Source organism: Pseudomonas sp. R1-18 (genome assembly GCF_051132095.1).
Taxonomy (GTDB): domain Bacteria; phylum Pseudomonadota; class Gammaproteobacteria; order Pseudomonadales; family Pseudomonadaceae; genus Aquipseudomonas.
The window spans coordinates 3,727,149-3,840,125 of record NZ_CP071658.1; the positions used below are offsets into that span (position 1 = coordinate 3,727,149).

The 112,977-nt window shown below is 60.3% G+C and carries 110 protein-coding genes, 1 tRNA gene and 1 pseudogene (1 of these 112 cut by a window edge); 29 read left to right on the top strand and 83 right to left on the bottom strand.

All coding sequences use genetic code 11. The features are described 5' to 3' along the window. The 10 genes from J3P77_RS17045 to ffh form a co-directional block, all read right to left on the bottom strand. Nucleotides 1–867: the beginning of an ATP-binding protein gene (locus J3P77_RS17045; RefSeq protein WP_434682044.1), read on the bottom strand. It extends 2,688 nt beyond the left edge of the window; only the first 867 of its 3,555 coding nucleotides appear in the window; its start codon is at nt 865–867; its stop codon lies beyond the left edge, outside the window. 185 nt (nt 868–1,052) lie between these two features. Further along, nucleotides 1,053–2,462 carry a threonine synthase gene (gene thrC, locus J3P77_RS17050; protein ID WP_434677761.1) on the bottom strand — a complete coding sequence of 470 codons (1,410 nt, stop codon included), beginning with the start codon at nt 2,460–2,462 and terminating at the stop codon, nt 1,053–1,055. A gap of 145 nt (nt 2,463–2,607) precedes the next feature. After that, nucleotides 2,608–3,912, bottom strand: coding sequence for a homoserine dehydrogenase (locus J3P77_RS17055; RefSeq protein ID WP_434677762.1), 1,305 nt, complete (start codon nt 3,910–3,912; stop codon nt 2,608–2,610). Between the two features lie 82 nt (nt 3,913–3,994). Further along, nucleotides 3,995–4,735: a bifunctional protein-disulfide isomerase/oxidoreductase DsbC gene (dsbC, locus tag J3P77_RS17060; RefSeq protein ID WP_434677763.1), complete on the bottom strand. Its 741-nt coding sequence runs from the start codon at nt 4,733–4,735 to the stop codon at nt 3,995–3,997. Between the two features lie 145 nt (nt 4,736–4,880). Further along, nucleotides 4,881–5,777, bottom strand: a complete 897-nt coding sequence (gene xerD, locus J3P77_RS17065; RefSeq protein ID WP_434677764.1) for a site-specific tyrosine recombinase XerD — start codon at nt 5,775–5,777, stop codon at nt 4,881–4,883. 98 nt (nt 5,778–5,875) lie between these two features. Continuing rightward, nucleotides 5,876–6,226 (bottom strand): 50S ribosomal protein L19, encoded by a 351-nt coding sequence (rplS, locus tag J3P77_RS17070; protein ID WP_025258887.1) that lies wholly within the window; start codon nt 6,224–6,226, stop codon nt 5,876–5,878. A gap of 44 nt (nt 6,227–6,270) precedes the next feature. Then, entirely contained in the window at nt 6,271–7,023 is a 753-nt protein-coding gene (gene trmD / locus J3P77_RS17075) for a tRNA (guanosine(37)-N1)-methyltransferase TrmD (protein WP_125830425.1), read from the bottom strand. A 5-nt stretch (nt 7,024–7,028) separates the two neighbouring features. Next, nucleotides 7,029–7,568, bottom strand: coding sequence for a ribosome maturation factor RimM (gene rimM, locus J3P77_RS17080; RefSeq protein WP_434677765.1), 540 nt, complete (start codon nt 7,566–7,568; stop codon nt 7,029–7,031). A gap of 5 nt (nt 7,569–7,573) precedes the next feature. Further along, nucleotides 7,574–7,831, bottom strand: coding sequence for a 30S ribosomal protein S16 (rpsP, locus tag J3P77_RS17085; RefSeq protein WP_024685933.1), 258 nt, complete (start codon nt 7,829–7,831; stop codon nt 7,574–7,576). Nucleotides 7,832–8,076: 245 nt separating this feature from the next. Continuing rightward, nucleotides 8,077–9,453, bottom strand: a complete 1,377-nt coding sequence (gene ffh / locus J3P77_RS17090) for a signal recognition particle protein (RefSeq protein ID WP_434677766.1) — start codon at nt 9,451–9,453, stop codon at nt 8,077–8,079. Between the two features lie 210 nt (nt 9,454–9,663). Here ffh and J3P77_RS17095 point away from each other — a divergent pair, with 210 nt between their 5' ends. From J3P77_RS17095 to J3P77_RS17105, 3 genes are all read left to right on the top strand, one after another. After that, a complete protein-coding gene (locus J3P77_RS17095) occupies nt 9,664–10,476 on the top strand; it encodes a cytochrome C assembly family protein (protein ID WP_434677767.1) in 813 nt (270 codons plus the stop codon). Between the two features lie 12 nt (nt 10,477–10,488). After that, nucleotides 10,489–11,730 (top strand): CNNM domain-containing protein, encoded by a 1,242-nt coding sequence (locus J3P77_RS17100; RefSeq protein ID WP_434677768.1) that lies wholly within the window; start codon nt 10,489–10,491, stop codon nt 11,728–11,730. A gap of 285 nt (nt 11,731–12,015) precedes the next feature. Further along, on the top strand, nt 12,016–13,338 hold the full coding sequence (locus tag J3P77_RS17105) for an MFS transporter (RefSeq protein ID WP_434677769.1): 1,323 nt from the start codon (nt 12,016–12,018) through the stop codon (nt 13,336–13,338). Between the two features lie 139 nt (nt 13,339–13,477). On the opposite strand, the gene purT is transcribed toward J3P77_RS17105, so the two are convergent. The 5 genes from purT to J3P77_RS17130 form a co-directional block, all read right to left on the bottom strand. Next, nucleotides 13,478–14,659 carry a formate-dependent phosphoribosylglycinamide formyltransferase gene (gene purT / locus J3P77_RS17110; protein ID WP_434677770.1) on the bottom strand — a complete coding sequence of 394 codons (1,182 nt, stop codon included), beginning with the start codon at nt 14,657–14,659 and terminating at the stop codon, nt 13,478–13,480. A 104-nt stretch (nt 14,660–14,763) separates the two neighbouring features. Next, nucleotides 14,764–15,231, bottom strand: coding sequence for a preQ0 transporter (locus tag J3P77_RS17115; RefSeq protein WP_434677771.1), 468 nt, complete (start codon nt 15,229–15,231; stop codon nt 14,764–14,766). 478 nt (nt 15,232–15,709) lie between these two features. Then, entirely contained in the window at nt 15,710–15,913 is a 204-nt protein-coding gene (locus J3P77_RS17120) for a DUF1289 domain-containing protein (RefSeq protein WP_434677772.1), read from the bottom strand. Continuing rightward, nucleotides 15,910–16,434, bottom strand: a complete 525-nt coding sequence (locus tag J3P77_RS17125; protein WP_434677773.1) for a gamma carbonic anhydrase family protein — start codon at nt 16,432–16,434, stop codon at nt 15,910–15,912. The genes J3P77_RS17120 and J3P77_RS17125 overlap by 4 nt, the downstream gene beginning before the upstream one ends. A gap of 57 nt (nt 16,435–16,491) precedes the next feature. After that, nucleotides 16,492–17,088 (bottom strand): CoA pyrophosphatase, encoded by a 597-nt coding sequence (locus J3P77_RS17130; RefSeq protein WP_434677774.1) that lies wholly within the window; start codon nt 17,086–17,088, stop codon nt 16,492–16,494. Between the two features lie 149 nt (nt 17,089–17,237). Between J3P77_RS17130 and J3P77_RS17135 the strand changes: the two genes are divergently transcribed. Next, nucleotides 17,238–17,789, top strand: a complete 552-nt coding sequence (locus J3P77_RS17135) for an NUDIX hydrolase (RefSeq protein WP_434677775.1) — start codon at nt 17,238–17,240, stop codon at nt 17,787–17,789. Nucleotides 17,790–17,842: 53 nt separating this feature from the next. After that, a complete protein-coding gene (locus tag J3P77_RS17140) occupies nt 17,843–18,406 on the top strand; it encodes a L,D-transpeptidase family protein (protein ID WP_434677776.1) in 564 nt (187 codons plus the stop codon). Between the two features lie 5 nt (nt 18,407–18,411). On the opposite strand, the gene J3P77_RS17145 is transcribed toward J3P77_RS17140, so the two are convergent. Next, nucleotides 18,412–18,723 carry an NGG1p interacting factor NIF3 gene (locus tag J3P77_RS17145; RefSeq protein ID WP_434677777.1) on the bottom strand — a complete coding sequence of 104 codons (312 nt, stop codon included), beginning with the start codon at nt 18,721–18,723 and terminating at the stop codon, nt 18,412–18,414. A gap of 5 nt (nt 18,724–18,728) precedes the next feature. After that, a complete protein-coding gene (gene purL, locus J3P77_RS17150; RefSeq protein ID WP_434677778.1) occupies nt 18,729–22,625 on the bottom strand; it encodes a phosphoribosylformylglycinamidine synthase in 3,897 nt (1,298 codons plus the stop codon). Between the two features lie 211 nt (nt 22,626–22,836). On the opposite strand from purL, the gene mltF reads away from it, so the two are divergent. Further along, nucleotides 22,837–24,315: a membrane-bound lytic murein transglycosylase MltF gene (gene mltF, locus J3P77_RS17155; protein WP_434682045.1), complete on the top strand. Its 1,479-nt coding sequence runs from the start codon at nt 22,837–22,839 to the stop codon at nt 24,313–24,315. A gap of 181 nt (nt 24,316–24,496) precedes the next feature. Here the strand turns inward: mltF and tadA are convergent, their stop codons facing one another. The 6 genes from tadA to J3P77_RS17185 all read right to left on the bottom strand — a co-directional run bounded on the left by tadA (nt 24,497) and on the right by J3P77_RS17185 (nt 31,315). After that, nucleotides 24,497–24,985 (bottom strand): tRNA adenosine(34) deaminase TadA, encoded by a 489-nt coding sequence (tadA, locus tag J3P77_RS17160; protein ID WP_434677779.1) that lies wholly within the window; start codon nt 24,983–24,985, stop codon nt 24,497–24,499. Beyond that, on the bottom strand, nt 24,985–26,358 hold the full coding sequence (locus tag J3P77_RS17165; protein WP_434677780.1) for a multicopper oxidase family protein: 1,374 nt from the start codon (nt 26,356–26,358) through the stop codon (nt 24,985–24,987). The genes tadA and J3P77_RS17165 overlap by 1 nt, the downstream gene beginning before the upstream one ends. A 290-nt stretch (nt 26,359–26,648) precedes the next feature. Continuing rightward, nucleotides 26,649–28,226 (bottom strand): glutamine-hydrolyzing GMP synthase, encoded by a 1,578-nt coding sequence (guaA, locus tag J3P77_RS17170; protein ID WP_434677781.1) that lies wholly within the window; start codon nt 28,224–28,226, stop codon nt 26,649–26,651. 124 nt (nt 28,227–28,350) lie between these two features. Next, entirely contained in the window at nt 28,351–29,820 is a 1,470-nt protein-coding gene (guaB, locus tag J3P77_RS17175; protein WP_434677782.1) for an IMP dehydrogenase, read from the bottom strand. Nucleotides 29,821–29,914: 94 nt separating this feature from the next. Beyond that, nucleotides 29,915–30,463, bottom strand: coding sequence for a sugar ABC transporter ATPase (locus tag J3P77_RS17180; protein WP_434677783.1), 549 nt, complete (start codon nt 30,461–30,463; stop codon nt 29,915–29,917). A gap of 72 nt (nt 30,464–30,535) precedes the next feature. After that, nucleotides 30,536–31,315, bottom strand: coding sequence for a sulfite exporter TauE/SafE family protein (locus J3P77_RS17185; protein ID WP_434677784.1), 780 nt, complete (start codon nt 31,313–31,315; stop codon nt 30,536–30,538). 238 nt (nt 31,316–31,553) lie between these two features. On the opposite strand from J3P77_RS17185, the gene xseA reads away from it, so the two are divergent. The 4 genes from xseA to J3P77_RS17205 all read left to right on the top strand — a co-directional run bounded on the left by xseA (nt 31,554) and on the right by J3P77_RS17205 (nt 37,122). Then, nucleotides 31,554–32,933: an exodeoxyribonuclease VII large subunit gene (xseA, locus tag J3P77_RS17190; protein ID WP_434677785.1), complete on the top strand. Its 1,380-nt coding sequence runs from the start codon at nt 31,554–31,556 to the stop codon at nt 32,931–32,933. A gap of 3 nt (nt 32,934–32,936) precedes the next feature. Next, nucleotides 32,937–33,761 (top strand): peptidoglycan DD-metalloendopeptidase family protein, encoded by an 825-nt coding sequence (locus tag J3P77_RS17195; protein WP_434677786.1) that lies wholly within the window; start codon nt 32,937–32,939, stop codon nt 33,759–33,761. 449 nt (nt 33,762–34,210) lie between these two features. Continuing rightward, nucleotides 34,211–35,881 (top strand): 2-isopropylmalate synthase, encoded by a 1,671-nt coding sequence (leuA, locus tag J3P77_RS17200; RefSeq protein ID WP_434677787.1) that lies wholly within the window; start codon nt 34,211–34,213, stop codon nt 35,879–35,881. 371 nt (nt 35,882–36,252) lie between these two features. Continuing rightward, entirely contained in the window at nt 36,253–37,122 is an 870-nt protein-coding gene (locus J3P77_RS17205) for an isocitrate lyase/PEP mutase family protein (RefSeq protein ID WP_434677788.1), read from the top strand. 96 nt (nt 37,123–37,218) lie between these two features. On the opposite strand, the gene J3P77_RS17210 is transcribed toward J3P77_RS17205, so the two are convergent. The 22 genes from J3P77_RS17210 to trmJ all read right to left on the bottom strand — a co-directional run bounded on the left by J3P77_RS17210 (nt 37,219) and on the right by trmJ (nt 56,390). Next, the gene (locus tag J3P77_RS17210; protein WP_434677789.1) at nt 37,219–37,632 is read right to left on the bottom strand and encodes a hypothetical protein; all 414 of its coding nucleotides are present in this window, start codon (nt 37,630–37,632) and stop codon (nt 37,219–37,221) included. 57 nt (nt 37,633–37,689) lie between these two features. Further along, nucleotides 37,690–38,481 (bottom strand): amidohydrolase, encoded by a 792-nt coding sequence (locus J3P77_RS17215; RefSeq protein WP_434677790.1) that lies wholly within the window; start codon nt 38,479–38,481, stop codon nt 37,690–37,692. Further along, the gene (locus J3P77_RS17220) at nt 38,469–39,617 is read right to left on the bottom strand and encodes a pyridoxal phosphate-dependent aminotransferase (protein ID WP_434677791.1); all 1,149 of its coding nucleotides are present in this window, start codon (nt 39,615–39,617) and stop codon (nt 38,469–38,471) included. The genes J3P77_RS17215 and J3P77_RS17220 overlap by 13 nt, the downstream gene beginning before the upstream one ends. 126 nt (nt 39,618–39,743) lie before the next feature. Beyond that, nucleotides 39,744–41,213: a ribosome biogenesis GTPase Der gene (gene der / locus J3P77_RS17225; RefSeq protein WP_434677792.1), complete on the bottom strand. Its 1,470-nt coding sequence runs from the start codon at nt 41,211–41,213 to the stop codon at nt 39,744–39,746. Between the two features lie 140 nt (nt 41,214–41,353). Continuing rightward, a complete protein-coding gene (gene bamB / locus J3P77_RS17230) occupies nt 41,354–42,505 on the bottom strand; it encodes an outer membrane protein assembly factor BamB (RefSeq protein ID WP_434677793.1) in 1,152 nt (383 codons plus the stop codon). Then, a complete protein-coding gene (locus J3P77_RS17235; protein WP_434682046.1) occupies nt 42,498–43,106 on the bottom strand; it encodes a tetratricopeptide repeat protein in 609 nt (202 codons plus the stop codon). Before J3P77_RS17235 ends, bamB begins: the two co-directional genes overlap by 8 nt. A gap of 72 nt (nt 43,107–43,178) precedes the next feature. Continuing rightward, entirely contained in the window at nt 43,179–44,468 is a 1,290-nt protein-coding gene (hisS, locus tag J3P77_RS17240) for a histidine--tRNA ligase (protein WP_434677794.1), read from the bottom strand. 22 nt (nt 44,469–44,490) lie between these two features. Next, the gene (gene ispG, locus J3P77_RS17245; protein ID WP_434677795.1) at nt 44,491–45,600 is read right to left on the bottom strand and encodes a flavodoxin-dependent (E)-4-hydroxy-3-methylbut-2-enyl-diphosphate synthase; all 1,110 of its coding nucleotides are present in this window, start codon (nt 45,598–45,600) and stop codon (nt 44,491–44,493) included. Nucleotides 45,601–45,603: 3 nt separating this feature from the next. Next, nucleotides 45,604–46,611: a RodZ domain-containing protein gene (locus J3P77_RS17250; protein WP_434677796.1), complete on the bottom strand. Its 1,008-nt coding sequence runs from the start codon at nt 46,609–46,611 to the stop codon at nt 45,604–45,606. Next, nucleotides 46,611–47,369: a type IV pilus biogenesis/stability protein PilW gene (gene pilW, locus J3P77_RS17255; protein ID WP_434677797.1), complete on the bottom strand. Its 759-nt coding sequence runs from the start codon at nt 47,367–47,369 to the stop codon at nt 46,611–46,613. Before pilW ends, J3P77_RS17250 begins: the two co-directional genes overlap by 1 nt. Nucleotides 47,370–47,395: 26 nt before the next feature. After that, nucleotides 47,396–48,544, bottom strand: coding sequence for a 23S rRNA (adenine(2503)-C(2))-methyltransferase RlmN (gene rlmN / locus J3P77_RS17260; RefSeq protein WP_434677798.1), 1,149 nt, complete (start codon nt 48,542–48,544; stop codon nt 47,396–47,398). Between the two features lie 32 nt (nt 48,545–48,576). Further along, entirely contained in the window at nt 48,577–49,002 is a 426-nt protein-coding gene (ndk, locus tag J3P77_RS17265) for a nucleoside-diphosphate kinase (protein ID WP_434677799.1), read from the bottom strand. A gap of 96 nt (nt 49,003–49,098) precedes the next feature. Continuing rightward, nucleotides 49,099–49,299, bottom strand: coding sequence for a Fe-S cluster assembly protein IscX (gene iscX, locus J3P77_RS17270; protein WP_434677800.1), 201 nt, complete (start codon nt 49,297–49,299; stop codon nt 49,099–49,101). Nucleotides 49,300–49,311: 12 nt separating this feature from the next. Continuing rightward, complete coding sequence (gene fdx / locus J3P77_RS17275; RefSeq protein ID WP_434677801.1) at nt 49,312–49,653, bottom strand: ISC system 2Fe-2S type ferredoxin; 342 nt, start codon at nt 49,651–49,653, stop codon at nt 49,312–49,314. Next, nucleotides 49,653–51,518, bottom strand: a complete 1,866-nt coding sequence (hscA, locus tag J3P77_RS17280; protein ID WP_434677802.1) for a Fe-S protein assembly chaperone HscA — start codon at nt 51,516–51,518, stop codon at nt 49,653–49,655. Before hscA ends, fdx begins: the two co-directional genes overlap by 1 nt. A gap of 47 nt (nt 51,519–51,565) precedes the next feature. After that, nucleotides 51,566–52,087, bottom strand: coding sequence for a co-chaperone HscB (gene hscB / locus J3P77_RS17285; protein WP_434677803.1), 522 nt, complete (start codon nt 52,085–52,087; stop codon nt 51,566–51,568). Nucleotides 52,088–52,097: 10 nt separating this feature from the next. Further along, nucleotides 52,098–52,421, bottom strand: a complete 324-nt coding sequence (gene iscA / locus J3P77_RS17290; protein ID WP_434677804.1) for an iron-sulfur cluster assembly protein IscA — start codon at nt 52,419–52,421, stop codon at nt 52,098–52,100. A 42-nt stretch (nt 52,422–52,463) separates the two neighbouring features. Further along, complete coding sequence (gene iscU / locus J3P77_RS17295) at nt 52,464–52,850, bottom strand: Fe-S cluster assembly scaffold IscU (protein ID WP_002552476.1); 387 nt, start codon at nt 52,848–52,850, stop codon at nt 52,464–52,466. 84 nt (nt 52,851–52,934) lie between these two features. Beyond that, on the bottom strand, nt 52,935–54,149 hold the full coding sequence (locus J3P77_RS17300) for an IscS subfamily cysteine desulfurase (RefSeq protein WP_434677805.1): 1,215 nt from the start codon (nt 54,147–54,149) through the stop codon (nt 52,935–52,937). 44 nt (nt 54,150–54,193) lie between these two features. Continuing rightward, nucleotides 54,194–54,685, bottom strand: coding sequence for a Fe-S cluster assembly transcriptional regulator IscR (gene iscR, locus J3P77_RS17305; protein ID WP_434677806.1), 492 nt, complete (start codon nt 54,683–54,685; stop codon nt 54,194–54,196). Between the two features lie 155 nt (nt 54,686–54,840). Continuing rightward, the gene (cysE, locus tag J3P77_RS17310; RefSeq protein WP_434677807.1) at nt 54,841–55,617 is read right to left on the bottom strand and encodes a serine O-acetyltransferase; all 777 of its coding nucleotides are present in this window, start codon (nt 55,615–55,617) and stop codon (nt 54,841–54,843) included. Beyond that, on the bottom strand, nt 55,617–56,390 hold the full coding sequence (trmJ, locus tag J3P77_RS17315; RefSeq protein WP_434677808.1) for a tRNA (cytosine(32)/uridine(32)-2'-O)-methyltransferase TrmJ: 774 nt from the start codon (nt 56,388–56,390) through the stop codon (nt 55,617–55,619). Before trmJ ends, cysE begins: the two co-directional genes overlap by 1 nt. A gap of 192 nt (nt 56,391–56,582) precedes the next feature. Between trmJ and suhB the strand changes: the two genes are divergently transcribed. Continuing rightward, complete coding sequence (gene suhB, locus J3P77_RS17320) at nt 56,583–57,398, top strand: type III secretion system regulator SuhB (protein ID WP_434677809.1); 816 nt, start codon at nt 56,583–56,585, stop codon at nt 57,396–57,398. A 501-nt stretch (nt 57,399–57,899) separates the two neighbouring features. Here suhB and J3P77_RS17325 read toward each other — a convergent pair. The 6 genes from J3P77_RS17325 to queA all read right to left on the bottom strand — a co-directional run bounded on the left by J3P77_RS17325 (nt 57,900) and on the right by queA (nt 63,987). Then, nucleotides 57,900–58,439 carry a glycine zipper 2TM domain-containing protein gene (locus J3P77_RS17325; RefSeq protein WP_434677810.1) on the bottom strand — a complete coding sequence of 180 codons (540 nt, stop codon included), beginning with the start codon at nt 58,437–58,439 and terminating at the stop codon, nt 57,900–57,902. A 108-nt stretch (nt 58,440–58,547) separates the two neighbouring features. Next, nucleotides 58,548–59,459, bottom strand: coding sequence for a protein translocase subunit SecF (gene secF, locus J3P77_RS17330; protein WP_434677811.1), 912 nt, complete (start codon nt 59,457–59,459; stop codon nt 58,548–58,550). Between the two features lie 9 nt (nt 59,460–59,468). Next, nucleotides 59,469–61,337 carry a protein translocase subunit SecD gene (gene secD, locus J3P77_RS17335; RefSeq protein ID WP_434677812.1) on the bottom strand — a complete coding sequence of 623 codons (1,869 nt, stop codon included), beginning with the start codon at nt 61,335–61,337 and terminating at the stop codon, nt 59,469–59,471. A 62-nt stretch (nt 61,338–61,399) separates the two neighbouring features. Then, nucleotides 61,400–61,735 carry a preprotein translocase subunit YajC gene (gene yajC, locus J3P77_RS17340; protein ID WP_434677813.1) on the bottom strand — a complete coding sequence of 112 codons (336 nt, stop codon included), beginning with the start codon at nt 61,733–61,735 and terminating at the stop codon, nt 61,400–61,402. A gap of 57 nt (nt 61,736–61,792) precedes the next feature. After that, nucleotides 61,793–62,908, bottom strand: a complete 1,116-nt coding sequence (gene tgt, locus J3P77_RS17345) for a tRNA guanosine(34) transglycosylase Tgt (protein WP_434682047.1) — start codon at nt 62,906–62,908, stop codon at nt 61,793–61,795. A gap of 14 nt (nt 62,909–62,922) precedes the next feature. Further along, nucleotides 62,923–63,987: a tRNA preQ1(34) S-adenosylmethionine ribosyltransferase-isomerase QueA gene (gene queA / locus J3P77_RS17350; protein ID WP_434677814.1), complete on the bottom strand. Its 1,065-nt coding sequence runs from the start codon at nt 63,985–63,987 to the stop codon at nt 62,923–62,925. A 117-nt stretch (nt 63,988–64,104) separates the two neighbouring features. Here queA and J3P77_RS17355 point away from each other — a divergent pair. The 4 genes and pseudogenes from J3P77_RS17355 (at nt 64,105) to J3P77_RS17370 (ending at nt 66,033) form a co-directional block, all read left to right on the top strand. Continuing rightward, nucleotides 64,105–64,189: transfer RNA gene (locus tag J3P77_RS17355), tRNA-Leu, on the top strand. A 416-nt stretch (nt 64,190–64,605) separates the two neighbouring features. After that, entirely contained in the window at nt 64,606–64,842 is a 237-nt protein-coding gene (locus J3P77_RS17360; RefSeq protein WP_434677815.1) for a DUF6966 domain-containing protein, read from the top strand. A 65-nt stretch (nt 64,843–64,907) separates the two neighbouring features. After that, nucleotides 64,908–65,453, top strand: a pseudogene (locus J3P77_RS17365) (BRO-N domain-containing protein). 154 nt (nt 65,454–65,607) lie between these two features. Beyond that, a complete protein-coding gene (locus J3P77_RS17370) occupies nt 65,608–66,033 on the top strand; it encodes a GNAT family N-acetyltransferase (RefSeq protein WP_434677816.1) in 426 nt (141 codons plus the stop codon). Nucleotides 66,034–66,073: 40 nt separating this feature from the next. Here the strand turns inward: J3P77_RS17370 and J3P77_RS17375 are convergent, their stop codons facing one another. Continuing rightward, the gene (locus J3P77_RS17375) at nt 66,074–66,514 is read right to left on the bottom strand and encodes a hypothetical protein (protein ID WP_434677817.1); all 441 of its coding nucleotides are present in this window, start codon (nt 66,512–66,514) and stop codon (nt 66,074–66,076) included. Nucleotides 66,515–66,707: 193 nt separating this feature from the next. On the opposite strand from J3P77_RS17375, the gene J3P77_RS17380 reads away from it, so the two are divergent. Further along, nucleotides 66,708–67,340 (top strand): hypothetical protein, encoded by a 633-nt coding sequence (locus J3P77_RS17380; protein ID WP_434677818.1) that lies wholly within the window; start codon nt 66,708–66,710, stop codon nt 67,338–67,340. 42 nt (nt 67,341–67,382) lie between these two features. On the opposite strand, the gene J3P77_RS17385 is transcribed toward J3P77_RS17380, so the two are convergent. Next, a complete protein-coding gene (locus tag J3P77_RS17385; RefSeq protein WP_434677819.1) occupies nt 67,383–67,928 on the bottom strand; it encodes a hypothetical protein in 546 nt (181 codons plus the stop codon). Between the two features lie 235 nt (nt 67,929–68,163). On the opposite strand from J3P77_RS17385, the gene J3P77_RS17390 reads away from it, so the two are divergent. Further along, nucleotides 68,164–69,795, top strand: a complete 1,632-nt coding sequence (locus J3P77_RS17390) for a methyl-accepting chemotaxis protein (RefSeq protein WP_434677820.1) — start codon at nt 68,164–68,166, stop codon at nt 69,793–69,795. Between the two features lie 217 nt (nt 69,796–70,012). On the opposite strand, the gene sodC is transcribed toward J3P77_RS17390, so the two are convergent. Then, entirely contained in the window at nt 70,013–70,531 is a 519-nt protein-coding gene (sodC, locus tag J3P77_RS17395) for a superoxide dismutase [Cu-Zn] SodC (protein WP_434677821.1), read from the bottom strand. 275 nt (nt 70,532–70,806) lie between these two features. Here sodC and J3P77_RS17400 point away from each other — a divergent pair, with 275 nt between their 5' ends. After that, on the top strand, nt 70,807–71,466 hold the full coding sequence (locus tag J3P77_RS17400) for a hypothetical protein (RefSeq protein WP_434677822.1): 660 nt from the start codon (nt 70,807–70,809) through the stop codon (nt 71,464–71,466). A gap of 136 nt (nt 71,467–71,602) precedes the next feature. Here the strand turns inward: J3P77_RS17400 and J3P77_RS17405 are convergent, their stop codons facing one another. Continuing rightward, on the bottom strand, nt 71,603–72,613 hold the full coding sequence (locus J3P77_RS17405; protein WP_434677823.1) for a zinc-dependent alcohol dehydrogenase family protein: 1,011 nt from the start codon (nt 72,611–72,613) through the stop codon (nt 71,603–71,605). A 57-nt stretch (nt 72,614–72,670) separates the two neighbouring features. Further along, nucleotides 72,671–72,967, bottom strand: coding sequence for an ArsR/SmtB family transcription factor (locus J3P77_RS17410; protein WP_434677824.1), 297 nt, complete (start codon nt 72,965–72,967; stop codon nt 72,671–72,673). Between the two features lie 136 nt (nt 72,968–73,103). Between J3P77_RS17410 and J3P77_RS17415 the strand changes: the two genes are divergently transcribed. Beyond that, on the top strand, nt 73,104–73,904 hold the full coding sequence (locus tag J3P77_RS17415; protein ID WP_434677825.1) for a transporter substrate-binding domain-containing protein: 801 nt from the start codon (nt 73,104–73,106) through the stop codon (nt 73,902–73,904). A 75-nt stretch (nt 73,905–73,979) separates the two neighbouring features. Next, entirely contained in the window at nt 73,980–74,969 is a 990-nt protein-coding gene (locus tag J3P77_RS17420; protein ID WP_434677826.1) for an ATPase, read from the top strand. A 66-nt stretch (nt 74,970–75,035) separates the two neighbouring features. On the opposite strand, the gene J3P77_RS17425 is transcribed toward J3P77_RS17420, so the two are convergent. From J3P77_RS17425 to J3P77_RS17470, 10 genes are all read right to left on the bottom strand, one after another. Then, nucleotides 75,036–76,055 (bottom strand): branched-chain amino acid aminotransferase, encoded by a 1,020-nt coding sequence (locus J3P77_RS17425; protein ID WP_434677827.1) that lies wholly within the window; start codon nt 76,053–76,055, stop codon nt 75,036–75,038. A 112-nt stretch (nt 76,056–76,167) separates the two neighbouring features. Beyond that, nucleotides 76,168–76,803, bottom strand: coding sequence for a CatB-related O-acetyltransferase (locus J3P77_RS17430; protein WP_434677828.1), 636 nt, complete (start codon nt 76,801–76,803; stop codon nt 76,168–76,170). Nucleotides 76,804–76,837: 34 nt separating this feature from the next. Next, nucleotides 76,838–77,728: a glycosyltransferase family 2 protein gene (locus J3P77_RS17435; protein ID WP_434677829.1), complete on the bottom strand. Its 891-nt coding sequence runs from the start codon at nt 77,726–77,728 to the stop codon at nt 76,838–76,840. Nucleotides 77,729–77,942: 214 nt separating this feature from the next. Continuing rightward, entirely contained in the window at nt 77,943–78,830 is an 888-nt protein-coding gene (cyoE, locus tag J3P77_RS17440) for a heme o synthase (protein ID WP_434677830.1), read from the bottom strand. Between the two features lie 10 nt (nt 78,831–78,840). Then, the gene (cyoD, locus tag J3P77_RS17445; protein WP_434677831.1) at nt 78,841–79,173 is read right to left on the bottom strand and encodes a cytochrome o ubiquinol oxidase subunit IV; all 333 of its coding nucleotides are present in this window, start codon (nt 79,171–79,173) and stop codon (nt 78,841–78,843) included. Further along, nucleotides 79,173–79,802 (bottom strand): cytochrome o ubiquinol oxidase subunit III, encoded by a 630-nt coding sequence (locus J3P77_RS17450; RefSeq protein WP_434677832.1) that lies wholly within the window; start codon nt 79,800–79,802, stop codon nt 79,173–79,175. The genes cyoD and J3P77_RS17450 overlap by 1 nt, the downstream gene beginning before the upstream one ends. Nucleotides 79,803–79,804: 2 nt before the next feature. Further along, nucleotides 79,805–81,817 (bottom strand): cytochrome o ubiquinol oxidase subunit I, encoded by a 2,013-nt coding sequence (gene cyoB / locus J3P77_RS17455; protein WP_434677833.1) that lies wholly within the window; start codon nt 81,815–81,817, stop codon nt 79,805–79,807. A 3-nt stretch (nt 81,818–81,820) separates the two neighbouring features. Beyond that, nucleotides 81,821–82,762, bottom strand: coding sequence for a ubiquinol oxidase subunit II (gene cyoA / locus J3P77_RS17460; RefSeq protein WP_434677834.1), 942 nt, complete (start codon nt 82,760–82,762; stop codon nt 81,821–81,823). Between the two features lie 10 nt (nt 82,763–82,772). Then, entirely contained in the window at nt 82,773–82,973 is a 201-nt protein-coding gene (locus J3P77_RS17465; RefSeq protein ID WP_434677835.1) for a hypothetical protein, read from the bottom strand. 253 nt (nt 82,974–83,226) lie between these two features. Continuing rightward, nucleotides 83,227–83,736 (bottom strand): disulfide bond formation protein B, encoded by a 510-nt coding sequence (locus tag J3P77_RS17470; protein WP_434677836.1) that lies wholly within the window; start codon nt 83,734–83,736, stop codon nt 83,227–83,229. A 501-nt stretch (nt 83,737–84,237) separates the two neighbouring features. On the opposite strand from J3P77_RS17470, the gene J3P77_RS17475 reads away from it, so the two are divergent. The 3 genes from J3P77_RS17475 (at nt 84,238) to J3P77_RS17485 (ending at nt 86,472) form a co-directional block, all read left to right on the top strand. Next, nucleotides 84,238–85,137 (top strand): chemotaxis protein, encoded by a 900-nt coding sequence (locus J3P77_RS17475; protein ID WP_434677837.1) that lies wholly within the window; start codon nt 84,238–84,240, stop codon nt 85,135–85,137. Nucleotides 85,138–85,283: 146 nt separating this feature from the next. Next, nucleotides 85,284–85,604, top strand: a complete 321-nt coding sequence (locus tag J3P77_RS17480) for a hypothetical protein (protein ID WP_434677838.1) — start codon at nt 85,284–85,286, stop codon at nt 85,602–85,604. A 115-nt stretch (nt 85,605–85,719) separates the two neighbouring features. Next, nucleotides 85,720–86,472, top strand: coding sequence for a YkgJ family cysteine cluster protein (locus J3P77_RS17485; protein ID WP_434677839.1), 753 nt, complete (start codon nt 85,720–85,722; stop codon nt 86,470–86,472). Between the two features lie 15 nt (nt 86,473–86,487). Here J3P77_RS17485 and J3P77_RS17490 read toward each other — a convergent pair whose 3' ends face one another. The 7 genes from J3P77_RS17490 to J3P77_RS17520 form a co-directional block, all read right to left on the bottom strand. Then, nucleotides 86,488–86,709, bottom strand: a complete 222-nt coding sequence (locus tag J3P77_RS17490) for a hypothetical protein (RefSeq protein WP_434677840.1) — start codon at nt 86,707–86,709, stop codon at nt 86,488–86,490. A 91-nt stretch (nt 86,710–86,800) separates the two neighbouring features. Beyond that, a complete protein-coding gene (locus tag J3P77_RS17495; RefSeq protein WP_434677841.1) occupies nt 86,801–87,796 on the bottom strand; it encodes a fimbrial protein in 996 nt (331 codons plus the stop codon). Between the two features lies 1 nt (nt 87,797). Then, the gene (locus tag J3P77_RS17500; protein WP_434677842.1) at nt 87,798–88,580 is read right to left on the bottom strand and encodes a fimbrial biogenesis chaperone; all 783 of its coding nucleotides are present in this window, start codon (nt 88,578–88,580) and stop codon (nt 87,798–87,800) included. Next, nucleotides 88,577–91,048, bottom strand: a complete 2,472-nt coding sequence (locus J3P77_RS17505) for a fimbria/pilus outer membrane usher protein (RefSeq protein WP_434677843.1) — start codon at nt 91,046–91,048, stop codon at nt 88,577–88,579. The genes J3P77_RS17500 and J3P77_RS17505 overlap by 4 nt, the downstream gene beginning before the upstream one ends. Before the next feature lie 282 nt (nt 91,049–91,330). Continuing rightward, complete coding sequence (locus J3P77_RS17510) at nt 91,331–92,077, bottom strand: fimbrial biogenesis chaperone (RefSeq protein ID WP_434677844.1); 747 nt, start codon at nt 92,075–92,077, stop codon at nt 91,331–91,333. Between the two features lie 60 nt (nt 92,078–92,137). Beyond that, on the bottom strand, nt 92,138–92,665 hold the full coding sequence (locus tag J3P77_RS17515) for a fimbrial protein (RefSeq protein ID WP_434677845.1): 528 nt from the start codon (nt 92,663–92,665) through the stop codon (nt 92,138–92,140). A gap of 389 nt (nt 92,666–93,054) precedes the next feature. Beyond that, nucleotides 93,055–93,441 carry a hypothetical protein gene (locus J3P77_RS17520; protein ID WP_434677846.1) on the bottom strand — a complete coding sequence of 129 codons (387 nt, stop codon included), beginning with the start codon at nt 93,439–93,441 and terminating at the stop codon, nt 93,055–93,057. Between the two features lie 292 nt (nt 93,442–93,733). Here J3P77_RS17520 and J3P77_RS17525 point away from each other — a divergent pair, with 292 nt between their 5' ends. Genes J3P77_RS17525 through J3P77_RS17540 form a run of 4 tightly spaced genes read left to right on the top strand, consistent with a single transcriptional unit; the run spans nt 93,734 to nt 100,034 of the window. Further along, nucleotides 93,734–94,894, top strand: a complete 1,161-nt coding sequence (locus tag J3P77_RS17525) for an efflux RND transporter periplasmic adaptor subunit (protein ID WP_434677847.1) — start codon at nt 93,734–93,736, stop codon at nt 94,892–94,894. Then, complete coding sequence (locus J3P77_RS17530; RefSeq protein ID WP_434677848.1) at nt 94,891–97,992, top strand: multidrug efflux RND transporter permease subunit; 3,102 nt, start codon at nt 94,891–94,893, stop codon at nt 97,990–97,992. Before J3P77_RS17525 ends, J3P77_RS17530 begins: the two co-directional genes overlap by 4 nt. 10 nt (nt 97,993–98,002) lie before the next feature. Further along, nucleotides 98,003–98,680 carry a heavy metal response regulator transcription factor gene (locus tag J3P77_RS17535; protein WP_434677849.1) on the top strand — a complete coding sequence of 226 codons (678 nt, stop codon included), beginning with the start codon at nt 98,003–98,005 and terminating at the stop codon, nt 98,678–98,680. Then, nucleotides 98,670–100,034 (top strand): heavy metal sensor histidine kinase, encoded by a 1,365-nt coding sequence (locus J3P77_RS17540; protein WP_434677850.1) that lies wholly within the window; start codon nt 98,670–98,672, stop codon nt 100,032–100,034. Before J3P77_RS17535 ends, J3P77_RS17540 begins: the two co-directional genes overlap by 11 nt. Before the next feature lie 254 nt (nt 100,035–100,288). On the opposite strand, the gene J3P77_RS17545 is transcribed toward J3P77_RS17540, so the two are convergent. Further along, nucleotides 100,289–100,759, bottom strand: a complete 471-nt coding sequence (locus J3P77_RS17545) for a ferritin-like domain-containing protein (RefSeq protein WP_434677851.1) — start codon at nt 100,757–100,759, stop codon at nt 100,289–100,291. 218 nt (nt 100,760–100,977) lie between these two features. Between J3P77_RS17545 and J3P77_RS17550 the strand changes: the two genes are divergently transcribed. After that, nucleotides 100,978–101,214, top strand: a complete 237-nt coding sequence (locus J3P77_RS17550; RefSeq protein WP_434677852.1) for a DUF3820 family protein — start codon at nt 100,978–100,980, stop codon at nt 101,212–101,214. Between the two features lie 148 nt (nt 101,215–101,362). Here the strand turns inward: J3P77_RS17550 and J3P77_RS17555 are convergent, their stop codons facing one another. From J3P77_RS17555 to zwf, 3 genes are read right to left on the bottom strand one after another with little or no spacing between them, the layout of a single operon-like run. Further along, nucleotides 101,363–102,037 carry a bifunctional 4-hydroxy-2-oxoglutarate aldolase/2-dehydro-3-deoxy-phosphogluconate aldolase gene (locus J3P77_RS17555; RefSeq protein WP_434677853.1) on the bottom strand — a complete coding sequence of 225 codons (675 nt, stop codon included), beginning with the start codon at nt 102,035–102,037 and terminating at the stop codon, nt 101,363–101,365. 17 nt (nt 102,038–102,054) lie between these two features. Continuing rightward, a complete protein-coding gene (pgl, locus tag J3P77_RS17560; protein WP_434677854.1) occupies nt 102,055–102,768 on the bottom strand; it encodes a 6-phosphogluconolactonase in 714 nt (237 codons plus the stop codon). Continuing rightward, nucleotides 102,755–104,224 carry a glucose-6-phosphate dehydrogenase gene (gene zwf / locus J3P77_RS17565; protein ID WP_434677855.1) on the bottom strand — a complete coding sequence of 490 codons (1,470 nt, stop codon included), beginning with the start codon at nt 104,222–104,224 and terminating at the stop codon, nt 102,755–102,757. Before zwf ends, pgl begins: the two co-directional genes overlap by 14 nt. Before the next feature lie 217 nt (nt 104,225–104,441). On the opposite strand from zwf, the gene J3P77_RS17570 reads away from it, so the two are divergent. Continuing rightward, nucleotides 104,442–105,308, top strand: a complete 867-nt coding sequence (locus J3P77_RS17570) for a MurR/RpiR family transcriptional regulator (protein ID WP_434677856.1) — start codon at nt 104,442–104,444, stop codon at nt 105,306–105,308. A gap of 684 nt (nt 105,309–105,992) precedes the next feature. Here J3P77_RS17570 and J3P77_RS17575 read toward each other — a convergent pair. From J3P77_RS17575 to J3P77_RS17600, 6 genes are all read right to left on the bottom strand, one after another. After that, nucleotides 105,993–106,868 carry a D-hexose-6-phosphate mutarotase gene (locus J3P77_RS17575; RefSeq protein ID WP_434677857.1) on the bottom strand — a complete coding sequence of 292 codons (876 nt, stop codon included), beginning with the start codon at nt 106,866–106,868 and terminating at the stop codon, nt 105,993–105,995. 87 nt (nt 106,869–106,955) lie between these two features. Beyond that, the gene (locus tag J3P77_RS17580; protein WP_434677858.1) at nt 106,956–108,311 is read right to left on the bottom strand and encodes a carbohydrate porin; all 1,356 of its coding nucleotides are present in this window, start codon (nt 108,309–108,311) and stop codon (nt 106,956–106,958) included. 132 nt (nt 108,312–108,443) lie between these two features. Continuing rightward, a complete protein-coding gene (locus J3P77_RS17585) occupies nt 108,444–109,604 on the bottom strand; it encodes an ABC transporter ATP-binding protein (protein ID WP_434677859.1) in 1,161 nt (386 codons plus the stop codon). Between the two features lie 2 nt (nt 109,605–109,606). Continuing rightward, on the bottom strand, nt 109,607–110,452 hold the full coding sequence (locus J3P77_RS17590; protein ID WP_434677860.1) for a carbohydrate ABC transporter permease: 846 nt from the start codon (nt 110,450–110,452) through the stop codon (nt 109,607–109,609). Then, complete coding sequence (locus J3P77_RS17595; protein WP_434677861.1) at nt 110,445–111,353, bottom strand: carbohydrate ABC transporter permease; 909 nt, start codon at nt 111,351–111,353, stop codon at nt 110,445–110,447. Before J3P77_RS17595 ends, J3P77_RS17590 begins: the two co-directional genes overlap by 8 nt. 104 nt (nt 111,354–111,457) lie before the next feature. Then, nucleotides 111,458–112,744, bottom strand: a complete 1,287-nt coding sequence (locus J3P77_RS17600) for an ABC transporter substrate-binding protein (protein WP_434677862.1) — start codon at nt 112,742–112,744, stop codon at nt 111,458–111,460. Nucleotides 112,745–112,977 lie beyond the last annotated feature (233 nt).

Consider the following 112,977-nt stretch of genomic DNA (forward strand, 5'->3'; position numbering starts at 1 on the left):
GCTGGGATGACGGCGGATCCAGTCACGTTCCGCACCGGACAACATGAGCCGCTGCCCAACCACATCCGCGCCCAGACCGATGGTCCAGCGGCCCAGCACTTCATGTCTGACCGATGCGTCCAGACTGGCCAGCGACCGGTCGATCAGACTCAGCAAGCGTTGCTCGCTATCACGAACGGCAAACGCGAAACCCACCGGCGGCAAAGCGCTCTCGGCTTTGATCTGCAGGCCGAGGTAAGGACGCAGCGCGGTGTAAGAGCGAACGATGACCTCGTTGCCGATGAATGCGTCGACCTCACCCTGGCTCAGCGCCTCCAGCGCACTGTTCAGATTGGGGGCGATGATAATCTGGCTGTCAGGGTAAGCGCCGTTGACCACTGCAGAATCGGCGTAACCGTCGAGCAGCACGACCTTCTTGCCCACGAGCCTGGATACGACGGTCTGGTCGTTGCCGCGCCCCACCACTACCGATCTGTCAGGCATGTATTCGGTGGAAAACGCGAGCCCCGGCACACCTCGCTCGAAGCCGTTGGCACTGGTGAGAATATCGATGCCGCCGCCGCGCAACGCCTCGATAGCCTCGTCGCGTTTGGCAAACCCCACGACCTGCATCGGCATGTTCAACGCATCGCCGATCAGGCTCAGATAGTCGGCGCTGATGCCTTGATAGCGATTGCGGTCGCTGGTGATGTCGATGGGTTCATAGTCGGCAATCGCGATGCCGACCCGCAGGATCCGGCGTTCACGCAGCCAGTCGCGGTCCCGCGCGTCGATGGGCAAATCCGCCAATTGTCTGAACGGTGCGCCCAGTTTGAAAGGCAGGTTCTGAGCGCTCTGCGCTGGCTGAAATAACGACAGTAACAGCATCAGCAGCGCCGCGCGCCACGCATGCTTCGTCATCCCGTTGCCTGTCTTCCTGACCTCACCTTGCTCGCTTACCTGCTTCACAACCAATGACTCACTCGTATGAACTGCAAACGTCCGAAGTTTGGCACGTCAAAACGAGAAGGCCCGCCAAGTGGCGGGCCCTAAGTTGTTACACAACGATTCTGTCAGAGCGGCTTGCCGCGATTGCCGTGCTGGCTGACGAATGCCTGGATGGCCTTCAGATCGTTCGGAAGCACGGTGCAGCGCTCGTCGCGCTGGAACAGATCAGCCATGTGCGCCGGCAGTTCCAGCGCCTTGCCAACGCCCGCCTTGAGAACTGCGTCGGGAAATTTCACCGGGTGCGCGGTGCCCAGCACCACCATCGGCGTGTCCAGGCTGCGACGGCATTCGCGCGCAGCCTTGACTCCGATTGCGGTATGCGGATCGAGCACTTCACCAGTCTTGGCGAACACCTCGGCGATTACCTCACAGGTGTCTTCGTCGCTGACCGCCAGCGAGTCGAACAGCTTGCGGGTTTCGGTCCAGCGATCTTCTTCGACGCTGAAACCGCCGCCTTGACGGAAGGTATCCATCAGACCGGCGATGGCCGCGCCGTTACGGCCGTGCATGTCGAACAGCAGGCGTTCGAAGTTGGACGACACCATGATGTCCATGGACGGTGACAGGGTCGCGTGCAGGGTTTCTTTTACATACTGGTTGCCGCTCATGAAGCGGTGCAGGATGTCGTTGCGATTGGTGGCCACGACTAGCTGATTGATCGGCAGACCCATGTTGCGTGCCAGATAGCCGGCAAAGATATCGCCGAAGTTGCCGGTCGGAACCGAGAACGCCACCGAGCGAGCCGGGCCGCCCAACTGTAGCGCCGCATGGAAGTAGTAGACGATCTGGGCCATGATCCGTGCCCAGTTGATCGAGTTGACCGCGACCAGGCGGGTGCCTTTCAGAAAGCCCTGGTCGGCGAAACTTGCCTTGACCATTTCCTGGCAGTCGTCGAAATTGCCTTCCACCGCGATGTTGTGGATGTTGTCGCCGAAGATGGTGGTCATCTGGCGGCGCTGAACGTCCGAAACCCGATTGTTCGGATGCAGGATGAAGATATCGACGTTCTCGCAACGACGGCAGCCTTCGATGGCAGCCGAGCCGGTGTCACCGGAGGTCGCGCCGATGATCACTACACGCTCGCCGCGCTTGGCGAGCACGTAGTCGAGCAGGCGACCCAGCAGTTGCAGGGCGAAATCCTTGAAAGCCAGGGTCGGGCCGTGAAACAGCTCCATGACCCACTCGTTGCCGGCCAGCTGGCGCAGCGGCGCGACCGAGCTGTGCGCGAATACGCCATAAGTCTCTTCAAGGATCTTCTTGAAGTCGGCATCAGGAATGCTGCCGGTCACGAACGGACGCATCACGCGAAATGCCAGCTCGTGATAAGGCAGGCCAGCCCACGAAGCGATTTCTTCCTGAGTGAAACGCGGCAGGTTCTCCGGCACATAAAGGCCGCCGTCGCTCGCCAGACCGGTCAGCAACACGTCTTCGAAATTCAATGCAGGCGCTTGGCCGCGGGTACTGATGTAGCGCATGGGATCAAACCTTTGGTTTGAGCTGAAGCTCAAAGCTACAAGTTGAAGCTACCGGCTACAAGCTGCAAGCAAAAGCACGCTGGCCTCTGTTTGCAGCTTGCAGCTTGCGGCTTGCAGCTCGCAGCTTCCCGCTTCAGCTAATCGATTAATTCAAATGTTCAACGCGGATACGAACGACCGGACCTACCACACCCTGCAACGCTTCGAGCGCCATGATCGCGTCGTTGATGTGCTGCTCCAGCACGCGATGGGTCAGGAGAATCATCGGCACCAGGCCGTCCTGCTCCTCGACTTCCTTCTGCATGATCGACTCGATGTTGATCCCGCGTTCGGACAGGATACTCGCCACTTGAGCCAGCACGCCCGGGTGATCCTTGGCCTGAATGCGCAGGTAGTAGGCGCTTTCGCACTCTTCGATGGGCAGGATCGGGTGCGCGGACAGGGAATCGGGCTGAAAGGCCAGATGCGGAACGCGGTTCTCCGGATCGGATGTCATCGCGCGGACCACGTCTACCAGATCGGCCACGACCGACGACGCGGTCGGTTCCATACCGGCACCTGCACCGTAGAACAGTGTCGAACCGGATGCGTCGCCGTTGACCATGACTGCGTTCATCACGCCATTGACGTTGGCGATCAGGCGGTCGGCAGGAATCAGTGTCGGGTGAACGCGCAGTTCGATGCCCTTGGCGGTGCTGCGGGCGACGCCCAGATGCTTGATGCGGTAGCCCAGCGCCTCGGCGTAGTTCACATCGGCGGTCGTCAGTTTTGTGATGCCTTCGGTGTAGGCCTTGTCGAACTGCAGGGGAATGCCGAATGCGATCGAGGCCAGGATGGTCAGCTTGTGCGCGGCGTCGATGCCTTCGACGTCAAAGGTCGGGTCGGCCTCGGCGTAACCCAGCGCCTGAGCTTCGGCCAGCACGTCAGGGAAAGTGCGGCCTTTCTCGCGCATTTCGGTGAGGATGAAGTTGCCCGTACCGTTGATGATCCCGGCCAGCCAGTTGATCCGGTTGGCCGACAGGCCTTCACGAATCGCCTTGATCACCGGGATACCGCCTGCGACCGCTGCTTCGAAGGCGACGATCACGCCCTTCTCCCGCGCCTTGGCGAAAATCTCGTTGCCGTGGACGGCGATCAGCGCCTTGTTGGCGGTCACCACGTGCTTGCCGTTGTCGATGGCCTTGAGCACCAGCTCGCGAGCCACGGAGTATCCGCCGATCAGCTCGACGACGATATCAATCTCGGGGTTGGTCGCGACTGCGAACACGTCCGCGGTGGTCGGGGTACCGGCAATCTGGCAGTTGGGGTTTGGAGTACGAACGGCAATCTGCGCCACTTCGATTCCACGCCCGGCACGGCGGGCAATCTCCTCGGCGTTACGCTGAAGCACGTTGAAGGTACCGCCGCCGACAGTACCCAGCCCACAAATGCCTACTTTGACCGGTTTCACTGATGCACTCCCCGTAAAACGTTCGACCCTGGATCGACCGTGAAAAACAGCCGCGCGCTCACGCGCGACTCCAATATGAGTATTACCTGGCGCCCAGCGCCAGCTTCGCGACCTGCGCGGCGGGCTGATAGCCCGGAATCAGCTGGCCGTCAGCCAGAACGATTGCCGGTGTGCCATTCACGCCGATGGATTGGCCCATCTCGAACTGCTTGCTGACCGGGTTCTCGCACTTGTCTGCCTTGATGTCCTTGCCATCGACCATGCGGTCCATGGCGGCCTTGCGGTCCTTGGAGCACCACACAGCCTGCAGCTGCTGGTCGCCAGGAGAACCGAGACCCTGACGCGGAAATGCCAGATAGCGCACTTCGATACCCATCTTGTTCAGCTGGGCAACTTCTTCATGCAGCTTGTGGCAGTAAGGACAGGTGGTGTCGGTGAAGACCGTGATATGCGACTTGGTTTCGCCAACGGCAGGATAAACGACCATTTCACCCGCCGGGATGGCATTGATGGTCTTGGAGATCGCCTGACGCTCGGTCTTCTCGGTCAGGTTGACCGGCTTGCCGTCCTGGATCTGGAACAGATAGCCCTGCATGACGAACTGGCCGTCGGCGCTGGCGTACAGAACGCGGCCGCCCTTGAGCTTGACCTCGTACAGATTGTTCAGCGGACTGGCCGCGATGCTTTCGACCGGTACTTCGAGCTGGAGCGATTCAAGGGTCTTGCGAATGGCTTGTTCGGGTGCCGTTGCGGCCAGGGCAACGGTACTGAATGTGCCGGCCACCGCGACGATGGCAGCGGCGAAAATCTGAGGCAAACGCATGAAAACTCCTATAGCGGCGGACAGACCGGCAGCGGTCGGGACAACGGATGCCGACCTCAATCTGCGAAACCGGCAAAGCCTATCACATAAGGCCTGCAAGACCGACCCGCGCTGACGTAAGACGCCACTCAATTTGCCACAGGAATCAGCCACGCGGATGGTGTTTTGCATGCATTTCCTGCAAGCGGGCGCGTGCGACATGGGTATAGATCTGGGTGGTCGACAGATCACTGTGACCCAGCAGCATCTGCACCACGCGAAGGTCCGCGCCATGGTTGAGCAGATGCGTCGCGAATGCATGCCGCAGGGTATGCGGTGACAACGATTTGCCGATTCCGGCGACCGCCGCCTGATGCTTGATGCGATGCCAGAATGTCTGGCGAGTCATCTGCTCGCCACGCTGGCTGGGGAACAGCACGTCACTGGGCCTCCCTCCCAACAGCTCGCCGCGGGCGCCACGCAGATAGCGCTCGACCCAGACGATCGCTTCCTCGCCCATAGGCACCAGTCGCTCCTTGCTGCCTTTGCCCATCACCCGCAGCACGCCCTGGCGCAGGTTGACCTGTTCCAGCGTCAGGCTGATCAGCTCGGTCACGCGCAGCCCGCAGGCGTAAAGCACCTCCAGCATGGCGCGATCACGCTCGCCAATAGGCTCGCTCAGATCCGGCGCCGCCAGCAGCGCTTCAACGTCGGCTTCAGACAGGGACTTGGGCAGCGGCTTGCCGAGCTGCGGCATGTCGACCTGCAGAGTCGGGTCGACGCTGATCAGCTTTTCGCGCAACAGGTAGCGGTAGAACCCACGCGCGCCGGACAGGAAACGTGCCGTGGAACGCGGCTTGTAAGCCTGGTCGACGCGCCACGCCAGGTGATCGAGGATCGCCTCGCGCCCAGCACTGGCCAGATCGACATTGCGTTCCTGCAACCAGCCGTTGAACAGCGCGAGGTCACTGCGATACGCATCGCGGGTGTTATCGGACAGGCCTTTCTCCAGCCACAGTGCATCCAGGAAGCGGTCAATCAGAGGGTGGTCGATGGCAGGCATGTTCACTCTGGCAAAGGGTCGCAACAGGGGTCAATCATCAAACAGCAGGCAATAAAAAAGCAGCCCTCAGGCTGCTTTTTTTGCATCGAAACGCTGTATCAGGACAGTTTTTCTTTGATGCGAGCTGCTTTACCGGACAGGTCACGCAGGTAGTACAGTTTGGCCTTGCGAACGTCACCGCGACGCTTCACAGCCAGGCTGTCGATTTGCGGGCTGTAGGTCTGGAAAGTACGCTCAACGCCAACACCGTTGGAGATCTTGCGAACAGTGAAAGCACTGTTCACGCCACGGTTACGCTTGGCGATGACAACGCCTTCGAACGCTTGCAGACGAGCGCGGTCGCCTTCCTTCACTTTCACCTGAACGACGATGGTGTCGCCCGGGGCAAAGGTAGGGATCTCTTTGGTCATCTGCTCTGCTTCGAGGGCAAGAATGATTTTGTTAGTCATGCTGGTGCTCCTAAGGTGATCCGTCTGGATCAACCATCGATACGTTAACTATCGTCCCGCTCGCGGATGTATTCCGCCAGCAGCTTCTTCTCTTCTCCAGAAAGCGAGCGGCTTTCCAGAAGATCAGCGCGTCGTTCGTAGGTCCGCCCAAGGGACTGCTGCAAACGCCAACGCCGGATGTGCGCGTGATTGCCACTTAGCAACACGTCGGGAACACGCTGATCCGCATACACCTCAGGTCGGGTGTAGTGCGGGCAATCCAGCAGACCGTCCGTGAAGGAATCTTCCTCCGCGGAGTCCACATGCCCTAAAGCTCCGGGCAGCAGTCGCGTAACCGCGTCGATCAGCACCATCGCCGGCAGCTCGCCGCCAGACAGAACATAGTCACCAATCGACCACTCTTCATCGACATGAGCATCAATAAAACGCTCGTCAATGCCTTCATAACGACCGGCAATGAGGATAATCGCTTCCTCTTTTGCCAACTCGCGCACCGCTGACTGATCCAGTCTGCGGCCTTGTGGCGACAGGTAAATAACCTTCGCCGCATCCCCTGCCGCTTGCCTGGCCTGAACCAGAGCATCTTCCAGGGGCTTGATCTTCATCACCATGCCCGGACCACCGCCAAATGGGCGATCATCCACAGTGTGATGGCGATCAGTGGTGTAATCCCGCGGATTCCAACAGGTCAGCTGCATGAGCCCCTGTTTCACCGCACGGCTGGTAATGCCGTATTCACTGATGGCGGAGAACATCTCCGGGAACAGACTGATGACTTCTATGCGTAGGCTGGCCATGGCATTCAGAAGTCCGCATCCCAATCCACCTTCATTTCGCCGGCTTCCAGGTCGACTGCCAACACGCATTGCTCCGTATAGGGCAACAGGCGCTCACGATCATCCAGGCTGCCCGCGCAGGGCTTTACAACCATTACATCGTTCGAACCGGTTTCGAGCAGGTGATCGATCTTCCCGAGCAGTTGCCCGAGCTGGTCAATGACCTTGAGGCCTTCGAGCTGGTACCAGTAGTACTCGCCGTCGTCCAGATCAGGGAACAGGTTGCGTGGCACGCAGATTTCGAAACCGGACAGAAGACGTGCTTCTTCACGATCATCGAGACCTTTGAGCTTTACGACCAGAAACTTGCTCTGCAAGCGTCCGCTGATCAGCTCCACCTGTTTGTCGACGCTGCCTTCGCGCCGAAGCGTCCAGGTTTTGTAGTCCAACAGGTTTCCAATCGGATCGGTAAAGGAATAAACCTTCACTTCGCCGCGAACGCCATGAACCGAGTAAATCTTGCCAATGACGATCAGATCGTCGGCAGATGCTGGCGTCGCGTTCATAAGACTCAGGCCGCGGCCTTAGCCTTGTTGTGCTCTTTGAGCAGCTGGGCAACGCGCTCGGAAGTCTGTGCACCAACGCTCAACCAGTAGTTGACGCGTTCTTCGTTCACGGACAAACGGATTTCCTGACCACGGGCAACCGGGTTGAAGAAACCAACCTGCTCCTTGTGGGAACCGTCGCGAGCGTTACGGCTGTCGGTAACGGTCAGGTGGTAAAACGGGCGCTTTTTGGAGCCGCCCAGGGCAAGACGAATAGTTAGCATTGAACATCGTTCCTGTAGTCGGTGCTGCAAATCTATGATGCACAGCGGGCATAGGTGCCCGAAAGGCCGCATATTCTAAGGAATATCCCGCCTTTTGCAAATGACTTTTTCCGGCGACCACCGGCGTGCCATCAGATTTGCAAGGAAGCTGTCGGGTCGACAGCAGCTGGAGACCCGCACAACGCGGGTTTAGCGCAGGTTGCCCTGCGCAAGGGACGCGCGCGGAAAGCCCGCGCGCGACGCAATCACATCTTCGGCATGCCGCCGCCTGGGAACATCCCGCCCATGCCGCGCATCATTTTGGCCATGCCACCTTTGGTGGAGAATTTCTTCATCATCTTCTGCATCTGCTTGTGCTGCTTGATCAGACGCCCGATGTCCTGGACCTGGGTACCCGAACCAATCGCGATGCGACGCTTGCGCGAGCCGCTGATCATTTCCGGGTCACGACGTTCGGCCGGGGTCATCGAGTTGATGATGGCTTCCATCTGCTTGAACTGCTTTTCCGCGGCGCCCTGAGCGTTACCCATCTGGGACAGATTGACGCCGCCGATGCTCGGCAGCTTGTCCATCAGACCGCCGAGGCCGCCCATGTTCTTCATTTGTTGCAACTGGTCGCGGAAGTCTTCGAGATCGAAGCCTTTGCCCTTCTTGAGCTTTTTCGCCAGCTTGTCGGCTTTTTCCTTGTCGAGGGTCTGTTCGGCCTGCTCGATCAGGCTGAGCACGTCGCCCATGCCCAGAATACGGGACGCGATACGGTCCGGATGGAACGGCTCCAGCGCCTCGCTCTTCTCGCCCATACCGATGAACTTGATCGGCTTGCCGGTGATGGCGCGCACCGAAAGTGCCGCACCACCGCGCGCATCGCCGTCGACCTTGGTGAGAATGACACCGGTCAATGGCAGCGCATCACCGAAGGCCTTGGCGGTATTGGCCGCGTCCTGACCGGTCATGGCGTCGACCACGAACAGGGTCTCGGCGGGCTTGACCACGCTGTGCAGCGCCTGGATCTCGGTCATCATCTCGGCGTCGACGTGCAGACGACCGGCGGTGTCGACGATCACCACATCGATGAACTTCAGCCTGGCTTCTTTAATAGCTGCCTGCGCGATATCGACCGGTTTCTGGCTGATGTCGGAGGCAAAGAAGGTCACGCCGATATCGTTGGCGAGAGTTTCAAGCTGCTTGATGGCCGCGGGACGGTAAACGTCGACCGACACCACCATCACGGTTTTCTTCTTGCGCTCCTTGAGGAAGCGCGCCAGCTTGCCGGCGGTAGTGGTCTTGCCCGCGCCCTGCAGGCCGGCCATGAGCACGACTGCGGGTGGCGTGACGTTGAGCACCAGATCTTCGTTGGCGGCGCCCATCAGGCTTTCGAGTTCGGCCTGGACGATCTTCACGAACGCCTGACCCGGCGTCAGGCTGCGCGACACCTCGGTGCCGACCGCACGTTCCTTGACGTTGTTGACGAAGTCCTTGACCACCGGCAAAGCGACGTCGGCTTCAAGCAAAGCCATGCGCACTTCGCGCAGGGTATCTTTGATGTTGTCCTCGTTCAGCTTGGCCTTGCCGGTCACATGGCGTAGCGTCTGCGAGAGGCGGTCTGTCAGGTTTTCAAACATGCGCGATCCTTTCAGGCTCTGGTAGAGCCCCGGTTGGTGCGGCCCGGCCCGCATTGAAATGGCGCTCGACGAGCCTGCGGCTTGAGCAGGTCGCGGATTATAGCGGAGACTCCGCATGACGGACACCACGCAGACTGCTTCTGTGGTCTTTCGTGAAATGTCGGTTCTATGCCAAACTCAGCGTCTTTTCAGGCCCGCTCCCCAGGATCTATGTTCCCCTTGCCACCCAGCCTGCTTCCCAGCCTCGCCGCCGCCGGACTCTACGCCGCTGCGACCGTCTATCAGGGCGTGCGCCTGAGCCAGCCCGCCAGGCCGAACAAGCGCTTGCTCTGCCTGCTCGGCACACTGGCGGTGATCGCCCATGCCATCGGTCTCTTTTCGCAACTGGCACGACCCGCGGGCCTCGGCCTGGATTTCTTCAATTCCGCCAGCCTGATCGCCGTGTCGGTGATTGCCGTGACGCTGATCGCCATCGCGCGCATTCCGGTGGAGAACCTGCTGGTGCTGCTCTTCCCGCTCGGCATGATCACGGCCCTACTGGCTCAATTCGTGCCCAGCGGCACGGTGCAGCCAATCATGGAAGAGCCAGGCATTCTCAGCCACATCCTGCTGTCGCTGCTGGCTTACGGCATGTTCACGATTGCCGTGTTCCAGGCGCTGCTGGTGCTGGTGCAGGATCACCAGCTCAAGCACAAGCATCCTTCAGGGCTTATCAAGAACTTCCCGCCGCTGCAAACTATGGAAAGCCTGCTGTTCGGCTTCCTCTGGGCCGGCTGGTTCCTGCTTTCGCTGTCCCTGCTGTCCGGCTGGCTGTTCGTCGAGAACCTTTTCGCCCAGCATCTGGTCCACAAGACCCTGCTCGCGTGCCTTGCCTGGGTGGTGTTCAGCGTACTGCTGTGGGGGCGCAATCGTCTTGGCTGGCGTGGCCACAAAGCGATTCGCTGGACGCTGGGCGGTTTCTGCCTGCTGATGCTGGCCTATTTCGGCAGCAAGCTGGTACGCGAATTCATCCTGCACATCTGACGAGCGTCGATCATGGATAACCTGCCCATCGGGCCGTTGCTCGGTGTACTGGCCCTGCTGATTTTGTGGTCCGCGCTCTTTCGGGCGGTAGAAGCCGCTCACGGCCAGCTCCAGACGCTACGCGCCGGTCGCCGCCCGCACGAAGCAGCGACATACCCCGAGCTGGGTTTCGAGCCTCGCTGCCTGGTGTTTGCCAGCACATTGGTGACCGTGCTGATCACCGTGATCGCTACATTGGTCGCCATCGAGTACTGGCTGTATAACGGCCCGACGCTCGCATGGACAGGCAGCACAGCGTTATTGCTGGTCTTCGTCGAGTACATGCCGCGCCGTCTGGCTACGCGCCATCCAGAAGCGACCCTGATGCTGGGCAACGCGATACTGCGCCTGCCCATGAAGCTGGTGTGGCCGCTGGCCTGGCTGTTCGACTCGATCGCCCAAGGGCTGCTGCGCCCGTTTCAGCCGCGCGCGCCGCATGCACAGGATCACGGCTCGACCGACCACGGCCCGGCGCACGGCGACGGCGTCAACGAATACAACCCCCGCGCCAACGTCCTGTCCGGCATCCATGCGCTGGATAGCATTACCGTCAACGATATTCTGATCCCGCGCAGCGAAGTAGACGGCGTCAATCTGGACGACTCCACCGCGCAGATCATCGAGCGCCTGATCTTGTCACGCCACACACGGCTGCCGGTCTATCACAATGATATCAACCAGGTTCAGGGCATTCTCAATACCCGCGACATCAGTCACCTGCTGCCGCGCGGCGAACTGACCAAGGAACAACTGCTCGCCGTCTGTTACGAACCTTATTTCGTTCCGGAAAGCACGCCGTTGCAGTTGCAACTTCTCAACTTCCACAAACAGCAGCGGCGTCTGGGCGTGGTGGTGGACGAGTATGGCGAAGTGCTGGGCATTGTGACTCTGGAAGACATTCTCGAAGAGATCGTCGGCGAGTTCGAGAGTGAACAGGCGCTGGATAATCCGCACATTACCCGCCGCGAAGACGGCCGCCTGGAAGTCGAGGGCGCTGCCTCCATCCGCGACCTGAACAAGAGTCTGGGCTGGCGTCTGCCGTGTGACGGGCCGAAAACGCTCAACGGTCTGGTGACCGAAGCGCTGGAGACCATCCCACAGGCTCCGGTCTGCTTGAAGATCGGGCCGTACCGTCTGGAGATCCTGGAAACCGAGGACAACCGCGTCAAGCTCGTGTTGATGTGGCAGAACGCCTCCGGTCTGGTATTCAACTGACCGAACGCCACGTTTGCCGGCCTCTTGTCCAGGCGGCCGGCACCTTTCTATAATCCGCAAGCTTATCCAGCCCGGCCCCTGCGCGTGCTACCCGCACCCAGCGCACACGGCCAGTCAGCCTGAACGACCTGCAATCTCCGGCACGCGCTCGCCACCCTTGAACGCCGCCTCCCCTCGCCCTACCGGGCTATCCTGCTCAGTGCTGCAATCCTGATCACAACCACAATAATGACGTCTTGCCGTGGCTCCCAGAGCGACGACGACAGGAAGACAGGGAAAATCCGCATGACCAGCACTTCGACGTTCCGCGATAACGACGACGCTCAGGCGCCGCCCGTCAATTCCGCTACTCGTGTCGCCACCGCCAGCTTCATCGGCACGGCCATCGAGTTCTATGACTTTTACGTTTATGCGACCGCAGCGGCGCTAGTGATCGGCCCGGTATTCTTTCCGCAGACCTCCGGCACCGCACAGATGCTGTCAGCATTTCTGACTTTCGGCATCGCCTTTCTGGCCAGGCCACTGGGTTCGGCATTGTTCGGCCATTTCGGCGACCGGATCGGTCGCAAATCCACGCTGGTCGCGTCGCTGCTGCTGATGGGTGTGTGCACTACGCTGATCGGCGTACTGCCCGGTTACGCCACCATTGGTGCCTGGGCGCCGATCCTGCTGTGCGTGCTGCGTTTCGGTCAAGGCCTGGGGCTGGGCGGTGAATGGGGCGGCGCGGCTTTGCTTGCCACCGAGAACGCGCCCAAGGGCAAGCGCGCCTGGTTCGGCATGTTCCCGCAACTCGGCCCGTCAATCGGGTTTCTGGCGGCAAACGGTCTGTTTCTGACCCTTGCCATGACGCTCGACGACGAGCAGTTCCGTTCATGGGGCTGGCGGATTCCGTTCCTGCTCAGCGCGGCGCTGGTAATGGTCGGGCTGTATGTGCGCCTGAAACTGGAAGAAACGCCGGTATTCGCCAAGGCCATTGCTCGTCATGAACGGGTCAAAATGCCGATCGTCGAGACCTTCAGCCAGCACTGGCGGCCGATGCTGCTTGGCGCGGCTTCAATGGTGGTGTGCTACGCGCTGTTCTACATCTCGACCGTGTTTTCACTCAGCTACGGTGTTTCCACGCTGGGCTACAGCCGCGAGACCTTCCTCGGGCTGTTGTGCTTTGCCGTGCTGTTCATGGCGGCCGCTACGCCTCTGGCAGCCTTGGCCAGCGACCGCTTCGGGCGCAAGCCGGTGCTGGTGGCCGGTGGCGTACTGGCGATTCTGTCGGGTTTTCTGATGGAACCGCTGCTGACCCACGGGACTACTTGGGGCGTGGCGCTGTTCCTGTGCATCGAGCTGTTCCTGATGGGCGTCACGTTCGCGCCGATGGGCGCATTGCTGCCAGAACTGTTTCCTACGCACGTACGCTATACCGGCGCGTCCGCCGCCTACAACCTGGGCGGAATCGTCGGTGCATCGGTTGCGCCATTCTTCGCGCAGAAGCTGGTGGCAATAGGGGGTTTGAGCTGGGTCGGGGGATATGTTTCGGCAGCGGCACTGCTCAGCGTGCTGGCAGTGCTGTGCCTGAAGGAAACGCGGGATCAGGATTTGAGCCAGGTGAGTTAAGCCGTTCACTCAGTACCTGTGGGGGGAGCTTGCTCGCGAGGATGGCTTTGGGCGACACATGTATTGTGTCGGTACTGCCCTCTTCGCCAGCAAGCTGGCCCTCACATGGTTTGCAGCTGCGTTAAGCTCCGGCAACTCCTTAGAGCGTTACCTTCACCGCCTGCGATGCGCGGGTGGCTTTGGCGCGGGCGGCTTCGATGGACTCGTCGCGCGCCAGGGCTACGCCCATGCGGCGCTGGCCATTGACTTCGGGTTTGCCGAACAAGCGCAGGGCAGTATCGGGCTCGGCCAGCGCCGCGCCCAGGTTGCCGAACGCGGTCTGCGTGGACTGGCCTTCGACCAGAATCACCGCCGAGGCCGAAGGGCCGAACTGGCGGATCAAGGGAACCGGCAAACCGAGGATTGCGCGAGCGTGCAGCGCAAACTGCGACAGGTCCTGGGAAATCAGGGTTACCAGACCGGTGTCATGCGGGCGCGGCGACACTTCGCTGAACCACACCTGGTCGCCCTTGATGAACAGCTCGACGCCAAACATGCCGCGCCCGCCAAGGGCCTCGGTCACCGCCTTGGCGACGCGCTCGGATTCGGCCAGTGCGGCCGGGCTCATGGCTTGCGGCTGCCAGGACTCCTGATAATCGCCTTTCTCCTGACGATGACCCACCGGCGCGCAGAACGTAGTGCCGCCCACATGGCGCACAGTCAGCAGCGTGATTTCGTAATCGAAATCAATGAACCCTTCGATGATGACCCGACCTTTACCGGCGCGGCCGCCTTCCTGCGCATAATCCCAGGCTTTCTGGACGTCGTCGGCGCTCTTTAGCAGGCTCTGGCCTTTGCCGGAGGAACTCATCACCGGCTTGACCACGCACGGGAAGCCCAGCTCTTCGACGGCCTTGCTGTAGGCCTCGAACGTGTCGGCGAAGAAGTACGGCGACGTCGGCAGCTTCAGCTCTTCGGCCGCCAGACGGCGGATACCTTCACGGTTCATGGTCAGCTGCGCCGCGCGAGCGGTCGGGATCACGGTGAAGCCTTCGGCTTCCAGCTCGACCAGCGTCGTGGTGGCGATGGCTTCGATTTCCGGAACGATGTAGTCCGGCTTCTCGGCTTCGATCACCGCACGCAGCGCGGCGCCATCGAGCATATTGATGACATGGCTGCGGTGCGCGACCTGCATTGCCGGCGCATCGGCGTAACGGTCAACAGCGATCACTTCGACGCCCAGGCGTTGCAGCTCGATCACGACTTCCTTGCCCAGCTCGCCGCTGCCGCAGAACAGTACGCGAGTCGCGGTGGGCGACAGTGGAGTTCCGATTTGAGTCATCTCAGGTCCTCGTGGAGCAGATATCGAGGGCAACTCGCCGTATGCGAGCGACCGCTGTGGAGAAAGGCGCGCAATTTACCACGAAGCCCCGGCCAGCGGGGGCCTCAGCCGGCAAACGCGCGCTTGCGTTCACGCCAGGTCATGATCAGCCAGACCGCAGTGACCCCGGCGAACTTGGAGCCCAGTGCGGTCAGCAGTACCGGCGCCGTCAGGGCGTCGATCATGCCGAAGAAAATGAAGGTATCGAGCGGGATACTCAGCGCCGAGCTGATCCACAACCGGTCACGCAGCGGACGCCGGGTAATGCTGAACACCAGCCAGTCGATGCACTCCGACACGGCGAAGGCCGTGGCGCTGGCGAGGGCAATGGTCGGATCGCTGGTGATATACGAAAGCACCAGCGCCACCAGCATGGCGAGGATGGCTCCGTGGCCAAAGCGGGTCTGCACCATGTCGCGCAACACAAATACCAGCCCGCCCCAGGCCGACCAGATGATGTCCAGATGCGGAGCCGCGGAAAAGGCGAAGTTGATCAATACAACGCTGCTGATATATGCGATCAGGAAAAGCATGGGCAACAGAGCCTGGAAAAATTGGGCGCCAATGGTAGCAGTAGAGGGATTGATTGTGGGGCGGCTGTCTGCGGTGATCCTCAATCCGCCTCGCCAGCAAGCTGTTTCCCACACAAATCGCGGCGCACCACAAACTGTGTAAAGAAACGTGCTTGCAACGACGGCGTTTATGGATGTCCAAACCTCATCGCCAGCAAGCTGGCTCCTACAATTTTGTGGCGCACTGCGGGACCCTGTGGGAGCAGAGGGCTTGATTGTGGGGCGGCTGTCTGCGGCAATCCTCAATCCGCCTCGCCAGCAAGCTGTCTCCCACACAAATCGCGGCGCACCACAAACTGTGGAAAGAAACGTGCTTGCGACGACGGCGTTTATGGATGTCCAAACCTCATCGCCAGCAAGCTGGCTCCTACAATTTTGTGGCGCACTGCGGGACCCTGTGGGAGCCAGCTCGCTGGCGAAGGCGACCCGTCAGGCGTCGCTACAGGATCATCCCGCTTGTTGTCGCGCGTTCATGGCACCGGATCAGCACTGCACGGCGTTCGTCGTTGCTCATGCGGCCCCACTGGGTGATTTCGGTTGCGCTGCGCTGGCAGCCGGTGCAGATGTCATCATCATCCAGTGCGCAGATGCTGACGCACGGAGAGCGGACCGGCTTTTCGCTGATCGGGCCTGCATTCTTCATTCTTCCTGCTCCATCAGGTCGCGAGCGTAACGTTGCGCGTTGTGGACGTAATGAGCAGCGCTGGCTTCCAGCATCTTCTTCTGGATCTCGGTCAGTTCGCGCACCACCTTGCCCGGCGAGCCCATGACCAGTGAGCCGTCAGGAATGACCTTGCCTTCGCCGATCAGCGAATTCGCACCAATGATGCAGTACTTGCCGATACGCGCGCCGTTGAGGATCACGGCATTGATCCCGATCAGGCTGTAATCGCCGACCGTGCAGCCATGCAACATCGCGTTATGGCCGATGGTCACGCCTTTGCCCACTTCCAGCGGCGAACCCATGTCGGTGTGAATGACGGTCCCGTCCTGCACGTTGCTGTTTTCGCCGATGTGGATCAGTTCGTTGTCGCCTCGCAAAACAGCGTTGAACCAGACACTCGCTCCCGCCTCCAGCCTGACCTTGCCGATCAGGACCGCGTTGGGTGCGACCCAGCTCGCGGGGTCGGTCTCGACGCGGGAATCGCCCAGGCGATATTTCATGCTGCTTCCTCAGACTGTCGGCCGGGCTGATGCGCGCGGCTCGTTATGGATGACACTTCAGGTAGTGGAGCGCTCGGGAGGGTGATGCAGGCTGATCTTGCTGTCGTACAGCACGTTGATCAACTCGACGATCATCATCGCCGTCAGCCCCCAGATCTTGTATTCGCCATAACGATAGCTGGGAACGTACCAACTGCGACCGGCGTAATCGATGCGATGAGTGTGTTCACGGGTGTCCTGGCGGAAGAACTCCAGCGGCACGCTGAACACTGCCGCAATCTCGCCATCGTTTGGCCGGTACTCGACGAAATCGGGAATCACGCCTACATACGGTGTGACCTTGATGCCGTGCTTGGAGATCAGCGGGCTCAGCGGGCCGATGACTTCCACCAGGCCGGGCGGCAGGCCGATTTCCTCCTCGGCTTCACGCAAGGCGGTAAAGATCAGATCGGGATCGTCCGGGTCGCGCCGCCCGCCAGGGAACGCCACTTCGCCGCCATGGGTGGAAAGCCCGCTGGCGCGCAGGGTCAGGATCAGTTCGGGTTCGTCACTACGAGTGATCGGCACCAGTACGGCGGCCTCGGAAAACTGCCGATCCGTTTCGAGGGTGTCTGGCGTGTGACTGCCTACACGGCGAAGTAGCTCATCCAGCATGGTAAATCTCGATATGTTGCCTGTCTGGCATCATGCACCAAAGCAGCGAAGTGCCCAACCCCTTGTAGGACAGTCAAACCAGAGAGATGCTTGCCGATCCGCCGCATGGCAGGCCAAGATAGCGCCTGCCTTCACTATCGAACGACGCCATGAAATTCTGCAGCCAGTGCGGCAACCCCGTTATCCAGCGCATTCCAGACGGCGACAGTCGTCCGCGCTATGTGTGCGAGCATTGCCACACCATCCATTACCAGAACCCCAATATTGTCGCGGGCTGCCTGGTCACGGCGGGCGACAAGGTCCTGCTGTGCCGGCGCGCTATCGAACCACGCCTGGGATACTGGACACTGCCGGCCGGTTTCATGGAAAACGGCGAGACCGTCGAGCAGGCGGCGCGCCGGGAGACGGTCGAGGAAGCCTGCGCCGCGCTGGGAGAACTGGAACTCTACACGCTGATCGATGTGCCGCACATCAATCAGGTCCAAGTGTTTTACCGTGGCGAGCTGGACGGTTCACACTTCGGCGCCGGAATCGAAAGCCTGGAAGTGCAGTTGTTCGACGAAGCCGACATTCCCTGGTCCGAGCTGGCTTTCATGACGGTCAGGCGTACCTTAGAATGCTTCTTCGCGGATCGGCGACGGCAGGTTTACCCGGTTCATACCAGCGCCCTGCCCCCGTCTCGCCCCATACTCGATACTTAACTACCTAAACAGAAGATCGGCTCGTCCATCACGGGCCATCAGGGATACCGCAAATGCGCTGGTTGTTGGCTTTTCTTTGCATGACGTTCGTACCGCTGTCGCAGGCCGCATTCACCCAGACCATCGTGCCCAAGGGTAGCGAGCAGAAGATCATCAACAACAAGGTCATCAACACCGAGCGCCTGGCGGATCGCAAGATCGACAAAGTGCTGGTGCTCAAGGCCGCGCGTCAGCTGCAGCTGATCAGCGGCGGCGAAGCGCTCAAGACCTATCGCATTTCTCTGGGCAGGAACCCGGTCGGTACCAAACTGCAGGAAGGTGACCAGCGTACTCCGGAGGGTTTCTACTGGCTGGACTGGCGCAAGCCGAGCAGCAACTACAACCTCTCGCTGCACATTTCCTATCCGAATATCTCGGACGCGGCCCGTGCTCGTCGGGAAGGCGTAAAACCGGGCAGCATGATCATGATCCACGGCACGCCAGTGGATGAGGAATACCCGGAATGGTATTTCCATACCCTGGACTGGACCAACGGCTGCATCGCGCTGAAGAACAACGACATGCGCGAGGTCTGGGATCTGGTGAAAGACGGAACGATGATCGAGATCAGGCCGTAAAAGGCCTAGAAATCTTCCAACCGCCACACTTCATAGGCAGGCGTTTCGTACGGGTGGCTTTGCTTGAGGGCAGCGACGACCTGACGAATCAGCTCGTCGGCCACCACCAGCTCCACCTTCCACTCTTGCACATACTTGACCTGACCGCTCTGCCCGATGAATGGCTGGCTGCCATCCAGCGGGCGGAACTGGCCCTGGCCGAGCACTTGCCACGCGCAGTGGTCGTAAGCGCCGATTCGCCCTGCACCAGCAGCGAATACGGCGCTCTTGACCTCATCCACGTGGCTCGCCGGCACGAAGAAGGCGAGCTTGTACATGGTGCTTAGTTCACCCAGACGCGAGCGTTCCGGAACATGCGCATCCACGCGCCGTCCTCGTTCCACTCTTCAGGACGCCACGAGTTCTGCACCGCGCGGAACACACGCTCAGGGTGCGGCATCATGATGGTGACGCGGCCGTCCAGCGTGGTCATGCCGCCAATACCGCGCGGCGAGCCGTTCGGGTTGGCCGGGTAGGTTTCGGTAACCTTCCCGTGGTTGTCCACGAAACGCAGCGCCACGGTACCCGAGACATCGGCTTCAAGCAGTGCATCGCTGTGCTTGAACTCGGCATGACCTTCGCCGTGGGCGATGGCGATCGGCATGCGCGAACCGGCCATGCCCTGCAGGAAGATCGACGGCGACTCCTGAATCTGCACCATCGCAACGCGCGCTTCGAACTGCTCCGAACGGTTACGTACGAAGTGCGGCCAGAACTCGCTGCCCGGGATCAGCTCATGCAGGTTGGAGAGCATCTGGCAACCGTTGCACACGCCCAGCGTGAAGCTGTCGGTACGCTCGAAGAAGCCCTGGAACGCGTCGCGAGCACGGCTGTTGAACAGCGCGGACTTGGCCCAGCCTTCACCGGCACCCAGCACGTCACCGTACGAGAAGCCGCCGCAGGCAACCATGCCCTTGAAGTCATTCAGGTCGACACGACCGGCCAGGATATCGCTCATGTGCACGTCGATGGCGTTGAAGCCGGCGCGGTCGAAGGCTGCCGCCATTTCCACCTGACCGTTCACGCCCTGCTCGCGCAGGACTGCCACCTGAGGTCGGACGCCCTTCTTGATGTAAGGCGCGGCGATGTCGTCATTGACGTCAAAGCCCAGCTTCACGCTCAAGCCCGGATTGTCTTCTTCCAGCAGGGCATCGAATTCCTGATCCGCACATTCCACGTTGTCGCGCAGACGCTGGATCTGGTAGCTGGTTTCCGCCCACTGGCGATGCAACAGACGACGCTTGCCGCTGAAGACCGGCTCACCGTGGAAACTGATGGACACGTCGTCGTTGTTGACCGGCTGACCGATGACCGCGACGCAGTCTTCCAGACCGGCCGCGCTGAACTGCGCCAGCACCAGCGGCGTGGCGTCCTGGCGAACCTGAATCACCGCGCCCAGCTCTTCGTTGAACAGGATCGCGCTCAGTTCGGCGGCGTTTTCAGCCAGACCGTCGAGGTGCAGGTTCAGACCGCAATGGCCGGCGAATGCCATTTCCAGCGCGCTGACCAGCAGACCGCCGTCGGAACGGTCGTGGTAGGCCAGGATGTGGCCGTCGGCGTTGAGGCCCTGGATCACGGCGAAGAACGCCTTGAGGTCCTCGGCGTCATCGACGTCCGGCGCGGTGCGCCCAAGCTGGCCGTGAACCTGCGCCAGAATGGAAGCACCCATGCGGTTCTGGCCACGGCCCAGGTCGATCAGGATCAGGTCGGTGATGCCTTTGTCCATGCGCAATTCAGGCGTCAGGGTCTTGCGAATGTCGGCCACCGGTGCAAAGCCGGTCACGATCAGCGACAGCGGCGAGGTAACGCTCTTCTCGGCGCCCTCATCGTTCCAGCGGGTTTTCATGGACATCGAGTCCTTGCCCACCGGAATGGTCAGGCCCAGTTCAGGGCACAGTTCCATGCCAACCGCTTTCACGGTGTCGTACAGACGCGCGTCTTCGCCAGGGTGGCCGGCCGCGGACATCCAGTTGGCCGACAGCTTGATGTCGGACAGCTTCTCGATGCGCGAGGCGGCGATGTTGGTCAGCGTTTCGCCGATTGCCATGCGCCCGGACGCCGGAGCGTCCAGCAGTGCCACCGGCGTGCGCTCGCCCATGGCCATGGCCTCACCGGTGTAGACGTCGAAGCTGGTGGCGGTCACGGCGCAATCGGCCACCGGTACCTGCCACGGGCCGACCATCTGGTCGCGAGCGACGAGGCCGGTGATGCTGCGGTCGCCGATGGTGATCAGGAAGCTCTTGCTCGCCACAGCCGGATGACGCAGTACTCGTTGCACGCTTTCTTCGATATCCAGCGTGCTCGGGTCGAAATCGTCGCCCAGTTCAGCTTCGCGCTCCACCGAACGGTGCATGCGCGGCGCCTTGCCCAACAACACTTCCAGCGGCATGTCCACAGGGCTGTTGCCGAAATGGCTGTCGGTGACGGTCAGTTGCGGCTCGGCAGTGGCTTCGCCGACCACGGCATGCGGGCAACGCTCGCGCTCGCAGATCGCCTTGAAGCGCTCGTAGTCCTCGACGCCGACCGCCAGCACGTAACGTTCCTGGGATTCGTTGCTCCAGATTTCCAGCGGGGCCATGCCCGGCTCGTCGTTGGGCACGTTACGCAGCTCGAAACGACCGCCACGACCGCCATCGTTCACCAGTTCGGGGAACGCGTTGGACAGACCGCCGGCACCCACGTCGTGGATGAAGCTGATCGGGTTCTTGTCGCCCAGCTGCCAGCAACGGTCGATGACTTCCTGGCAACGGCGCTCCATTTCAGGGTTTTCACGCTGAACGGAAGCGAAATCCAGATCCGCCGAGCTGGTGCCGGTGGCCATGGAGGAAGCGGCGCCGCCACCCAGGCCGATCAACATCGCCGGGCCGCCGAGCACGATCAGCTTGGAGCCGACGGTGATTTCGCCTTTCTGGACGTGTTCTTCACGGATGTTGCCCATGCCGCCGGCGAGCATGATCGGCTTGTGGTAGCCGCGCACTTCGTCGCCATGGGGCGTGGTGATCGATTGTTCGAAGGTGCGGAAGTAGCCGGTCAATGCCGGACGACCGAACTCGTTGTTGAACGCTGCACCGCCCAGCGGGCCTTCGATCATGATGTCCAGCGGGGTCACGATGCGGTCGGGTTTGCCGTATGGCTTCTCCCACGGCTGCACGAAACCTGGGATCTGCAGGTTGGACACGGTGAAACCGGTCAGGCCGGCTTTTGGCTTGGCGCCGCGACCGGTTGCACCTTCATCGCGAATCTCGCCGCCGGAACCGGTGGACGCGCCGGGGAATGGCGCGATGGCGGTCGGGTGGTTATGCGTCTCGACCTTCATCAGGATGTGTACCGGCTCCTGCACCGCGCCGTACTGACGGGTTTCCGGGTCCGGGAAGAAACGGCCGGCGACGTTGCCGACGATCACCGAAGCGTTGTCCTTGTAAGCCGACAGAACACCTTCGCTGTGCATCACGTAGGTGTTCTTGATCATGCCGAACAGGCTCTTGTCCTGACTCTCGCCGTCGATATCCCAACTGGCGTTGAAGATCTTGTGACGGCAATGTTCGGAGTTGGCCTGGGCAAACATCATCAGTTCGATGTCGTGGGGGTTGCGCCCCAGACCGTTGAAGCTGGTCACCAGATAGTCGATCTCGTCCTCGGCAAGCGCCAGGCCCAGTTCGATGTTGGCCTTCTCCAGCGCGGCACGACCGCCACCCAGAATGTCCACCGCGGTCAGCGGCTTGGGCTGGGCGTGGCTGAAAAGACCGGCTGCCTGAGCGTGATCGTCCAGCACCAGCTGGGTCATGCGGTCATGCAGGCTGTCCGCTACGGCCTGAGCTTCAGCCTCGCTGAACTGGCCTTCCACATAGAAGGCAATCCCGCGCTCGATGCGCTGGATCTTCGTCAGACCGCAGTTACGGGCGATATCGCTGGCCTTGCTCGACCAGGGCGAAATCGTGCCGAATCGTGGAACGACCAGGAACAGACGGCCGCCTGGCTCTTGAACCGGCACGCTCGGGCCGTACTTCAGGAGACGGTCGAGAACCTGCTGTTCTTCGCTGGACAACGCATCAGTGACGTCAGCGAAGTGGGCGAATTCAGCGTACAGGCCACTGACAGCTGAAACCTTTTGTTTCAGTTGTTCAAGTAATTTGCTGTGGCGGAAGGCAGAAAGAGCAGGAGCACCGCGCAGGATCAACATCTTCGGGACAGCCTCGGAAGGGGGTGTGCTTTGAGGCCACGCATTCTAGCCTAAAGCGTGCCTTAGAGCACTCATAACGGCTGCAATGAACAGGGCCGAATGTCGCGTCGCGCCGAAACCGTGACATCGGCTTCAAAAAGCCGCTCGCCTATCAGACGCAAGCGTAACTGTCGAGATATGGCGGTTGATGCGCTTTGCGTATACTGCACCGATGTTCTCCCGACCAGATTTCCGCCCTCGTTGCGCCAGATGGCTCATCGCAACCGGACTCTTCCTGATGCTCGGCGCCTGTGTGGATAAACCCAACACACTGGAGCGAGTCAAGGAGGACGGCGTGCTGCGCGTGGTCACTCGCAACAGCCCGGCGACCTACTTTCAGGATCGCAGCGGCGAAACCGGCTTCGAGTACGAGCTGGTCAAGCGTTTCGCCGAAGACATGGGCGTGGAACTGAAGATCGAGACCGCTGACAACCTTGACGACCTGTTCGGTGAAATCGGCAAGCCAGGCGGCCCGGTGCTCGGCGCTGCTGGCCTGATCGACACGGCCAGGCGCAAACAGCAGGCGCGCTTCTCCCACCCTTATCTGGACGTCACTCCGCAAGTGGTCTATCGCAACGGTCAGAGCCGGCCCACCGATCCGGGCGATCTGGTGGGCAAGCGCATTGTCGTGCTCAAGGGCAGCAGCCACGCCGAGCAGCTGGCTGAGCTGAAGGCGAAGAATCCTGGCGTGGAATACGAAGAATCCGACGCCGTTGAAGTGGTCGACTTGCTGCGCATGGTCGATGAAGGCCAGATTGACCTGACGCTGGTCGACTCCAACGAACTGGCCATGAATCAGGTGTATTTCCCCAATGTCCGCGTCGCCTTCGACCTGGGCGAAACGCGCAAGCAGCGCTGGGCCGTGGCTGCCGGCGAAGACAACAGCCTGCTCAACGAGATCAACGCCTACCTCGACAAGGTCGAAAAGAACGGCACCCTGCAACGCCTGAAGGACCGCTACTACGGGCACGTCGACGTGCTGGGTTACGTCGGCGCTTATACCTTCGCCCAACACTTGCAGGAGCGCCTGCCCAAGTACGAGAAGCACTTTCAGGTTTCCGCCAAAAAAGAACAGGTCGACTGGAGGCTCCTGGCGGCCATCGGCTATCAGGAATCGATGTGGCAGCCGGCGGTGACGTCCAAGACCGGGGTTCGTGGCCTGATGATGCTGACTCAGAACACTGCGCAAGCCATGGGCGTCACCAACCGGCTGGACGCGCGACAAAGTATTCAGGGCGGTGCCAAGTATTTTGCCTACGTTAAAGATCAGCTCGATCCGAAGATAGAAGAGCCGGATCGTACATGGCTGGCGCTTGCGTCCTACAACGTAGGCGGTGGCCATCTGGAAGACGCGCGCAAACTCGCGGAAAACGAGGGGCTTAACCCGAACAAATGGCTGGATGTGAAAAAGATGCTGCCCCGCCTTTCCCAGAAGAAGTGGTACAGCAAGACCCGTTACGGTTACGCCCGTGGCGGCGAGCCGGTGCACTTCGTGGCCAACATCCGCCGTTACTACGACATTCTGACCTGGGTGACACAGCCGCAACTGGAAGGTGACCAGGTCGCCGACGGCAATCTGCACGTCCCCGGCGTGGACAAGACCAAGCCGGCACAGGCGCCACAGTCCAGCCAGCCGCAACCTGCCCCCTGATTCTTGCCGCGGAACAATAGACTGTGTTCCAACGCTAATGCGCGCCGGCCGCTTCGCCAGCAAGCTGGCTCCCACAGGTGCCACTGCCCACGTTACGGTTCTTGTGGGAGCGAGCTTGCTCGCGAAGCGGCCGGTACATACTCAACAGATACACCGGCTGGAAAGATCCCTTCCCGGACTCCTACGGTTTGAGTGCAGCTCTTCTCTGCCGAAAAAACTCGCTGAGCATCGTGCCGCACTCCTCGCCCAATACTCCGCCTTCATACAACACTCGGTGGTTGAGAAAACCCTGGGTGAAGAACTGGCCCTGACTCTGAACAATGCCGGCCTTGGGCTCAAGCGCGCCGTAAACCACCCGGGCGACACGCGAATGCACAATCAGCCCCGCGCACATGCTGCACGGCTCAAGGGTCACGTACAGCGTGCTGCCGGGCAGTCGGTAATTGTCGAGCGCCTTTGCGGCATCGCGGATGGCGACCATTTCCGCGTGGGCGCTGGGATCGCTGGCACTGATCGGGCAGTTGAATCCTCGACCGATGATTTCGCCGCCTTGTACCAGCACTGCGCCCACTGGCACTTCGCCCAGCAGCGCGCCTTGACGCGCCAGCTCCAGCGCCTCGCGCATGAAGTCCTGATCGCGGCTGCGATCGATAATCTGTGGCTGCCTCATCACGAAACCTCGATGGCGGCCATGAGGCCGGTTTCCATGTGGTCGATCACATGGCAGTGAAACATCCACACACCGGGGTTATCAGCGACCAGAGCGATCCGCGCCCGCTCGTTTCTGCCCAGCAGAAAGGTGTCAGTAAAGTAAGGAATGATCTTGCGCCGATTAGACGCAATCACCTTGAAGCTCAAGCCGTGCAGATGGATCGGATGTTGATACTGGGTCATGTTGCGCAGTTCGAAGACATAACTCTTGCCTAGCGCCAGCCTGGCAATCGGCCGGTCAGCACATGTCTTGTCGGTGATATCCCAGGCCTGACCATTGATCTGCCACAGGCTCGGGGGCTTGCCATTGTCGGTATTGACCGACATCGAGCCGGCCCATTCGAAGTTGAAGTTGATCTTTTCGGCAGCCTCAAGATCCGGCTCGGCCACCGGATTGGCTGGCAGCTCCGGCGGCCATTGCGCGGATGCGCTTTCGCTGGAGACCGATCGAAACGTCCCAAGACGCACCGGGCCGTTGCGCAAGGCGATTTCTTCGCCCGCAGCCGGCGCCTTGATGGCCAGACAAATGCGCATCCCCGGCCCGAGCCAGTACTCTTCGCCAAAAGGCCTCGGGGCTACCGGATTGCCATCCAGCGCATAGATACGCGCTTCGGCGTCGGGCAGGTTGAGCCGGTAGGTCACCGTATTGTCCAGATTGAGCAAGCGCACCCGCGTGATCTGTCCGGCGGGCAACTCGATGACGGCCTGAGGGATTCCATTCAGCGTCGACAGGCGCCCCGCCGTTCCTTCGCGCGCAGCCTCTCGCAGCACGCTGAACTCGGTGAACGCACCTTGCTGGTCGACGTGCCAGCTTTTCAGGTTGACGGTGCGTTCATGCAGAAAGCCGGTCGGCTCGCGCTCTTCCACGATCAATGGGCCCACCAGTCCACGACCCAGCTCTTCGCTGCTGCTCACGTGCGGGTGATACCAGTAGCTACCTGCGTCCGGGACCCGGAACTTGTAGTCGAAGTACTCGCCCGGCTTGACCGGCAACTGCGACACATAAGGCACGCCGTCCATCTCCAGCGGCAAGCGGATGCCGTGCCAATGGATCGTGGTTTCGACCGGCAGCTGATTGATGAAGCGCAACCGCAGCCACTCCCCCTGGCGCACACGCAACTCAGTGCCTGGCGCAGAACCACCAAATGCCCAGGCAGGCGTTTTATGGCCAGCGACCAGTTCGACATCAAGCGGTGCCGCAATCAACACGAAGTCGTGCCCTTCTCCCGGCCCGCTGCGGCCCAGCCAATAACGCGACGCAGCGCCTGCGCCCAGACCCACTACGGCAAGACCGGCCAGACCTCCGATAAATTGTCGACGTGTAAAGGACATGAACGCTTGAACCTCAAAAACTACCGGAGCACCTGAGAGCAGATGCGAGGGGCGAATACGATACACCTGCATCTGCAGAATGATAAGGGCGCGGCTGTCGCACACCCTGATGAACCTGCTGGCGCACGGCCTTTAGACAAGCCGGGGCAATTGGCCGATGCGCTTGGATTGATGGACATGAAGGATGTGACGGCAACCGACGAAGTGTTGCAAAAAGGCCGGAGATAACCCTGGGGTTTTCTCCGGCCTTTTGGTTGCTACGGATTAATCAGCTAATCCGGGCGCGTGGATCACTCCCACTCAATCGTCGCCGGCGGCTTGCTCGACACGTCGTAGGTCACGCGAGAGATGCCTTCGATTTCGTTGATGATGCGGCCGCTGACGGTTTCCAGCAGTTCGTACGGCAGGTGTGCCCAGCGGGCAGTCATGAAGTCGATGGTTTCCACCGCGCGCAGGGCGACGACCCAGGCGTAACGACGGCCATCGCCGACCACGCCGACCGACTTGACCGGCTGGAATACCACGAAGGCCTGGCTGACCTTGTGGTACCAGTCGGCCTTGCGCAGTTCTTCGATGAAGATGTGGTCCGCGCGACGCAGCAGGTCGGCGTATTCCTTTTTCACTTCACCGAGGATGCGCACGCCCAGGCCCGGGCCCGGGAATGGGTGGCGGTAGACCATGTCGTATGGCAGGCCCAGTTCCAGGCCCAGACGGCGGACTTCGTCCTTGAACAGCTCACGCAGCGGCTCGACCAGCTTGAGGTTCATTTCCTCCGGCAGGCCGCCCACGTTGTGGTGCGACTTGATGACGTGGGCCTTGCCGCTCTTCGCGCCAGCCGACTCGATCACGTCCGGATAGATAGTGCCCTGGGCCAGGTACTTGATGTTGTCCAGCTTGCAGGATTCGGCATCGAACACGTCGATGAAGGTGCGGCCGATGATCTTGCGCTTCTTCTCCGGATCGCTTTCGCCAGCCAGGTTGCTCAGGAACTGCTCTTCGGCGTTGGCGCGGATCACCTTGACGCCCATGTTCTCGGCGAACATGGCCATCACTTGCTCGCCTTCGTGCAGACGCAGCAAACCATTGTCGACGAAGACGCAGGTCAGCTGATCGCCGATGGCCTTGTGCAACAGCGCGGCGACCACGGAGGAGTCGACGCCGCCGGACAGGCCGAGCAGCACGTTGTCGGTACCAACCTGGGCGCGGATGTTGGCGATGGCGTCTTCAGCGATGTGCGACGGTGTCCACAGCGCTTCGCAACCGCAGATGTCGAGGATGAAGCGCGACAGGATACGGCCGCCTTGCTTGGTGTGGGTCACTTCCGGGTGGAACTGCACGCCGTAGTACGCACGTGTGTCGTCAGCCATGCCGGCGATCGGGCAGCTCGGGGTGCTGGCCAGAACGTGGAAGCCTTCCGGGATCTCGGTGACCTTGTCGCCATGGCTCATCCAGACATCGAGACCGAACACGCCGTCGGCGTCGATATGGTCTTCGATACCGTCGAGGATGCGGCTCTTGCCGACCACGTCGACGCGGGCATAACCGAACTCGCGCAGGTCGGAACCGGCAACGCGGCCGCCCAGCTGTTCAGCCATGGTCTGCATGCCGTAGCAGATACCGAAAACTGGCACGCCCAGGTCGAACACGGCCTGCGGCGCACGCGGGCTGTCGGCTTCGTGGACGGATTCGGGGCCGCCGGCCAGGATGATCCCGCGTGGCGCGAATTCGCGAATCGCTTCGTCATCCATGTCGAACGGGTGCAGTTCGCAATACACGCCGATCTCACGCACGCGGCGGGCGATCAGCTGGGTGTACTGGGAACCGAAGTCGAGGATCAGAATACGGTGGGCGTGAATGTCGAGGGACATGGGCGGGGCTCTAAAGAGCAGCTGCAAGCTTGAAGCTGCAAGCTGCAAGTTGTCGAAATCGCGACGGTTGCGTCACCGCAACCGTCGCTTGTAGCTCAAGGATTGTCGCTTGGGGCAGGAAGCTTCAGCCGACTCTGTAGTTCGGCGCTTCCTTGGTGATCTGCACGTCATGGACGTGGGACTCAGCCATGCCGGCGCCAGTGATGCGTACGAACTCGGGTTTGGTGCGCATTTCTTCGATATCGGCGCTACCGGTGTAACCCATCGAAGAACGCAGGCCACCCATCAGCTGATGGACGATCGCTGCCAGCGGGCCTTTGTAGGCGACGCGGCCTTCGATACCTTCCGGCACCAGCTTCTCGGCACCGGCGGACGAGTCCTGGAAGTAACGGTCCGAGGAACCTTGGGACTGAGACATTGCGCCCAGCGAGCCCATGCCGCGGTAAGCCTTGTAGGAACGGCCCTGGAACAGTTCGATTTCGCCCGGAGCCTCTTCGGTACCGGCGAACATCGAACCCATCATGACGCAGGATGCACCGGCCACTATGGCCTTGGACAGGTCGCCGGAGAAGCGGATGCCGCCGTCGGCGATCAGCGGAACGCCGGTACCTTCAAGCGCGGCCGCGACGTTGGCGATGGCGCTGATTTGCGGAACGCCGACGCCGGCAACGATACGGGTGGTGCAGATCGAGCCGGGGCCGATACCGACCTTGACTGCATCGGCGCCAGCGGCGGCCAGTGCCTTGGCAGCCTCGCCGGTAGCGATGTTGCCGCCGATGACCTGCACTTCCGGGAAGTTTTCCTTGACCCAGCGAACGCGGTCGATCACGCCTTTGGAGTGACCGTGAGCGGTGTCGACCACGACCACGTCAACGCCGGCAGCAACCAGCGCGGTGACGCGGTCGCCGGTGTCCTTGCCGGTGCCGACAGCAGCGCCGACACGCAGACGACCCTGGTCGTCCTTGCTCGCCAGCGGATAAGCCTTGGCTTTTTCGATGTCCTTGACGGTCATCATGCCCTTGAGGGCGAACTTGCCATCGACGATCAGAACCTTTTCCAGACGGTGCTTGTGCAGCAGCTCGCGGACTTCGTTCTTGTCGGCGCCTTCGCGCACGGTGACCAGACGCTCTTTGGGCGTCATCACTTCGCGGACAGGAACGTCCAGACGGTTTTCGAAACGCACGTCGCGCGAGGTCACGATGCCGACCAGGTCGCCATCATGCAGTACGGGTACGCCGGAAATATTGTGCAGGCGGGTGAGTTCGAACAGGTCACGAACCGTGGCGTCAGCCTCGATGGTGATCGGGTCCTTGACGACACCGGCTTCGAACTTCTTGACCTTGCGGACTTCGGCAGCTTGCTGCTCGATGGTCATGTTCTTGTGGATGATACCGATACCGCCTTCCTGAGCCATGGCGATGGCCAGACGGGCTTCAGTGACGGTGTCCATCGCAGCGGAGACCAAAGGAATATTCAGTTCGATGCCACGGGTCAAACGGGTTTTCAGACTGACTTCGTTGGGCAGCACCTCGGAATAACCAGGCACTAGGAGAATGTCGTCGAACGTTAGGGCTTCTTGACTGATACGCAGCATCGCGGGGGCTCCCGAGCGGGAAAATTGGAAGCGCGCCATTATACTCATACACCCCCGCCTGCTCAATGCAAACCTGAGGCCATTATCAAGCCGTTTACAACCGCACCTTGACGAAGGACACCGGACGGTCCAGGCGTTCGGCGAAATCGGCCAGAAACGTCGGGGTGAACGACGCATCGAGCCAGTTGTTGAAGATGAAGCCCAGATTGGAGAACCCGCAAGGATCCAGAAACAGGAAGCCGTTGATATCGTCTTCGTGACGGCATTCCGGACAGGTGAAGTTATCGGTGTGACCGGGCATCCAGTCTTCGAGGCTGTCGAACAGCGCTTCGCCTACTTCACGCCGGCATTCGGGACAGCCGGCTTCCTCTGCGAAATCGTTGAGCGGTGTATAGATGCAGCGTTTGGTGACGATCTCCAGACCGTTGATGGCCTGCCCGAACGGCAGTGCATCGGGGTTTTCCACTACCCTTCTGGCGCCGGGCGCCACGGCATAGGCCATCTTGCTTCCCGTTCGCCCGCAGGTGGTCAGTTCCGGCTCGACGACGTTGAGCTTGACCAGCCAGCGCAGGATCAGGCGCGCCCGGGCTTCATGTCCGGGAAAGGTGGAGATTTGCGGGACGATGATGCTCTGGGTGTTCATGGCGGCGTGTCGCTGACGGCTGATCGAGTACGGCAGCTTAATCAGCCACCCGGTCAGGTCAAGCCCATTCGATCAGCCGGTCAGGTAACGCATGATCAAGGCCATGCCGCTGACCAGCACCAGCCAGGTCACCAGCCTGACGAAGGCTTCACGGGACATTCGCATGGTCAGGTGCCTGCCGACCCATGACCCCGCCAACATGGCCGGTAACAGGCAAGCGGCCAGAAGCAGCAACGGCATGTCGGCGTAGACACCGGCGATCAGAAACAGGCTCAAACGCACTACGGTGCTGCAGCTGATCAGTGCGCTTTGCGTGGCGCGCGCCTGCTCTTTCGAAGTCAGGCGGCTGTTGAGGTAAATCGCGTAGAGAAATCCGCCGCTACCGAACAGTGCACCGAACAGGCCACCCACCGTCCCCATCGGGATCGCCCACCCAGCGGCCAGTTGCGTTGGCCGAACTTTGACCGCAAGGCTGTACAAGGCGTACGCGGTGATAAACAGCCCCATCAACAGCAGCAGAACGTCTGATTTCAGGTTCAGCAGAAACGCCACGCCCAGCGAGCAGCCGACCGCCATGCAGGGCAGCAGACGCAGCAGTTCGGCACGCACGACCGATTGACGCGATGGCAGCAGGTTGCCGAATGCGGCCAGAAAATCCAGCACTACTAATAAAGGAATGATCCGCGACAGCGGCATGAAGTGGATCAGGATGGGACCGGCCACCAGTGCCGTGCCGAATCCCGCGATGCCGAACACTACATAGGCTGCGACCACGCTCAGTTCGATCACCAGCCAGTCCAGCGGCGTGAAGCCCAATTGGCTGATGGCCGCGACGACATCGATGCTTCCCAATCTTTTCCTCCTTGAAAGGGTTGTGGGATGGGGCCGGCGCAGAACACGCTTTTGTGGGAGCGACCTTGGTCGCGAGGACGTCGGCAAGCTGGCCCACCGATCGTAGGAGCGCGCTTGCCCGCGACCGCGATCCGTCAATCACAGATGCATGTGCAGACACTACTCGGTCGCGGGCAAGCGCGCGCCTGGAGTTCATGATCTCGTGCGCCGAGCGGGCATTGCCATTATGATGCCCGACATGATTAAAGACCCCTTTGCAAGACTCGGCCTCGACCGGGAAGTCCTGACTGTCACTCAGCTTAACGGGCGGGCCCGGGTGTTGCTGGAAGATGTGTTCAGCGGCATCTGGGTGGAAGGCGAGATTTCCAATCTCTCGCGGCCGGCGTCCGGCCATGTGTACTTCACCCTCAAGGACTCCGGCGCACAGGTTCGCTGCGCGCTGTTTCGCCAGAGCGCGGCGCGGGTTCGGCAGGCATTGCGTGATGGCTTGCAGGTCAAGGTACGCGGCAAGGTCTCCCTGTTCGAAGGACGCGGCGATTATCAATTGATCCTCGACACCGTGGAGCCGGCAGGCGACGGCGCGCTGCGCCTGGCGTTCGATGCGCTCAAGGCCAAGCTCAGCGACGAAGGCCTGTTCAGCACCGAGCGCAAAGTACCGCTGCCACTGCATCCGCAACGCATCGGCATCATCAGCTCGCCGACCGGCGCAGTGATCCGCGACATTATCAGCGTGTTCCGCCGTCGGGCACCGCGGGTGCAACTGACGCTGATTCCGACCGCGGTCCAGGGCCGCGAAGCGATCAACCAGATCGTCCGGGCCCTGAAGCTTGCTGACTCGCGCGGTTTCGATGCACTGATCCTGGCGCGTGGTGGCGGTTCGCTGGAAGACTTGTGGTGCTTCAACGAAGAGGCCGTAGCGCGCGCCATCGATGCCTGCGTCACGCCGATCGTCAGCGCCGTCGGGCATGAAACCGACGTGTCCATCAGCGATTTCGTGGCAGACGTGCGAGCGCCGACGCCGTCTGCCGCGGCCGAACTGCTGGCACCGGATTCCAGCGATCTGCATCGCCGCGTCGATAACCTGCATCGCCGGCTGGTCAGTCGCATGCAGGATCGGCTGATGCGCGAGCGGCTGCGCCTGGAAGGCCTGTCGCGACGCTTGCGCCATCCCGGCGAACGCCTGCGCCAGCAGGCGCAACGGCTCGACGATCTGGACATGCGCATGCGCCGCGCCTTCGAGCAAAGCATGCACAAACGCCAGGTACGCCTGGCGCATATGGAAAGCCGCCTTGCCGCGCAACATCCGGGCCGCACCTTGAATTTCCTGCGCCAGCGCCTGGATGTTCTGGCCGAGCGCTTGCCCCGCGCGATGCGCGACGGGTTGAAGACACGCCAGCTGAAACTGCAAAGCCAGGTTCAGACTCTCCATGTGGTCAGCCCGCTCGCCACGCTGGGTCGCGGCTACAGCATCCTGCTCGACGAGCGCGGCCACGCGATTCGCGCGGCGTCGCAAACCCGAACCGGCCAGCGTCTTACCGCCAGGCTTGGCGAAGGCGAACTGCAAGTGCGCGTCGAGGACAATCACCTGACGCCCGTTACCCTCTCTCTTCTGGATTGATCGATGCTGCGTCTGACCGCCCTGTTCTTCACCCTCCTTCTGTGCCTGCCGGCGCAGGCCGACAGTTTCATCACCCGCGCCTTGAACAAGCCTGTGCCCGGCGGCGTAGCGGTCATCGACCTGGGCACCGGAGCTCAAGCACCGAAAGCCACCTATCAGGGCAAGCCGGTGATGGTGGTGAAGGAGCAGGGCACGCGCTGGCTGGCCATCGTCGGCATACCGCTGAGCGTTAAACCGGGTACTGAGCAGTTGGCGACCAATGGCAAAAACGTCAGCTTTACTGTCGGCAGCAAAAAGTATCCGGAACAGCGGATCACGCTGAAGAACAAGCGCCAGGTCAACCCCAACCCCGATGACGTCAAGCGCATCGAAGGCGAACTGGCCGAGCAGATCCGCGCCTACCGCAGTTTCAGCGCGGGAACGCCGAGCAACCTGATTCTGGACAAACCGGTCAACGGGCCGCTCTCCAGCAAGTTCGGCGTGCGCCGCTTCTTCAACGGTGAAGAGCGCAACCCGCATGCCGGGCTGGATTTCGCGGTGCCGGCGGGCACGCCGATCAAGTCACCGGCTGCGGGCAAGGTGATTCTGATCGGCAACTACTTCTTCAACGGCAACACAGTGTTCGTTGACCACGGTCAGGGCTTCATCAGCATGTTCTGCCATATGTCGAAGATCGATGTGAAGACTGGCGACAACGTGCCGCGCGGTGGCGTGGTCGGCAAAGTCGGCTCCACCGGCCGTGCGACCGGACCGCACATGCACTGGAACGTCAGCCTGAATGATGCGCGGGTTGATCCGGCGATCTTTATCGGGGCATTCCAGCCGTAGCGGTATCCCGCGATTCCGGTGGGAGGGAGCTTGCTCGCGACAGCGGTTTGCAGCCGTTGCATCGTTGTGGCGGTAATGGTTTGTCGCGAGCAAGCTCCCTCCCACGGGCCGCGCGAGCAGTCGCGACGCCAGGGCCTGCATTGCGCGTCGAAATACAGGCGAACAATAAAACCGCAATTTTTAAAGGAAATACGCCAGAAAAATCCCCTGAATACCCATTAAGGAAAATTTATCCCAATTTTTCTCAAGTGCTTGCCAACCCTCCAGCCAGTGGTTACGGTTGGCCTCATGAACACGTCCCCTACCCTCCTCATCCTTTTGCGCCAGCATCGGTGCCTCAGCCTGGTCAGCGCACGACTGCCGGGCTAGATTGCGGTGCCTCGACCCTGCGTTGCGCTTCAACGGTTGGCCGCCTCTTTTCGGCCCATTCAGTACAAAGGACTACCCCGATGACCATGCTCAAAGATCCCTCGAAGAAGTACCGTGCCTTTCCGACCATCGACCTGCCTGATCGCACCTGGCCTTCCAAGGCCATTACCGCGACGCCGATCTGGTGCAGCTCGGACCTGCGCGACGGCAACCAATCGCTGATCGAGCCTATGGATGCGGTCAAGAAACTGCGTTTCTGGAAGACGCTGGTGAAAGTTGGCGTGAAGGAAATCGAAGCCTCGTTCCCGGCTGCGTCCCAGACTGACTTCGATTTCGTACGCACCCTGATTGAAGGCGGCCACATTCCGGACGACACCACCATCCAGGTGTTGACCCAGGCACGCGAAGACCTGATTGCCCGCACGTTCGAATCGCTGCGCGGCGCTAAGAAAGCCATCGTTCACCTGTACAACGCCACCAGCCCGTCCTTCCGCCGTATCGTCTTCAACCAGGACAAGGCCGGGGTGAAGGAAATCGCCGTTAACGCCGCCAAGCTGTTCGTCAAATACGCCGCCCAGCAGCCAGAGACGCAGTGGACGTTTGAATATTCGCCCGAGACCTTCAGCGCCACCGAACTGGAGTTCGCCAAGGAAGTCTGCGACGCGGTCATCGAAGTCTGGAACCCGACGCCTGGCAACAAGGTGATTCTCAACCTGCCGGCCACTGTGGAAGTCGCCACGCCGAACGTGTACGCCGATCAGATCGAATGGTTCGGCCGTAACATCACCCGTCGCGACAGCGTGATTATCAGCCTGCACACCCACAACGACCGTGGCACCGGTGTCGCAGCGACCGAGCTGGGCCTGATGGCAGGCGCGGATCGCGTCGAAGGTTGCCTGTTCGGCAACGGCGAGCGAACTGGCAACGTCGATCTGGTGACCGTCGCGCTCAACCTCTACACCCAGGGCATTGATCCGGAGCTGGATTTTTCCGACATTGATGGCGTACGCAAGATCGTCGAAGAGTGCAACCAGATCCCGGTTCACCCTCGCCACCCGTACGTGGGCGATCTGGTTCACACCGCGTTTTCCGGTTCACACCAGGACGCCATCCGCAAAGGCTTCGCTCAGCAGAAAGAAGACACGCTGTGGGAAGTCCCGTACCTGCCGATTGACCCGGCTGATATCGGTCGCAGCTACGAAGCGGTCATTCGCGTCAACAGCCAGTCAGGAAAGGGCGGCATCACCTACCTGCTGGAACAGGAATACGGTATCTCGCTGCCGCGCCGCATGCAGATCGAGTTCAGCCAGGTGGTTCAGGGTGAAACCGACCGGCTTGGGCTGGAAATGACCGCCGAGCAGATTCATTCGCTGCTGCGCCGCGAGTATCTGCAGGCCAATACGCCGTATGCGCTGATCAGCCACAGGCTGCAGGAAGAAAACGGCAACAGTGCGGTCGACGCGGAAGTACATGTCGACGGGGAAACCCAGCACTGGCGTGGCAAGGGCAAGGGTGCGCTGGAGGCACTGGTGGCCGGCCTGCCCGTTTCGGTGGAGATCATGGACTACAACGAACACGCCATTGGTGCGGGTACGACTGCCAAGGCCGCTGCTTACATCGAGCTGCGCGTCAACGGCGAGCGTGCGGTTCACGGCGTGGGCATCGATGAAAACATCACCACCGCCAGCTTCCGCGCCCTGTTCAGCGCGCTGAACCGCTCGCTGAGCCAGGCGCCCGCCAAGGCTGCGTGAGATCAACCATGAAGGTCGGCGAGCGCCCGCTCGCCGGTCTTCGTGCCGCACGGCAGACCATGCCCCCGGCGCGTTTCCCTCCTTGCAGCGCCTTTCACTATCCGCATAACCCTGCCCACTATCGGCATAATCTTTTGATTTATGCTGTGGTAGCATGCTGCCTTTATTTTGATCAGTTTTTTTTTCGACGGCCTTTTTTTGCTGTCGAGGCCTCATCGAACGCGTCTTTCAGCTGCACCCTTTCGCCAATGACCACGACGACTACTGCATTGATATCCGGACGAAAAGAATGCGCGGGCCGACCACCCATGCATTGAAAAACCCATCGGCCTCGGTAACGCTGAGCTGATCCAATCACATTTGGAGCGATTATGCCTAAGGCTTCCCATCAGGATCTGCGCCGCGACTTTCGCGCACTGACCTCCTCGAATTCCTGCTTCCACACAGCCTCGGTGTTCGACCCCATGTCTGCGCGGATCGCCGCAGACCTCGGCTTTGAAGTCGGCATCCTAGGCGGCTCGGTCGCCTCTCTTCAGGTCCTCGCGGCCCCCGACTTTGCCTTGATCACCCTGAGTGAATTCGTCGAGCAGGCGACTCGCATCGGCCGCGTCGCCCAGCTGCCGGTGATCGCCGACGCCGACCACGGTTATGGCAATGCGTTGAACGTCATGCGTACCGTGACCGAGCTGGAGCGCGCCGGCATCTCGGCCCTGACCATCGAAGATACCCTGCTGCCCGCCCAGTTCGGCCGCAAGTCTACTGACCTGATTTCCACAGCCGAAGGTGTCGGCAAGATTCGTGCGGCACTGGAAGCGCGGGTCGATTCGGAAATGTCGATTTTTGCCCGCACCAACGCCGCGATCATTCCGGTTCAGGAAGCCGTGAGCCGTGTTCAGCAGTATCAGGCGGCCGGTGCAGACGGGATCACCATCGTCGGCGTGCGTGATTTCGATCACTTGGCGCAGCTGTCCGAAGGCGTGACGGTGCCATTGATGCTGGTGACCTACGGAAACCCGGAACTGCACGACAACGCGCGCCTGGCTGAGATGGGTGTACGCATCTGCGTCGACGGGCATGCGGCGTACTTCGCGGCGATCAAGGCCACTTACGACTGCCTCAGAGAACAGCGGCAGATTCTGGCAAGCACCACTGATATGAGCGCTACCGAGCTGACCCATACTTACACGCAGCCACAGGACTACGTGGAGTGGGCGAAGAAATTCATGAATGTGAATGAGTAGCTTCACAAGTTTGCAGAAGCGCGTACGCAGCTGACCGCGTAAACAAACGCCCGGTATCAACCGGGCGTTTTTTTGGCTTCGCGAACCTGCAAGGTATCAAGCGGTGGTGTTGACGCCGCCGCTGGTCATCATCTGTAGCAGCGCACCCTGCAGCGTTTGCAAAGTAGCGTTAGTCGCGGCGATCTGCATCTGGATGGCCATGACTTTCTGAGCTTTCTCTTCAGCGGTTCCGCTGCCGCCCTGGGCAGCCGCCAGTTGCGCCTGCATGGCCGCCAGCTGCTTCTGGGTCTGCTTGATCTGCTCTTTGATCTTCTCGATGGTTTCTTCAGCCGCCGATTTGCCACCGGCTGCGCCAGAAGACTTCTTGACTTCGACGGGCGGCAGCGAAGCGCCTACTGTTTTCTTTTCTTCGCTGACAGCTGTAGCGGTGGCCGGGTCTGCCTCCTTCTTGACCGCAAGGTTCACCGGGCTTGCGTACTGGCTCATGGACGACGTGTTGATAGTGGTCATGGTCAACTCCTGTAGGTATGCATTGCTATCGACACATCCGCACACAACTTTAGGGGCTCAGCCAATTTCAAATGCATCGGCGTCCAGATGCGCCGGAAAACGCGTGCGATAACCCTGCAAGTCGTTAGCGTTGAGCGTCGCCCGGAACACCCCGTTTGCCTGCGCGACGCTGAGCAGGCTCTCGCCCTGGAAGTCCAGCACTTGACTGTCGCCGGTGTAGGCAAAGCCCTTGCCATCCTCGCCAATGCGGTTGACCGCGGCCACATAACACAGGTTTTCGATGGCGCGCGCGGGCAGCAGGCGGTTCCAGTGCGAACGCCGCGCGCCGGGCCAGTTGGCGGCGTAAATCAGCAGATCGGTATCCTGCGCGACCCGGCTCCAGACCGGAAAACGCAGGTCGTAACAGATCAACGGGCGTATGCGCCAACCCTTCCACTCGAAAACCACACGCTGGTCGCCGGCGCTGTAGTGCTCGTGCTCACCCGCCATGCGAAACAGATGGCGCTTGTCGTAATACGAGAGTTCGCCGTCAGGCCGTGCCCACAGCAGGCGGTTACGGTAACTGCCGTCGGCGGCACGCGTGATCACGCTGCCGGTCACCACTGCCTTCAGGCGCTGAGCCTGGGCCAGCATCCAGACGGAGGTCGGGCCGTTTTCCGACTCCGCCAGAGCTTCTGAATCCATCGAGAAACCTGTGGTGAACATCTCTGGCAGGATCACCAGATCGACGTCAGTCGCTTGATCCAGCAGGTGTTCGAAATGCTCAAGGTTGGCGTCGCGGTCGTGCCATGCCAGCGTCGTCTGGATCAAGGCAATATCAAGATTGGGTAGCTGGCTCAGATCGCGCATAGTTTTTCCGCTGCCTGACGCAGCGTCTCCTCACGCTTGGCGAAGCACAGGCGTATCAGGCGCTGCCCTTCGGGTGGTGTCTGGTAAAAGACCGAGATTGGAATGCTCGCCACGCCGTGCTCGCGCGTCATCCACAGCGCCATATCGACGTCATTGAGGTCGGGACGAATCTGCGAATAGTCGACCAGCTGAAAGTAGGTGCCTGCCGCTGGAGTAAAGCTGAAGCGCGAGGTGGTGAGCTCATTGCAGAAGAAGTCCCGCTTGGCCTGATAAAACGCTGGCAGCTGGTCCACATGCTCGGGATGCTCGGCCATGAAATCCGCCAGCGCATACTGCAGCGGGGTCACGCCGCAGAAACTGACGTACTGGTGGACCTTGCGCAGTTCGGCGGTCAAGGCCGGTGGCGCGACCACATAACCGGTCTTCCAGCCGGTCACGTGGTAGGTTTTGCCGAACGAGCTGACCACAAACGCACGCTGATACAGCGCTTCGTGATCCAGCACGCTGGCATGACTGACGCCATCGAATACCAGGTGCTCGTACACCTCGTCACTGAGCAGATAGATGTCGCGCTCGGCGATCAACGCCGCCAGTTGATCCAGTTCGGCGCGGCTGATCAACGCGCCGCTGGGGTTGTGCGGGCTGTTGATGACGATCATGCGCGTGCGCGGGGTCAGCGCATCACTGAACGACTGCCAGTCGATGGTGAACGTGTCCGGGCTCAGCTGCACGTGCACGCAACGGCCGCCGGCCAGTTGCACGGACGGCCCGTAACTGTCGTAGCACGGGTCAAAGATGATCACTTCATCGCCGGGACGGATCACGGCCTGAATGGCGCAGAAGATGGCTTGAGTCGCGCCCGGCGTGATGGTGATCTCGGTATCCGAGTCGACCTGCCGGCCATAGCTCCGGGTGATCTTGGCCGCGACCTGCTGGCGCAATGCAGGCAGGCCGGTCATTGGGGAGTATTGATTGTAACCTTCGGCCACTCGGCGGCTGAGCGCATCACGCAGCGCCTGTGGCCCGTCGAAATCGGGAAAGCCCTGGGACAGATTGACGGCGCCGATCTCGGCGGCCAGTTGCGACATGACGGTGAAGATGGTGGTGCCCACATTGGGCAGCTTGCTGTCGATCATGAAGAGCCTGCCTGGGAAAGCTACAAGCTACAAGCTTTAAGCTGCAAGCTGCAAGCTGCAAGCGGAGGTGAGCACAGTCTCCTCTTGCCGCTTGCAGCTTGTAACTTGCAGCTCCTGACTTGCTAGTCAGCGCTTGTCGCGGCGTTTCTTGTCGGCTTTCTTGTGGTGGGACATCATCCGACGCTTCTTGTTGACCTGACGGTCTGTCAGCGTGTTCTTGTTGCCCTCGTACGGGTTTTCGCCGCCTTTGAACTCGATACGGATCGGAGTACCCACCAGTTTCAGCACGCGGCGGTAGGTATTTTCCAGATAGCGCACATACGACTTGGGCACTTTCTCGACCTGGTTGCCGTGGATCACGATCAACGGCGGGTTGGCACCACCCAGGTGAGCGTAACGCAGCTTGATGCGGCGGCTGCCGACCATGGGCGGCGCGTGCTCGCTGACAGCGTCTTCCAGAATCTGCGTCAGGCGGCTGGTCGGCCAGCGTGTCACGGCAGACTTGAAGGAGTTCTGCACCGACTTGTACAGGTTGCCGACGCCAGTGCCATGCAAGGCGGAGATAAAGTGAATGTCCGCGAAGTCGACGAAGAACAGGCGACGCTCCAGCTCGGTCTTCACGTAGTCACGTTCGCCCGGCAGCATGCCGTCCCACTTGTTCAGCGCGATGACGATCGCCCGACCGGACTCCAGGGCGAAGCCCAGCAGGTTCAGGTCGTGGTCGACCACACCCTCGCGGGCGTCCATCACGAAGATCACCACGTTGGCGTCCTTGATGGCCTGCAACGTCTTGACCACCGAGAACTTCTCGACTTCCTCGTGGATCTTGCCACGCTTGCGCACACCAGCGGTGTCGATCAGCGTGTACTTCTCTTCGTTGCGCTCGAACGGAATGTAGATACTGTCGCGCGTGGTACCCGGCTGGTCGTAGACGATGACGCGGTCTTCACCCAGCATGCGGTTGACCAGCGTCGATTTGCCCACGTTAGGGCGACCGATGATGGCGATCTTGATACCGTCTTTCTCGCTCGGGCCAGGAATGCGCTTGGCTTCCTCGCCTTCGGCGACGTCTTCGACTTCTGCGTCTTCCTGGTCGTCCTCGTCCCTAGGGAATTCCTTCAGGGCGATTTCGAGCATCTGCGAGATGCCGCGACCATGTGCGCCAGCGACCGGAATCGCATCGCCCAGGCCCATCGGACTGAACTCGGCACGCGCCAGGTTTTCGTCGATGTTGTCGATTTTGTTGGCGACCACATAGGAACGCTTGTTGCGCTTGCGCAGGTGCTCGCCAATCATCTGGTCCGCAGCGGTGTAGCCCGCCTTGGCATCCACCAGAAACAGCACGACATCGGCTTCTTCAATGGCCAGCAGCGACTGCTCGGCCATCTTCTCGTCCATGCCATGCTCGTCGCCGGAGATACCACCGGTGTCAATCAGGATATAGGAGCGCCCTTGCCACTTCGCCTCTCCGTATTGGCGATCACGGGTAAGACCGGACAGGTCGCCGACAATGGCGTCACGGGTCCTGGTCAGGCGGTTGAACATGGTGGACTTGCCGACGTTCGGTCGACCCACCAGGGCGATTACGGGAACCATGCGGCTCTCCACTTCGTTATTTCAGAAAATACAAAAGCCGCTGCGAGGCAGCGGCCGGAGTTCGGAGCGGCACCCGTGGGCGCCGCAGCCTTGCAAAAGCAAGGTCGCCCGGCGCACGAAGCGCCGGGCCTGGACAATCATTACTTGATGGTCAGGGCTTCCAGTTTGCCGCTGTTGCCATACACGTAAATCATGTCGCCAACTACCAGCGGACGCGCACGCAGGCCGTCGCCGTCGATGCGCTCGCGGCCCACGAAACGACCATCCACCTGGCTCAACAGGTGAAGATAGCCTTCCATGTCGCCGACTGCCACGTAGCTGGAAAACACTTCCGGTGCGCCCAATTGGCGACGCGCCAGAGATTCATTGCTCCACAGCGCGCTGGACGAACGCTCGTCGATCCCTTCGACCGTACCGGAAGCCAGTGTCGCGTAGACGCTGCCGAAACCCTGGGCTACGCCCGAGTAACTCGACGCGTCGCGCTGCCACAATACGCGGCCGCTTTCCAGATCCAGACCCGCTACGCGGCCCTGATAGCTGGCAACGTACAAGGTGCCACCGGACAACAGCAGACCGCCGTCGATATCGACGACGCGCTCCAGCTCGGAACGGCCTTGAGGAACGGCAACGCGCTGCTCCCAGACCGGCACGCCGTTGGCGGTGTCCAGCGCCACGACCTTGCCGGTCGACAGGCCGGCAATCGCCAGACGATTGGTGACCAGCGGCGCGCCGGTGCCACGCAGAGTCAGGACCGCCGGAGTACTTTCGTAGATCCAGCGCTGGCTGCCAGTGGCGGCATCGAGGCCGATCACACGGTCGTCCTGGGTTTGGACCACTACCACGTCACCATTGGTCGCCGGCGGAGCCAGGACTTCGCTGGTCACGCGAGCACGCCATCTTTCTTCGCCGGAAGCTGCGTCCAGGGCAACCACTTCGCCCTTGATGGTGCCGACCATGACCATGCCGTAACCCACGCCGACGGCGCCGGAAACAGGCAGTTCAAGGTCCTTTTCCCAGATAACGTCGCCCGTCAGGCGGTCCAGCGACATGACCACACCGGTCACGTCACTGGCGTAAATGCGGTCACCTTCGATGGCCGGAACCAGCATGTTGTAGGTTTCGCCCTGACCGTCGCCGATCGAGTGGCTCCACTGCTTCTGCAGGACGACTTCTTCTTTGAAGTCGGTCAGCTCGGCCGGCGGAAGTTCCTTCTTGCTGTTGCTGCTGCAACCCGCGGCCAGAATGGCCAGAGCCAGCAATGCTGCATGTTTCCAACGAATCACGTCACGCATCCCCTTTCGCCAGATCGTCGAGCTTCATTTGCAGGCCACCGACCGCAGCGTCTTCGGAGAGCGCGGATTTGGCCTTTTGATAAGCAGCGTGCGCCTCGTCGGTACGACCCAGCTGAACCAGCAGGTCGCCTTTGAGTTCTTCGCGGCTGGCCAGGAACGCCTTGTCGGCGTCACCGGCGAGCAGCTTGAGCGCTTCTTCACCTTTGTTCTGCGCGGCCAGCACGCGAGCAAGACGCTGACGGGCCAGTTCGCCCAGCGTTGCGTTTGCAGGCTTGTCGGAAACGGTTTTCAGCTCTGCCACGGCATCGTCGAACTTGCCGTTGTCGACCGCCACCTTGGCGACGAAGAGGCTACCAAATTGCGCGTAGGTGGTTCCACCGAACTCGCTCTTGAGCTTGCCGGCGATCTGCGCAACCTGCGTAGTGTCGGCCTGACCGCTTGGCGTCAGCGCGGTTTCCAGCAGTTGCTGGTAAAGGATCGAGGCGCCCTGCGACTGGTTGATTTGGTATCTCTGCCAGCCCTGCCAGCCCAGAACCACGATCAATGCCAGCAGACCGCCGGTCACCAGGGGTTTGCCGTTACGCTGCCACCAGTCCTTCATTACCGCCAGCTCTTCATCTTCGGTACGCGACACCCCAATACTCCTATTCGCTAAATCGGCTGTTAATCAACTTCAACCCTGCACGACGCAGGCGGCCAGGTGCTCGGACAGAGCACTCCAGGCAATATTCTGTTGCTCGCCCTGCCCGCGCAGGGGTTTGACACCGATGATCTTCTGAGCGAGTTCTTCTTCGCCCAGAATCAGCGCATACAACGCACCGCTCTTGTCGGCCTTCTTGAACTGACTCTTGAAGCTGCCGGCGCCGGCGTTGACCTGCAGACGAAGATTCGGCATCTGGTCGCGGACCTGCTCGGTCAGCGTCAGCGCCGCGAGTTCGGCCGCTTCACCGAAAGCACAGACATAGACATCCACCTGACGGGAGATCTCTTGCGGGATCTGCTCCAGGGTTTCGAGCAGCAGCACGAGACGCTCGATGCCCATGGCGAAACCCACGCCCGCGGTCGGCTTGCCGCCCATCTGCTCGACCAGACCGTCATAACGGCCGCCCGCGCACACGGTGCCCTGGGCCCCCAGCTGGTCGGTCACCCACTCGAAGACCGTCTTGCTGTAGTAATCCAGGCCACGCACCAACTTGGGGTTGATGACGTAAGGAATGCCGGCCGCGTCGAGACGCGCTTTCAGGCCTTCGAAATGAACGCGTGATTCTTCGTCCAGATAATCGGCCAGCTTCGGCGCATCGACCAGTACGGCCTGGGTCTCCGGGTGTTTGGTATCCAGAACGCGCAGCGGATTGGTCTTGAGGCGACGCTGGCTGTCTTCGTCCAGTTGGTCGAGGCGCGCGGTCAGGTAGTCGACCAGCGCATCGCGATAGCGAGCACGTGCTTCGCTGGTGCCCAGGCTGTTGAGTTCGAGCTTGACGGCGTTGCGGATGCCCAGCAGGCCCCAGAGACGCCATGTCATGACGATCAGCTCGGCATCGACGTCCGGACCGTCAAGGTTGAAGACTTCGACACCGATCTGGTGGAACTGGCGATAACGGCCTTTCTGCGGGCGCTCGTGGCGGAACATCGGGCCGATGTACCACAGTTTCTGCACCTGGCCACCGCCGGTAATGCCGTGTTCGAGAACCGCGCGCACACAGGCCGCAGTACCTTCCGGACGCAGCGTCAGCGAGTCACCGTTGCGGTCGGCAAAGGTGTACATCTCCTTTTCGACAATGTCGGTGACCTCGCCGATGGAGCGCTTGAACAGGTCGGTGAACTCGACGATCGGCATACGGATCTGGCGATAACCGTAGTTATCCAGCAGGCGCGCGACCGTGCCTTCGAAGTGACGCCACAGCGGGGTCTGCTCGGGCAGGATGTCGTTCATGCCACGAATGGCTTGCAGAGACTTACTCACAAAAAATCCTTAGCAATCTGGGTTAGCCGCGCACGATGACCGAGGCGTCGGCTTCGGCCTTTTCGGCCGCTTTCTCGCGAATCAGGCGTTCGAGCTCGTTCACGAGATTGTCATTGGTCAGCTTCTGCGCGGGCTTGCCGTCGATGTAGATCAGGTTTGGCGTACCGCCCGTGAGGCCGATATGAGCTTCCTTGGCTTCACCGGGCCCGTTCACCACGCAACCGATGACCGCGACGTCCAGCGGCACCAGCAGATCTTCGAGGCGCCCTTCCAGTTCGTTCATGGTCTTGACCACGTCGAAGTTCTGCCGCGAGCAGCTCGGGCAGGCAATGAAGTTGATGCCACGGGAACGCAGGTGCAGCGACTTGAGAATGTCGTAGCCGACCTTCACTTCTTCGACCGGGTCAGCGGCCAGCGAGATGCGGATAGTATCGCCAATTCCTTCGGCGAGCAGCATACCCAGCCCGACCGCGGATTTCACCGTACCCGAGCGCAATCCGCCAGCCTCGGTGATGCCCAGGTGCAGCGGCTGGATGATCTGCTTGGCCAGCAGCCGGTAGGCTTCGACGGCCATGAACACGTCGGATGCCTTCACGCTGACCTTGAAGTCAGGGAAGTTGAGGCGTTCCAGGTGCTCGACGTGGCGCAGCGCCGACTCCACCAGGGCTTCGGGCGTTGGTTCGCCGTATTTCTTCTGCAGGTCTTTTTCCAGAGAGCCTGCGTTGACGCCAATGCGAATCGGGATGCCACGGTCGCGAGCGGCATCGACCACCGCGCGCACGCGGTCTTCACGGCCGATATTGCCGGGGTTGATGCGCAGGCAGTCGACGCCCAGTTCGGCGACGCGCAAGGCGATCCGGTAATCGAAATGGATGTCGGCCACCAGCGGCACCTTGACGCGCTGCTTGATGCGACCGAATGCCTCGGCGGCGTCCATGTCGGGAACCGAAACCCGCACGATATCCACGCCGGCGGCTTCAAGGCGGTTGATCTGCGCAACGGTGGCGTCGACGTCGTTGGTGTCGCTGTTGGTCATGCTCTGGACGGCAATGGGGGCGTCACCGCCGACCGGCACGGAGCCGACCCAGATCTTTCGGGATTCACGTCGCTTGATAGGGGATTGGCCGTGCATGAGTTATTGCCCTAGCTTCAGGCGAGCAGTTTCGCCGCTGGTGAAAGGGGCCACATCGACAGGCTGCCCGTTATAGCTGACCTGCGCGCCGCGCGCGTAGCCCAGACGCAGAGTCAACGGCGGCTTGCCGCTGACATCGAGGCTGTCGCCCTTGCGCTTGAGGCCGCTCATCAGCACCTTGCCGTTGCCGTCGGTGACCTGAGTCCAGCAATCGGCGGTGAATTGCAATCTGATCTGTCCCGAGCCAGGCATGACCGCCGCGGGCTCTGCCGCAGGTGCGGGCGCCGGCGCAGGTGGCGGTGTAACAGGCAGGGACGGCGTAAGGGTCGCTGTGGCGGCTGGCGCGCCCGATGGCGCTGGCGCCTGGGCGGTAGCTGGCGCAACCGGTGCAGGCACGGCAGGCGCAGCGGAAGGCGTCGCCGGCGTTTCAGCGGCAGGCGTGCCCTGATTCAACGCCAGCGGCGCTTCATTGGTGTCCTGATTCTCGACGACGGCCTGATCTTCCGGCTCGTCCAGCGGGTGAATCTGCGTGGTGCCGTCGGCGCTCTCGACTTCGACATGCTCAAGGGCAAGCCCCGAAGGCTCCTTGCCGCGCTGGGACGCCTGATCCTGCCACCACAGAAAGCCGCCACCGACCAGAACCAACAGCAACAGAAGGCTGACGATACGCAGGATGTTGTGCGACAGGCGAACCGGCTCTTCGATACGGCCAAGCGCATGGACCGAACTGCCCTTGCCGTCGGTACCGGTGTACTGATCGAACTGATTGACCAGCGCGGCCTGATCCAGGCCCAGCAGCTTGGCGTAGGCGCGCACGTATCCGCGGGCGAAGGTATGCCCTGGCAGTTTGTCGAACTGGCCATTTTCAAGATGACTCAAGGACGTTACGGTCAGGTTCATCCTCAGAGCCACATCTGGCAGCGACCAGTTCTTGCTCTCACGGGCCTGGCGCAGGGTTTCTCCAGGATTCAGGCGAGTGGTTGCCACAACTTCGGGATGCGCCGCTTTCATCATTGCTCCGACAGGTATTGCTGATATTCCGGCGTACCGGGATAGAGTCTTTTTAATTGCAGACCAAAACTGGCCGCCTTGTCGCGATCTTCATAAACCTTGGCTAACCGCGTACCCAGCAACAGGCTACGTGCATTCTGCTCGCTCAGCTGGCTGAAGCGGTCGTAAAAATCACGCGCCGGCACATATTGCCCGTCTTCGTAAGACAACTCAGCCATTTCCAGCAGGGAACGCGGTTGCTGACGATCAAGGCGCAGCGCTTTGGTGAAATGTTCGCGGGCCACGTCACGCTTGCCCAGCTTCAGGGCGGTCATGCCCAGGCTTTCGAACACCCGTGACCGCTCAGGATACAGGTTATCGGCGGCAGCCTGTTCAAAACGCTCGTAGGCTTCCGGATAACGCTGCTGCTCGTAGAGGAAACTACCGTAGTTGTTGACGATCCGCGCTTCGTTGTCACTCGCGGACAAGGCCTTGCGGTAGTACTGATCGGCAAGCTCGGGTTCCATTTCGGTCTGGAACACCAGCGCCAGCGCCGCGTTGGCCTGCGGGTCCGAGCTGTCGAGCTCAAGCGCTTTCTTCAACGGAACCTTGGCGCGCTCGGTCTGGCCTTGCTGAAAGTACCCAAGGCCCAACTGCACGTACGCATCGCGGGCCTGATCACGCCCCGCGCTGGTAGTAAGCGGATTGACATTACCCGTCGCGACGCAGCCCACCAGCCCGAAGACGAAACAGAGCACCAATGGAATGCGCACAGACATGGGGTCCCTCTCAGTCAGGTTCGCAATCAGGATCGGCTGGAGGCGCTTGACGTAAGATCCGCATCGGCGCTTACCTCACGCACCGCGATATACCGTTCGCTGCGGCGGGTACGGTCCATGACCTGCCCGACCAGCTGACCGCAGGCGGCATCGATATCCTCGCCGCGAGTGGTGCGCACGGTCACGTTGTAACCGGCCTGATGCAGTAGATCCTGGAAGCGACGAATCGCGTTGTTGCTCGGACGCTCGTAACCGGAATGCGGGAACGGGTTGAACGGGATCAGGTTGATCTTGCAAGGCGTGTCCTTGAGCAGCTCGATCATCTCGACCGCGTGCTCGACCTTGTCGTTGACGTCCTTGAGCAGGGTGTACTCGACGGTCAGCACGCGCTTCTCGCCTAGATTGGACATGTAGCGACGGCACGATTCGAGCAGCATCTTGAGCGGGTATTTCTTGTTGATCGGCACCAGCTGGTTGCGCAACGCGTCGTTAGGCGCGTGCAGCGACAGAGCCAGGGAGACGTCGATGTGCTTGGACAGCTCGTCGATCATCGGCACCACGCCGGAGGTGGACAGTGTCACCCGACGTTTGGAAATGCCATACCCCAGGTCATCCATCATCAGATGCATGGCGGCAATGACATTATCGAAGTTCAGCAGCGGCTCGCCCATGCCCATCATCACCACATTGGTGATAGCACGGTCGACGGTCGCCGGGACGCTGCCGAAGGATTTGTTGGCAATCCACACCTGACCGATGACTTCGGCGGCGGTGAGGTTGCTGTTGAAGCCTTGCTTGCCGGTGGAGCAGAAACTGCAATCCAGGGCACAGCCCGCCTGGGACGAAACGCACAAGGTGCCGCGCTTGCCCTGGGGGATGTAGACGGTCTCGACGCAGCTGCCGGACTCCACGCGCACCACCCACTTGCGGGTGCCGTCGCTGGAAATGTCCTCGCTGACCACTTCGGGACCACGAACTTCGGCACAGGCCTTGAGCTTTTCGCGCAAGGCCTTGCTGACGTTCGTCATGGCGTCGAAATCGTCGACACCAAAGTGGTGAATCCACTTCATGACCTGACCGGCACGGAAGCGCTTCTCCCCGATGGAGTCGAAGAATTTTTCCATTTCCAGCTGAGTCAGACCCAACAGGTTGGTTTTACCAGTCGATGCAATCATGAATTCACCTCTCACTCGCGGGTCGGCAGACCTTAGCGAGCGGTTACCTCGGTAGCTGCGAAGAAGTACGCGATTTCGCGAGCGGCGGCAGCTTCGGAGTCCGAGCCGTGAACAGCGTTGGCGTCGATGGACTCAGCGAAGTCAGCACGGATGGTGCCGGCAGCAGCTTCTTTAGGGTTGGTAGCGCCCATCAGCTCGCGGTTCAGAGCGATGGCGTTTTCGCCTTCCAGAACCTGAACGACAACAGGACCGGAGATCATGAAGGCAACCAGGTCACCAAAGAAGCCGCGCTCTTTGTGCTCACCGTAGAAACCTTCAGCTTCGGCCTTGGACAGTTGCTTCAGCTTGGAAGCGACAACGCGCAGACCGGCTTTTTCGAAACGAGTGGTGATCTCGCCGATAACGTTCTTGGCAACGGCGTCAGGCTTGATGATGGAGAAAGTACGTTGAACAGCCATGGTGAAACTCCAGAAACAGTGATTGAAGCGAAAAATTAAACCCGCGAATTATACGCGGGTTCCGGTGTATTGCCTAACTTGCATGCGTTACTGAATTCATTCCGCCTCTTCGATCCATAACGCCTGGATCGCTTCGAGGACCTTTTCCCCTCCGCGGGCCGGGTCATCGTCGAACTCAGGCAGCTCAAGGACCAGATTGCGCAGCCTGACGAAGTTCACCGACAGCGGATTGATATCCGGATGCCGTTCGGCCAGCTGGATGGAGATCTCCTGCACATCTACCCATTTGAGACTCATGACAGCTCCTTGTCAGTGGGGGGCTTCGGCCGCATGGTTGAGCGAATATTTGGGAATTTCAACCGTCAGGTCTTCATTTCCGACGACTGCCTGACACGAGAGGCGCGACTGCGGTTCAAGGCCCCAGGCCTTGTCCAGCATGTCTTCTTCCAGCTCATCGGCCTCTTCGAGCGAGTTGAAACCCTCACGAATGATGCAGTGACAGGTCGTGCATGCACAGACGCCGCCGCATGCGCTTTCGATCTCGATGTGATGCTCGTGAGCGACTTCCAGTATCGAAGTGCCGGGCTCCACTTCCACTACAAGCCCTTCCGGACACAACGCGGCGTGGGGCAGAAAAATGAGCTGCGGCATCAGTTATCCTCGATTTCATTCAGGTTGCGCCCGGCCAGCGCGGCTTTGACCGTCGAATCAAGGCGTCGGGCGGCAAATGCATCGGTCACCTGCGACAGACGCTTGGTCTGTTGCTCGATGGCGTAGCCATCGGTGCCATGCATCAATTCACGTAGCTGGTCCATTTCCAAGTTGATGACCATGCGTTCCTCCCCGTCGAGAAGGCGCTCGCCGTCGGCGTCCATTGCGCCCTGCACGGCTTCGAGCAGACGCTCGGCATCGACCTGGTGTTCGCGCAGCACGCGGGCGACCTTGTCGTCACCGGCGTACGCAAAGGAATCCTTCAGCATGCGGGCGATTTCGCCGTCGGTCAGGCCATAGGACGGCTTGACCTGGATGCTCGCTTCGACACCCGAGCCAAGCTCGCGCGCCGAAACGCTGAGCAGGCCATCGGCATCGACCTGAAAAGTCACACGGATTTTGGCGGCGCCGGCAACCATCGGCGGAATGCCGCGCAGCTCGAAACGCGCCAAGGAGCGGCAATCGCTGATCAGCTCGCGCTCGCCTTGCAGCACATGAATCATCATGGCCGTCTGGCCGTCTTTGTAGGTGGTGAACTCCTGACCGCGAGCCACGGGAATCGTGGTGTTGCGCGGAATCACCTTCTCCATGAGCCCGCCCATGGTTTCCAGGCCCAGCGAGAGCGGAATCACGTCGAGCAGCAGCAGTTCTTCCCCATCGCGCTTGTTGCCGGCGAGGGTATCGGCCTGGATCGCAGCGCCGATGGCGACTACCTGATCCGGATCGATGGTGGTCAGCGGCTGGCGACCGAACAGCTCGGCGACCGCTTCGCGCACACGCGGCACACGGGTCGAACCGCCGACCATGACCACTGCCTGAACCTCGTCGATCTCGACATTGGAGTCACGAACCGCGCGGCGACAGGCTTTCAGGCTGCGCGCGACCATCGGCTCGATCAGCGCATTGAAGGCTTCGCGGGTCAGTACACCGCGCCAGCCTTCGTAGCTCACTTCAACCGATTCCACGTTCGTCAGCGCTTCCTTGGCCGCACAGGCGATCTGCAACAGACTGCGTTGCACCGACGGGCTCATGTCCGCGGACAGGCCTGCATCGGCAACCATCCAGCTGGCGATGGCGTGATCGAAGTCATCGCCGCCCAGCGCGGTATCGCCGCCGGTGGCCAAGACTTCAAAAACGCCGCCGGTCAGACGCAGAATCGAGATATCGAAGGTCCCGCCGCCCAGATCGTAGATGGCAACCACACCTTCGGCTTTCTGATCCAGGCCATAGGCGACCGCTGCGGCCGTCGGCTCGTTGAGCAGGCGCAGCACGTTCAGACCCGCCAGACGGGCAGCATCCTTGGTGGCCTGGCGCTGTGCGTCGTCGAAGTAGGCCGGAACGGTGATCACCGCGCCGACCAGCTCGCCACCCAGGGTGGCTTCAGCGCGCTGGCGCAACACCTTGAGAATGTCGGCGGACACTTCGACCGGGCTTTTCGGCCCCTGCACCGTATCGATGAAAGGCATGTGCGACTCGCCATCGACAAAGCGATAAGGCAGTTGCTCGCCCAGCTGCTTGACGTCGCTCAACCCACGCCCCATCAGGCGCTTGACCGACAGCACGGTATTGAACGGATCGGCGGAAGCGGCAGCCTTGGCTGCCTGCCCGACTTCGACTCGCTCAGCGTGATAGCGCACGGCGGACGGCAGAATGACCTGCCCGTCGGCATCGGCCAGCGGCTCGGAAAGACCGCTGCGCAATGCAGCGACCAGCGAATTGGTGGTGCCCAGGTCGATACCTACCGCCAGACGACGCTGGTGCGGTTGAGGACTCTGGCCGGGTTCGGCGATCTGCAGTAAGGCCATGCTTTTCTGAATAATCACACTGGCGTGCCGCCTGAGCGACACGGGGGTTAATCGTCGAGGCGCTCTTCGAGCTGGCGCACTTCGTAGGAAAGCTTGTCGAGGAACTGCATGCGACGCATCAGGCGTTCGGCCTGTTCGCGTTGCGCGGCATCATCCCAGCAAGCGGCGAAGCTGTCGTTCAGTTCTTCCTGCGCGACCTTGAGTCGGCGCTTGAACGTAGCGACACCGTCCAGATCGCCGTCATCCTGCAGATCCTCAAGCTCTTCGCGCCATTGCATCTGCTGCAGAAGAAAGTCGGGATCGTGCACAGTGACTTCAAGCGGGACCTCGTTGCCTTTCAGCGCCAGCAGATATCGCGCACGTTTCGGCGCGCTCTTGAGCGTCTGATAGGCTTCGTTGAGGCTGGCGGAACGCTCCAGCGCCAGGCGCTGTTCACGTTCGGGCGCATCGGCGAACCGGTCCGGGTGAACGCTGCGCGCCAGCTCTCGGTAACGGGTCGCCAACTGGTCAAGATCAAGACGGAATTCCGGCTTGAGCTCGAACAGGGCAAAGTGACAAGGAGTACCCACGATAAAAGCCTCAGACGTTGAAGCTTTCGCCACAGCCACACTCGCCACGCGAGTTCGGATTATTGAACTTGAAGCCTTCGTTCAAACCTTCACGAACGAAGTCCAGCTCAGTACCGTCGAGGTAGACCAGGCTTTTGGGGTCAATGATGATCTTCACGCCGTGCATTTCGAACACGGTGTCATCAGTGCCCGCGGCATCGACGAATTCGAGCACGTAGGCAAGACCGGAACAGCCCGTGGTGCGGACACCCAGACGAATGCCGTCACCTTTGCCGCGCCCCTCAAGGGAACGACGTACGTGGTTCGCGGCAGCTTCTGTCATGCTGATAGCCATTGGATCTCCTTACTTGTCGCCAGCTTCTCGAGAAAGAACTCCTTACAGGAGGCCTTTCTTCTGCTTGTAGTCACGAACGGCCGCCTTGATGGCGTCTTCGGCGAGTACCGAGCAGTGGATCTTCACCGGAGGCAGCGCGAGCTCTTCAGCCAGCTGGGTGTTCTTGATGGTTTCTGCTTCGTCCAGCGTCTTGCCCTTCATCCACTCAGTGGCCAGGGAGCTGGAAGCGATCGCCGAACCGCAGCCGTAAGTCTTGAACTTGGCGTCTTCGATGACGCCCTGCTCGTTGACCTTGATCTGCAGACGCATCACGTCGCCGCACGCCGGAGCGCCGACCATGCCGGTGCCGACATCAGGATCTTCCGCGTTCATCTTGCCGACGTTGCGCGGGTTCTCGTAGTGGTCGATGACCTTTTCGCTGTAAGCCATGATTCTTTCCTCTCACATCAGGGAGTCGCTCTTCAGGCCATGTCGATTGCATCGCGCATGGCCTGCTTTGGAGGCGACTTTAAATTAGTGCGCCGCCCACTCGATCTTCGAGATATCGACGCCGTCTTTGTACATGTCCCACAGCGGCGAGAGAGCCCGCAGCTTGGTAACAGCCTCGCAAACCTTCTGCGCGGCGTAATCGATTTCTTCTTCGGTGGTGAAGCGGCCGAAGGTGAAGCGTATCGAGCTATGCGCCAGTTCGTCATTACGACCAAGGGCGCGAAGTACGTACGACGGCTCCAGGGAAGCCGAGGTGCAGGCAGAACCGGACGACACGGCCAGATCCTTGAGCGCCATGATCAGCGACTCGCCTTCAACGTAGTTGAAGCTCAGGTTCAGGTTGTGCGGAACGCGAGCGATCAGGCTGCCGTTGACGTACAGCTCTTCGAGGTTCTCGACCTGCTTGTAGAAGCGGTCGCTGAGTGCCTTGATGCGCACGTTCTCGGAAGCCATTTCTTCCTTGGCGATACGGAACGCTTCACCCATGCCGACGATCTGGTGAGTCGCCAGGGTGCCGGAACGCATGCCACGTTCGTGGCCGCCGCCGTGCATGGTCGCTTCGAGGCGAACACGCGGCTTGCGACTGACGTACAGCGCGCCGATACCTTTCGGGCCGTAGGTCTTGTGTGCCGAGAACGACATCAGGTCGACTTTCAGGCTGGCCAGATCGATCTCGACCTTGCCGGTCGACTGAGCCGCATCGACGTGGAACAGCACGCCACGCGAGCGCGTCAGTTCGCCAATCGCAGCGATGTCGTTGATGGTGCCGATCTCGTTGTTCACGTGCATGATCGAAACCAGGATGGTGTCGTCGCGCAGCGCGGCTTCGACCATCGCTGGCGTGATCAGACCGTCTTCGCCCGGCTCGATGTAGGTCACTTCGAAACCTTCACGCTCCAGCTGGCGCGTGGTGTCCAGGACAGCCTTGTGCTCGACCTTGGAGGTGATCAGGTGCTTGCCCTTGGTGTGGTAGAAGTGCGCAACACCCTTGATGGCCAGGTTGTCGGACTCGGTAGCACCGGAGGTCCAGACGATTTCACGAGGATCGGCGTTGACCAGGTCGGCGACCTGACGGCGAGCGTTCTCGACAGCCTCTTCGGCCTTCCATCCGAACACGTGGGAACGCGAGGCTGGGTTGCCGAAATTTCCGTCAACCAGCAGGCAATCGATCATTTTCTGCGCTACTCGCGGATCGACCGGGGTCGTCGCGGAGTAATCGAGGTAAATCGGCAACTTCATTGAAACTCTCCTATCAGGCTGGCGCACCGCTCATTCATCTGCGTTCATTCGACGGCGGACGTTTCGATCTTATCCAGTTGCGGCGTCTTGCTGTTGCAGCGACGCATATCCTGGCGCTGAGCGACTTCCTGTACCTCACGGCGAGTGACAAGATCCGCCAGGCTGATACCGCTCAGAAATTCGTGAATCTGCTGGCTCAGGTCGCACCACAGATGGTGGGTCAGGCAGGTGTCGCCAGCGTGGCAATCACCCAGGCCCTGACAGCGCGTGGCGTCGACCGATTCGTTGACTGCATCGACGACTTGCGCGACCTGAATGCCCTGCATGTCCCGGGACAGCTGGTAACCGCCACCCGGACCCCGGACGCTGGACACCAGATTGCTGCGGCGCAGCTTGGCGAACAACTGTTCGAGGTAGGAAAGCGAAATACCCTGCCGCTCGGAAATGTCGGCCAGAGACACTGGCCCGTGCTGCGCATGCAATGCCAGGTCAAGCATCGCTGTGACAGCATAACGGCCTTTTGTAGTCAGTCGCATGGCGTGTACCGCAAGGATCAGAATGGGAGCGAGTATGCTATTTCCGAGTATTTAAGTCAACTATTAGACCAAGTAAAACAGTCGGGATTAGCAAAATTTGCGGGCAGCATCATAGCAAGATTGCGGGCACAAGGACACGCCCGAAACCGCCGAATCTATTGGACGCGATCCTCGCTCTTGTCCTTGACGCAGTCGAAGACTTCATCGCGCAGCTCAGGCAATTCCTTCGCGCAGTAGTCGCTGCCCAGCTTGTTGAGCGCGCCACACATGCCTTCGAGACGACTGTCCACCGCTTGCAGGTGGTCGAGCAACTGGCCGATGGCGCGAGCGACCGGATCCGGCATATCGGCACTGACCCCGTAGGCATCGAAGCCGAGCTTTTCGGCGATGGCCTTGCGGCGCGCCTCGGTTTCATCGCTCGACTTGACGATGATCCGGCCAGGAATACCTACAGCGGTAGCGCCTGCCGGCACCGGCTTGGTGACCACGGCGTTGGAGCCGATCTTGGCGCCCGCGCCTACAGTGAAGGGCCCTAACACCTTGGCACCGGCACCCACCACGACGCCGTCTTCCAAGGTCGGATGGCGCTTGCCCGCGTTCCAGCTGGTACCGCCCAGCGTCACGCCCTGATACAGCGTCACGTCATTTCCGATCTCGGCGGTCTCGCCGATGACGATGCCCATGCCGTGATCGATAAAGAACCTACGGCCGATGCGCGCGCCGGGATGGATCTCGATGCCCGTCATCCAGCGACCGAAATTGGATACCACACGCGCCAGCCATTTCCAGCCGTTGCGCCACAGAATGTGGGCGAAGCGGTGCAGCCAGATCGCGTGCATGCCCGGATAGCAGGTCAGCACGTCGAACGCATTACGCGCCGCCGGATCGCGATGGAACACACTCTGGATATCTTCTCGCAGACGCTCGAACATCACTGATCCTTCCGCTTGTGGGGTTCGCCCCGTGCCGTTTTTTGAGTCTCGGTCAGAATGCCGCGCAGGATGCTCAACTCCGAGCGCTCCACTTCGCTGCGACCGTACAAGCGACGCAGCCGCGCCATCAGATGCCGAGGCTTTTCCGGGTCCAGAAATCCGATCGCTACCAGCGTCGACTCCAGATGCCCGTAGAAACCCTCCATTTCATCCATCGTCGCCAGCTCGGCCTGGTGCTGCGCGGCCGCGTCGGGCCTGGTGGCATCAGGCTGGACCTGAGCGGTGGCCAGCCACGCCATGCGCACTTCGTAACTGAGCACTTGCACGGCGGCGGCCAGATTCAGCGAGCTGAATTGCGGGTCGGACGGAATGTGCACATGGTAGTGACAGCGCTGCAGCTCGTCATTGGTGAGGCCGGCGTGTTCGCGACCGAAGACCAGCGCGACTTCACCGCCCTGCCCGGTCTGCTCGACGGCCTTCACGCCCGACTCCCGCGGGTCGAGCATCGGCCATGGCAGGCTGCGGTCACGGGCGCTGGTGCCCAGTACCAGATTGCAGCCAACCAGTGCCTCTTCAAGCGTTGCCACGACCTGCGCGCTTTCGAGGATGTCGGTCGCGCCCGAAGCGCGGGCGTCGGCATCGGGCGACGGGAAGATGCGCGGATCGACCAGCACCAGCCGCGAAAGCCCCATGTTTTTCATGGCACGCGCAGCCCCGCCGATATTTCCGGGATGGGTAGTGCCGACCAGGACAACACGAATGTTCTGCAACACTGCGAGCGCTCACTGACAAAATTGAGGGGGGCAAATGTTACAGAACCGTCCCGATTAACGCTATGAACCTGTACAGCCTCGCAAGCGATCGATCTTCCGCGAGTCGACAGTCGCGACAACGCAAGGCTGGAAATAATTCAACGCAGGCAATAGAATGCCCGGCTCTCTTTAACAACCTTAGGTGATTTGTCCATGCAGCCCATGCTGAATATCGCGCTGCGCGCCGCCCGCAGCGCCAGCGAATTGATTTTCCGCTCCATCGAGCGCCTGGATACCATCAAGGTTGACGAAAAAGAAGCCAAGGACTACGTCACGGAAATCGACCGTGCCGCCGAGCAGAGCATCATCACCGCACTGCGCAAGGCTTACCCCACCCACGGCATCCTCGGCGAAGAAAGCGGCATGCACGAGGGCAGCGGCGAAGGCACCGATTACCTGTGGATCATCGACCCACTGGACGGCACCACCAACTTCGTTCGCGGCATCCCGCACTTCGCGGTCAGCATCGCCTGCAAATACCGTGGTCGCCTGGAACACGCCGTTGTTCTGGACCCGGTCCGCCAGGAAGAGTTTACCGCCAGCCGTGGCCGTGGCGCTGCGCTGAATGGTCGTCGTCTGCGCGTCAGCCAGCGCAAGAGCCTCGAAGGCGCGCTGCTGGGCACCGGCTTCCCGTTCCGTGACGAGCAAATGGATGACCTGGAAAACTACCTCGGCATGTTCCGCGCCCTGGTCGGCCAGACTGCAGGCATCCGCCGCGCAGGCGCTGCCAGCCTGGACCTGGCTTACGTTGCAGCTGGCCGTTTCGATGCATTCTGGGAGTCGGGCCTGTCCGAGTGGGACATGGCCGCGGGCGCACTGCTGATTCAGGAAGCAGGCGGTCTGGTCAGCGACTTCACAGGTGGCCATGACTTCCTGGAAAAAGGCCACATCGTTGCCGGCAACACCAAATGCTTCAAGGCTGTTCTGACAGCCATCGCGCCGCACCTGCCGCCTTCGCTGAAGCGCTAAGCGTTTCGCGAGTCGCACAAAAAGCACCTTCGGGTGCTTTTTTTGTGCGCCATTGAAACCTGTGGGAGGCTAGCTCGCGAAGAGGCCGGTACAGACGAAGCATCCATGTCGCCCTCAAACACGTCCTCGCCAGCAAGCCGGCTCCCACAGAGTTGTCCAAGACAATTACTGCCTCCCGCACAGTCAGCAGCGTGCTGCTGGCTCTGTGGGAGCGAACTTTTTCGCGAAAGGGCCGGTACAGGCAAAGCATTTATATCGCCGTCAAACACGCCTCGCCAGCAAGCTGCCTCCCACAGTTTGTGGTGCGCCGCAGTTCTAGCGGGAGGGAGCTTGCTCGCGAAGAGGCCGGCACAGGCAAAGCATCCATGTCGCCTTCAGCCACATCTCCCCAGCAAGCTAGCCTCCACAGAATCGCCGGAGACAGCTGCTGCCTCTCACCCTGTTCGAGCCCCCGGAAACAACAAAAGCACCCGAAGGTGCTTTTGTTGTGCAGAACTGCGCTTACTGAGCCTGACCCAGAATCAACTGGCCTTTCTCGTCCACGGGAATCTGCGCGCCCGGGTCGCGGTCCATTCTTACCTGACCGACTTTGTCGTTGAGCTTGTACTTCACGTTGTAGCCCACAACTTTGTCGCTGATGTCGTTGACGGTGTTGCAGCGGGTCTGGGTGGTGGTATAGGTGTCACGCTCCTGCATGCCTTCCTGCACCTTGTTACCGGCATAGCCGCCGCCGACCGCGCCTGCGACCGTGGCGATCTTCTTGCCGTTGCCGCCGCCGACCTGGTTACCCAGCAGACCGCCAGCTACAGCGCCAATCACGCTGCCCACGATCTGATGCTGATCCTTGACCGGTGCCTGTCGGGTCACCGTCACATCCTTGCACACCTCACGAGGTGTCTTGATCTGTTGCTTGACCGGCTCGACCGCCAACACATCCGCATACTCGGGGCCGCCCTTGACCAGGCTATAGGTAGCAACAGCGCCGCCAGCAGTAACGACAGCCGCACCTAGCACAGCACCAACAAGCATCGACTTGTTCACTTGAACCTCCTGACAATCGAAAGCGTAATTTCTTACGCCGTACCCCGCCTTGGAGCACAAAAAAAGGCGCGAGTTCAACTCGCGCCGTTTCCTTATTCCCGAACGGTATTACGGGAGATCGTCAGCCTTCTCGGCCACCACAGGAGGAATCAGGTCCTCGGTGGTCAGGTTCAGCCAGATCAACACCACGTTGGCGATGTAGATCGACGAGTAGGTACCCGCCAACACACCGATGAACAACGCGGTGGAGAAGCCTTCCAGGCTGTCACCACCGAACGCCCACAACGCGATGATCGCCAGCAGCGTCGAAACCGAAGTCGCGATGGTGCGCAGCAGCGTCTGCGTGGTGGAGATGTTGATATTCTCGATCAGCGTAGCCTTGCGCAGCAGACGGAAGTTCTCGCGCACCCGGTCGAATACCACGATGGTGTCGTTCAGCGAGTAGCCGATGATCGCCAGTACCGCCGCCAGCACCGTCAGGTCGAAGGTGATCTGGAAGAACGACAGGATACCCATCGTCACCACCACGTCGTGGATCAGCGAGACGATTGCACCGACAGCGAACTTCCACTGGAAGCGGAACGCCAGGTAGATCAGAACACCGCCCAGTGCCAGCAGCATGCCGATGCCGCCCTGGTCGCGCAGCTCTTCACCGACCTGAGGGCCGACGAACTCCACACGCTTGATGGTGGCCGGGTTATCCGCGCCCGATTTGCGCAGCGCTTCGGCCACTTGAGTGCCCAGCTGCGGGTCTTCACCTGGCATGCGTACCAGCAAGTCGGTGGTTGCGCCGAAGCTCTGTACGACCGCTTCGGTGTAACCCGCGGCGGTCAGCTCTTCGCGAACCTTGCCCAGATCAGCTGGACGCTCGTAGGTCAGCTCGATCAGCGTACCGCCGGTAAAGTCCAGGCCGAAGTTGAGCCCTTTAAAGGACCAGCTGAACAACGCCAGTACGGTAAGGAGCATGGTGACGGCGAACGCAACGTTGCGAACACCCATGAAGTTGATGGTACGTAACATGGCAGCCCCTTAAATCCACAACTTCTTGAAGTCACGACCGCCGTAGATCAGGTTGACCATAGCGCGGGTCACCATGATGGCCGTGAACATCGAGGTAAAGATCCCGAGCGACATGGTCACTGCGAACCCTTTGACCGGGCCGGTGCCCATCGCAAAGAGAATGCCGCCGACCAGCAGCGTCGTCAGGTTGGCGTCGAGGATCGCGGTGTACGCACGATCGAAGCCTTCGTTGATGGCACGCTGGACGCTCATGCCGTTGGCGATCTCTTCGCGGATACGCGAGAAGATCAGCACGTTGGCGTCCACCGCCATACCCATGGTCAACACGATACCGGCGATACCCGGCAGGGTCAGCGTTGCACCCAGCAGCGACATCAGCGCCAGCAGCATGACCATGTTCAAGGCCAGCGCGACGGTGGCGATCAGGCCGAAGAAACGGTAGATGGCCATGATGAACAGCGAGACGAGCAGCATGCCCCACAGCGACGCATCGACACCCTTGGTGATGTTGTCGGCACCCAGGCTCGGGCCGATGGTACGTTCTTCAGCGAAGTACATCGGCGCGGCCAGGCCACCAGCACGCAGCAGCAGCGCGAGCTCGGATGCTTCGCCCTGCCCGTTCAGGCCGGTAATGCGGAACTGACTGCCCAGCGGCGATTGAATGGTCGCCAGGCTGATGATTTTCTTGTCTTCGGTGAAGGTCTGCACCGGAACGTCTTTCTCGACACCATTCACGACCTGCTTGGCGTAGGTGGTGGTCGGACGCTGCTCGATGAAGATCACTGCCATGCTGCGGCCCACGTTGCTGCGGGTTGCGCGGCTCATCAGCTCGCCACCGTGACCATCAAGGTTGATGTTCACCTGTGGACGACCCTGCTCGTCGAAGCTGGCCTTGGCGTCGGTTACCTGGTCACCGGTGATGATCAGCCCACGCTCTACGGCAGCGGCCGGACGGCCACCTTCGCGGAACTCGAACATCTCGGTAGTGCCCTTGGAATCGTCCGGGCCTGCGCCCAGGCGGAATTCAAGGTTGGCGGTCTTGCCCAGAATACGCTTGGCTTCGGCAGTGTCCTGCACGCCCGGCAGCTCGACCACGATGCGGTTCGCGCCCTGGCGCTGAACCAGCGGCTCGGCGACGCCCAGCTCGTTGACCCGGTTACGCACTGTGGTCAGGTTCTGCTTGATGGAGTATTCACGAATCTCGGCCAGCTTGGCCGGAGTCAGCGCCATGCGCAGCACAGGAATGCTGTTCAGCTCGGCGGCAGTGACTTCGAAATCGGTAAAGGTCTTGCGGATCAGCGCACGAGCCTGCTCGCGTTCGGCATCATCGCTGAAGCCCAGCTGAATGGTGTTACCCAGTTGCGGCAGGCTGCGATAACGCACCTTTTCCTTGCGCAGCAGGGTTTTGGCTTCGCCTTCGTAGACTTTCAGACGAGCATCGATTGCCTTGTCCATGTCCACTTCCAGCAGGAAGTGCACGCCGCCGGAGAGGTCGAGGCCCAGTTTCATCGGGCTCGCGCCCACGTTGCGCAGCCATTGCGGAGTGGTTCGGGCCAGGTTCAGCGCGACAACGTAGTCATCGCCCAACGCCTTGCGCACGACATCCTTGGCTGGAAGCTGGTCTTCCTGTTTGCTCAGACGCAACAAACCGCCCTTGCCATTCTCGGCCAGAGAAGAAGCCTTGACCGAGATGCCAGCATCGGTAAGCGCCTTGGCCGCACGATCCACGTCGGCCTGGGTGACCTGCAACGCCGTGCTGGCGCCACTGATCTGGATAGCCGAATCATCAGGGTAGAGATTGGGTGCGGAATAAATAAAACCGATCACCAGCACCGCCAGGATCAGTACGTATTTCCACAGAGGGTATTTGTTCAGCATCACGCCGCCCGCTTAAAACGCGGGGCGCCTTGCGCGCCCCGTCGATTGGTAAAAGATGGTACTCAGATCGCTTTCAGGGTGCCCTTTGGCAGAGTGGCTGCGATGGAGCCCTTCTGGATCTTCAGCTCAACGGTGTCGGACACTTCGATTACCACGAAGTCATCGGTCACTTTGTTGATCTTGCCGGCGATGCCGCCAGTGGTCACAACTTCGTCGCCCTTCTGCAAGTTGCTCAGCAGATTCTTCTGCTCTTTCGCGCGCTTGGCCTGTGGACGCCAGATCATCAGATAGAAGATGACCAGAAAGCCGACCAGGAAGATCCACTCGAAACCGGTGCCAGCAGGACCGGCAGCCGGTGCAGCAGCATCCGCGAAAGCGGGAGAGATGAAAAAGCTCATTTAGCGCTCCAGTTGCATAATTAATTAGTATAAAAAGCAGGACAAACTCGTTCTGTTTCAGCCAAGCGGCGGCGTTGGAATACCGCGTTTGGCATAGAAGGCATCGACGAAGGCGGCCAATGTACCCTGTTGAATAGCCTCGCGCAAACCAGCCATAAGCAGCTGGTAATGCCGCAAATTGTGGATCGTATTAAGCATGCTCCCCAGCATTTCTCCGCACTTGTCCAGGTGATGCAGATAAGCGCGGGAAAAGTTCTTGCAGGTGTAGCAATCGCAGGTCGGATCCAGCGGCGATTCATCGTAGCGATGGAACGCATTGCGGATTTTCAGCACACCGGTATCGATGAACAGATGGCCGTTGCGCGCGTTGCGAGTCGGCATCACGCAGTCGAACATGTCGACCCCGCGGCGCACACCTTCAACCAGATCTTCTGGCTTGCCTACGCCCATCAAGTAACGAGGTTTGTCTGCTGGCATCTGGCCCGGAAGATAATCCAGCACCTTGATCATTTCGTGCTTGGGCTCGCCCACCGACAGGCCGCCAATCGCCAGGCCGTCGAAATCCAGTTCGCTCAGGCCTTCGAGGGAACGCATGCGCAGGTTTTCATGCATGCCGCCCTGCACGATACCGAACAGCGCCGCCGTGTTTTCGCCATGCGCAATCTTCGAGCGCTTGGCCCAGCGCAGCGACAGCTCCATGGAGATGCGCGCGACGTCTTCATCGGCCGGGTACGGAGTGCATTCGTCGAAGATCATCACGATGTCCGAGCCCAGGTCGCGCTGAACCTGCATCGACTCTTCCGGGCCCATGAACACCTTGGCGCCGTCGACCGGAGAGGCGAAGGTCACGCCCTCCTCCTTGATCTTGCGCATCGCGCCCAGGCTGAACACCTGAAAACCGCCGGAGTCGGTCAGAATCGGGCCTTTCCACTGCATGAAATCGTGCAGGTCGCCGTGGCCCTTGATGACCTCGGTGCCCGGACGCAGCCACAGGTGGAAGGTATTGCCGAGAATGATCTGCGCGCCGGTCGCTTCTATATCGCGAGGCAGCATGCCCTTGACCGTGCCGTAAGTGCCCACCGGCATGAACGCCGGGGTTTCCACCACGCCACGCGGGAACGTCAGGCGCCCGCGACGGGCCTTGCCGTCGGTAGCCAACAGCTCGAAAGACATACGACAGGTGCGACTCATGCTTGATCCTCTGGGGCCGAGGCTTGCGGTGCCGTCGGCGCGGGATTGCGGGTGATGAACATGGCATCACCGTAACTGAAGAAGCGGTAACCGTTTTCGATGGCCGCAGCGTAAGCCGCCATCGTCTCGGGGTAACCGGCGAACGCCGAAACCAGCATCAACAGCGTGGATTCAGGCAGATGGAAATTGGTCACCAGCGCATCGACCACATGAAACGGTCGGCCTGGATAGATGAAGATATCGGTGTCGCCGCTGAACGGCTTCAACACGCCATCCCGCGCCGCGCTTTCCAGCGAGCGCACGCTGGTGGTGCCTACTGCAACCACACGACCGCCGCGCGCGCGACACGCAGCCACGGCATCGACCACTTCCTGGCTGACTTCCAGCCATTCGTTGTGCATGTGGTGATCTTCGATGCGCTCGACCCGCACCGGCTGGAACGTACCAGCACCAACGTGCAGAGTCACGAACGCCGTCTCGACGCCCTTGGCGGCAATCGCCTCCAGCAGCGGCTGATCGAAATGCAAGCCGGCAGTCGGCGCGGCCACGGCACCGGCGCGCTGGGCATAAACGGTCTGATAGCGCTCGCGGTCCGCGCCTTCATCAGGCCTGTCTATATAAGGAGGCAACGGCATGTGCCCGACACGGTCGAGCAGCGGCAGCACCTCTTCGGCAAAACGCAGCTCGAACAGCGTGTCGTGCCGCGCCACCATCTCGGCCTCCCCGCCGCCGTCGATCAGCACCGTCGAGCCCGGCTTGGGCGACTTGCTGGAGCGCACGTGGGCCAGCACGCGATGGCTGTCCAGCACGCGCTCGACCAGAATTTCCAGCTTGCCGCCGGATGCCTTCTGGCCGAACAACCGCGCCGGAATCACCCGGGTGTTATTGAACACCATCAGGTCGCCGGGGCGCAGGTACTCCAGCAAATCGGTAAATTGACGATGAGCCAGCTCGCCAGTGACCCCGTCCAGGGTCAACAGCCGGCTACTGCGACGCTCGGCCAGCGGATGGCGAGCGATCAGGGAATCCGGGAGATCGAAAGTAAAGTCAGCGACGCGCATGATGGGGTTCGTTCAGCAGGGCCGGGAAGTTTATCCGGTTTGACCGGATTAGTAAAAAACCTGCGTAAATCCCTGTTGACCAAGCGAAAGCTCATCCCTATACTTCGCCGCCATTGAGCCCTGATGGCGGAATTGGTAGACGCGGCGGATTCAAAATCCGTTTTCGAAAGGAGTGGGAGTTCGAGTCTCCCTCGGGGCACCAAGATTGAGAGAAACCTCGCTTTTAGCGAGGTTTTTTTTCGTCTGGGGGAAAGTGGGTGGCGTCGGCACCAAGGCTCAAGCGATGACTGTCTCGACGGCGGGCTGCCTTCCGAGTAGTGCGCTTGAATGTGGGATTTTTCTTCACTGGGAAGTGATGAGCCAGAACATCCGGGCCGAACATATCTCGGCAGAGCGCCCCGTGCCCTCTGCGGCCGAATGGCTGCTATCGGCCAAGAGCAGACGTTAAGCATTTATGATGCTGAATTCCGTCTGAGGAGAAAAGCCAGGTATGCTTTAAATTTCGCCCTGCTTTTTACTGAAACCTTGAGTAACCAGGAAAATGGGACAGAGAACAGAAGAGCTGATTGACGTACTTGAGCAGCTTATTAGGGTGCTTGAGAGTGGTGGCGAAATGCATTGGAGCCGCTGGATGCAAAAGGCACGAGCCCTCCTTATCGACTCCGATTATTCCGGATTACCTGCCTACTGTCGGCCTATGGAGGTATGGGTTCGTTCAACGACCTGGTGCTTGGACAGACCGCTAACGAGGGCCCTACTGCTTGGGCACTAGGTCATGTGGGGATCAACGACGACCTCCAAGAATTACGAGACAGAGCTGCCCAGCTAGCCTTTGAAATACAACGCTCTCAATAAACGCTGTCATTGTTTGGCGACAATCAAGGCAGGGTTCTCTGTAATGTCTAACGTGTGCCACATTTATGCAAAGCTCTACTCACAGTCTTCCTTGCACATCCCACTTCCAAGCCGCCCTCTTCACCCGCCACAACCGCTCACTCCGCGCCATCTTCACCGAATCCCAAGCCTAGTTCTGCCTCGCCGATCTCGCCCGCTTGATGGGCCAAACCCTGGGCGAGCGCTCTGCCCTCAAGCTTGACGCCGACCAGCGTCGGGTCGTGTGGCTGCAAGCCCACCGCGATTGGCAGAAGCAGTTGATGGTGAGTGAGTCGGGCGCGTTTGCGTTGTTGGTTCATCACTATGTGCCGGAGAACCGCGCGCTGCGGCAGTGGCTGACGCATGAGGTGTTGCCGGTGTTGCATGCACCGCACAATGCGGCGCTGGATAACCCGAGGCTCACCCGGTTGCAGTGGCCGGGTACGTCGTTGAGTGTGATGCAGTGGCGGGATGAGGCGTGGGTTCGGTTGCGGGATATGCCGACTGTGGTGGCGGAGATTCCGGTGCGGACCGAACCGGGTTTATGGCGTAGGGTGAAGGCGCGTATCGAGCGGAATCGAATCGCTCACTGAGTGGAGCGCGGGATCTGGGGGTTACCTCAGCCGTCTGATACAGTCGACGCGGCTGATCGGACATGGCCGGCAGCAGCCGTGTCCGCCCCTACGTTTATGCGGCGAACAGGCCGCCGCGCCGCTGGCTTGTCAGCACCTACCCAAGGAGAAGGATTTGAGCTTACGGATCGAGACAAAGGTCGCGCCCGATGACGCTGATTTTCAGGCGATCGTGGCTCCGTTGCGCGCTTACAACCACGCCCAGGCCGGGTTGGCGCTGGCCGAGAAAGTCGCGTTTCTGGTGAACGATGAATCAGGCGTCACCTGCGGAGGCCTGCATGCCAAGGTGTTTGGGCAGTGGCTGTTTATCGAGCTGCTGGTCGTGCCTGAAGCCGCCCGAGGCGAGGGAATCGGTACGAAGTTGATGAACATGGCGGAATCGACGGCGCGCGAGAAAGGTTGCGTGGGCGTATGGCTGGATACCTTCTCGTTTCAGGCACCGGACTTTTATCAGCGGCTCGGCTACAGCGTGTTTGGCGAGTTGAAGGATTATCCGCCGGGGCATAGCCGGTATTTCATGCAGAAGCGGCTGGATACTTGAGCGGGCCGATCCATGCGTTTCGCGCCAGCACCTCAGTCACCTATACGACTGGAAGATTTGCCTTGAGAACACTCACCGCCAACCGCTGTTTTTCCAGCTCGGCATCGGTGAGCGGTCTTTCGCAATATTCCCGGCTCAGGAACATGATCACGTCATTGCCGTCTGGCTCAGTCGAGTAGTCGCGGTGGCGTGAGATTTCTGCCAGCAAGCTTTCTGAGACAGGCGCGGCGTGGAAGTGCAGGTTAAAGCCAGGACTGAACCCTAACTTGTAGAAGATCACTTTGTGCGGGTGATACGTTTTTTGCAGCAGGCGCTCGACCGTTTTCATCACCGGCCCCAAGGATGACAGCGCATCGTCATCCAGGTCGCCCAGGTCCGAGGCGGTATGCGTCGAGGAAATCACCAGGTATCCGTCGTAACGCGCATCACGTCGGTGGGAAACCTTCCAGTGGGCGTTTTCGAGAACGCTTAAGTTGTCCATACAGGCCTTCGTTCGTTTCCTTATGCGCGACATCCTACCCCGTGGTTCGACCTCAGGTATGGGAACGCTGTGCTCGTGGACTCTGACGACCGCTCAAGAATCAGGCGTAATATCCTTTTGCCATCAAGCAAAACCCTCTAGAATCCTTCCGCGTTTTATCTAAAGCCCTACGCAATCAAGCAAGGAAGTAGACATGCAATTTGGAAAGGTCTTGGGTCTGGCTCTGATGTTGAGCCTTGGCGGATGTGCCAGTTTCACCAAAGACGAGGTGGCTCCGGTCAGCCTGCCATCGATGGCGAACTATGCGAACAAGCCCAATGTTTTCGTGGATTTTGATTTTTATCAGGGTGAGCCCGGCGCCAGCGCGACCGAGGTGCCCCAGGCTCGCGACATGCTTCAGCCTGAGCTGAAACGTGCGTTTGATGAGTCTGGCCTTTTCGGGCGCGTGGTGTTCAATGAGTTCGATAAAAAGCCTGGGGACTCAAACCTGCGCTTGAAGGTCTACAACCATCCACCGAGTGGCGGCCAGATGGCTTGGGCGTTCGTCAGTGGCCTTACCATGATGGTACTCCCGGCCATGGGGACCGACCATTACACGGTGAGTCTGGAGACGATGGATGACCGCGGTCAGGCCCTGAGCAAGAACATCAATCACGATGCGATAAATACCTGGTTCGGCATCGTGTTCCTGCCGCTGATGGGGAATACGCCGAAAGAGGCCATTAATGACACCTTCAATCGGCAAGTGAAAGCGCTGCTCAAGGATTGGGTGGATAACAACCGCACGAAATACTCTGCACTCGAATCGCGCATTCCTCGCGCTTGAGCAGACAAAAAAAGAGCCGCTGATGCGGCTCTTTTTTATTGACTACTTCAACGCCTGGATGAACTTTGGGTCGTTGTAGAGCGACTTGAGCAGAGCCTGAAGCATCGGGTTGTAGTTGTTCGCGGCAGCCGGAATGGCAATCGGGCCAAAGAAGCTACTGTCCCACTCGCGCTCCACATCCTTGGTCGTCTCGTACAGCACTCGGTCACCCTGGCGCAGGGTAAAACGCGCAGCCAGTTCGCCATGGCCAGTGCCCGGGCCGGCTGTGAGCTGGCTCTTGATCAGCTGTACTTGCAGCTGCCGATCAGCCTGCGGACTCAGCAATCCTGCGCGGCTCAGCTCGTCATTAATCGCAGCCTGAATGTGCAGCGGAACACTGCCGCTAGGCGACGAGATCGGGTTCATGCGAACCACCAGAAAGCCTTGCCCGGAGTCAGCCTGGACCTGTGCTTCACGCACCGGTTGCAGCGGCGCGTTCTGCTTGAGCTGCTGGACGTTCTGATAGTTCGGTTCGTAGCGGGCCATGGTGACACCGCAACCTTGCAGCAGCAGTGCGAAAAACGGGATGGCCACATAAAGCTTGTTCACGGCAGATCCTTGCGTGAGAAAAGTGAGGCGCGATTATCGACTGATTGCGTTATGCCATCAAGCGGACGCTTTCTCACTTGTGCCAGCGATTTTTTCCAGCGGCGCGGCGGCGGTGCGGCATTCGACCGCATCGACAATTGATTTCGAAATATTTCCGATATTCACGTACCCCACACTTCAGCTGAAGCGGTTCAGGTCGATACCTCATCATCATCTATATGAATAGGTCAGCATCATGAACCTTAGACGTCTGAATATCGCTCCTCGATCTCTCCTTTGCTTCGGCTTCTTTGCTCTGCTGATCACGGCGCTGGGCCTGTACTCGCTGCTGCAAGCCTCGAACCTGCAGGACGCCCGCGACACGTTGCAAAACGAAGTGATGCCGACCGTCCAGTCCATCGCTCAAATTGAAAGCGACCTGCTGACCATCCGCCTCGGCAATACCAATCTGCGCACTGCGGCCACGCCTCAGGCTTTGGAGATTGCCAATAGCCGCATCACCAAAGGTCGAAGCGAGCTGGAAACCCACGTCAAGAATCTGAAGCCGCTGATGAGCACTGAAGAGGGCAAGCAGGCTTACGCCCAAATGGAGCGCGATCTGACGGCGTATCTGGCCGTGCATTCGCGTTATCTGGATGCGGTAAAGCAGAACCGCGAGGACATTGTCACTGCTCTGACGCAAGCGACGGGCGAACAGACTCTGGCGGCCAACAAGCTGGGTGCTGACATCACTGAAATCTCGCGTCTTGCCGACTTGAAAGCGGCGAGATCGGACGAAGTAGCCGACCAGAGTTACAGCCAGTCGCGTAACGTGACCATCGCCGCTATCGTGCTCGCGCTTGTGGCGACGCTGGTGGCGGCCGCACTGTTCACCCGCAGCCTGGTGGCGCCAATTGCCAGAGCGCTGGCCGTTGCCGAGCAGATCGCGAGCAACGACTTGAGCAAGCCGATCGACGTGGATGCTCAGGATGAGCCCGGTCGTCTGCTGGGCGCGCTGTCGGTCATGCAACAGAACCTGCGTCGCACCCTCGGTGAACTGGGCGACTCGTCTAATCAGCTGGCTTCGACTTCCGAGGAAATGACTGCGGTAACCGAAGACTCGCTGCGTGGCGTGCAGCGCCAGAACGACGAGATCAACCAGGCTGCCACAGCCATCAACCAGATGAGCGCGGCGGTCGAGGAAGTGGCGCGCAACGCCGCAGCGGCTTCGAGCGCTGCGCAGGAGTCCAGCAAATCCGCCGAAAGCGGTCGTCAGCGAGTTGGCGAAACCGTTAGCGTGATCAACGAGCTGCATGAGGCCGTGGGCGCGACCGCCAGTGAAATCGACGGCCTGGCGGCGCAGGTGCAGAACATCAGCGGCGTGCTGGACGTGATCCGCGGGATCGCTGATCAGACCAACCTGCTCGCCCTCAACGCAGCCATCGAAGCAGCGCGCGCCGGTGAAGCCGGGCGCGGTTTTGCGGTGGTCGCCGATGAAGTCCGGGCGCTGGCGCATCGTACTCAACAGTCGACTGCCGAGATCGAGAAGATGATCGCCTCGATTCAAGGCGGCGCGAGCAAGGCAGTGGACGCCATGAGCCACAGCAGCGAACGTGCGCGTGCCAGCCTGGACGTGGCTGAAGCGGCCGGCAAGGCCCTGGCGGAGATCACCGCCGCCATTGTGCAGATCAATGAGCGCAACACCACCATCGCCTCGGCCACCGAGGAACAGGCGCAGGTCGCCCGTGAGGTCGATCGCAATCTGATGAGCATTCGTGATCTGTCGTTGCAGACGTCGGCGGGTGCCAATCAGACGGCGGCCGCCAGCGGCGAGCTGTCGCAACTGGCGGTTGGATTGAATCAGGTGGTGATGCGGTTCAAGGTTTGACGGGTGGGAGCAGATCGGGTCTCCTGATCTGCGCCTGTGCCTTAATCCGTGGGAGCTAGCTTGCTGGCGAGGACATAAGCACAGACGACACAACAGCTGCGACTGAACCGGCCCCTTCGCCAGCAAGCTGGCTCCCACGACGGCGGGTTGCTTGTCATGATCTGTTCGCGAGCAAGCGGAGCGCCGCCCGGCTCGCTCCCACAAAAGCGAGGGCGGGTTAGATCACGCCGCACGCTGCGCGGTCACCGCCGCCGCCCAGGGGTTTGGGCATGTCGGAGTGATTGTCGCCGCCGGCGTGGATCATCAGCGCGTGGCCTTTGACTTCCGACAGTTTCTTGATGCGTGGCGCCAGCACCGGGTAGTTCGCGGTGCCGTCGGCGTTCACGTAGATCGCCGGGAGGTCGCCCAAGTGGCCGTCGGCGTATGGGCCCAGGTGTTTACCGGTCTTGGTCGGGTCGAAGTGGCCGCCGGCTGCCAGCGCAGCGCCTTTCACGCCATCTTTGGTGCCCGCTTCACAGCTGCCGTTTTCGTGGACATGGAAGCCATGCACGCCAGCCGGCAGGTTGGCGAGTTTCGGGGTGAACAGCAGGCCGTAATCAGTCTCGCTGACGGTGACGCTGCCGATGGGTTTGGGTGCGCCGTCGGCGCTGACGAGGTTGACCGGAACGTCCAGCGATGCAGCCTGAACACCGAAGGAAAATACGCCTAGCAGGCCTAGCCAAAGTTGAGCTTTCATAAATATGGACACGTCCTTCGTCAGGGATTCGAAGTTGAACGTTGCTCAGGTTAGGAATGAATCCCGGTGTCGTCCACCACCCCGGCAACCGCTCAACGGTTTTGATGCAACAGGATGTGTGACCACAGCAAAGCCGCATTTGATGCACGCGCTGGCAAATCATCTTCAACCACTGCGCCGTGCTCCGGCAGACACGCCCTGCCTCGACTAGGCTCAGAGGAACCATTCAAGCGGCTGATTCCTCAATCACCTTGACTGATGGGGCTAGAAAAACAATGAAAGACCCCTACGCGTTCGGGTTCTACTGTGCCTGTTTTGCGCTGGTGGTCGTTGTAAGTGCAGTTTTCTACAGCGCCGCCGTGAGCACCTCACCTGCCAGCGCCGCCAATGCCTACTACATCGTCGAGGCAGCCTCCTCCCTGATCGAAGCGCTGGCCGTGGTTGGAATTGCCGGCGTGGTGTTCAAGGCGTATGGCTCGTGGAAGCACGACACCCGCCAGCACAAGGCACTGAGCATCATCTGGGATGCCAATGTCGCGTTTCGCGAAATCGAGATTGGTTTCAACGAGTGGTTCTTCGGGCCCGGTGCCAGCCAGCGCAGCGAGAGCGACAACAGCAAGATCGAGTCACTGCTCGGCGCCAGCACCTTCGGCATTGCGCTGAAGGCCTTCAAAAAGCAATGCATCCTGCTGGACAAGGTGGTGGTCAAGGATCACTGGCGCTGGCTGAACCACGCGACCCAGCTCGACATGCTCGCCCGAGCCCTGAGCGCCGAAGCGTTCGGCGCGGTGGGCGCAGGCAAGGTCACGCATACCATCGTCGACATTCTCTACACCCATGAAGGCGAAACCTGGCAGAGAACCCAGGCCGATTGGGAATCGGCGATGACAGTGGTGGAGCGGGATCTTGCGGCGCTGGAAGAGGCTTATACCTAGGCTGTATTCATATGGCCCCGGTCGCCAGCAAGCTGCCTCCCACGGATATGTCGCTGCCGAAGCGCACTCTGGAACACGGTTATTGTGGGAGGAGCTTGCTCGCGACACCTTCAGGCCCGCTCCCACAACCGCACAGTCAGAACTCCAGGCAGATCTTGCCGAAGTGCTGGTTGGTTTCCTGGTAGCGGAAGGCCTCGACGATGTCGGTCAGGGCGAACGAGCGGTCAATGATCGGACGCATGCCGGTGGCATTGATGGCGCGGACCATATCCTGCTGCTGAGTACGACTGCCGACCAGCACGCCTTGCAGGCGCAGTTGCTTGACCAGTGCAGGGACGATTTCCAGCTGGCTGGTCACACCGCTGAGGATGCCGATCACCGAGATATGCCCGGCCACCCGCGCTGCATGCATGGATTGCTGCAGCGTGCTGGCGCCGCCCACTTCAATGATGTGGTCGACACCGCGGCCGCCGGTCAGCTTACGTGCGGTCTCGCCCCAGTTTTCGTCAGTGCGGTAGTTGATCACGTGGTCCGCGCCCATTGCTTTCAGGCGCTCCAGCTTTTCATCGCTGGAAGAGGTCGCGATCACGGTAGCGCCCACCGTCTTGGCGAACTGCAAGGCGAAGATCGAAACACCGCCGGTGCCTTGCACCAGCACGGTGTCACCGGCCTTGAGGGAATCGTCGGCCATCAGCGCGCGCCAGGCGGTCAGGCCTGCGGTGGTCAGGGTCGCCGCTTCAGCATGGCTGTAGCCTGTTGGCGCGAGGGTGAAAGAGGTGGCGCGAGCGGTCACCTGCTCGCGGGCGTAACCGTCGATACCATCGCCAGGAACGGTGACGAAGCCTTCGACCAACGGCTCGCCACTGATCCAGTCCGGGAAGAAGGTGCTGACTACCGAGTCGCCCACCTTGAACTCGCTGACGCCCTCGCCTACCGCAGTCACCACGCCCGCGCCGTCGGCCATCGGAATGCGCGACTCGCTCGGGCCCCACATGCCACTGACCACCGCGAAGTCGTGATAATTGAGCGAGTTGGCGTGCAAGCGCACGGTGATCTCACCGGCTTTGGGCGCTGCGACATCGCTCTGGCCAACGATCACGCGGTCATATCCACCGCCTGCCTGTACAAAAATAGTCGTATTGCTCATGTTCGATCTCTCCATCGTTTTAACATTACGCGAAATGACGAAATGTCGAGGTAAAACTCAAAGCTCATTCTTGAGCCGGTCGGCGAACTGATCAATGGCCTGTTCGTCACGGCGGAAGTAAGTCCACTTGCCAATGCGTGTTGCCTGAACCAGCCCCGCCCGTTGCAGGATAGCCAAGTGTGCCGATGCCGTGGAGGCCGACAGATTGGCCTTGGCCTGGATGTGCGAGACGCACACCCCTATCGTCGGATCACCGTGGTCCTGGGGTGGGAAATTAGTCTGCGGGTCCTTCAGCCACTCCATGATCATCATGCGAGTGTCATTACCGACCGCTTTGATTTGCTCAAGAATCATGGCCTGAACATTACGCCTTTTTACGAAATGTTCAAGCCCTCTGTCTGCGGTGCGGTTCGCGCTTCACTTCAACGCAGCAAATGACGCAATCTGTGGCTCTGAATAAAACCATAACAATATCGCGAGCCCCTTCTCCATGATGACGTTCAAAGCTTATGCCCTGACCACCCTTCTGCTTGGCCTTCCAGGACTTTCAGTGGCGCAGACGCCGAGCCAGGCACCCGCTTCGCACCTTGACCAGGTGTTGCAGAAGGGTCAGCTGGCCGTCTGTACTACGGGCGATTACAAGCCCTATACGTTCTTGCGCGAAGACGGCGAGTACGAAGGCATCGACATCACCATGGCGCGCTCGCTGGCCAAGAGTCTGGGCGTTGAGGTGCAATGGGTGCCGACCACATGGAAAACACTCATGCCGGACATGATCGCCGGCAAGTGCGACATCGGCATGGGCGGCATCTCGGTCACGCTGGAGCGTCAGAAGAAAGCCTTCTTCAGTAACCCGCTCGACGTCGACGGCAAGATCCCGCTGGTGCGTTGCGCGGACGAACCGCTTTATCAGACCGTCGAGCAGATCAACCAGCCGTCGGTGCGCCTGATCGAACCGGCTGGCGGGACCAACGAAGCGTTCGCCCGAGCGTTCCTGCCCAACGCGTCTCTGGCCTTTCATGACAACAAGACCATCTTCCAGCAACTGCTCGACAAAAAGGCCGACGTGATGATCACGGATGCGTCCGAAGCCCTGTATCAGCAAAAACGCATGCCGGGCCTGTGCGCGGTGAACCCGACGCGCTACATGCAGTACGGCGAGAAGGCCTACCTGCTGCCACGCGACGACACAACCTGGAAAGGCTACGTCGATCAGTGGCTGCATTTGAGCAAGGCTACCGGCGCTTATCAGCAGACCTTGAGCCAGTGGCTGGCCATGCCGGCCCAGTGAGCCGCGGCCCGTCGCTTGCAAGCAGCGGCGGGCTGAAATAGCTTGTGACGGACGGAGACAGGAAGGCGAACCCGCATGAAGCCCAACAAACCCATTACTCGCGCCTTTTGTGTCGAGCTGCAGCAGGAGCTGTCGATTGCAGCGGCGCGGCGGGAGTTCTTCTCGCAGGAGCCGCCTCGCTCGCGGTTCGAGTTCCTGTGTTCGAGCGAAGCGTGCCGGGCCCTGGGTGCGAAGGTGACCGGGGTTCGCTATGACGTTAAACCGCAGGATAACCCGACGTTCGTCGCCGCGCACTTTCGCGCCAACCCCCATTACGACCACGCTGCCAGCTGTGAATGGGTAGGCGACCCCGAAGATGACACGCCTGACGCAGCTGTCGATCCGTCTGACCCTCAGGCGCCAGCGCGCAAAGCCAAGCGCAAGCTCGACGACTATGTCGACGTATTCGATCCGGTGCTCAAAACGCCGGTTAAAGAGAAATCCCAACCTGACCGCGTGGGCGCCCGGCTTGAAGAACCCGGAGTTGCACGGCCGTCAGCCGCCGCAAGCGCCGAGCTGAAGACTCCCCGCTACAGCGAAACCCGCACCAACAATTTAGAGCGCCTGGTGGACTGCTACCGTCAGGCCAGAGCGGAGCTGTCGCCGGAAGAGTTCAAGCTGCTGACGCTGCGTATTCCGGGACAGGGCGAGATGCCGCTGCGTTCGTACTTCCGCCATATCAAGTACGCCCAGCCTGGCAACAATGAGCGCGTGCTTTACGGCGGCGGCCTGGTCGAGCGTTATGGCGCGGGGTTCAAATTCAAGTTCTTCGACCGGCTGGAAGGCAAGCTGGTGACCTTGTATGTGTCACCGGCGCAGATGCAAGCGTATCGCTCAAGCCGATACATTACCGAGCTGCTGAGCCATGCCGAAGAAGTGAAGTTCTACACCGTCTATGCACTGGGCAATCTCACCAAAAGCCCGTCGGGCAAGAGCTACAGTGTCGAGGTCGACGACTTGCGCCATCTGGCTATCGTGCTGGGCCCGGCCAAAGATGCGCCTGCGGCCAGCGAAGCCAAGAGCTGAAAGCCAGGCATGAAAAAAGGGAAGCGAGCCGGAGCTCTGCTTCCCTTCTTCACACGCCGACGTAAATCAGACTTTCACGATCCAGCCAGCTGGCGCTTCAACGTCGCCGGACTGAACACCGGTCAGCTCTTTGTACAGGCGCTGGGTGATCGGACCGACTTCGGTCTGGCTGTAGAACACGTGCAGCTCGTCCTTGTAGGAAATGCCGCCAATTGGCGTGATCACAGCGGCGGTGCCGCATGCGCCGGCTTCCTTGAAGTCACCGATCTGGTCGATGTACACGTCACCTTCGACCACGGTCAGGCCCAGGCGGGACTTGGCCAGTTCGATCAACGACAGACGGGTGATGCCCGGCAGCACGGAAGGCGACTTCGGCGTCAGGAACACATCGTCCTTGGTGATCGCGAAGAAGTTGGCGGAGCCCACTTCCTCGATCTTGGAGTGGGTTTGCGGATCCAGGTAGATGCAGTCGGCGAAGCTGTTTTTCTTGGCTTCGGAACCTGGCATCAGGCTGGCAGCGTAGTTACCGCCGACCTTGGCGGCACCGGTGCCGTTTGGCGCGGCGCGGTCGTAGCCAGAGATGACGAAGTTGTTTGGCTTCAGGCCGCCTTTGAAATAGGCGCCGACCGGGATACAGAAAATCGAGAAGATAAACTCGGGCGCGGTGCGCACGCCGATGTTGTCGCCCACGCCGATCACGAACGGGCGCAGGTACAGCGCGCCGCCGGAGCCGTAAGGCGGGATGAAACGTTCGTTGGCCTTGACCACCTGCTTGCAGGCTTCAATGAACACGTCAGTGGGTACATGCGGCATCAACAGGCGGGAGCAGCTACGCTGCATGCGCTCGGCGTTCTGGTCAGGGCGGAACAGGTTGATCGAACCGTCCTTGCAACGATATGCCTTCAGACCTTCGAAGCACTGCTGGCCATAGTGAAGGGCGGTTGAGCCTTCGCTGATGTGCAGCGTGTTGTCTTCAGTGAGCGAGCCTTCGTCCCATGCGCCGTTGCGCCAGTGAGAGAGGTAGCGCTTGTCGGTCTTGATGTAATCGAAACCCAGTGTGTCCCAGTTGATGCTTTCTTGACTCATAACGCCCTCTATCTGTTAGCAGCTGCCTGGACGAGTCAGGCCATGGGCTTATTCTGCCAGATGATTGCCAACCTGCGGCTTGAAAAAAAATCTTACATTGCGCATTCGGCCGTCAAACCGTCTGGCCTGTCGCGGGGCGGCCACGGATGTAAGCGAGAAAAGCGTCCAGGTCGGCGCTGCACAGGGTACGAGCGACGGATTTGACCTCTTCCACAGGCCAGTTCCACCAGGCCGCCTGCAACAAAAGCTCCCGAACCGGCTCCTCGAAACGCCAGCGGATGAACTTGCAGGGGTTTCCCCCAACGACCGCGAACGGTGGCACGTCGCGGGTCACCATCGCGCCTGCGGCGACGATGGCGCCATGGCCAATTGTCACGCCCGAAAGAATCATCGCATCGGCACAAATCCAGCAATCGCTGCCGATGACCACGTCACCTTTGCTGGGTGCGTAATCCTTGATGTCCGTAAGCCGATCCATCATGGCCGGAAACGGATAGGTGGTCAGCCAGTCGGTGCGGTGCTCACCGCCGAGCAGAATCCGGACACCTTCGGCGATCGAGGTGTAGCTGCCTATCCGCAAAACGGTGTCGTCGCCAAATTCCAGCACCTCGGGAATACCATAGGTCCCTACGCCTACCACGCAGCGTGGATATCGCAGACGAATTTTCGCGGGCGCCCTTTCCAGTTTGTCGAGTTTGCGCAGGTGCTTGCGGGTTTTCCTGGCCTTGAGCATGTCGAGCAATTTCATGAGATTTCCTGAAGGTCGTCCTGGATAAACTTGCTCACGCGCGTTTGGAGCGCAGCAACAAACGCTTGAAACGGCGGCCGGTGGTACGGTCCATATGACGCCACGGAATGGATGCCAACAGACTCCAGGCATGCCCCCTGTCGGACACAACGGCGTACTTCAGAGCCTTGTTGATAATGCATGTTCGCCCCCGCTCGTATTCCGGGTGGCCACGATACGGTTCGATACTGCGCAAGTCTGCGTCGAGCAGCACCTTGTATTTACGGGACAGATTATTTGCGTGACGTCGATAACGGGTAACGACCACCGGCAGTACATGAATCCCGTAACCCTGCCGCGCGATGCGCAGGGTCATCTGAAAATCCTGAACGCGAATGTCCGGGTCATAACCGCCGGCGTTCCGGATAGCCTGCATCCGGTACAGCGCAACCGGTGCCCCGACCACCACCGCGCCGCGCAGAATATCGTCGAACTTCAGACGTTCGATCTCCGTGCGAGACTGGGACTTGGTGTCGTTACCGTCACTGTCCATGTAAGTGATCAAGGCACCGACGCAACCTACATCTGGATGCTCATCCAAATAGCGAGCCCGCACGCGCACGGATTCCGGCAGCATGATGTCGTCCAGATCCGGCGTCGACACGTACGTTCCCCTGGCGTACTTCAACCCGTGGTTGAGCGCGGCACTGACGCCCTGGTTGGGTTGTTGATAGAGCTGGAAGGGGTATTTGCGCTGCAGGGCCTCAAGCATGGCGACGCTCTTATCGGTGGAACCGTCGTCCACGATAATCACTTCGAAATGTTCGTAATCCTGGGCAAAGATGCTTTCAATCGCAGCTTCAAGAAATCGCTCGGCGTTGTAGCAGGGAGCAACAATAGACACGAGCGGCGGACGCGAAGGCGCCCCGTTTTCGGCGGAGATCATCAGGTTGGCAACCGTTAATTATCATCTTATTTGTTGTACAACAGAAAGCCTGAAGCCCCGGCACTTGCTGAGGCGGCGCTATGATGCGACAAATCTAGGCCTTTTGCCATCATTCGCCACATGACCCGGTAACAGTGGGTGCTGGTGCCGAAAAAAAGACAAAAAAAAACCCCGACCCATTACAGATCGAGGTCTTTTTTACACGTGCTATATGTCAGAACGCGTAGGTCACCAATAAATCTTTGGTCACTTGAAAGTCCACGGACATCATTACGCTCAATGCAGTGATGGTGAAGATGGAGAATACGAACAGCTTGCGGGCCCAGACGGTGTCGTCCGCGGCCTTGTAGCCCTTCCATGCCATGTACAACCAGTACATGCCCATGCCCGCTGCAACAGCGAGGTAGTTCAGACCGGCGTAACCTCCAACCGTCAACATCAGGGTCGCCACGAGGAACGCCAGGATATAGAGCAGGATGTGACGCTTGGTGACCAGAATGCCGCGCTTGACCGGCAGAACCGGAATCTTCGCAGCACTGTAATCATTGAAACGGAAAATCGCGATCGCGTACGAATGCGGCATCTGCCACAGGCTGAACATCACCAGCAGCGTGAGCGCCGCAAAGTCGAAGCTGTTGGTCACTGCGCAGTAGCCGATCACCGGAGGCATGGCCCCCGACAGGCTGCCGATCAGCGTGCCATGCACCGACTTGCGCTTGAAGTACAGGCTGTACAGGCCGACGTAGACCACAAAGCCGATCACCCCCAGCAAGGCCGCCAACGGGTTGGCGTAGGTGTACAGCAGGCTGACGCCGCCAATGCCCAGAATCGTGGCATAAAGCAGCGCAAGCTTCATGGACACCAGGCCCTGCACCAGCACACGGTTGCGAGTCCGCTCCATGCGCTGGTCGATGTCGCGATCGATGCAGTTGTTGAATACGCAACCGGACGCTACGACCAGGGAGGTACCGATCACCGCCGCAAGAAACACGACGAAATCGATATCACCCTTGGAAGCCAGAAAAAAGCCACCCGCCACCGAAAGCACATTACCGAAAATGATCCCCGGTTTGGTGATTTGGATAAAGTGCTTCAGTGACATCTGGTATTCCTCAATGCGCCATCATTTCACGGTGGATGCTGAAAATGATCCACAGCGACAGGCCGACCAACAGAACGATCACCAACCCCGTGAAGGCAATCGCCAGCACGTTGTTGCGTTGCGACGAGGTGAAGTCCAGGTGCAGGAAGTAATGCAGGTGGACAATAACCTGAATGATCGCGAACGCCAGGATGACCCAGATAGTCATGTCCTTCGGCAGCACCGGGCTCATCACCAGGGCGAAAGGAATGACAGTCAGGATGACCGACAGGATGAAGCCAATCGCGTACGACTTCACGGAGCCATGACTGGAGTCGTGCTCGTGGTTATGTGCATTCGCCATTACAGGGCCCCCATCAGGTAAACAACGGTGAACACGCAGATCCAGACTACGTCCAGGAAGTGCCAGAACAGGCTCAGGCAGCTCAGACGAGTCTTGTTGGTGCTGGTCAGGCCGCGTTTCTGGACCTGATACATCATGATCGCCATCCAGATCAGACCGCTTGTCACGTGCAGGCCGTGCAGGCCTACCAGCGAGAAGAAGGCCGACAGGAAGCCGCTGCGGCTTGGGCCATAGCCCGCGACGATCAGATGATGGAATTCATAAACTTCCATCGCGATGAACGCGGCGCCGCACAGGAAGGTCAGCGCGAGCCAACCCAGTACCTGGCTCTTGTTACCCTTGAAGAACGCCAGCATGGCGAAACCGTAGGTAATCGAGCTGACCAGCAGGAAAGCGGTTTCGACTGCCACGAATGGCAGTTCGAAAATGTCGTGGCCGGACGGGCCGCCCGCGACACTGTTGACCATGACCGCATATACCGCGAAGAACGATGCGAACAGAACGCAGTCGGTCATCAGGTAGAGCCAGAAACCATAAATGGTCATCGGGCCCGCGTCGTGGTGATCGTCATGCCCATGGTCATGGGCATGACCGTGGGCGTCTCCAGAGTTCAATACTAAGTTCGACATATTTAAACCTGTTCCAGCGAGGACTTGACCGGCGAGTAGGCACCCTGCTCAACCAGGACCTTGTGATGCGCAGCTTCGATACGCGCCACTTCTTCAGCAGGCACCATGTAGCCCTGGTCATCACGCGCTGCGTGAATCACGAAGGTCACGATGGTTGCAACCAGGCTCAAGCCTACCAGCCACCAGATGTGCCAGATGAAAGCAAAACCGAACACCGTCAACAGCAGACCCATGATCAGGCCGGTCGCTGTGTTGTTAGGCATGTGGATCGGCTCGTACTTGGCCGGAACCTCATAAGCCTTGCCCTGACGCTTCATATCGGTGAATGCATCGATACCGTCGGTCTTGGGCAGAACAGCGAAGTTGTAGAACGGTGGTGGCGACGAAGTCGACCATTCCAGGGTGTGGCCATTCCACGGGTCGCCTGTCAGGTCACGGTTCTTCTCACGGTCACGGATACTGACGAACAGCTGAATCAGCTGGCTCGCGATACCGCAAGCGATCAGGACGGCGCCGAACAGGGCGATGTCCAGGTACAGGTTCCATGCCGGGCTGTCAGTACCGTTCAGGCGACGGGTCATGCCCATGAAGCCCAGTACGTACAGCGGCATGAACGCCACGAAGAAGCCGACGATCCAGAACCAGAACGCTGCCTTGCCCCACTTCTCGTTCAGGGTGAAACCGAACGCTTTAGGGAACCAGAACGCGAAGCCGGCGATGTAACCGAATACCGCACCGCCGATGATGACGTTGTGGAAGTGAGCGATTACGAACAGGCTGTTGTGCAGAACGAAGTCGGCACCAGGAATCGCCAACAGAACGCCGGTCATGCCGCCGATCGAGAAGGTGACCATGAAGCCCAGGGTCCAGAGTGTCGGCGCGGTGAAGCGCAGGCGGCCCTGGTAAATCGTGAACAGCCAGTTGAACAGCTTCACACCCGTCGGGATCGCGATGAGCATCGTCGCCAGACCGAAGAAGGCGTTGACGTTCGCACCGGCACCCATGGTGAAGAAGTGGTGCAGCCATACCATGAAGCCCAGTACGCAGATCGCGCCGCTGGCGTAGATCATTGCCTTGTGGCCGAACAGACGCTTGCCCGAGAACGTGGAGATGACTTCGGAGAAGACACCGAACGCCGGCAGAATCAGGATGTACACCTCAGGGTGACCCCATGCCCAGAACAGGTTCACGTACATCATCGGGTTACCGCCCAATTCGTTCGTGAAGATGTGGAAGTCCAGGTAACGGTCAAGGGTCAGGAACGCCAGGGTAGCGGTCAGGATCGGGAACGAAGCCACGATCAGGACGTTTGCCCAGGTGCAGGTCCAGGTGAAGATCGGCATGTCCATCAGCTTCATGCCAGGGGTACGCATTTTCAGGACGGTAACCAGGAAGTTAACGCCCGTTAATGTCGTACCTAGCCCTGACAGCTGTAGCGCCCAGATGTAGTAGTCGACACCCACCCCAGGGCTGTATTGCAAGCCGGACAGAGGCGGATAGGCTACCCAACCGGTCTTGGCGAATTCGCCGACGCCCAGCGACAGGTTGATCAGCAGGACGCCAGCCACCAGCAGCCAGAAGCTCAGGGAGTTCAGGAACGGGTAGGCAACGTCACGCGCACCGATCTGCAGCGGCAGGACGATGTTCATCAGGCCGGTGAAGAATGGCATCGCCATGAAGATGATCATGATCACACCGTGAGCGGTGAAGATCTGGTCATAGTGCTCCGGCGGCAGGAAGCCTTCGGAACCGTTCTGGGCGACCGCCAGCTGGGTACGCATCATGATTGCGTCAGCAAAGCCGCGCAGCAGCATGATCATGGCGACGACGATATACATCACGCCGATTTTCTTGTGGTCGACCGAAGTCAGCCACTCGGACCACAAGTAAGTCCACTTGCGGAAGTAGGTAAGTGCACCAACAAGCGCCAGTCCACCGAGCGCGACGATGGCGAGTGTCACCATGACTATCGGCTCGTGGAACGGTACCGCTTCCCAACTAAGTTTGCCTAACATCGTTTACTCCTCTGCCCCAGCAGCTGAAATCTTGCCCTGATCAGCACCTTTGGTACCGGCGACTTCTTTCTCGCCATGGACCAGCTTCTTACCTGGGTTCATACCTTCATACTTGTCGATGATGATCTGGAACAGGTTAGGAGTGACCGAGGCGTAGAGCTCGACGGGATTGCGTTCGCTAGGTTTGGCCAATACAGAGTATTCAGCCGAGTCCAGCTTTTTAGGTGAATTCTTGACTTCGTTGATCCAGGCTTCGTATTCGGCCTGGGTAGTGGCGATAGCCTTGAACTTCATGCCGGTGAAGCCCGCGCCACTGTAGTTGGCGGAGATACCGTTGAACTCGTGGTTCTCGTTGGCGATCAGGTGCAACTTGGTGTGCATGCCCGCCATCGCGTAGATCTGACCACCGAGACCTGGAATGAAGAACGAGTTCATCACGGTGTCGGAAGTGACCTGGAAATTGATCGGAGTGTTGGCAGGGAAGACGATCTTGTTGACCGTGGCGATGCCTTGTTCCGGATAGATGAACAGCCACTTCCAGTCCATCGAGATGGCCTGAATGGTCACTGGCTTGACGTCGGACTCAAGCGGACGATACGGGTCCAGCGAGTGGGTCGACACGTAGGTGTAGTAACCCAGGAAGACCAGCAACAGCATTGGCACGCCCCAGACCGCGATTTCGATCTTGGTGGAGTGAGCCCAATCCGGCGTGTACTTGGCAGCCTTGTTGGTCGCGCGGTATTTCCAGGCGAACAGGAGCGTCAGGACGATGACCGGAATGACGACGATCAGCATCAACAGGGTGGCAATGACGATCAGGTTACGCTGCTCGATACCCACCTGCCCTTTTGGATCGAGCAGAGGCACGCCTTCGCATCCAGTCAGCAAAAGCATACAGAAAAGGGCCAAGAAGCCAAAAAACCTGGGGTACCTTTTTTCTCTCATCTCACGACCTCTAAAAGCAGCTTGCGCGGTGCAGTTGGGATTCGACCGCCAACACTTCACCCTGCCAGTGCCGGCATCTTTTTTTGAATTGAACAAGGGCCTGCCAGAACGCACGGAAGCGAAACGACAAATCCGGGTTTAGCTGTGGATTCTTATTTTGAGCTGCTGGAAACTGCCCGATTTTCAGGACAGCCGCCGTCAGCACGGCCATTATGAGCCCTCAGAGGCCAGCATTGCGCTGCCTGTTCAGAGTACACAGGGGACGCTCCAGGCCTCAAAATTCCTGATCGTCAAGTCAGGCTGGACGATAAGTGCTGGCGATTGTAGATATGTAAATTTTTAATGACTATGGCTATTTTTGCAACAGTAAATTTCATTTTTTACAACAATCGTAAGCTATTGATCTTTTTGGCCTGTAAAAAAGCCTCGTCGAAACGAGGCTTTTTTGGCTAATGCCCTTGTAATCAGTAAGGTCTGCGGCGGTTACGAATGATGCATGCCGGGACCAGGATCGCGGTGAGCACGAATGCTACCAGAGCCCATTGCGCAAGTGACAACCCCAGGACGGGCGGATACGGCGTGGAGCAGAAACCGCTGACCTGGAACCCCAGCGGGAATACCGACGCCAGCGGCAGGTCGTCCACGATTGGCTGCAACGTGTCGATGCCACAGCTGACCGCCGGATTGGCGAGGACGTATACATGGCGGCCGGCGGCGACGATACCGCCCACGGCGCTCAGCGTTACCAGCACCTCGAACAGTGTCACGCTGCGGCGGCCCGGCATGGCGGCACCGATGAAGGCGAACAGGGCAATGGCCAGCAGCGCGTAGCGTTGCAGTATGCAGAGTGGGCACGGCGCCTCGCCCAGCACGATCTGCATGTACAGGGCCCCGCCGATCAGGGACAGGCAGATGATCCCCAGCAGAACCAGGAAGCGCTTTTCACGTTTCAGGTACAACATGTTGTCGCTCATTCACATACCTTATCGAAATGGATTCGCTGCTGGCCCGGCAGTGGCCAGGCCGTGGGCGATGATCGGCGCAGTGCCCGGACAACTCAAGTGTCGGGCTGCCATACGGATGCATTTGCGGGGTGGGTGGTCAGGCTGCGGTGACTGACCGTACGGGTCGATGCGTTCGAGCCGGGCAATCCTGAGGCTGTGTATCTCTTCTTTATATATAGAAGGATGCGTCACTTTGTCGCACCTCGGGTCGCAGCCGCTCCGACGAAAACATCTCTTCTATATATAGCTGCGTCAATTTGTCGCAGCTCGGTAGTCGGGTCACGGCTCCGTATGACCGGTACTCTCACGCAAAATTCCCGGCAGGCTGAATGGCCTGCCCGGAACCGGGTCCTGCGAACCGGTGTGGCGGTCCGGGAAAAAATCTAAAGCCAGCCCGCCGCGGGTCGATAACCCGTCATAGAAAGTTGTTCGCCGCCGCGTGCGCCGAACGCCTACAGCCAGAAGGTTCATATGTCCTCCAAGAACGTCCGGGCAGATTCGCTCTCCCTGCTCCTCTTCACGTTGCGCAGCGGCAAGCTGATGGCGATCAACCTGCTCAAGGTCAGCGAAATCATTCCGTGCCCTGCCCTTACTCACTTGCCGGAGTCGCACCCGCACGTCAAAGGCATCGCGACCTTGCGGGGTTCGTCCCTGTCGGTCATCGATCTGAGCCGTGCCATCGGCGAACGGCCACTGGCCGATCCGGATGGCGGTTGCCTGATCGTCACTGACGTCAGCCGGTCCAAGCAAGGTCTGCACGTGCAGGCGGTGAGCAAGATCGTGCATTGTCTGACTACTGACATTCGCCCGCCACCCTATGGTTCAAGCAGCAAGTCGTTCATCACCGGAGTGACCCAGGTCGACGGCGTGCTGGTGCAGGTGCTGGACATCGAGAAGGTGATCCACGGCATCGCGCCTGCGAAAATTGTCGCGCAGTCCACCGAGCTGTCGGTGGAGGATGCCAAGGTGCTCGGTCAGGCTCGAATTCTGGTGGTCGATGATAGCCAGGTCGCATTGCAGCAGTCGATCATCACTTTGCGGAATCTGGGCATCGAGTGTCATACCGCGCGCAGCGCCAAAGATGCGATGGATGTGTTGCTCGACCTGCAAGGCACCGCGGCGCAGATTAACGTGCTGGTTTCGGATATCGAGATGTCCGAGATGGACGGCTATGCGCTGACGCGCACGCTTCGTGAAACGCCTGATTTCCAGGACCTGTACATCCTGCTGCACACCTCGCTGGACAGCGCGATGAACAGTGAAAAGGCCAGGGCTGCGGGCGCCAATGCCGTGTTGACCAAGTTCTCCTCGCCCGAACTGACCCGCTGCCTGATCGAAGCGGCCCGTGATGTGGTCGCCAGAGGAATCTGAATCCCGGCCGTCATGTCCGCGAATTGCTGGTTCAGGCACCAGACCCGCGTCGCCTGTACCGGCCTCTTCGCGAGCAAGCTCCCTGCCCACGGGACCAATGGGGTTCTGCCATAATCCGTGCTCCCGTGATGTGATGGAGCACTCTGATGAAACTGAAATTCGCGCTGTTCGCGGCTCTCGCCACCCTGTGCATGGAAGCCAACGCGGCCAGCCCTCAGGCCTGGAGCGAACTGGACAAGGCGGTGAGCGCTGCCTGCCTCAAGGCCAGTCAGCTCAAGGACACCAAGGTCCTCGGCACCGCCGCTCAGTTCGACGACCGGGTCGGCTACAACGCACTGGCCCTGCAAGGTCGCTATCCACAGAAACACATGAAGAATCAGGTCGGCACCGAGCTATGCCTGTACAACCGCAAGGACAAGCAAGCGTTTGTCACCGAATGGGAGGGCCTGAAAGCCGCCGCTCGTTAGGCCCCACCGCCGCCGTTGAAGGCTGGCGCATTCCTTGCTTTGCCCTCGTATCATCCGGGCCGACAGTCAGATCGCTGTCGCGCCCGACGTATGTCTTGTACGGGCCATCGATTCCATGAACATTCAGTTTTCCTGCACCGGTTGTGGCGGTTGCTGCACCGACCATCATGTCCCGCTGACGTTGAGCGAAGCCGCGCAGTGGGCGGCTGACGGCGGTACGGTGATCGTTCTGACCGAGGCATTTCTCGACAACGGTTATGGCGTGCCCGGCGAGCAGCTGGATCACGCCACTCGACGCTCGGCCTCGGTCAGCAGTGGCTCTGCCGAGGCACTGGTGGCAATCACTTTCGCCGCGTACAACGTCGGTCGTTGCCGTAATCTTGACGCGCAGAACATGTGTCGCATCTACGAGCGTCGCCCCTTGGTCTGTCGCATTTACCCGATGGAAATCAATCCGCACATTCCGCTGCGCCCGGACAACAAGGGTTGCCCGCCGGAGTCCTGGGAACAGGGCCCGCAGCTGATCGTCGGCAGTCGTCTGGTCGACACGGAGCTGATGACGCTGATCGAAAAATCCCGTCAGGCCGATCGGGACGAAATAGCCGCCAAGCAGTCGATCTGCCAGTTGCTGGATATCCGCACTACAGCACTCAAGGGCAATGGTTTTGTGGCTTATCTGCCGGACATGATCGACTTTGCGGCTGCCGTCGAGTACGTGACGGTCGACCATGGCGAGCTGCCTGAAACGGCGGACTGGACGTTCCATGTAGCCGGTCAGGAGGTTGAAAACACCCTGCGACTGGCGGGCGCCCAAGTGACGACCCGCGATCCATCTTCCTACCTGTTCATTCCACTGCAGGCCGCATGACCCGCCGCGGGTGATTCAGCGTTTGCCCATCGAGCGGCGCGTGCCGGCCGGTGCAGCGCCCGGCGTCTTGTGATGGCCGGGCTTCTGCCCTTTCTGATACCAGGTCTGGCCTTTGCTGGCCTGGGCAAATTCGGACGGCTTGAAAGGGAAGCTGAACGGCGCGATGGCCGGCTTGTCGCCGCTTGCAGGCGTCGATTCGGTTACAACGTCATCAGCGATGGATTCAGGGCTGGTCATCAAGGCACCGGAGGATCGAAAAATCGGGCGAACGCCCGCGGGCGCGCAGCATACCTGAATCGCCACGCGACGGACGAGCCTCTTGTCGGCCTCATTTGTAGAACAGATCTACCATCACTTCCGCTTCGAAAGGCCCGGCCTTGGGCTGCGGGTTGTTCCATACCAGCTGCGCCTGGAAATCCACGGTGGCCGTCTGATCGTTGCCCAACAGATCCGCCAGATGGAAGGGTTCGTTGTAACGCATCACCAAGCCACGGGTGTTGACGATCTGGATGCCCAGTGAGGGATTGGCACTGGGCACCAGCAGGTTGCCGGAGAGTTTTCCGGTAACCGGCCGCAAGCGTGCATTCAGGCTGAACGGCGAGTCGCAGCTGCGGTTGGTGATCAGCGAGAACGGCCGGGTCGCAAACACGTTGCCGACCACCACTTTCTGTATCCCCAGAGAACCGAACTCCAGAGTGTCGGGCAGCACCTGCAATTCGGCATCGCAGGCAACGAAACGCAGACCGGACAGATTATTGAGCGTATAGCTCAGACCATCGCCCGCAGCCGGCTGAGGCCCGTCGATGCCCGTGATCTGGAACAGGCGGTAATCGATCAGATCGCTGGCCACGCCTGATGGCGGGGTCGGCCCGAACTTCTGGATAAACGCCGAAAACGTCAGATTGAATGTGGCTTTGGGGCAAGCGTCAATGTTGTCGTCGCCTTCGTGACAGACCGGCACGAATTGCCCGGTGGCGATGCGCCCGCTGCTTTGCAGATGGTCGACGCCATTGATCGTGAGCCCCGCACGAATGCCTTGTCCGATCAGCAGGTTATCCGGGTTCAGGTAGATAAAAATTTCTTCCTGCACGGCCTGCTGATCCTGCTTCGCGCACTCGACCCGAACGTTCAGCCGCCCGGAGCGCCAGACCACCTCGCCATTGGGCAAGGACGCCGGAATGGCGACGGTGCTGCTCAAATCGGCATGGATGACCGTTTCGCCTGAACCCTGAGCTTTGCAGACCAACGCATGGCTGGTAACTGGAGCGAAGAGCGATGACAACATAACGGCCCGCATCCAGCGGCGGGCGGACAGAGAATTCATATCAGCAGTGCTCCTGAGGTTGAAGGTTTTCCCGAAGGCGCGCGCCGAACGTGGCGTCATCGGTGATGGTCGCGCAGTAGTCACGCTGCCCGCCGTAGTCGGTCAATGCCTTGAACGCGAGGCATCGCCGCTGCCCAGGCGTCGATAAGGGCAGGGCAAAATGGTGGCGCTCACCTGGGGCAAGCAACTGGTATTCGCTGAGGGCGAGCCCGTCCAGGCTCAGGGTTTGAATGGCGGCGTGATAGGCGCTCGGGTTTTCCACCCGTAGAATCTGCTCGCCCGACGCTGAACGTTCGATCGTCCAGCGCAACGCTTCGGCAGTCAAAGCGGGGTCGCCCGTAATACCGGGAGGTCGGTAGAACACATTGATCCGCTGACGAACAGCGATATTGAGCTGGTTGCTGCCTTCGCGCTGCCTGGGCACATGGGTGACGTACAGGTGCAGCAAGGATTCGCGGTCTGTCGGCATGCCCTTTCCCTGGTAAAGAATGCGCAGCGTCTGTCTGCCGCCAGCGGCCAGTCGATGCAGGTGGGGCGTTACCACGAACGGCAGTGACCGGCGCTGCGCGGGCGGCGTGTCGTCGTCATCTTCTGGCGCACTCAGCCAGGCCTGCAGCAATACGTCATTGGCGCCGCGGTTACTGGCCTGCAAGATCGCTTCACGGTAGCGCCCGTCGAAGACAAGCCGGGTGCCGGATAGCGAAACCGCGGCCTGAGCACCTGCACTCGCAACGCAGATAACGAACAGCGCTGCGGCAAGGCGCCAATTGCCCGCCCGCCTCACTGGCACACCACCTTGAGGCGCTCGTAGGCCCGACTCGCATCCTTCGGCGGCAAAGTGAACGGAGCCTGACAACCTTTTGTTGACCAGCGCACGTGAAGCACGCCGCTATCCTGTTCGCTCAGTACCAGCGCCTGACTGTTCGGGTCGACCACCGCCAGCGCCCTGCCCTGCCCATCCTCGACGCTGGCGCCCAACGGAACGGCGCTGCCGTCAGTACGCACCAGCTCGAACTGCACCCGGCGACCAGTATTGGCGGCAAAACGCACCACGGGCATCGCCCCCCGGCGCGGGACGATCTGGCTGACGGCGTTGTCCAGTTCGATGTCCGCGCCGAGCTGCCGAGTGTCGAGGCTGACCCAGTTGGTCCGGTATGGCTGGGCATAAGGCAGAACCGCATAGCCATTGGACGCGGTCTCGATGTTGCTGAAGGATTTGAGCTTCGCGCCGCCGACGCCGGGCACCTGAACCAGCGCGAAGGTTTCGCCCAGCGCCTGACCGAAATTGACCCCGCCGGCATGCGCCACCAGCGAACCGGAGGCGCCAAGGGTGAAGGCGTCGTAGTCGCGACCCTGGCTGTAGCCTGCCTCGAAACGACCGAAGGGCATCGTGGTGTTTATCTTGCCCGCGCCGAAGTTTCCCGAGCCGCTGTCACGGCCGGTCTGCACCGAGTAGAACGTGTCACGGTTACCCAGCACCTGCCCGTTGAGCCCGGCCTGCAGGTTGTATTCGCCGGAACTGTCGCGCACGGCATTGAGCGACAGGCGTGACGAAGCCGGGCTGGAGCCTAGCGGCAAGGTGACCGTCAGAGCTACGCGGTTGTCGGTTTCTTCCAGGCCATCGCGGGCGAATGACCGGTTACGCTCCACCGAAACGTTGTAATTCACCCTCCGCCACACCGAGTTGTACGCCAGATACAGCTGACGCGTCTTGCCCGGCAGATTCCAGTAACGCTGTTCCGAGGCGGTCAGGCTGAGCGATGCCATCTGTGACGGCAGCACCTGCGTAACGCTCACTTCCAGACGGTCCTTGGCCCGACCGTTGGCGAACGGTCCGGGCTGTGGGTCAGCCTCGCTGACATGCTGATTCAGCGTGCGATATTCCTCGGTCGAATAGCGGTAACCGGCAACGGCCAGGGTGGTATCGGTGACATCCAGAGTATTGGCGTAGCGCACCCGCAGGCTTTGTCCGTTGCGCTTGCGCTCTTCAAGCTCACTGGCTGAGTGAGTGATGTCGAACGACACCGCTCCCAGCCCGGTATTGACCCCGGCGCCAAGATTGGCGGCCTGATACTCGTCGGCCAGTTGCAGGCCGCCGAACCCGGTCACGGCTTCCGAAAGCCCGTAGATCAGCGCGGCACTGGCAAAATCGGGTGAGCTATCACCCTCGCCGTTGCTGTCGACCCGTCCTGCGGAAAGGCTGTAGCGAAACGAACCGACCGGCACCATGATCGGCAACGAGGCGTACGCTTGAGTGAATGAGCGGCGGCGCCCATCGGCCTCGATGATCGTGACCTGAAGATCCCCGTTCGAGCCGTTGGGATAGATATCGGCAATCTCGAACGGGCCGGGCGAAACATTGCCGCTGTACAGCAGAAACCCGTTCTGCCGCACTTCCACCGTGGCGTTGGTTTCGGCAAGGCCACGAATGACCGGGGCGAAGGTGCGCTCGCTGTCGGGCAGCATTCCGTCGTCCGAGGCCAGCGACGCGCCCTTGAACCTGACACTGTCGAAAACCTGCGAATCGGTGAACGTTTCGCCCAGCGTCAGCTGGCTTTTCAGAGCGGTGATGTCGCGCTGGGCGAAGGTGCGATTGCTGCGAAAGCGGTACGTTTCGTCGTTGCCATAGACCAGCGATGATTCGTTGCGCAGGCGCCAGGCGCCGACATTCAGGCCATTGCGCAAGCCCAGGTAATACTGCTCGCTTTCCTGACCGCGGCTACTGCGTCGCGCCGAGTTGAATGCGTAATTCACATAGCCCGCGGTCTCGCCCTCATCCCACAGATCCGGCGATACATAGCCGCGGGCGCTGCGCGCCATGACGGCCTGCGGCACGCTGATATTCAGCCGCAGCGCCGCGGGCTGGTAGTCGACCCGGGCAAACTCGACCTGCGAAGCCAGATCGAAACACGCGTCCTGCGACTCGCTGGTCGGCAGCCGCTTGGGGTCCAGGCCGAAGCTTTGCAGCATCTCCTGAGTCAGGCACGGTTCGACCAGACCGGAACGCCGGTTGCTGGTAAACGTGATATCGCGGCGGCCGGTCAGGGCGCGGTTCACGTAGACATCGACCCGGTAAGTGCCGGGCAACACACTGTTGGCGCGCAGAAACTCCTGCAGATCCGGGGGCTGGTCACTGCCCTGAATGAACGCGGTATTGAACCTCACAGTGGTTTTTTCGGCGCCGGGTGCCGGGTCGGCAGCCAGCGGCTTCATCGAAAGGAGCAGCGTCAGACTGATGCCGATGCCGGGCATGCAGTGCCTGGGTATGGACCTCGTGCGGTGCGGCGAAAGACTTCTGAAATCCTGCCGGTCGACCGTGTGGACGACTTTTTTTCTTGTGTTTCGGTTGTGCCATTCCATTAGCTGTTTTCACTCTGCTTCGGCAATCGAATGCATGACGCAAATCCTTTTGCGCCCACACATGAACGCTGGGCCTTCGCGGTAGCGAAGCCCAGTGGTTGAGAGTCGGACAGGGGCGTTCGAGCCCACATCCGCATGCACTCAATGATTGGAATCAAGGGTTGTCGGGGCCGGTTATCGACGCCCCGCCCTGCTCGCGGACGTCGCCGCGTTTTTCTTCAGAATGGCCTGATACGGCACCTGTCCACCAAAGTCGTTGATGCTGGTAAAGCTCAGTTCCAGCGCCGCGTTGCCGGGTTTGCCCTTGAGAGGCAGCCGCGCGGTCTCGCCGGGGCCGATCATTCGGGCGTCCAGCTTCACTCGTTCGACATCGCCCTGACGAGCCGCGACCTTGACCATCGACACGTGGTAAGGACCTGGATTTTCGACGTGCAGAATCTCGTCATCGAGTCGCCATTTCAGCTGCTGCGGCGCGTCAGCGGGGTCGCCCGTCAGGCCTTCGGGGCGGAAGAAGACCTTGATGCGTTGCCTCACCGCGATCTGCAACGTGTTTTCCGCTGCTGCCTGGGGAATCTCCTGCACGTTGAGCCAGAACACCGTTTCACGGTCACGGGGCAGCCCGGCACCGGCGTAGATGACTCGCAGCAGTTGCCGGCCATTACCCGGCATCCGCGCCAGCGGTGGCGTCACCACGAACGGCGGCCTGGGTTCGCCGGTTTCCCGGGTATCGCCAGTCTTGGGCTCCATCCAGGTCTGCAGCAGAATTTCCCCGGTGCCGCTGTTATGCACGCCGAAACTGGCCTCTTTGTCCTGTCCCTGATAAATGACACGCGTGGTGTTGAGCACGATGCCGGCCTGAGCGCCGGACCACCACAGCAGCGCAGCGAAGAACGCCGCGCAGCGAAAGAAAATTGAAAACATGCTGGCTTGCCTTGAGATCAGTAAGAGCAGGACGGACGATTGCCCGCCCTGCCCGGTGCATTACTCGTAATCCAGCACGAAAGGCATGAAACCGTCGGCGTTGCCGGGGTTGGTGGTGGTGCCGTTAAGCACATACACCGCGCCGAAATTGATTTCGGCGGTCGCGCCACCGGCACCGTCCTGCACCAGATCGGTGTCGATGGTTTCGGTACCGCTCAGATCCATCAGGTTGTTGGAAGCGTTCAGCAGGCCGATGCCCACGCCGTCCGCCGCGCCCGTGGTGCGCAGCAGTTTGGGGTCATTGTTGTCCAGGCCGCTGCCGTTGCGCGCGGCAAAGCGCATTTTGACGGCGCTGTATTGATCGGCGCCGGCGCTGCAGTTGACCAGCATCTGGATAGGCGTAGCCGTTTCGAAACGGGAGGCACCGGAAAGGCCGATATCCGAGAACGATACGTTGCCCAGATCGACGTTGATTTCACCCGGATTGCCAGGGCTGACACCGCTGCCCGGCGCGACGCCGCAGGAGATATTGGTCAGTGTGCCGTTGAAGACCAATTTGCCGTTGTTCGCCGCGCTGGCGCTACCCATCACACCGAGACCCAGTACGCCCGTTACTGCCAATGCCAGAGAGCTTTTTCATGCTAACTACGTTCCTTGTGTTATTTCGTGTGTGCCCGTGATCGGACGGCGAGCACTATAGGTCCCGGGCTCCTGATTCGCTGTCAGCCTAATTACTTTGCAACTATGGATTTATCGATTTGGCACGTAAGTAGTTTCAGTAGGAAAAAACGGAATATACCCACAAGCCGCAAAGCGAAAGGGTTCGACAGAATACCCATGCAAAAAGATCAACCAAAGAGTTGCAGTTAGCGCGGGGATCAAAAGCAGTGGCGGGCATGTATCAGGGAGGCGTCAGGCAATCGAAACCGTCATCTATCAGGATGGCGGTTCGCTGAGGGCGGGAGACGGGGCGAGGCTTACTGGTACGTCAGGGTCACCACGCCGGCCTTGGCCGAATCGCGGGTCTGCCCGGCGCTCGACGGCTGCGCGGCTGACGCCTGAACCGGGGTGTAGCGGGCGATGAAGGGCGCCGCCTGACCGTCGCAGGCGTTGCGAGTGGTCTGCACTTCAAACGCTACACCTGGCGCAAGTTCCAGATGGGGCATGCCGTCGGTACTGGCGGCCTTGCTGACAGGCTGGATATTACACGTGGCGTTGACCACGCTGCCGTGAAACCTTATTGCGTTTTCCGCCATGGCCGGCGGGGCTATGAGCGCAACAGCAACCAGCGCTGTTAGTGCGTAATGACGAATAGCTGGCAGGACATCAGGAGAAACTTCCGAAACCGACGTTTCGCTTTTCATGGCGATACTCCGTTGATCAGCTCACATGACTGAGTTAAGTCGAATGAAGGATTAACCGCCAGAAAAATCCGATCTTGTATGTAGGAAACATCCTAGGACTTTCAATTGATCTGGTCAGGTACTGCTCTGATACTTATCGTCCGTTTTCGATTTTTCTTGATGAGTTGAGTGCCAGACGGTGTCTTGCTGACAATTCCGACAGCTAAAAGTCATTTTACTGACCGGGTTTGCGAGCTATAAGGAAGGATTGATAAGCCCATTTCCTACCTTGACCCTTCCGGCGCTCGTTCAAATGGCTAAGCACACCCGAATCGTCCTTGTTGTCGTCGCCCTTGGGGTGCTTATCGCAGTCGCCAGTTGGAGCCTGACGCGCCCGGCGACCGCCACAATCACCTCGCCCGTTGGCGTACCGGTCAAGGTGGTCAAGGTCAAAGTGGAGGACGTGCCGCGTTTCGTGACCGGCATCGGCTCGGTGCTTTCGCTGCAAAGCGTGGTAATTCGGCCGCAGGTTGACGGCATCCTGACCCGCGTGCTGGTCAAGGAAGGCCAGCAGGTCAAGGCCGGCGACCTGCTGGCAACCCTTGACGACCGTTCGATCCGCGCGTCACTGGAACAGGCCAAGGCGCAACTGGCCCAAAGCCGCGCGCAGCTGGAAGTGGCACAGCTGGACCTCAAGCGTTATCGCCAGCTGACCGAGGGCAACGGGATTTCCCGGCAGACCTACGATCAGCAGCAAGCGCTGGTCAATCAGCTCAGCGCAACGCTTCTGGGCAATCAGGCTTCGATTAACGCTGCGCAAGTGCAGCTTTCCCACACACAGATTCGCTCGCCGGTTACCGGTCGGGTCGGTATTCGCAATGTCGACGAAGGCAACTTCCTGCGCGTGTCCGACGCCGAAGGACTGTTCTCGGTAACCCAGATCGACCCGGTCGCAGTGGAATTTTCCCTCCCGCAGCAGATGTTGCCGACTCTGCAAAGCCTGATCGCCAACAGTTCCTCCGCGGCGGTGCAGGCCTACCTCGGCGATGGCGGCAACGGGTTGCTGTTGGGCGAGGGCGAACTGGCACTGATCGACAATCAGGTGTCGGCCACGACTGGAACCATTCGCGCCAAAGCACGCTTCGCCAATCCCAGGGAGCTGTTGTGGCCGGGCCAACTGGTCACCGTGAAGATTCAGACGGGCATTGAGCGCGCTTCGCTCAAGGTACCGCCGCAAGTGGTACAGCGCGGTATTGACCAGCATTTCGCCTACCGGGTTACTGCCGATGAAAAGGTCGAGGTGGTGCCGGTCAAAGTGCTGTATCAGGACAGCGACATGACGCTGATCAGCGGCCCGCAGGCGGGCGACGTGCTGGTCAGCGATGGTCAGTCGCGGCTGCGTCCCGGCACCCGGATCGAAGTGGTGAGTGACGCTCCCGTCAATCAGACCGCGCAGGCCGGGAGCGTGCAATGAAAGGCCAGGGTTCGATCTCGGCGTGGTGCATCGACCATCCGGTCGCCACGCTGCTGCTGACCTTCGCGCTGGTGCTTCTGGGCGCCATCGCCTTCCCGCGCCTGCCAATCGCGCCGCTGCCGGAGGCGGAATTTCCGACCATTCAGGTCAACGCCCAGCTTCCCGGCGCCAGCCCGGAAACCATGGCCTCCTCGGTGGCGACGCCGCTGGAAGTGCAATTCAGTGCGATTCCGGGCATGACCCAGATGACCTCCAGCAGTGCGCTGGGGTCGACCAATCTGACCTTGCAGTTCGCCTTGAGCAAAAGCATCGACACTGCCGCTCAAGAAGTTCAGGCGGCGATCAATACCGCAGCGGGCCGCTTACCCGCCGACATGCCTAATCTGCCGACCTGGCGCAAGGTCAACCCGGCGGACAGCCCGGTACTGATTCTCAGCGTCAGCTCCAGCCTGATGCCCGGCACCGAGCTGAGTGACGTTACCGAAACGATTCTTGCCCGTCAGCTGAGCCAGGTCGAAGGTGTCGGCCAGATCTACATCACCGGTCAGCAGCGTCCGGCCATCCGGGTTCAGGCCGCGCCCGAAAAACTCGCCGCTCTGGGCCTGACGCTGGCCGACATCCGCCTGGCCGTGCAGCAGACCAGCCTGAACCTGGCGAAAGGCGCTTTGTACGGCAAAGACAGCGTGTCGACGCTGTCCTCCAACGACCAGCTGTTCAAGCCGCAGGACTATGCCCAACTGATCGTTTCCTATAAGGATGGCGCGCCCGTGCATCTCAAGGACGTGGCGCGGGTGGTCAACGGTTCGGAAAACGCCTACGTCCGAGCCTGGTCAGGCGACCAACAAGGCGTCAACGTTGCGATCTTCCGCCAGCCGGGCGCCAACATCGTCGATACCGTGGACCGTGTCCAGCGCGAACTGCCGCGTTTGCAGGCCATGCTGCCGGCCGCCGTGGACATCTCGGTGCTCAATGACCGGACCCGGACCATCCGCGCCTCGCTCCATGAAGTGGAATTGACCTTGCTGATCGCCGTGCTGCTGGTGGTGGCTGTGATGGCGCTGTTCCTGCGGCAGCTCTCGGCGACGCTGATTGTCAGCGCCGTGCTTGGCGTGTCGTTGGTGGCAAGCTTTGCGATGATGTATGTGCTCGGGTTCAGCCTGAACAACCTGACGCTGGTGGCGATTGTCGTCGCGGTGGGTTTCGTGGTCGATGATGCCATCGTGGTGGTGGAAAACATCCACCGCCATCTTGAGGCTGGCCAGGGAATGCGCGAAGCGGCGATCAAAGGTTCCGGGGAAATCGGTTTCACGGTGGTGTCGATCAGCTTCTCGCTGATCGCCGCCTTCATTCCGCTGCTGTTCATGGGCGGCGTCGTCGGCCGACTGTTCAAGGAATTTGCACTGACTGCGACGGCGACCATTCTGATCTCCGTCGTGGTATCGCTGACCCTGGCGCCAACCCTGGCGGCGCTGTTCATGCGTGCGCCCAAGCATGGCCAGCACAGCAAGCCGGGTTTCGGCGACCGTCTGCTGGCGTCGTACGAGCGTGGCTTGCGCAAGGCACTGGCTCATCAGCGCCTGACGCTGGGCGTGTTCTGTCTGACCCTGGTCATGGCGGTGGCCGGTTATGTGTTCATCCCCAAGGGCTTCTTCCCAGTGCAGGACACTGCTTTCGCGCTAGGCACCACCGAGGCTGCCGCGGATATTTCATACGCCGACATGGTCGACAAACATCTCGCGCTGGCGAAGATCGTCGGTGCCGACCCGGCTGTGCTGGCGTTCTCTCATTCGGTGGGCGTGACCGGCAGCAACCAGACCATCGCCAACGGCCGCTTCTGGATCTCCCTCAAGCCGCGGTCCGAACGCGATGTGTCGGTCAGCGAGTTCATTGATCGCCTCCGGCCCAAACTGGCGAAGGTCCCCGGTATCGTGCTGTACCTGCGCGCCGGCCAGGACATTAACCTCAGCTCGGGCCCCAGCCGTAGCCAGTATCAATACGTGCTCAAGAGCAACGACGGGCCGCTGCTCAATACCTGGACCCAGCGCCTGACTGAAAAACTGCGCACCAACCCGGCGTTTCGCGACCTGTCCAACGACCTGCAGCTGGGTGGCAGCGTCACCCATGTCGACATCGACCGCAGCGCGGCCGCGCGCTTCGGGCTGACCACCGCCGATGTCGACCAGGCTTTATACGACGCCTTCGGACAGCGGCAGATCAGCGAATTCCAGACCGAGGTCAATCAGTACAAGGTGATTCTGGAGCTGGACGCGCAACAGCGCGGGCGCGCCGAAAGCCTGGGCTATTTCTACCTGCGCTCGCCGCTCACCAATGAGATGGTGCCCTTGTCGGCCCTGGCCAGGGTCAGCGCGCCACGAATGGGGCCATTGTCCATCGCCCATGACGGTATGTTCCCGGCAGCCAATCTGTCTTTCAATCTGGCGTCCGGCGTGGCGCTGGGCGATGCGGTGCGCATGCTGGATCAGGCCAAGAACGAAATCGGCATGCCGGCGTCGATCATCGGTAACTTCCAGGGTGCGGCTCAGGCATTCCAGAGTTCGCTGGCCAACCAGCCATGGCTGATCCTTGCCGCGCTGGTCGCGGTGTACATCATTCTGGGCGTGCTGTACGAGAGCTTCGTGCATCCGCTGACGATCATTTCCACGCTGCCCTCGGCGGGCATCGGCGCGCTGTTGCTGCTGTGGATGATGGGTCAGGACTTCTCGATCATGGCGCTGATCGGCGTGGTGCTGTTGATCGGCATCGTCAAGAAAAACGGCATCCTGCTGGTGGACTTTGCGCTCGAAGCGCAGCGCGACCAAGGCCTCACGCCGCGAGAAGCGATTTACGAGGCATGCCTGACGCGCTTTCGGCCGATTATCATGACGACCCTGGCCGCCCTGCTCGGCGCGCTGCCGCTGATGCTCGGGTTTGGCGTCGGTGCCGAACTGCGTCAGCCGCTGGGCATCGCCGTGGTCGGCGGACTGTTGGTCAGCCAGATGCTAACGCTGTTCACCACGCCGGTGATCTACCTGCAACTGGAGCGCCTGTTCCATCGCCACCAGCCGGCGCCCGCGCAGACGCTGGCAATCCATTCTTGAGAGCTGCCCCATGCGCGTGCTGATTATCGAAGACGAAGAAAAGACCGCAGGCTATCTGCACCGCGGCCTGACCGAACAGGGCTACAACGTCGACGTGGCCGGCGATGGCGTGGAGGGGCTGCATCTGGCGCTGGAGAACGAGTACGCGGTGATCATCCTCGACGTGATGCTGCCGCAGCTCGATGGCTTCGGCGTATTGCGCGGCTTGCGGGCGAAGAAGCAGACGCCGGTAATCATGCTCACCGCCCGTGAGCAAGTCGATGATCGAATCCGTGGCCTGCGCGAAGGTGCCGACGATTATCTGGGCAAGCCGTTTTCCTTTCTCGAACTGGTCGCGCGCCTGCAAGCGCTGACTCGTCGCAGCGGCGGCCACGAGCCAGTACAGATTACGATCGCTGACCTGTGGATCGACCTGATCAGCCGCAAGGCAACCCGTGCCCATGCGCGGCTGGAACTGACCGCCAAAGAGTTTTCGCTGCTCAGCGTGCTGGCCCGGCGTCAGGGCGAAATCCTGTCCAAAACCGCCATTGCGGAAATGGTCTGGGACATCAACTTCGACAGCGACACCAACGTGGTCGAGGTCGCCATCAAGCGTCTGCGAGCCAAACTGGACGGCCCGCACGAGCACAAACTGCTGCACACCATCCGCGGCATGGGCTACGTGCTGGAGGATCGCAGTGCGTACTGATTCCATCGCGCTGCGCCTGAGCGGGCTGTTCGCCCTGGTGGCGCTCACGGTTTTTCTGTTGATCGGCTGGGCCTTGTACCTGCAGGTCGACAAGAGCATGGACCTGCTGCCCGAGGCGGAAGTGGATGCGCGCTACAGCGTGCTGGAATCGGCGGTCAACCGCTACGGCAACCTGGAACACTGGGGCCGGATCAAGAATAAGCTGACGCTGCTCGGCGAAGAGGACAAGCGGCTGCGCTTCTGGGTGGTGAGTAGCGATCCTGCCTACGAGTACGGCGCGCCCGACGATGCCATCCGGCGTTTCGCGCAGGGACCGCTGGGCATGCGCGACCTGACGCTGGCCGGTCATCCGTTCGCCTTCAAAGTGCTGGTCAGCGAGTTCAGCGCCAGGGAACAACGCCCTGCCCTGCGGTTTCTGACGGCCATCGACACCGAAACTTTCTGGCAAACCCAGCACTCGCTGCTGGTTGCACTGGTCAGCCTGGCCTGCATTGGCGTGGTGCTGGCCTCGTTGCTGGGCTACTGGGCCGCGCGCATTGGTCTGCGGCCGCTGGCGAGCCTGTCTCTGGAGGCGCGCAAACTGACTCCGCCGCGCCTGTCCGGGCGCTTGCAACTGTCGCCGCTGCCTCCTGAGCTGGAACACTTCGTCAGCTCGTTCAACGCTACGCTCGAACGCGTCGAACAAGCCTATTCACGGCTCGAATCGTTCAACGCCGATGTCGCGCACGAGCTGCGCTCGCCGTTGACCAACCTGATCGGCCAGACTCAGGTCGCCTTGACCCGAGGTCGCTCGGCCGAGCATTACTTCGAAGTTTTGCAGTCGAACCTTGAAGAGCTGGAACGCCTGCGTTCGATCATCAATGACATGTTGTTCCTGGCCAGTGCCGACCAAGGCAGCAAGGCCACCGAGCTGACCTGCGCCTCACTGGCCGAAGAGGTGGCGACCACGCTGGATTACCTGGACTTCATCCTTGAGGACGCACAGGTTCAGGTCCGCGTAGTGGGCGACGCCAGCGTTCCCATCGACAAGGCGCACTTGCGCCGGGCATTGATCAACCTGCTGCACAACGCGGTGCAGCACACCGAGACGGGTCAAGTGATCGAGGTCGAAATCAACACGGCGTCAGACTACGTCAGCATCAGCGTGGCCAATCCCGGAACGCAGATAGCCGAGGACCATCTGCCCAGGCTGTTCGAGCGGTTCTACCGGGTAGACGCGTCGCGCAGTAACAGCGGCGCCAACCACGGCCTGGGGCTTGCAATCGTCAAAGCCATCGCCCTGATGCACGGCGGGACGGTGTTTGCGCAAAGCCGGCAAGGGGTCAATACATTCGGGATCAATCTGCCGAGGTAGAACGCGCCCGCGCCCGGTCCGCTCCAAAACTGTCCTTGGCGTCAAGCCAACCTCAAGACAGTGGGAGGCAGCTTGCTGGCGACAGCGCCAGTGCAACCCACACATGTGCATCGCTTGATCAAACGCTATCGCCAGCAAGCTGGCTCCCACACGTACAGCGGCGCTCCGCTTGTCCGCGATAGCCTGCCCCGTTCCTCCCAGCCAAAAAAAACGCCAGACTCGGCTGGCGTTTCTTCTACAGCGGGTTCAGTCGATCAAGACTGGCGACGAACCTGGTCGCGCAGTGCTTTGACCTGGTCGTGGTTACGCTGGGTGCCGTCCAGTTGCTTCTGGATCAGGCCGATAACGCTGGCTGGCACTGCCTTTTCGGTCGCTTTCTGCAGCGCTTCCTTGTAGGCCTTCAATGCCACGTCTTCGCCACGCTCCACTTCGTCGAGGATCGCTTCGTCGCTTTTGCCGGTGACCAGAGATTTCAGATCAACCCAGGCGCGGTGCAGGGTGCCGGCTGCGCTGGAAGAAGTTTCCGGATCGCCGCCCAGCGCTCTGACTTCAGCTTGCAGCTCGCGTACTGCCGATGCGCAATCGCTGGCACGAGCCAGAAAGAAAGACTTCAGCTGTGGGTTTTTCAGGTCTTCTGCGCTGGTCTCAAAACCTTTCTGACCGTCTTTGCTGGTTTCGATCAGGTCGTTCAGCAGGTCGATAGATTCTTTGTTGATATCAGTCATCGTGAATATCCTTTCAGGGCAGTTTAAGAAAAGTTGCTACCTGCAATGGTAGTTGCAGTGTCCGTGCCAGCTCCGCCTCGTTTTTCAAGTCTTTTAAAATCAATGACTTAATGCAAATTTCACATGTTTGGATCGTTTTTTATGCATGAACTGTCGTTTTGACCCCATGCAAAATGCATGTATGGTCTGCCCGTCCAAACCTTGCGCATGACTACATGATGAATCCTGAAAAACTGAAGCTGCTGGTCAGCACTGAAATGCCCTTCGGTAAATACAAGGGACGGCTCATCGCCGACCTGCCAGGCCATTACCTGAACTGGTTCGCTCGCGAGGGTTTTCCTAAAGGGGAACTGGGAGGACTGCTGGCGTTGATGCAGGAAATCGATCACAACGGCCTGAGCGGGTTGCTCGATCCGTTGCGTACGCGTCCGCGTCAGTCCTTCAAGGACCGCTGAGAACCGCCCGACGGAACGCTCAAAAAAAACGCGGCACTCCGGACCAGGGAGCGCCGCGAAAGACCATACAACCAACAACAACTTCGGTAACCAGCCCGCGGCGGGCGCCGCAGGCCAAATGTTCAGAAAAATCTTTCAATCGAATCCGTCAATCGAACAGAGCCAGCGCCTGGGCAGTGGCCTCCTGGATACGCCCCCAATCGCCATTCCTGACCCAGGCGTTGTCGATCATCCAGGTGCCGCCGACGCACATGACGTTGGGCAACGCCATGTAGCTTCTCAGGTTGTCTTCGTTCACGCCGCCGGTTGGGCAGAAACGCACTTCATTGAACGGACCGCCCAGCGCCTTGAGCGCGGCAACACCACCGCTGATTTCCGCCGGGAACAGTTTGAAGCGCCGGTAGCCCATGCCGTAGCCAATCATGATTTCCGACGCACTGCTGATACCGGGCAACAGCGGCAGCGGACTGTCGAGTGCCGCTTGCAGCAGATCGGGCGTGCTGCCGGGCGTGACGATGAATTGCGCGCCGGCGGCTTCAGCGTCTGCCAGCATGTGGCGATCCAGAATCGTGCCGGCACCGACGCACAGTTCAGGGCGTTGCTCGCGCAGGATGCGGATGGCACTCAAGCCGAACGCCGAACGCAGCGTCACCTCCAGCGCGGTAAGGCCACCGGCGGCCAGTGCGTCTGCCAGTGGCAGCACGTCCTCATCGCGCAGAATGGTAATGACCGGCAGAATCCGGGCTTTGGCACAGAGCTCGTCGATCTGGGCAATCTTGTTCGCCATGCTGCTTTGCGACTGGTTATTTTCGTTCTGGGTCATGGCGACGGGTCCTTTGCTTATGGGCACCAGTAAATCTCAAGGGATGAATCAAGGAATGCACGCACCGGCATCTGAGCGATGTCATCGCTCGCCAGCGCCGTGCGCAGGGTGTCGAGTTTGGCCTGACCGGATACCGAGAGGATGGGCAAGCGTGCCGACGCCAGCAGGCGACGGGTCATCGTCAGGCGCTGATGCGGAACGCTGGGCGCCAGCATCGGCAGGCAAAGACGCTCGCTTTCAAGGCTCAGCGCTTCGGTCAGGTTCGGGCTGTTGGGGAACAGCGACGCGGTGTGGCCATCGTCCCCCATCCCCAGAATCAGTACATCGATAGGCGGCAGCTCCGCCAGGGTCCGGTCGGCCACTTGCGCGGCCTCGTCCAGACTTGCCGCGACGTTGTACAGGCCGACAAATCGCGCATTGGCCGCAGGTCCTTGCAGCAGGTGGCGCTGCAACAGGCCGGCGTTGCTGTCGGCGTGCTCGGTCGGCACGAAACGTTCATCGGCGAGGCTCACCACTACTCGCGACCAGTCCAGCGGCTGAGTCGCCAGGCTCTTAAAGAACGCCACAGGGCTACGGCCGCCGGACACCACCAGAGTGGCCGTGCCGTTGTCGTCGATGGCCGCGCTCAGACGCGTGGCCACGCGGGTGGCCAACGCCTCGGCGAGCGTCTGCGGGTCATCGAACGTATGAGCCGCCAGCCCTGCCGGCAGCTCAAGATCACATATCGCCATACCAGGATCTCCCGTCACGAGTAATCAGGGCAATGGAGCTCATCGGCCCCCAGGATCCGGCGGCATAAGGCTTGGGCGCGTCGCCCGCCTTCTTCCAGCCGGCGATCAGTTGATCGCACCATTGCCACGCGTACTCGATTTCATCTTTACGGACAAACAGGTTCTGATTGCCACGCATGACTTCCAGCAACAACCGCTCGTAAGCGTCGGGGACCCGGGCGCTGCGGTAGGTGTCGGAAAAATTCAGTTGCAACGGGCCGCTGCGCAGCTGCATGCCCTTGTCCAGGCCTTGGTCCTTGGTCATTACCTGCAACGAGATGCCCTCATCGGGTTGCAGACGGATGATCAGCCGGTTGCTGATCTGCAGGCGCTGCTCAGGGGCGAAGATGTAGTGCGGCGGCTCTTTGAAATGGATAACGATCTGCGAGAGCTTCTGCGGCATGCGCTTGCCGGTACGCAGATAAAACGGAGTGCCCGACCAGCGCCAGTTGCGGATGTCGGCTCGCAGCGCCACGAAGGTTTCGGTGTCGCTCTGAGTATTGGAGTTCTCTTCCTCCAGATAACCCGGCACGGCCTTGCCTTCGCTGTAGCCGGCGGTGTACTGACCTCGCACCACCTGGGTGGCGAGCTTTTCCGGCGTGAACGGCGCCAGGGCCTTGAGCACCTTGACCTTCTCGTCACGGATACTGTCGGCGGACAGGTCGCTTGGCGGGTCCATGGCAATCAGGCAGAGCAATTGCAGCAAGTGATTCTGAATCATGTCGCGCAGCTGGCCGGCCTGGTCGAAATAGCCCCAACGGCCTTCGATGCCTACCTTTTCGGCGACGGTGATTTCCACATGGGAAATGTGATTCTGGTTCCACTGGGTTTCGAACAGGCTGTTGGCAAAGCGCAGAGCGATGAGGTTCTGCACCGTGTCCTTGCCCAGGTAATGGTCGATCCGGTACACGCGGTTTTCCGGGAAGAACTGCGCGACCGCGTCGTTGACCCGGCGCGAAGAAGCAAGGTCGTGACCAATCGGCTTTTCCAGCACGGCACGGGTGCGATCGGCAAGGTTGACCGACGCCAGGTTTTCGCAGATGGCGCCGTAGACCGACGCCGGCGTGGCGAAATAAGCGATCAGGGTTTCGGCGTCACCGACCCGCTCGGCCAGCGCGACGTAGTCCTCAGCCTTGAGGAAGTCGACATGCACATAGCTCAGTCGCGCGAGGAAGCGCTCGACATGGTCCGCTTCCAGCTCAGTCTCGGGAATGAAGCGGCGCATGGATTTTTCGATGTACGCCAGGTGCGACTGCTCGTCGCCTGCCTCACGGGCCAGGGCGAGAATTTTCGTGTCTTCGTGCAGCAGTCCGGCGCGGTCGAGCTGATAAAGAGCCGGAAACAGCTTGCGCACAGCCAGGTCACCCAAGGCGCCAAACAGGGCAAATGTACACGGCTCAACCGTAATTAAGGGCATAATGTTGGTTCTTTTATCAAGTTAAGCTACAAATACCTTTTTTAAAGGCGTTACTCAAGGCCATATGTAGTAATAACCACAACATTGTCGCGAAAAGCATATTCCAGTGGTGATCAACACAGGCCCTCAGTACGATAGGCCACCTTTGCTACAGGCTAAAGGGCTAATAAAAGCTCCAGCCCAAACCGTGGGTGAATCTGCCCGACAAGGATCTTGAATGGACCGCGTACGTAACCTTCTGGAGCAGATCCAGAGCCGACTTGACGAGCTGAACAAGGCGGAACGCAAAGTCGCCGAAGTCATCCTGCTCAACCCGCAGATGGCGACCCGGCTGAGCATCGCCGCGCTGGCGCAGGCGGCCAAGGTGAGCGAGCCGACGGTCAACCGTTTTTGCCGCTCGTTCAACGTCAGCGGTTACCCGGAACTCAAGCTGCAACTGGCGCAGAGCCTGGCGAGCGGCGCGGCCTACGTGAGCCGCGCAGTGGAAGCCGATGACAACCCCGAGGCTTACACGCAGAAGATCTTCGGCAGTGCCATTGCTTCGCTGGACAGCGCTTGCCAGCAGCTAGACCCGACCCTGATCAGCAAATCCGTCGATATGCTGATCCAGGCGCGTCAGATCCACTTCTTCGGACTCGGTGCCTCGGCACCGGTTGCGCTGGATGCGCAGCACAAGTTCTTTCGTTTCAACCTGGCCGTGACCGCCCACGCCGACGTGCTGATGCAACGCATGATTGCCTCGGTGGCGCATACCGGCGAGCTGTTCGTGATCATTTCCTATACCGGCCGCACCCGCGAACTGGTGGAAGTCGCGCGTATCGCCAGGGCCAATGGCGCGTCGGTACTGGCGCTGACCGCCGCCGGCTCTCCACTCGCCCAGGCCAGTACCGTAAGCCTCAACATTCCGTTGCCGGAAGACACCGACATCTACATGCCGATGACCTCGCGCATCATCCAGCTCACCGTACTGGACGTCCTCGCCACCGGCATGACCCTGCGCCGTGGCGTGGACTTCCAGCCACACCTGCGCAAGATCAAGGAAAGCCTCAATGACAGCCGCTATCCGGTGGAGGATCAGGGGTAGGCCCACATAGATCGCGGCACACGTTGAATTGCGGGAGCGGACTTGTCCGCGAAGGGGCCGGTACATTCGCAACAGCTCTGTCGCCTGTACTGCCGTCGTCGCGGGCAAGCGCGCTCCTACGCGGATCCGGGCACACGCTGGACTGTGGGAGGAACCTTGGTCGCGAAGAGGCCGGTACATTCGCAACAGCTTCTGCGTCTGATACCAAGCTTTCGCGGACAAGTCCGCTCCCACAGAGGTCGGGGCACACGCTGGACTGTGGGAGGGACCTTGGTCGCGAAGAGGCACGTACATTCGCAACATCTTCTGTGTCTGATACCAAGCTTTCGCGGACAAGTCCGCTGCCACAGAGGTCGGGGCACACGCTGAAATGTGGGAGGGACCTTGGTCGCGAAGAGGCCGGTACATTCGCAACAGCTTCTGCGTCTGATACCAAGCTTTCGCGGACAAGTCCGCTCCCACAGAGGTCGGGGCACACGCTGGACTGTGGGAGCGACCTTGGTCGCGAAGGGGCCGGTACATTCGCAACATCTTCTGTGTCTGATACCAAGCTTTCGCGGACAAGTCCGCTGCCACAGAGGTCGGGGCACACGCTGAAATGTGGGAGGGACCTTGGTCGCGAAGAGGCCGGTACATTTGCAACATTCTGCGTCTGGGACTACGTCGTCGCGGGCAAGGGCGCTGCTACGGAACTGCTGCCAGGCGGGCTTGCAGTCTGATCTGGGCCTGCTCGCCAGGCTCAAGGCTGAAGCTGTCGCCGACAGCCGCTTCAACCCGCACGAATCCGGTGGTCTCATTGCCCGCCACACCCAGGAGCGGTCGGCTACCGGGATGCCAGATCACGGTATTGGGGCTGTCGCCGGTGTCGATGTTGAAACGGCGCTGCCAGGCCTGATCCTGTAACTGCACTGCGCCTTCGTGCTCGAACACACGCTGGCAGCCGCCGGCCACCCGCAACTCGCCTTCCTGCTGACACGCCTGACGACGCAACTCGTCATAGCCCTGCACGCCTTCCAGGCCTTGCAACGATACCTCGTCAACATCGCTGATGCGCCAGTAGGCATGCAACGCATGGCTGAAGTGACAGGCCTCGCTGTCGTCATGACAGGTGCTCAGACGCAGGTTCATGCTCTGACCCAAATCGGCATGCAGATCCACCTGCCAGTCCCAGAGCTGCAGCCGCCAGTGCAGGCTGACGCCCTCCTCGCTTTCACGGCTGTCGATCAGCTTCCAGTCCAGCAATCGTCCCCAGCCATGCGCCGGCCAGCCGCTTTCGCCAGGATGACGTCCGTACCAGGGCCAGCAGACGGGCACGCCGCCACGGATCGCCCCGACCTGCGGCCACTGTGCGGCGCACCACAGCCACGGCTTTTGTCCATGCGGCTGAAAGTGCAGCAATTGCGCGCCCTGGCGACTGAACACGGCCTGGCAGCGTGGATGATCGATCACCAGCACTTCGCGCAGCTGAAAGCGATTCCACTCAAAAGTGGGCCTGGCACGGCGGGATAAGAAAAAACGTTGCAAGGGATGCTCGAATACATGCTCGTCCTTGATGGCCACCGCCCTGCCCCTCCCAAAATAAAAATTCGTCGCCATAAAAAAACGGGCAGCCAGGCTGCCCGTAAAGCACACACGATCCTGGTTCGATCAGAACTTGGTTTGCAGCTTGATGCCTGCCACCAGAGCGTCGTCAACCTCTTCAACACCCCCCGGATGTTTGATGTACTGCAGGTTGGGGCGAACGGTCAGCCAGTCGGTCACGTGTACGCCGTAGTAGATCTCGGAGTTGTACTCGCTCTTCTGGATAGGCAGGAAAGCCGGGTTGTCGTAGTCGTCGACGCCATTGACAGCGTTGATCTGACGGGCACGCTCAGTCACGTTGTCGTTGACGTGAATGCGCGAAACACCAATACCGATGTCATCCTTCGGACGCGCGTCGAAAGGCCCTTTGAAGACCATCCCGACTTGCAGGAAGTTATCGACGAAGTTGGTGTCCTTGTCATGCACAGTGGCGTTGGCAAAGAGGGTCAGGCCGCGCGACGGATCACCACCGAAGGTGCTGACCTGTTGCTGGGCCACGACCCACCAGCCGGTTTTTTCGTTACGCGATTTGAACGCTGCACCGGTCAACCCTTGAGGCTGGCCGTTGACATCTTCATAGCGGTCGTCAGCGCTTGGGCTGCTGAAGTAGTAACCCAGACGGTACTCACCGGGCAGCGAGTTGACAGTCGGCGACCACACCACTTCAACCGGCACCAGCGTACCCTTGGCTCCGCTGCCGCTCAGCTTGAAGCCGTTACCGGTTTCCAGATAAGACGGGTTCTGCTCGTATACGCCGATCTGGGCGTACACCTCAGGCGTGATGTTGTATTTCACGCGCAGGGCCCACTGGCTGACTGGCCAGTTGTACCAGGTGTCCACGTAGTTGGCAGCCTGGGTGCCGCAGAACGTCAGGTTCTGGAAGTCGCAAGGGAAGCTGCCGAAGTCTTCGCCTTCGCCCATGCGGCCCGCCTTGATGTCGAGCTTGCCATCAAAGAATTTCTGCTTGACCCACATTTGCGTCAGGCGCCAGGTCTGGCCGCGGCCCCAGACTTCCTGAGAGGAACTGAGGGTGCCGACACGAGGATCGCCAAGGCGATCATTGGAGATGTTCTTGCCGCTACGTTCGGTGATGGCCAGCTTGAACTCAGCGTCGTTCCAGCCGAAAGCCTTCTGCAAATCGATGTTGACGCCCAGAGCGAACTGATCGCTGTAGCGGGCAGTCTTGTCGTCGTTGTAACCGCCATGCACGTTGGAGCCCATCTCACCGACGTATTCGAGCGAGAAATCGTAGCCCTTGTCATACAGATCTTTACGCACGCCGCCCCAGTCACCCGTCATGTGCCCGTTGGGGTTGTAGGGCTCTATGGCGTATGCCGCACCGGAAAACGACAGCGCACTCAGCACGGACAAACCACCGACAAGCTGGAACTTACTTAGCGATTTATTGCGTAGCTTCTTCATCCCTTGATCCTCGTTTTATTGTTATTAGCTTTAGGTGTACGTCTTCTTTCATTCACTGCTTCGTGTTCGCTGGGGGCCGCGCGTTATGGCAGGGAGGAGCCGCCCAGCTGTGCTCGTTAACGGATCAACGATTTATTTGCGGCCGATCTGGGTCACATTGCCGACCCGATCAGCCACTGGCTGCTTTCCCAGCACGCCCAGGCGCTCACCGCTCTGCGCGTCGAACAGCAGGACTTTAGTGGGATCGAATTGCAGCGTCAGGCTTTCGCCCACCATCGGCGCCACGTCCGGTGCCAGACGGCAGCAGACCTTGCTCTGATTGAGGTGGACGAAGACCAGCGTGTCCGGGCCGGTCGGCTCGGTGACCTGTACTTCGGCGCGGATGGTCGGCAGGCCATTGGTGTCGGCACCGGCCAGCATGATCTGTTCAGGGCGAATGCCGAGAATGATTTCCCGGTCTTCAAGCCCGGCATCGTTGACGCCCACCGGCAGCTCGCATCGCGCCTGACCGCTGTCGAGCAGTGCCAGCAGTTGGCCGTCCTTGCGTTGCAGGCGCAGCGGAATGAAGTTCATCGGCGGCGAACCGATGAAGCTGGCGACAAACAGGTTGGCCGGGTCGTTGTAGATCTGCTTGGGCGTGCCGAACTGTTGCACGATGCCGTCTTTCATCACCGCGACCTTGTCACCCAGGGTCATGGCCTCGATCTGGTCGTGGGTCACGTACACAGTGGTGGTTTTCAGACGCTGATGCATCAGCTTCATTTCGGTACGCATCTCGACCCGCAGCTTGGCGTCGAGGTTGGAAAGCGGTTCGTCGAACAGGTAGATCTTCGGGCGACGAGCCAGCGCACGGCCCATCGCCACGCGCTGCTGCTGACCACCGGACAGCTGGCCCGGCTTGCGATTGAGCAGATGCTCGATCTGCAACAGCTTGGCGACGCGCGCGACTTCTTCTTCGATGGCGGCCGGCGCCATCTTGCGGATCTTCAGGCCAAAGGCGATGTTCTCGCGCACGCTCATGGTCGGGTACAAGGCGTAGGACTGGAACACCATGGCGATGTCGCGATCTTTCGGGCTGGTGCCGCTGACGTCTTCGCCATCGATCAGGATCGCTCCGCCGCTGATGGTTTCGAGCCCGGCGATGCAGTTCATCAGGGTCGACTTCCCGCAGCCCGACGGCCCGACCAGAATCAGGAACTCGCCGTCCTTGATCGACAGTTCGATGTTCTTGAGGGTGTCCGGCAGGTTGGCGCCGTAGGTCTTGTTTACGTTACGCAGTTCGAGAGTTGCCATGATTACCCCTTGACCGCGCCGGCCGTGAGCCCGCGCAGGAAGTACTTGCCAGCCAGTACGTAGACCAGCAGTGTAGGCAGCCCGGCGATCATCGCCGCCGCCATATCGACGTTATATTCCTTGCCCCCGGTGCTGGTGTTGACCAGGTTGTTGAGGGCGACGGTGACCGGCTGCGATTCCCCGCTGGAGAACACCACGCCGAACAGGAAGTCGTTCCAGATCTGGGTGAACTGCCAGATCAGGCACACCATGACGATCGGTGTCGACATCGGCAGGATGATGCGCCAGAAAATGGTGAAGAACCCTGCGCCGTCCAGGCGCGCGGCACGCACCAGCGCATCCGGCACGCTCACGTAGTAGTTGCGGAAGAACAGCGTGGTGAACGCCAGCCCGTAAACCACGTGGACGAATACCAGCCCGGTGGTGGTGCTTGCCAGGCCCATCTTGCCGAGGGTGAAAGACGCCGGCAGCAGCACGGTCTGAAACGGCAGGAAGCAGCCGAACAGCAGCAATCCAAAGAACAGCTGCGAGCCACGGAACCGCCACATCGACAGCACGTAGCCGTTCAGCGCGCCGACGGCGGTAGAGATGATCACTGCCGGAATCGTGATCTTGATCGAGTTCCAGAAGTACCCGTCGACGATATCCCAGGCCTTGACCCAGCCGATCACCGTGACCACGCTCGGCCAGCTCAACAGGTTGCCTACGCCGATGTCCTCCGGAGTCTTGAGGCTGGTCAGGACCATGACCACCAACGGCACCAGATACACCAGGCACGCGATCAGCAATACGGCATGAATCAGGATGCGGCTGAAGCTGATACCGGGTTTTCCAATATGACTAGTCATGGCGCTTGGTCCTCAGCTCGGAGTACAGGTACGGCACCAGAATCGCCAGGATCGCGCCGAGCATCAGAATCGCACTGGCCGAACCCATGCCCATCTGGCCGCGGCTGAAGGTGAAGGAATACATGAACATCGCCGGCAGGTCCGAGGAATAGCCAGGGCCGCCCGCGGTCATTGCCGCCACCAGGTCAAAACTCTTGATCGCGATGTGCGCCAGGATCATGACCGCACTGAAGAACACCGGCCGCAGGCTGGGCAACACCACGCGCCAGTAGATACGCGGCAGGCTTGCGCCATCCATCTGCGCGGCGCGGATGATCGACTGATCGACGCCCCGCAGACCGGCGAGAAACAGCGCCATCACGAAACCCGACGATTGCCATACCGCCGCAATCACCAGGCAGTAGACGACGCGGTCAGGATCGACCAGCCAGTCCAGACGGAAACCTTCCCAGCCCCAGTCGCGCAGCATCTTGTCCAGGCCCAGGCCAGGGTTGAGCAGCCACTTCCAGGCTGTGCCGGTGACGATCATCGACAGCGCCATCGGGTAGAGATAGATGGTACGGATCGCGCCCTCGCGGCGAATGCGCTGATCGAGCAGCACAGCCAGAATGACGCCGACCACCAGGCTGATGGCGATGAACATTCCGCCGAACACCGCCAGGTTCTTGCTGGCGACCCACCAGCGGTCGTTCTCCATCAGACGCGCGTATTGCGCCAGACCGACCCACTTGTAGTTCGGCAGGAATGTCGAATTGGTGAACGAGAGAACGAACGTCCACAGAATGTAGCCGTAAAAACCAACCAACACGACGAACATGCTGGGTGCCAATACTAACTTGGGCAGCCAGCGTTGCAGCGTATCCAGTGGCGAGGCTTTGCTGAACACAGCGACAGAGCTCATCGGAAGTATCCACTCCAGAAAATCGGATCCAGGCCACAGGCGTGCGTGAAACCGTCGGACGGTTTCATCAGCACGAACTGCGGCTGGAGGTCAGGTAACGCGGACTACTTGGCCGATTTGATGGCAGCAGCCAGCTTTTTGGTGGCAGCCGCAGGATCAGCGCCCTTGTCGTTGATGTAGTTGGTCACCACATCAAAGATGGCTCCCTGAACGGCAAGGGTCGTGGCCATGTTGTGCGCCATGCTTGGCTGCAGGCCCCCGCTCTTGGCATCCGCCAGGAAGTCCTTGGCCGCTGTCTGGGCGCAGGAATCGAAGCCGTACTTGTTCATGTCCGCGAGCATGTCGTTGCGAACCGGGATCGAGCCTTTGTTGATGCTGAAGACTTTCTGGAACTCTTCACCCAGCGCGACCTTTGCCAGATCCTGCTGCGCGGCGGTGGTGCCTTCGTCTTTCTGCTTGAAGACCGCCATGGAGTCGATGTTGTAGGTGAACGCCTTTTCGGTGCCAGGGAACGCTACGCACTCGTAATCCTTGCCGGCAACCTTCTTGGCGGCGGTCCACTCGCTCTTGGCCCAGTCGCCCATGATCTGCATGCCGGCCTTGCCATTGATGACGTCGGCAGCGGCGATGTTCCAGTCACGGCCGGCGCGGTTCTCGTCCATGTAAGTGGCGACTTTCTTCAGCTCGGTGAACGACTTGACCATTTCCGGACCGGTCAGCGCGCCGTTGTCCAGGTCCACCAGCGCCTTTTTGTAGCCGTCGGCGCCCATTACCGAGAGCACAACGGCTTCAAACACAGTGCTGTCCTGCCATGGCTGACCGCCATGGGCCAGCGCGATCAGGCCGGCTGCCTTGAGCTTGTCGCCTGCTGCGTAGAATTCTGCGAGGGTGGTCGGCGGCTTTTCGATGCCGGCCTTTTTGAAGGCGACCGGGTTGATCCACAGCCAGTTGACGCGGTGAATGTTGACCGGCACGGCAACGTAGTCGCCGTCGTACTTCACGGTGTCGGAGACTTTCTTGTCCAGCAGCGAGTCCCACTTTTCCTGCTTGGCGACGTCTTTCAGCGCGTCGGTGTCGAGCAGGCCGGTTGACGCCCATTCCTGAATATCGGGACCTTTGATCTGCGCCACGCCCGGCGGATTACCAGCCACGGCGCGGGTTTTCAGTACGGTCATGGCCGTCGAGCCACCGCCGCCGGCGACAGCACCGTCTTTCCAGGTGAAACCGTCTTTTTCAACTTGAGCTTTCAGAACATCGACCGCGGCTTTCTCACCACCCGAGGTCCACCAATGCACCACTTCAACGGTGCCTTTGGATTCGGCGGCAGTAGCGCTCAGCGGGAACAACGAGGCGAGAGAGATGACAACGGCGAGACGCGAGAGTGAGTTCATCGATAAGACCTTATTGTTGTTATGCATGAGCAAGTCTGGTGCTTGCGCTTCAGGGGAGTCTAACCAAGCCATGCAGGGTGACGGTAACGAAGGGATGCGCGAATGTCACCAGATGGTGACATTCAGGTCTGCCATGCCCAAGCCACCTTCACCGAGCGTTTTGCATGCCGACGGGATCATCTGGTCACGAAAGTGTTGACATCGACTGATCGAGTCTATTAGTTCAAAAACAG

What these genes read in the sequence shown, in the direction of transcription:
- bamB (WP_434677793.1), bottom strand. Translation starts at nt 42,505, where the DNA reads ATGCGTGACGTGATTCGTTGGAAACATGCAGCATTGCTGGCTCTGGCC.
- J3P77_RS17535 (WP_434677849.1), top strand. Translation starts at nt 98,003, where the DNA reads ATGCGCGTGCTGATTATCGAAGACGAAGAAAAGACCGCAGGCTATCTG.
- J3P77_RS17570 (WP_434677856.1), top strand. Translation starts at nt 104,442, where the DNA reads ATGGACCGCGTACGTAACCTTCTGGAGCAGATCCAGAGCCGACTTGAC.
- pilW (WP_434677797.1), bottom strand. Translation starts at nt 47,369, where the DNA reads ATGTCTGTGCGCATTCCATTGGTGCTCTGTTTCGTCTTCGGGCTGGTG.
- J3P77_RS17130 (WP_434677774.1), bottom strand. Translation starts at nt 17,088, where the DNA reads ATGCTGGATGAGCTACTTCGCCGTGTAGGCAGTCACACGCCAGACACC.
- J3P77_RS17220 (WP_434677791.1), bottom strand. Translation starts at nt 39,617, where the DNA reads ATGATCGACAGCAAGCTGCCCAATGTGGGCACCACCATCTTCACCGTC.
- J3P77_RS17410 (WP_434677824.1), bottom strand. Translation starts at nt 72,967, where the DNA reads ATGATTCTTGAGCAAATCAAAGCGGTCGGTAATGACACTCGCATGATG.
- yajC (WP_434677813.1), bottom strand. Translation starts at nt 61,735, where the DNA reads ATGAGCTTTTTCATCTCTCCCGCTTTCGCGGATGCTGCTGCACCGGCT.
- secF (WP_434677811.1), bottom strand. Translation starts at nt 59,459, where the DNA reads ATGTTACGTACCATCAACTTCATGGGTGTTCGCAACGTTGCGTTCGCC.
- J3P77_RS17380 (WP_434677818.1), top strand. Translation starts at nt 66,708, where the DNA reads ATGCAATTTGGAAAGGTCTTGGGTCTGGCTCTGATGTTGAGCCTTGGC.
- iscX (WP_434677800.1), bottom strand. Translation starts at nt 49,299, where the DNA reads ATGAGTCTCAAATGGGTAGATGTGCAGGAGATCTCCATCCAGCTGGCC.
- J3P77_RS17600 (WP_434677862.1), bottom strand. Translation starts at nt 112,744, where the DNA reads ATGAACTCACTCTCGCGTCTCGCCGTTGTCATCTCTCTCGCCTCGTTG.
- J3P77_RS17420 (WP_434677826.1), top strand. Translation starts at nt 73,980, where the DNA reads ATGAAGCCCAACAAACCCATTACTCGCGCCTTTTGTGTCGAGCTGCAG.
- hscA (WP_434677802.1), bottom strand. Translation starts at nt 51,518, where the DNA reads ATGGCCTTACTGCAGATCGCCGAACCCGGCCAGAGTCCTCAACCGCAC.
- cyoA (WP_434677834.1), bottom strand. Translation starts at nt 82,762, where the DNA reads ATGAGAGAAAAAAGGTACCCCAGGTTTTTTGGCTTCTTGGCCCTTTTC.
- J3P77_RS17585 (WP_434677859.1), bottom strand. Translation starts at nt 109,604, where the DNA reads ATGGCAACTCTCGAACTGCGTAACGTAAACAAGACCTACGGCGCCAAC.
- J3P77_RS17450 (WP_434677832.1), bottom strand. Translation starts at nt 79,802, where the DNA reads ATGTCGAACTTAGTATTGAACTCTGGAGACGCCCACGGTCATGCCCAT.
- J3P77_RS17400 (WP_434677822.1), top strand. Translation starts at nt 70,807, where the DNA reads ATGAAAGACCCCTACGCGTTCGGGTTCTACTGTGCCTGTTTTGCGCTG.
- xerD (WP_434677764.1), bottom strand. Translation starts at nt 5,777, where the DNA reads ATGCCTGCCATCGACCACCCTCTGATTGACCGCTTCCTGGATGCACTG.
- thrC (WP_434677761.1), bottom strand. Translation starts at nt 2,462, where the DNA reads ATGCGCTACATCAGTACCCGCGGCCAAGCGCCTGCATTGAATTTCGAA.
- J3P77_RS17550 (WP_434677852.1), top strand. Translation starts at nt 100,978, where the DNA reads ATGAATCCTGAAAAACTGAAGCTGCTGGTCAGCACTGAAATGCCCTTC.
- xseA (WP_434677785.1), top strand. Translation starts at nt 31,554, where the DNA reads ATGATTAAAGACCCCTTTGCAAGACTCGGCCTCGACCGGGAAGTCCTG.
- J3P77_RS17300 (WP_434677805.1), bottom strand. Translation starts at nt 54,149, where the DNA reads ATGAAGTTGCCGATTTACCTCGATTACTCCGCGACGACCCCGGTCGAT.
- J3P77_RS17215 (WP_434677790.1), bottom strand. Translation starts at nt 38,481, where the DNA reads ATGCGCGATCTGAGCCAGCTACCCAATCTTGATATTGCCTTGATCCAG.
- J3P77_RS17530 (WP_434677848.1), top strand. Translation starts at nt 94,891, where the DNA reads ATGAAAGGCCAGGGTTCGATCTCGGCGTGGTGCATCGACCATCCGGTC.
- J3P77_RS17195 (WP_434677786.1), top strand. Translation starts at nt 32,937, where the DNA reads ATGCTGCGTCTGACCGCCCTGTTCTTCACCCTCCTTCTGTGCCTGCCG.
- J3P77_RS17510 (WP_434677844.1), bottom strand. Translation starts at nt 92,077, where the DNA reads ATGTTTTCAATTTTCTTTCGCTGCGCGGCGTTCTTCGCTGCGCTGCTG.
- sodC (WP_434677821.1), bottom strand. Translation starts at nt 70,531, where the DNA reads ATGAAAGCTCAACTTTGGCTAGGCCTGCTAGGCGTATTTTCCTTCGGT.
- guaB (WP_434677782.1), bottom strand. Translation starts at nt 29,820, where the DNA reads ATGCTGCGTATCAGTCAAGAAGCCCTAACGTTCGACGACATTCTCCTA.
- suhB (WP_434677809.1), top strand. Translation starts at nt 56,583, where the DNA reads ATGCAGCCCATGCTGAATATCGCGCTGCGCGCCGCCCGCAGCGCCAGC.
- J3P77_RS17100 (WP_434677768.1), top strand. Translation starts at nt 10,489, where the DNA reads ATGGATAACCTGCCCATCGGGCCGTTGCTCGGTGTACTGGCCCTGCTG.
- leuA (WP_434677787.1), top strand. Translation starts at nt 34,211, where the DNA reads ATGACCATGCTCAAAGATCCCTCGAAGAAGTACCGTGCCTTTCCGACC.
- J3P77_RS17145 (WP_434677777.1), bottom strand. Translation starts at nt 18,723, where the DNA reads ATGTACAAGCTCGCCTTCTTCGTGCCGGCGAGCCACGTGGATGAGGTC.
- iscU (WP_002552476.1), bottom strand. Translation starts at nt 52,850, where the DNA reads ATGGCTTACAGCGAAAAGGTCATCGACCACTACGAGAACCCGCGCAAC.
- J3P77_RS17180 (WP_434677783.1), bottom strand. Translation starts at nt 30,463, where the DNA reads ATGAACACCCAGAGCATCATCGTCCCGCAAATCTCCACCTTTCCCGGA.
- J3P77_RS17405 (WP_434677823.1), bottom strand. Translation starts at nt 72,613, where the DNA reads ATGAGCAATACGACTATTTTTGTACAGGCAGGCGGTGGATATGACCGC.
- J3P77_RS17135 (WP_434677775.1), top strand. Translation starts at nt 17,238, where the DNA reads ATGAAATTCTGCAGCCAGTGCGGCAACCCCGTTATCCAGCGCATTCCA.
- dsbC (WP_434677763.1), bottom strand. Translation starts at nt 4,735, where the DNA reads ATGCGTTTGCCTCAGATTTTCGCCGCTGCCATCGTCGCGGTGGCCGGC.
- J3P77_RS17210 (WP_434677789.1), bottom strand. Translation starts at nt 37,632, where the DNA reads ATGACCACTATCAACACGTCGTCCATGAGCCAGTACGCAAGCCCGGTG.
- cyoB (WP_434677833.1), bottom strand. Translation starts at nt 81,817, where the DNA reads ATGTTAGGCAAACTTAGTTGGGAAGCGGTACCGTTCCACGAGCCGATA.
- J3P77_RS17480 (WP_434677838.1), top strand. Translation starts at nt 85,284, where the DNA reads ATGAAACTGAAATTCGCGCTGTTCGCGGCTCTCGCCACCCTGTGCATG.
- J3P77_RS17555 (WP_434677853.1), bottom strand. Translation starts at nt 102,037, where the DNA reads ATGACCCAGAACGAAAATAACCAGTCGCAAAGCAGCATGGCGAACAAG.
- J3P77_RS17250 (WP_434677796.1), bottom strand. Translation starts at nt 46,611, where the DNA reads ATGAAAGCGGCGCATCCCGAAGTTGTGGCAACCACTCGCCTGAATCCT.
- J3P77_RS17490 (WP_434677840.1), bottom strand. Translation starts at nt 86,709, where the DNA reads ATGACCAGCCCTGAATCCATCGCTGATGACGTTGTAACCGAATCGACG.
- J3P77_RS17430 (WP_434677828.1), bottom strand. Translation starts at nt 76,803, where the DNA reads ATGAAATTGCTCGACATGCTCAAGGCCAGGAAAACCCGCAAGCACCTG.
- J3P77_RS17205 (WP_434677788.1), top strand. Translation starts at nt 36,253, where the DNA reads ATGCCTAAGGCTTCCCATCAGGATCTGCGCCGCGACTTTCGCGCACTG.
- J3P77_RS17485 (WP_434677839.1), top strand. Translation starts at nt 85,720, where the DNA reads ATGAACATTCAGTTTTCCTGCACCGGTTGTGGCGGTTGCTGCACCGAC.
- J3P77_RS17520 (WP_434677846.1), bottom strand. Translation starts at nt 93,441, where the DNA reads ATGAAAAGCGAAACGTCGGTTTCGGAAGTTTCTCCTGATGTCCTGCCA.
- guaA (WP_434677781.1), bottom strand. Translation starts at nt 28,226, where the DNA reads ATGTCCCTCGACATTCACGCCCACCGTATTCTGATCCTCGACTTCGGT.
- purL (WP_434677778.1), bottom strand. Translation starts at nt 22,625, where the DNA reads ATGTTGATCCTGCGCGGTGCTCCTGCTCTTTCTGCCTTCCGCCACAGC.
- J3P77_RS17475 (WP_434677837.1), top strand. Translation starts at nt 84,238, where the DNA reads ATGTCCTCCAAGAACGTCCGGGCAGATTCGCTCTCCCTGCTCCTCTTC.
- J3P77_RS17435 (WP_434677829.1), bottom strand. Translation starts at nt 77,728, where the DNA reads ATGATCTCCGCCGAAAACGGGGCGCCTTCGCGTCCGCCGCTCGTGTCT.
- J3P77_RS17115 (WP_434677771.1), bottom strand. Translation starts at nt 15,231, where the DNA reads ATGCTTTTCCTGATCGCATATATCAGCAGCGTTGTATTGATCAACTTC.
- der (WP_434677792.1), bottom strand. Translation starts at nt 41,213, where the DNA reads ATGGTTCCCGTAATCGCCCTGGTGGGTCGACCGAACGTCGGCAAGTCC.
- rlmN (WP_434677798.1), bottom strand. Translation starts at nt 48,544, where the DNA reads ATGATTGCATCGACTGGTAAAACCAACCTGTTGGGTCTGACTCAGCTG.
- rpsP (WP_024685933.1), bottom strand. Translation starts at nt 7,831, where the DNA reads ATGCTAACTATTCGTCTTGCCCTGGGCGGCTCCAAAAAGCGCCCGTTT.
- cyoE (WP_434677830.1), bottom strand. Translation starts at nt 78,830, where the DNA reads ATGTCACTGAAGCACTTTATCCAAATCACCAAACCGGGGATCATTTTC.
- J3P77_RS17105 (WP_434677769.1), top strand. Translation starts at nt 12,016, where the DNA reads ATGACCAGCACTTCGACGTTCCGCGATAACGACGACGCTCAGGCGCCG.
- J3P77_RS17165 (WP_434677780.1), bottom strand. Translation starts at nt 26,358, where the DNA reads ATGTCCTTTACACGTCGACAATTTATCGGAGGTCTGGCCGGTCTTGCC.
- J3P77_RS17235 (WP_434682046.1), bottom strand. Translation starts at nt 43,106, where the DNA reads ATGAAGGACTGGTGGCAGCGTAACGGCAAACCCCTGGTGACCGGCGGT.
- queA (WP_434677814.1), bottom strand. Translation starts at nt 63,987, where the DNA reads ATGCGCGTCGCTGACTTTACTTTCGATCTCCCGGATTCCCTGATCGCT.
- tgt (WP_434682047.1), bottom strand. Translation starts at nt 62,908, where the DNA reads ATGTCTTTCGAGCTGTTGGCTACCGACGGCAAGGCCCGTCGCGGGCGC.
- cysE (WP_434677807.1), bottom strand. Translation starts at nt 55,617, where the DNA reads ATGTTCGAGCGTCTGCGAGAAGATATCCAGAGTGTGTTCCATCGCGAT.
- J3P77_RS17465 (WP_434677835.1), bottom strand. Translation starts at nt 82,973, where the DNA reads ATGGCCGTGCTGACGGCGGCTGTCCTGAAAATCGGGCAGTTTCCAGCA.
- J3P77_RS17595 (WP_434677861.1), bottom strand. Translation starts at nt 111,353, where the DNA reads ATGAGCTCTGTCGCTGTGTTCAGCAAAGCCTCGCCACTGGATACGCTG.
- J3P77_RS17140 (WP_434677776.1), top strand. Translation starts at nt 17,843, where the DNA reads ATGCGCTGGTTGTTGGCTTTTCTTTGCATGACGTTCGTACCGCTGTCG.
- J3P77_RS17495 (WP_434677841.1), bottom strand. Translation starts at nt 87,796, where the DNA reads ATGAATTCTCTGTCCGCCCGCCGCTGGATGCGGGCCGTTATGTTGTCA.
- J3P77_RS17425 (WP_434677827.1), bottom strand. Translation starts at nt 76,055, where the DNA reads ATGAGTCAAGAAAGCATCAACTGGGACACACTGGGTTTCGATTACATC.
- pgl (WP_434677854.1), bottom strand. Translation starts at nt 102,768, where the DNA reads ATGGCGATATGTGATCTTGAGCTGCCGGCAGGGCTGGCGGCTCATACG.
- iscR (WP_434677806.1), bottom strand. Translation starts at nt 54,685, where the DNA reads ATGCGACTGACTACAAAAGGCCGTTATGCTGTCACAGCGATGCTTGAC.
- iscA (WP_434677804.1), bottom strand. Translation starts at nt 52,421, where the DNA reads ATGGCTATCAGCATGACAGAAGCTGCCGCGAACCACGTACGTCGTTCC.
- J3P77_RS17415 (WP_434677825.1), top strand. Translation starts at nt 73,104, where the DNA reads ATGATGACGTTCAAAGCTTATGCCCTGACCACCCTTCTGCTTGGCCTT.
- zwf (WP_434677855.1), bottom strand. Translation starts at nt 104,224, where the DNA reads ATGCCCTTAATTACGGTTGAGCCGTGTACATTTGCCCTGTTTGGCGCC.
- J3P77_RS17545 (WP_434677851.1), bottom strand. Translation starts at nt 100,759, where the DNA reads ATGACTGATATCAACAAAGAATCTATCGACCTGCTGAACGACCTGATC.
- J3P77_RS17125 (WP_434677773.1), bottom strand. Translation starts at nt 16,434, where the DNA reads ATGAAATATCGCCTGGGCGATTCCCGCGTCGAGACCGACCCCGCGAGC.
- trmD (WP_125830425.1), bottom strand. Translation starts at nt 7,023, where the DNA reads ATGGCCAGCCTACGCATAGAAGTCATCAGTCTGTTCCCGGAGATGTTC.
- J3P77_RS17515 (WP_434677845.1), bottom strand. Translation starts at nt 92,665, where the DNA reads ATGGGTAGCGCCAGCGCGGCGAACAACGGCAAATTGGTCTTCAACGGC.
- J3P77_RS17525 (WP_434677847.1), top strand. Translation starts at nt 93,734, where the DNA reads ATGGCTAAGCACACCCGAATCGTCCTTGTTGTCGTCGCCCTTGGGGTG.
- rplS (WP_025258887.1), bottom strand. Translation starts at nt 6,226, where the DNA reads ATGACTAACAAAATCATTCTTGCCCTCGAAGCAGAGCAGATGACCAAA.
- J3P77_RS17375 (WP_434677817.1), bottom strand. Translation starts at nt 66,514, where the DNA reads ATGGACAACTTAAGCGTTCTCGAAAACGCCCACTGGAAGGTTTCCCAC.
- cyoD (WP_434677831.1), bottom strand. Translation starts at nt 79,173, where the DNA reads ATGGCGAATGCACATAACCACGAGCACGACTCCAGTCATGGCTCCGTG.
- J3P77_RS17505 (WP_434677843.1), bottom strand. Translation starts at nt 91,048, where the DNA reads ATGCCCGGCATCGGCATCAGTCTGACGCTGCTCCTTTCGATGAAGCCG.
- ffh (WP_434677766.1), bottom strand. Translation starts at nt 9,453, where the DNA reads ATGTTTGAAAACCTGACAGACCGCCTCTCGCAGACGCTACGCCATGTG.
- ndk (WP_434677799.1), bottom strand. Translation starts at nt 49,002, where the DNA reads ATGGCTGTTCAACGTACTTTCTCCATCATCAAGCCTGACGCCGTTGCC.
- purT (WP_434677770.1), bottom strand. Translation starts at nt 14,659, where the DNA reads ATGACTCAAATCGGAACTCCACTGTCGCCCACCGCGACTCGCGTACTG.
- rimM (WP_434677765.1), bottom strand. Translation starts at nt 7,568, where the DNA reads ATGAACGCGACGCCAGCATCTGCCGACGATCTGATCGTCATTGGCAAG.
- J3P77_RS17590 (WP_434677860.1), bottom strand. Translation starts at nt 110,452, where the DNA reads ATGACTAGTCATATTGGAAAACCCGGTATCAGCTTCAGCCGCATCCTG.
- mltF (WP_434682045.1), top strand. Translation starts at nt 22,837, where the DNA reads ATGTTCTCCCGACCAGATTTCCGCCCTCGTTGCGCCAGATGGCTCATC.
- ispG (WP_434677795.1), bottom strand. Translation starts at nt 45,600, where the DNA reads ATGCACGGCCAATCCCCTATCAAGCGACGTGAATCCCGAAAGATCTGG.
- J3P77_RS17390 (WP_434677820.1), top strand. Translation starts at nt 68,164, where the DNA reads ATGAACCTTAGACGTCTGAATATCGCTCCTCGATCTCTCCTTTGCTTC.
- J3P77_RS17470 (WP_434677836.1), bottom strand. Translation starts at nt 83,736, where the DNA reads ATGAGCGACAACATGTTGTACCTGAAACGTGAAAAGCGCTTCCTGGTT.
- J3P77_RS17580 (WP_434677858.1), bottom strand. Translation starts at nt 108,311, where the DNA reads ATGAAGAAGCTACGCAATAAATCGCTAAGTAAGTTCCAGCTTGTCGGT.
- fdx (WP_434677801.1), bottom strand. Translation starts at nt 49,653, where the DNA reads ATGCCGCAGCTCATTTTTCTGCCCCACGCCGCGTTGTGTCCGGAAGGG.
- secD (WP_434677812.1), bottom strand. Translation starts at nt 61,337, where the DNA reads ATGCTGAACAAATACCCTCTGTGGAAATACGTACTGATCCTGGCGGTG.
- tadA (WP_434677779.1), bottom strand. Translation starts at nt 24,985, where the DNA reads ATGAGGCAGCCACAGATTATCGATCGCAGCCGCGATCAGGACTTCATG.
- J3P77_RS17095 (WP_434677767.1), top strand. Translation starts at nt 9,664, where the DNA reads ATGTTCCCCTTGCCACCCAGCCTGCTTCCCAGCCTCGCCGCCGCCGGA.
- J3P77_RS17120 (WP_434677772.1), bottom strand. Translation starts at nt 15,913, where the DNA reads ATGAAGAATGCAGGCCCGATCAGCGAAAAGCCGGTCCGCTCTCCGTGC.